The organism is Pseudoduganella sp. GW821-FHT05F09 (assembly GCF_059419605.1).
Map to the genome: position 1 here is coordinate 56989 of NZ_JBWKSD010000009.1, position 112667 is coordinate 169655.

General features: G+C 64.9%; 103 protein-coding genes, 1 tRNA gene and 1 other RNA gene (2 of these 105 only partly in view). 49 read left to right on the plus strand and 56 right to left on the minus strand.

What is annotated here, in order from left to right; genetic code table 11:
* From cysW to AC07S4_RS25260, 6 genes are all read right to left on the minus strand, one after another.
* A protein-coding gene (cysW, locus tag AC07S4_RS25235; protein ID WP_494989227.1) for a sulfate ABC transporter permease subunit CysW crosses the window boundary here: on the minus strand, positions 1–169 show its start. Its footprint begins 719 nt before the window's first position; 169 of the gene's 888 nt are visible here — the first part of the coding sequence; its start codon is at positions 167–169; its stop codon lies beyond the left edge, outside the window.
* Positions 170–976, minus strand: a complete 807-nt coding sequence (cysT, locus tag AC07S4_RS25240) for a sulfate ABC transporter permease subunit CysT (protein ID WP_494989417.1) — start codon at positions 974–976, stop codon at positions 170–172.
* Positions 977–1160: 184 nt separating this feature from the next.
* Entirely contained in the window at positions 1161–1934 is a 774-nt protein-coding gene (locus tag AC07S4_RS25245) for a sulfite exporter TauE/SafE family protein (protein WP_161073737.1), read from the minus strand.
* Between the two features lie 97 nt (positions 1935–2031).
* Entirely contained in the window at positions 2032–2670 is a 639-nt protein-coding gene (locus AC07S4_RS25250; protein ID WP_161073736.1) for a peroxiredoxin, read from the minus strand.
* A 93-nt stretch (positions 2671–2763) separates the two neighbouring features.
* Positions 2764–3780, minus strand: a complete 1017-nt coding sequence (locus AC07S4_RS25255) for a sulfate ABC transporter substrate-binding protein (protein WP_494989228.1) — start codon at positions 3778–3780, stop codon at positions 2764–2766.
* A 115-nt stretch (positions 3781–3895) separates the two neighbouring features.
* Positions 3896–4282, minus strand: coding sequence for a diacylglycerol kinase (locus AC07S4_RS25260; RefSeq protein WP_494989229.1), 387 nt, complete (start codon positions 4280–4282; stop codon positions 3896–3898).
* Between the two features lie 129 nt (positions 4283–4411).
* On the opposite strand from AC07S4_RS25260, the gene AC07S4_RS25265 reads away from it, so the two are divergent.
* Positions 4412–5191, plus strand: coding sequence for an IclR family transcriptional regulator (locus tag AC07S4_RS25265; protein ID WP_161073733.1), 780 nt, complete (start codon positions 4412–4414; stop codon positions 5189–5191).
* On the opposite strand, the gene AC07S4_RS25270 is transcribed toward AC07S4_RS25265, so the two are convergent.
* The 3 genes from AC07S4_RS25270 to AC07S4_RS25280 form a co-directional block, all read right to left on the minus strand.
* Positions 5173–6294 carry a serine hydrolase gene (locus tag AC07S4_RS25270; protein ID WP_494989230.1) on the minus strand — a complete coding sequence of 374 codons (1122 nt, stop codon included), beginning with the start codon at positions 6292–6294 and terminating at the stop codon, positions 5173–5175. The two genes, AC07S4_RS25265 and AC07S4_RS25270, sit on opposite strands and share 19 nt — an antisense overlap.
* 105 nt (positions 6295–6399) lie before the next feature.
* Entirely contained in the window at positions 6400–7095 is a 696-nt protein-coding gene (locus AC07S4_RS25275) for a nitroreductase (protein ID WP_494989418.1), read from the minus strand.
* A 3-nt stretch (positions 7096–7098) separates the two neighbouring features.
* Entirely contained in the window at positions 7099–7968 is an 870-nt protein-coding gene (locus AC07S4_RS25280; protein ID WP_494989231.1) for a DMT family transporter, read from the minus strand.
* A gap of 356 nt (positions 7969–8324) precedes the next feature.
* Here AC07S4_RS25280 and AC07S4_RS25285 point away from each other — a divergent pair, with 356 nt between their 5' ends.
* Positions 8325–8888, plus strand: coding sequence for a phasin family protein (locus AC07S4_RS25285; protein WP_494989232.1), 564 nt, complete (start codon positions 8325–8327; stop codon positions 8886–8888).
* Positions 8889–9046: 158 nt separating this feature from the next.
* Here AC07S4_RS25285 and AC07S4_RS25290 read toward each other — a convergent pair whose 3' ends face one another.
* From AC07S4_RS25290 to AC07S4_RS25325, 8 genes are all read right to left on the minus strand, one after another.
* A complete protein-coding gene (locus tag AC07S4_RS25290) occupies positions 9047–9817 on the minus strand; it encodes an alpha/beta fold hydrolase (protein WP_494989233.1) in 771 nt (256 codons plus the stop codon).
* Positions 9814–10851 (minus strand): M14 family zinc carboxypeptidase, encoded by a 1038-nt coding sequence (locus AC07S4_RS25295; protein WP_494989234.1) that lies wholly within the window; start codon positions 10849–10851, stop codon positions 9814–9816. Before AC07S4_RS25295 ends, AC07S4_RS25290 begins: the two co-directional genes overlap by 4 nt.
* Before the next feature lie 108 nt (positions 10852–10959).
* A complete protein-coding gene (locus tag AC07S4_RS25300; RefSeq protein ID WP_494989235.1) occupies positions 10960–11682 on the minus strand; it encodes an ABC transporter ATP-binding protein in 723 nt (240 codons plus the stop codon).
* Positions 11682–12452 carry an ABC transporter ATP-binding protein gene (locus AC07S4_RS25305; protein ID WP_161073726.1) on the minus strand — a complete coding sequence of 257 codons (771 nt, stop codon included), beginning with the start codon at positions 12450–12452 and terminating at the stop codon, positions 11682–11684. The genes AC07S4_RS25300 and AC07S4_RS25305 overlap by 1 nt, the downstream gene beginning before the upstream one ends.
* 9 nt (positions 12453–12461) lie before the next feature.
* Positions 12462–13679 carry an ABC transporter permease subunit gene (locus AC07S4_RS25310; protein WP_494989236.1) on the minus strand — a complete coding sequence of 406 codons (1218 nt, stop codon included), beginning with the start codon at positions 13677–13679 and terminating at the stop codon, positions 12462–12464.
* A 12-nt stretch (positions 13680–13691) separates the two neighbouring features.
* A complete protein-coding gene (locus AC07S4_RS25315) occupies positions 13692–14621 on the minus strand; it encodes a branched-chain amino acid ABC transporter permease (protein WP_494989237.1) in 930 nt (309 codons plus the stop codon).
* A gap of 165 nt (positions 14622–14786) precedes the next feature.
* The gene (gene ispH / locus AC07S4_RS25320) at positions 14787–15740 is read right to left on the minus strand and encodes a 4-hydroxy-3-methylbut-2-enyl diphosphate reductase (RefSeq protein WP_161073723.1); all 954 of its coding nucleotides are present in this window, start codon (positions 15738–15740) and stop codon (positions 14787–14789) included.
* Positions 15741–15753: 13 nt separating this feature from the next.
* Positions 15754–16209 carry an FKBP-type peptidyl-prolyl cis-trans isomerase gene (locus AC07S4_RS25325; protein WP_161073722.1) on the minus strand — a complete coding sequence of 152 codons (456 nt, stop codon included), beginning with the start codon at positions 16207–16209 and terminating at the stop codon, positions 15754–15756.
* Positions 16210–16372: 163 nt separating this feature from the next.
* Here AC07S4_RS25325 and AC07S4_RS25330 point away from each other — a divergent pair, with 163 nt between their 5' ends.
* The 5 genes from AC07S4_RS25330 (at position 16373) to rpmG (ending at position 19106) form a co-directional block, all read left to right on the plus strand.
* Entirely contained in the window at positions 16373–17377 is a 1005-nt protein-coding gene (locus AC07S4_RS25330; protein WP_494989238.1) for a hypothetical protein, read from the plus strand.
* A 13-nt stretch (positions 17378–17390) separates the two neighbouring features.
* Positions 17391–17732 (plus strand): DMT family transporter, encoded by a 342-nt coding sequence (locus AC07S4_RS25335; RefSeq protein ID WP_494989239.1) that lies wholly within the window; start codon positions 17391–17393, stop codon positions 17730–17732.
* 97 nt (positions 17733–17829) lie between these two features.
* Positions 17830–18504: a RadC family protein gene (gene radC / locus AC07S4_RS25340; RefSeq protein WP_494989240.1), complete on the plus strand. Its 675-nt coding sequence runs from the start codon at positions 17830–17832 to the stop codon at positions 18502–18504.
* A 182-nt stretch (positions 18505–18686) separates the two neighbouring features.
* Entirely contained in the window at positions 18687–18923 is a 237-nt protein-coding gene (gene rpmB, locus AC07S4_RS25345; protein ID WP_008451488.1) for a 50S ribosomal protein L28, read from the plus strand.
* Between the two features lie 15 nt (positions 18924–18938).
* Positions 18939–19106, plus strand: a complete 168-nt coding sequence (gene rpmG, locus AC07S4_RS25350; protein WP_056393804.1) for a 50S ribosomal protein L33 — start codon at positions 18939–18941, stop codon at positions 19104–19106.
* Positions 19107–19153: 47 nt separating this feature from the next.
* On the opposite strand, the gene AC07S4_RS25355 is transcribed toward rpmG, so the two are convergent.
* The 6 genes from AC07S4_RS25355 to AC07S4_RS25380 all read right to left on the minus strand — a co-directional run bounded on the left by AC07S4_RS25355 (position 19154) and on the right by AC07S4_RS25380 (position 25288).
* Positions 19154–19942 (minus strand): prohibitin family protein, encoded by a 789-nt coding sequence (locus AC07S4_RS25355; protein ID WP_494989241.1) that lies wholly within the window; start codon positions 19940–19942, stop codon positions 19154–19156.
* A gap of 235 nt (positions 19943–20177) precedes the next feature.
* Positions 20178–21380, minus strand: a complete 1203-nt coding sequence (locus tag AC07S4_RS25360; RefSeq protein WP_494989242.1) for a DesA family fatty acid desaturase — start codon at positions 21378–21380, stop codon at positions 20178–20180.
* A gap of 125 nt (positions 21381–21505) precedes the next feature.
* Positions 21506–22828, minus strand: a complete 1323-nt coding sequence (locus tag AC07S4_RS25365) for a mechanosensitive ion channel family protein (protein ID WP_494989243.1) — start codon at positions 22826–22828, stop codon at positions 21506–21508.
* Positions 22829–22883: 55 nt separating this feature from the next.
* Positions 22884–24203, minus strand: a complete 1320-nt coding sequence (locus AC07S4_RS25370) for an RsmB/NOP family class I SAM-dependent RNA methyltransferase (protein WP_494989244.1) — start codon at positions 24201–24203, stop codon at positions 22884–22886.
* Positions 24204–24219: 16 nt separating this feature from the next.
* Entirely contained in the window at positions 24220–24831 is a 612-nt protein-coding gene (purN, locus tag AC07S4_RS25375) for a phosphoribosylglycinamide formyltransferase (protein ID WP_494989245.1), read from the minus strand.
* A 58-nt stretch (positions 24832–24889) separates the two neighbouring features.
* Entirely contained in the window at positions 24890–25288 is a 399-nt protein-coding gene (locus AC07S4_RS25380; protein WP_494989246.1) for a barstar family protein, read from the minus strand.
* A gap of 358 nt (positions 25289–25646) precedes the next feature.
* Here AC07S4_RS25380 and AC07S4_RS25385 point away from each other — a divergent pair, with 358 nt between their 5' ends.
* The 8 genes from AC07S4_RS25385 to AC07S4_RS25420 all read left to right on the plus strand — a co-directional run bounded on the left by AC07S4_RS25385 (position 25647) and on the right by AC07S4_RS25420 (position 32861).
* Entirely contained in the window at positions 25647–26156 is a 510-nt protein-coding gene (locus AC07S4_RS25385) for a glycine zipper 2TM domain-containing protein (RefSeq protein ID WP_494989247.1), read from the plus strand.
* A gap of 108 nt (positions 26157–26264) precedes the next feature.
* Positions 26265–27080 carry a spermine/spermidine synthase domain-containing protein gene (locus AC07S4_RS25390; protein ID WP_494989248.1) on the plus strand — a complete coding sequence of 272 codons (816 nt, stop codon included), beginning with the start codon at positions 26265–26267 and terminating at the stop codon, positions 27078–27080.
* Between the two features lie 18 nt (positions 27081–27098).
* On the plus strand, positions 27099–28865 hold the full coding sequence (gene tfpB, locus AC07S4_RS25395) for a type IV pilus assembly ATPase TfpB (protein WP_494989249.1): 1767 nt from the start codon (positions 27099–27101) through the stop codon (positions 28863–28865).
* A 73-nt stretch (positions 28866–28938) separates the two neighbouring features.
* Positions 28939–29014: transfer RNA gene (locus tag AC07S4_RS25400), tRNA-Lys, on the plus strand.
* Between the two features lie 185 nt (positions 29015–29199).
* Positions 29200–29784 carry a LysE family translocator gene (locus AC07S4_RS25405; protein WP_494989250.1) on the plus strand — a complete coding sequence of 195 codons (585 nt, stop codon included), beginning with the start codon at positions 29200–29202 and terminating at the stop codon, positions 29782–29784.
* Positions 29785–29793: 9 nt separating this feature from the next.
* A complete protein-coding gene (locus AC07S4_RS25410) occupies positions 29794–31260 on the plus strand; it encodes an aminotransferase-like domain-containing protein (protein ID WP_494989251.1) in 1467 nt (488 codons plus the stop codon).
* 108 nt (positions 31261–31368) lie between these two features.
* Complete coding sequence (locus AC07S4_RS25415; RefSeq protein WP_494989252.1) at positions 31369–32127, plus strand: helix-turn-helix domain-containing protein; 759 nt, start codon at positions 31369–31371, stop codon at positions 32125–32127.
* A gap of 38 nt (positions 32128–32165) precedes the next feature.
* Positions 32166–32861 (plus strand): hypothetical protein, encoded by a 696-nt coding sequence (locus AC07S4_RS25420; RefSeq protein WP_494989253.1) that lies wholly within the window; start codon positions 32166–32168, stop codon positions 32859–32861.
* 40 nt (positions 32862–32901) lie between these two features.
* On the opposite strand, the gene AC07S4_RS25425 is transcribed toward AC07S4_RS25420, so the two are convergent.
* Complete coding sequence (locus AC07S4_RS25425; protein ID WP_494989254.1) at positions 32902–33210, minus strand: DUF1272 domain-containing protein; 309 nt, start codon at positions 33208–33210, stop codon at positions 32902–32904.
* 53 nt (positions 33211–33263) lie between these two features.
* On the opposite strand from AC07S4_RS25425, the gene AC07S4_RS25430 reads away from it, so the two are divergent.
* The 4 genes from AC07S4_RS25430 (at position 33264) to AC07S4_RS25445 (ending at position 38837) form a co-directional block, all read left to right on the plus strand.
* A complete protein-coding gene (locus AC07S4_RS25430) occupies positions 33264–34256 on the plus strand; it encodes a GlxA family transcriptional regulator (protein WP_494989255.1) in 993 nt (330 codons plus the stop codon).
* A gap of 82 nt (positions 34257–34338) precedes the next feature.
* Positions 34339–34473, plus strand: coding sequence for a hypothetical protein (locus AC07S4_RS25435; protein WP_494989256.1), 135 nt, complete (start codon positions 34339–34341; stop codon positions 34471–34473).
* Entirely contained in the window at positions 34473–35549 is a 1077-nt protein-coding gene (rodA, locus tag AC07S4_RS25440; RefSeq protein ID WP_494989257.1) for a rod shape-determining protein RodA, read from the plus strand. The genes AC07S4_RS25435 and rodA overlap by 1 nt, the downstream gene beginning before the upstream one ends.
* A gap of 3 nt (positions 35550–35552) precedes the next feature.
* On the plus strand, positions 35553–38837 hold the full coding sequence (locus tag AC07S4_RS25445; RefSeq protein ID WP_494989258.1) for a two-component regulator propeller domain-containing protein: 3285 nt from the start codon (positions 35553–35555) through the stop codon (positions 38835–38837).
* 21 nt (positions 38838–38858) lie between these two features.
* On the opposite strand, the gene AC07S4_RS25450 is transcribed toward AC07S4_RS25445, so the two are convergent.
* Positions 38859–39788, minus strand: coding sequence for a polysaccharide deacetylase family protein (locus AC07S4_RS25450; RefSeq protein ID WP_494989259.1), 930 nt, complete (start codon positions 39786–39788; stop codon positions 38859–38861).
* A gap of 130 nt (positions 39789–39918) precedes the next feature.
* Here AC07S4_RS25450 and AC07S4_RS25455 point away from each other — a divergent pair, with 130 nt between their 5' ends.
* On the plus strand, positions 39919–41574 hold the full coding sequence (locus tag AC07S4_RS25455) for a GMC family oxidoreductase (RefSeq protein ID WP_494989260.1): 1656 nt from the start codon (positions 39919–39921) through the stop codon (positions 41572–41574).
* 58 nt (positions 41575–41632) lie between these two features.
* Positions 41633–43765 carry a dipeptidyl-peptidase 5 gene (locus AC07S4_RS25460; protein WP_494989261.1) on the plus strand — a complete coding sequence of 711 codons (2133 nt, stop codon included), beginning with the start codon at positions 41633–41635 and terminating at the stop codon, positions 43763–43765.
* Positions 43766–43817: 52 nt separating this feature from the next.
* Here AC07S4_RS25460 and AC07S4_RS25465 read toward each other — a convergent pair whose 3' ends face one another.
* Positions 43818–44852: a lysozyme inhibitor LprI family protein gene (locus tag AC07S4_RS25465; protein ID WP_494989262.1), complete on the minus strand. Its 1035-nt coding sequence runs from the start codon at positions 44850–44852 to the stop codon at positions 43818–43820.
* A 157-nt stretch (positions 44853–45009) separates the two neighbouring features.
* Here AC07S4_RS25465 and AC07S4_RS25470 point away from each other — a divergent pair, with 157 nt between their 5' ends.
* Positions 45010–45450 (plus strand): hypothetical protein, encoded by a 441-nt coding sequence (locus AC07S4_RS25470; RefSeq protein ID WP_494989263.1) that lies wholly within the window; start codon positions 45010–45012, stop codon positions 45448–45450.
* A gap of 69 nt (positions 45451–45519) precedes the next feature.
* Here the strand turns inward: AC07S4_RS25470 and AC07S4_RS25475 are convergent, their stop codons facing one another.
* From AC07S4_RS25475 to AC07S4_RS25505, 7 genes are all read right to left on the minus strand, one after another.
* On the minus strand, positions 45520–46839 hold the full coding sequence (locus tag AC07S4_RS25475) for an MFS transporter (RefSeq protein WP_494989264.1): 1320 nt from the start codon (positions 46837–46839) through the stop codon (positions 45520–45522).
* 138 nt (positions 46840–46977) lie between these two features.
* Complete coding sequence (locus AC07S4_RS25480) at positions 46978–47739, minus strand: BON domain-containing protein (protein ID WP_494989265.1); 762 nt, start codon at positions 47737–47739, stop codon at positions 46978–46980.
* A gap of 86 nt (positions 47740–47825) precedes the next feature.
* Positions 47826–48524: a hypothetical protein gene (locus AC07S4_RS25485; protein WP_494989266.1), complete on the minus strand. Its 699-nt coding sequence runs from the start codon at positions 48522–48524 to the stop codon at positions 47826–47828.
* 110 nt (positions 48525–48634) lie between these two features.
* Positions 48635–50389, minus strand: coding sequence for a methyl-accepting chemotaxis protein (locus AC07S4_RS25490; RefSeq protein WP_494989267.1), 1755 nt, complete (start codon positions 50387–50389; stop codon positions 48635–48637).
* Between the two features lie 168 nt (positions 50390–50557).
* A complete protein-coding gene (locus tag AC07S4_RS25495; RefSeq protein WP_494989268.1) occupies positions 50558–52009 on the minus strand; it encodes an efflux transporter outer membrane subunit in 1452 nt (483 codons plus the stop codon).
* A gap of 28 nt (positions 52010–52037) precedes the next feature.
* The gene (locus AC07S4_RS25500) at positions 52038–53630 is read right to left on the minus strand and encodes a DHA2 family efflux MFS transporter permease subunit (protein ID WP_494989269.1); all 1593 of its coding nucleotides are present in this window, start codon (positions 53628–53630) and stop codon (positions 52038–52040) included.
* Positions 53631–53637: 7 nt separating this feature from the next.
* Positions 53638–54723 carry an HlyD family secretion protein gene (locus tag AC07S4_RS25505; RefSeq protein WP_494989270.1) on the minus strand — a complete coding sequence of 362 codons (1086 nt, stop codon included), beginning with the start codon at positions 54721–54723 and terminating at the stop codon, positions 53638–53640.
* Between the two features lie 170 nt (positions 54724–54893).
* Between AC07S4_RS25505 and AC07S4_RS25510 the strand changes: the two genes are divergently transcribed.
* The 3 genes from AC07S4_RS25510 (at position 54894) to AC07S4_RS25520 (ending at position 57282) form a co-directional block, all read left to right on the plus strand.
* Positions 54894–55571, plus strand: a complete 678-nt coding sequence (locus tag AC07S4_RS25510; protein WP_494989271.1) for a TetR/AcrR family transcriptional regulator — start codon at positions 54894–54896, stop codon at positions 55569–55571.
* 124 nt (positions 55572–55695) lie between these two features.
* Positions 55696–56928, plus strand: coding sequence for an RNA polymerase sigma factor (locus tag AC07S4_RS25515; RefSeq protein WP_494989272.1), 1233 nt, complete (start codon positions 55696–55698; stop codon positions 56926–56928).
* Positions 56929–56994: 66 nt separating this feature from the next.
* Positions 56995–57282: a DUF3144 domain-containing protein gene (locus AC07S4_RS25520; protein ID WP_494989273.1), complete on the plus strand. Its 288-nt coding sequence runs from the start codon at positions 56995–56997 to the stop codon at positions 57280–57282.
* A 51-nt stretch (positions 57283–57333) separates the two neighbouring features.
* On the opposite strand, the gene AC07S4_RS25525 is transcribed toward AC07S4_RS25520, so the two are convergent.
* The 5 genes from AC07S4_RS25525 to aceE all read right to left on the minus strand — a co-directional run bounded on the left by AC07S4_RS25525 (position 57334) and on the right by aceE (position 65685).
* Positions 57334–58119, minus strand: a complete 786-nt coding sequence (locus tag AC07S4_RS25525) for a LytR/AlgR family response regulator transcription factor (protein ID WP_494989274.1) — start codon at positions 58117–58119, stop codon at positions 57334–57336.
* On the minus strand, positions 58116–59171 hold the full coding sequence (locus AC07S4_RS25530; RefSeq protein ID WP_494989275.1) for a sensor histidine kinase: 1056 nt from the start codon (positions 59169–59171) through the stop codon (positions 58116–58118). The genes AC07S4_RS25525 and AC07S4_RS25530 overlap by 4 nt, the downstream gene beginning before the upstream one ends.
* A 318-nt stretch (positions 59172–59489) precedes the next feature.
* Complete coding sequence (gene lpdA, locus AC07S4_RS25535; RefSeq protein WP_494989276.1) at positions 59490–61283, minus strand: dihydrolipoyl dehydrogenase; 1794 nt, start codon at positions 61281–61283, stop codon at positions 59490–59492.
* Between the two features lie 9 nt (positions 61284–61292).
* Positions 61293–62957: a dihydrolipoyllysine-residue acetyltransferase gene (gene aceF / locus AC07S4_RS25540; protein ID WP_494989277.1), complete on the minus strand. Its 1665-nt coding sequence runs from the start codon at positions 62955–62957 to the stop codon at positions 61293–61295.
* A gap of 31 nt (positions 62958–62988) precedes the next feature.
* A complete protein-coding gene (aceE, locus tag AC07S4_RS25545) occupies positions 62989–65685 on the minus strand; it encodes a pyruvate dehydrogenase (acetyl-transferring), homodimeric type (RefSeq protein WP_494989278.1) in 2697 nt (898 codons plus the stop codon).
* Between the two features lie 270 nt (positions 65686–65955).
* Between aceE and folD the strand changes: the two genes are divergently transcribed.
* From folD to AC07S4_RS25580, 7 genes are all read left to right on the plus strand, one after another.
* Entirely contained in the window at positions 65956–66801 is an 846-nt protein-coding gene (gene folD, locus AC07S4_RS25550) for a bifunctional methylenetetrahydrofolate dehydrogenase/methenyltetrahydrofolate cyclohydrolase FolD (RefSeq protein WP_494989279.1), read from the plus strand.
* Between the two features lie 29 nt (positions 66802–66830).
* A complete protein-coding gene (locus AC07S4_RS25555; protein ID WP_494989280.1) occupies positions 66831–68915 on the plus strand; it encodes a M3 family metallopeptidase in 2085 nt (694 codons plus the stop codon).
* Between the two features lie 9 nt (positions 68916–68924).
* Complete coding sequence (locus AC07S4_RS25560) at positions 68925–69560, plus strand: glutaredoxin family protein (protein ID WP_494989281.1); 636 nt, start codon at positions 68925–68927, stop codon at positions 69558–69560.
* A gap of 52 nt (positions 69561–69612) precedes the next feature.
* Positions 69613–70038 (plus strand): DNA polymerase III subunit chi, encoded by a 426-nt coding sequence (locus AC07S4_RS25565; RefSeq protein WP_494989282.1) that lies wholly within the window; start codon positions 69613–69615, stop codon positions 70036–70038.
* Positions 70035–70412: a DUF2486 family protein gene (locus tag AC07S4_RS25570; RefSeq protein WP_494989283.1), complete on the plus strand. Its 378-nt coding sequence runs from the start codon at positions 70035–70037 to the stop codon at positions 70410–70412. Before AC07S4_RS25565 ends, AC07S4_RS25570 begins: the two co-directional genes overlap by 4 nt.
* A 136-nt stretch (positions 70413–70548) precedes the next feature.
* Entirely contained in the window at positions 70549–71691 is a 1143-nt protein-coding gene (locus AC07S4_RS25575) for a branched-chain amino acid ABC transporter substrate-binding protein (protein WP_494989284.1), read from the plus strand.
* A 79-nt stretch (positions 71692–71770) separates the two neighbouring features.
* Positions 71771–72901: a branched-chain amino acid ABC transporter substrate-binding protein gene (locus AC07S4_RS25580; RefSeq protein WP_494989285.1), complete on the plus strand. Its 1131-nt coding sequence runs from the start codon at positions 71771–71773 to the stop codon at positions 72899–72901.
* Between the two features lie 82 nt (positions 72902–72983).
* On the opposite strand, the gene AC07S4_RS25585 is transcribed toward AC07S4_RS25580, so the two are convergent.
* Positions 72984–73295 (minus strand): c-type cytochrome, encoded by a 312-nt coding sequence (locus tag AC07S4_RS25585; protein WP_161073384.1) that lies wholly within the window; start codon positions 73293–73295, stop codon positions 72984–72986.
* A gap of 134 nt (positions 73296–73429) precedes the next feature.
* On the opposite strand from AC07S4_RS25585, the gene AC07S4_RS25590 reads away from it, so the two are divergent.
* A complete protein-coding gene (locus tag AC07S4_RS25590; protein ID WP_161073383.1) occupies positions 73430–73654 on the plus strand; it encodes a TIGR04438 family Trp-rich protein in 225 nt (74 codons plus the stop codon).
* Between the two features lie 46 nt (positions 73655–73700).
* On the opposite strand, the gene ilvD is transcribed toward AC07S4_RS25590, so the two are convergent.
* A complete protein-coding gene (gene ilvD / locus AC07S4_RS25595) occupies positions 73701–75563 on the minus strand; it encodes a dihydroxy-acid dehydratase (protein WP_494989286.1) in 1863 nt (620 codons plus the stop codon).
* Between the two features lie 120 nt (positions 75564–75683).
* Here ilvD and AC07S4_RS25600 point away from each other — a divergent pair, with 120 nt between their 5' ends.
* Both AC07S4_RS25600 and lgt read left to right on the plus strand, forming a co-directional pair.
* On the plus strand, positions 75684–76586 hold the full coding sequence (locus tag AC07S4_RS25600) for a LysR family transcriptional regulator (RefSeq protein WP_494989287.1): 903 nt from the start codon (positions 75684–75686) through the stop codon (positions 76584–76586).
* Positions 76580–77398 carry a prolipoprotein diacylglyceryl transferase gene (lgt, locus tag AC07S4_RS25605; RefSeq protein ID WP_494989288.1) on the plus strand — a complete coding sequence of 273 codons (819 nt, stop codon included), beginning with the start codon at positions 76580–76582 and terminating at the stop codon, positions 77396–77398. The genes AC07S4_RS25600 and lgt overlap by 7 nt, the downstream gene beginning before the upstream one ends.
* 144 nt (positions 77399–77542) lie before the next feature.
* Here the strand turns inward: lgt and AC07S4_RS25610 are convergent, their stop codons facing one another.
* The 5 genes from AC07S4_RS25610 to AC07S4_RS25630 all read right to left on the minus strand — a co-directional run bounded on the left by AC07S4_RS25610 (position 77543) and on the right by AC07S4_RS25630 (position 79353).
* Positions 77543–77977 carry a hypothetical protein gene (locus tag AC07S4_RS25610; RefSeq protein ID WP_494989289.1) on the minus strand — a complete coding sequence of 145 codons (435 nt, stop codon included), beginning with the start codon at positions 77975–77977 and terminating at the stop codon, positions 77543–77545.
* 74 nt (positions 77978–78051) lie between these two features.
* A complete protein-coding gene (locus tag AC07S4_RS25615) occupies positions 78052–78510 on the minus strand; it encodes an EVE domain-containing protein (RefSeq protein ID WP_494989290.1) in 459 nt (152 codons plus the stop codon).
* 73 nt (positions 78511–78583) lie between these two features.
* A non-coding RNA gene (gene ssrS / locus AC07S4_RS25620) (6S RNA) lies at positions 78584–78762 on the minus strand.
* Between the two features lie 46 nt (positions 78763–78808).
* Positions 78809–79120, minus strand: coding sequence for a cell division protein ZapA (locus tag AC07S4_RS25625; RefSeq protein ID WP_494989291.1), 312 nt, complete (start codon positions 79118–79120; stop codon positions 78809–78811).
* Positions 79117–79353, minus strand: coding sequence for a hypothetical protein (locus tag AC07S4_RS25630; protein WP_494989292.1), 237 nt, complete (start codon positions 79351–79353; stop codon positions 79117–79119). The genes AC07S4_RS25625 and AC07S4_RS25630 overlap by 4 nt, the downstream gene beginning before the upstream one ends.
* Before the next feature lie 82 nt (positions 79354–79435).
* On the opposite strand from AC07S4_RS25630, the gene AC07S4_RS25635 reads away from it, so the two are divergent.
* A complete protein-coding gene (locus tag AC07S4_RS25635) occupies positions 79436–79828 on the plus strand; it encodes a hypothetical protein (RefSeq protein ID WP_494989293.1) in 393 nt (130 codons plus the stop codon).
* Here AC07S4_RS25635 and AC07S4_RS25640 read toward each other — a convergent pair.
* Positions 79801–80370 (minus strand): hypothetical protein, encoded by a 570-nt coding sequence (locus AC07S4_RS25640; protein WP_494989294.1) that lies wholly within the window; start codon positions 80368–80370, stop codon positions 79801–79803. The two genes, AC07S4_RS25635 and AC07S4_RS25640, sit on opposite strands and share 28 nt — an antisense overlap.
* 11 nt (positions 80371–80381) lie before the next feature.
* Positions 80382–83699, minus strand: a complete 3318-nt coding sequence (locus tag AC07S4_RS25645; RefSeq protein WP_494989295.1) for a hypothetical protein — start codon at positions 83697–83699, stop codon at positions 80382–80384.
* 285 nt (positions 83700–83984) lie between these two features.
* Between AC07S4_RS25645 and groES the strand changes: the two genes are divergently transcribed.
* On the plus strand, positions 83985–84275 hold the full coding sequence (gene groES / locus AC07S4_RS25650; RefSeq protein WP_056393686.1) for a co-chaperone GroES: 291 nt from the start codon (positions 83985–83987) through the stop codon (positions 84273–84275).
* 18 nt (positions 84276–84293) lie between these two features.
* Positions 84294–85940 (plus strand): chaperonin GroEL, encoded by a 1647-nt coding sequence (gene groL, locus AC07S4_RS25655; RefSeq protein ID WP_161073375.1) that lies wholly within the window; start codon positions 84294–84296, stop codon positions 85938–85940.
* Positions 85941–86068: 128 nt separating this feature from the next.
* Here groL and AC07S4_RS25660 read toward each other — a convergent pair whose 3' ends face one another.
* On the minus strand, positions 86069–86488 hold the full coding sequence (locus tag AC07S4_RS25660) for a DUF7684 family protein (RefSeq protein ID WP_494989296.1): 420 nt from the start codon (positions 86486–86488) through the stop codon (positions 86069–86071).
* Positions 86489–86718: 230 nt separating this feature from the next.
* On the opposite strand from AC07S4_RS25660, the gene AC07S4_RS25665 reads away from it, so the two are divergent.
* On the plus strand, positions 86719–87246 hold the full coding sequence (locus AC07S4_RS25665; protein ID WP_494989297.1) for a hypothetical protein: 528 nt from the start codon (positions 86719–86721) through the stop codon (positions 87244–87246).
* A gap of 85 nt (positions 87247–87331) precedes the next feature.
* Here AC07S4_RS25665 and AC07S4_RS25670 read toward each other — a convergent pair whose 3' ends face one another.
* Both AC07S4_RS25670 and AC07S4_RS25675 read right to left on the minus strand, forming a co-directional pair.
* Entirely contained in the window at positions 87332–88579 is a 1248-nt protein-coding gene (locus AC07S4_RS25670) for an MFS transporter (RefSeq protein ID WP_494989298.1), read from the minus strand.
* A gap of 11 nt (positions 88580–88590) precedes the next feature.
* Entirely contained in the window at positions 88591–89115 is a 525-nt protein-coding gene (locus AC07S4_RS25675) for a PadR family transcriptional regulator (protein ID WP_494989299.1), read from the minus strand.
* Positions 89116–89245: 130 nt separating this feature from the next.
* Between AC07S4_RS25675 and AC07S4_RS25680 the strand changes: the two genes are divergently transcribed.
* Positions 89246–89914 carry a hypothetical protein gene (locus tag AC07S4_RS25680; RefSeq protein WP_494989300.1) on the plus strand — a complete coding sequence of 223 codons (669 nt, stop codon included), beginning with the start codon at positions 89246–89248 and terminating at the stop codon, positions 89912–89914.
* 6 nt (positions 89915–89920) lie between these two features.
* Here the strand turns inward: AC07S4_RS25680 and AC07S4_RS25685 are convergent, their stop codons facing one another.
* From AC07S4_RS25685 to AC07S4_RS25695, 3 genes are all read right to left on the minus strand, one after another.
* The gene (locus AC07S4_RS25685; RefSeq protein WP_494989301.1) at positions 89921–90457 is read right to left on the minus strand and encodes a hypothetical protein; all 537 of its coding nucleotides are present in this window, start codon (positions 90455–90457) and stop codon (positions 89921–89923) included.
* A gap of 1 nt (position 90458) precedes the next feature.
* Positions 90459–92336: a glucokinase gene (locus AC07S4_RS25690; protein WP_494989302.1), complete on the minus strand. Its 1878-nt coding sequence runs from the start codon at positions 92334–92336 to the stop codon at positions 90459–90461.
* A gap of 139 nt (positions 92337–92475) precedes the next feature.
* On the minus strand, positions 92476–94098 hold the full coding sequence (locus tag AC07S4_RS25695) for an alpha-glucosidase (protein ID WP_494989303.1): 1623 nt from the start codon (positions 94096–94098) through the stop codon (positions 92476–92478).
* A gap of 248 nt (positions 94099–94346) precedes the next feature.
* Here AC07S4_RS25695 and AC07S4_RS25700 point away from each other — a divergent pair, with 248 nt between their 5' ends.
* The 7 genes from AC07S4_RS25700 (at position 94347) to AC07S4_RS25730 (ending at position 105021) form a co-directional block, all read left to right on the plus strand.
* Entirely contained in the window at positions 94347–95990 is a 1644-nt protein-coding gene (locus AC07S4_RS25700) for a POT-type proton-dependent oligopeptide transporter (RefSeq protein WP_494989304.1), read from the plus strand.
* A gap of 306 nt (positions 95991–96296) precedes the next feature.
* Positions 96297–97274 (plus strand): ABC transporter substrate-binding protein, encoded by a 978-nt coding sequence (locus AC07S4_RS25705; RefSeq protein ID WP_494989305.1) that lies wholly within the window; start codon positions 96297–96299, stop codon positions 97272–97274.
* Between the two features lie 12 nt (positions 97275–97286).
* Complete coding sequence (locus AC07S4_RS25710; protein ID WP_494989306.1) at positions 97287–98108, plus strand: ABC transporter permease; 822 nt, start codon at positions 97287–97289, stop codon at positions 98106–98108.
* A gap of 10 nt (positions 98109–98118) precedes the next feature.
* Positions 98119–98922 carry an ABC transporter ATP-binding protein gene (locus AC07S4_RS25715; protein ID WP_494989419.1) on the plus strand — a complete coding sequence of 268 codons (804 nt, stop codon included), beginning with the start codon at positions 98119–98121 and terminating at the stop codon, positions 98920–98922.
* An 82-nt stretch (positions 98923–99004) separates the two neighbouring features.
* Positions 99005–100822: a sensor histidine kinase gene (locus AC07S4_RS25720; protein ID WP_494989307.1), complete on the plus strand. Its 1818-nt coding sequence runs from the start codon at positions 99005–99007 to the stop codon at positions 100820–100822.
* Positions 100803–102173 (plus strand): sigma-54-dependent transcriptional regulator, encoded by a 1371-nt coding sequence (locus AC07S4_RS25725; RefSeq protein WP_494989308.1) that lies wholly within the window; start codon positions 100803–100805, stop codon positions 102171–102173. The genes AC07S4_RS25720 and AC07S4_RS25725 overlap by 20 nt, the downstream gene beginning before the upstream one ends.
* Before the next feature lie 109 nt (positions 102174–102282).
* Positions 102283–105021, plus strand: coding sequence for an alpha-1,6-glucosidase domain-containing protein (locus AC07S4_RS25730; protein WP_494989309.1), 2739 nt, complete (start codon positions 102283–102285; stop codon positions 105019–105021).
* Between the two features lie 58 nt (positions 105022–105079).
* On the opposite strand, the gene AC07S4_RS25735 is transcribed toward AC07S4_RS25730, so the two are convergent.
* From AC07S4_RS25735 to AC07S4_RS25745, 3 genes are all read right to left on the minus strand, one after another.
* Positions 105080–106759 carry an alpha-amylase family glycosyl hydrolase gene (locus AC07S4_RS25735; protein WP_494989310.1) on the minus strand — a complete coding sequence of 560 codons (1680 nt, stop codon included), beginning with the start codon at positions 106757–106759 and terminating at the stop codon, positions 105080–105082.
* Between the two features lie 16 nt (positions 106760–106775).
* On the minus strand, positions 106776–108407 hold the full coding sequence (locus AC07S4_RS25740; RefSeq protein ID WP_494989311.1) for an alpha-D-glucose phosphate-specific phosphoglucomutase: 1632 nt from the start codon (positions 108405–108407) through the stop codon (positions 106776–106778).
* Between the two features lie 106 nt (positions 108408–108513).
* A complete protein-coding gene (locus AC07S4_RS25745) occupies positions 108514–109866 on the minus strand; it encodes an MFS transporter (protein ID WP_494989312.1) in 1353 nt (450 codons plus the stop codon).
* A 185-nt stretch (positions 109867–110051) separates the two neighbouring features.
* Between AC07S4_RS25745 and AC07S4_RS25750 the strand changes: the two genes are divergently transcribed.
* Both AC07S4_RS25750 and AC07S4_RS25755 read left to right on the plus strand, forming a co-directional pair.
* Entirely contained in the window at positions 110052–112454 is a 2403-nt protein-coding gene (locus tag AC07S4_RS25750; RefSeq protein ID WP_494989313.1) for a glycoside hydrolase family 31 protein, read from the plus strand.
* Positions 112455–112657: 203 nt separating this feature from the next.
* Positions 112658–112667: the start of a monovalent cation:proton antiporter-2 (CPA2) family protein gene (locus tag AC07S4_RS25755; protein WP_494989314.1), read on the plus strand. Its footprint extends 1808 nt past the window's final position; the window shows 10 of its 1818 coding nt (coding positions 1–10); it begins with the start codon at positions 112658–112660; its stop codon lies beyond the right edge, outside the window.

The window sequence follows — 112667 nt, forward strand, 5'->3', positions numbered from 1 at the left end:
CCTTTTTCAGCGCCTCGGCGAACACGGCCACCAGCGGCACGAACAGGAACAGCGTCAGGAAGGCCAGCGCGACGGCGATCAGCAGGCCGCGCACCCACAGCGGCTCCAGGATGTTGGGCGCGGACGCCAGTTCGCCGCGGCGCGGTGCGGATGGAATTGGAGCGCTCATTTATTTACCCGACTTTCCGCGAGCCCAGGCTTGCAGCAGATTGATGGACAGCAGCAGCACGAAGGAGATCAGCAGCATCACCACGGCAATCGCCGTGGCGCCCGCGTAGTCGTACTGCTCCAGCTTGGTGATGATGAACAGCGGCGTAATCTCGGACACCATGGGCATATTGCCGGCGATGAAAATAACCGAGCCGTATTCGCCGGTGGCGCGCGCAAAGGCCAGCGCGAAGCCGGTCATCAGCGAAGGCAGCACGGTGGGGAACACCACGCGCACAAAGGTCTGGAAGGCGCTCGCGCCCAGGCTGGCGGCGGCCTCCTCCAGTTCGCGCTCGGCGTCCTCCAGCACGGGCTGCACGGTGCGCACCACGAAGGGCAGGCCGATAAAGGTCAGCGCCACCACGACGCCCAGCGGCGTGAACGCCACCTTCAGGCCCAGCGTGCCTTCCAGGAAGGAGCCGAACCAGCCGTTGGAGGAATACAGCGCCGTCAGCGTAATGCCGGCCACGGCGGTGGGCAGCGCGAACGGCAGGTCCACCAGCGCGTCCACGATGCGCTTGCCGGGGAACTGGTAGCGCACCAGCACCCAGGCCACGATGAAGCCGAACACCGCGTTGATGAAGGCGCCGATCAGCGAAGCGCCAAAGGTCAGCCGGTAGGACGCCATCACGCGTTCGGACGTGACGGCGGCCCAGAATTGGTCCCAGCTCATGGTGAACGTTTTCAGGAACACCGCCGACAGGGGGATCAGCACGATCAGCGACAGATAGAAGATCGTGAAGCCCAGCGACAGCTTAAAGCCCGGCATCACCCTGAACGGGGCGCTCCTGGGTTGGTATGTCACCGGCGGGGCGGCCGGGATGGCGACTGCAGACATGAACACTCCTCTTATTACAATTCCGAGTTTAGGCCCGGATAATCGCATAGAGGAGTTATGAAGCAAACGACGCAATTGTCATTTGCTTAGATGTGAATTTGCCAGTGTTATTTCCTTACGCCAGCAGCTTGGCCGCCACCGCCGTCAGCGTGGCGGCCAGCAGGCCGCGCAGCACGCGCTCGGGCACGGCGCGCGCGAACCAGGAGCCGATGGTGATGCCGGGCACGGAGCCGACCAGCAGGGTCAGCAGCAGCATCCAGTCGATGGACCCCAGCCACCAGTGGCCGAAGGCCGCCACGGCCGTCAGCGGCACCGCATAGGCGATATCGGTGCCCGCCACTTCGGCCGCGCTCAGGCGCGGATACAGCATCACCAGCAAGGTGGCGCCGATGGCGCCGGCGCCGATGGAGGAAATGGTGACCAGCGTGCCCAGCACGGCGCCTGCCACCACGGTGGCGGTGTCCAGCGCGCGGCCTTGCAGCTGGCGTTCGGGATGGGCGTTGATCCAGGCCAGCATCTTGCTGCGGAACAGGATGGCGACCACCGTCAGCAGGACGGAGCCGGCGATGGAATAGCGTATCAGCTGGCCGATTTCCTTATCCAGCGCGCCGAACTGCTTGAGGCCGATGGCGGCCACGATGGCGGCCGGGACCGCGCCCAGGCACAGCAGGCGCACGATATCCCAGCGCACGGTGCCGCGCAGGCGGTGCGTGAAGGTACCAGCGGATTTGGTGACGGCCGCGAAGGCCAGGTCGGTGCCCACGGCAACCGAAGGAGAAACGCCGAACAGCAGCGTGAGGATAGGCGTCATCAGCGAGCCGCCGCCCACGCCAGTCATGCCGACCAGCAGGCCTACGCCGAAACCTGATGCTATAAACGACAAATCCATGCGCACTCTCCAATAAGAGCCGCAAGGGTAACCAGAGTTGCCGGGAATCCAAACAACGGATTCCCTATTTGCTTATGCGTCCAATGACACTTCGGTATTACTTGTTAGGCTGGGGGGTCACGCGCAGGTAAGGCCGCTCGGCTTTGAAGCCTTTCGGATACTTCTGCTTCAGCACTTCCGGATCCTGCACGGTCAGCGGAATAATGACGTCGTCGCCATCTTTCCAGTTGCCCGGGGTGGCCACGGTGTAGCCGTCGGTCAGCTGCAGGGCGTCGATGACGCGCAGCACTTCGTCGAAGTTGCGGCCGGTGCTCATCGGATAGGTGATCGACAGGCGGATCTTCTTGTTCGGATCGATCACGAACAGCGTGCGCACGGTGGCCGTGGCGGACTGCTCGGGGTGGATCATGTCGTACAGATTGGCGACCTTCTTGTCCGCGTCGGCGATGATGGGGAAGCCCACCACGGTTTTCTGCGTTTCCTCGATGTCCTTGATCCAGGCGGCGTGCGACTCAACCGGGTCCACCGACAGCGCGATGGCTTTCACATTGCGCTTGTCGAATTCCGGCTTCAGCTTGGCGGTCAGGCCCAGCTCGGTGGTGCACACCGGGGTGAAGTCGGCTGGGTGCGAGAACAGCACCACCCAGGAATTGCCAGCCCACTCGTGGAACTTGATCGGGCCGATGGAAGACTGCTGCTCAAAATCGGGGGCGACGTCGCCCAGGCGTAAGGTCATAATAACTCCTCGAAAATATTGACGATCTAATCATTGTGCACCCGCCGCCCCCTGCTTAGCAAGCAAAGTTGGGGGCGGCGGAGGCCGCCGGGCTTATTTGCCCGGGGTGTAGATCTGGTCAAACACGCCACCGTCAGCGAAGTGCACTTTCTGCGCGGTGGTCCAGTCGCCCGCCACTTGCGCCAGCGTGAACAGTTTCACGTTGGGGAACTGGGCTGCGTATTTCTTGGCTTCCTTCTCCACCGTGGGACGGTAGTAGTTTTTGGCGATCAGTTCCTGCGCCTCGTCGGTGTACAGGAAGTTCAGGTAGGCCTCCGCCACTTTGCGGGTGCCGCGCTTGTCCACCACTTTGTCGACCACGGCCACCGGCGGCTCGGCCAGGATGCTGACCGACGGCGCCACGATTTCAACCTTGTTCGGACCCAGTTCCTTGATGGCCAGCAGCGCTTCGTTTTCCCAGGCGATCAGCACGTCGCCGATACCGCGCTCGACGAAGGTGGTGGTGGCGCCGCGCGCGCCGGAATCGAGCACCGGCACGTTTTTGTACAGCTTCTTCAGGAAGTCCTTGGCGCTGGCGTCGCTGCCGCCTTGCTGGCGCAGTGCGTAGCCGTAGGCGGCCAGGTGGTTCCAGCGCGCGCCGCCCGAGGTCTTCGGATTCGGGGTGATGACGGCCACGCCCGGTTTCACCAGGTCGTTCCAGTCCTTGATGCCTTTGGGATTGCCCTTGCGCACCAGGAACACGATGGTCGAGCTGTACGGGGTGCTGTTGTGGCCCAGGCGTTTCTGCCAGTCCTTGTTCAGCAGGCTGCGCTCGGCGATGGCGTCGATGTCGTAGGCCAGCGCCAGCGTCACCACGTCCGCTTCCAGGCCGTCGATCACGGCGCGGCCCTGCTTGCCCGAGCCGCCGTGCGACTGCTTGATCTTGACGGTGTCGCCGGTCTTGGCCTTGTAGTCCTTGGCGAAGGCGGTGTTGACGTCCGCGTACAGCTCGCGGGTTGGGTCATAGGAAACGTTCAGCAAGCTGAACTCGGCGGCCAGCACAGGCGCGAAAGTGGAAGCGGCAGCGGTTGCAGCGAAGACGGTTGCAGCGATAATTTTTTTGGACAGCATCAGAATACCCCGTTGTAGTTAGGACCTCAGAAACTGTAGCTTATCGCCGGCCTATATATTTGAGAACGAAGTATTTAGAGATTCCATATACCGTGAATGCATATGGCTTGGTACATCAGTAAAAGCGCTGCACCAGCACCACCGCCCAGGTCAGCGCGGCCAGCAGGCCGCACAGCAGCACGGCGGCGCTGCCGAAGTCCTTGGCGTTTTTGGACAGCGGATGGCGCTCCAGCGAAATGCGGTCCACCACCGCCTCGATGGCTGAATTGATCAGCTCCACGATCAGCATCAGCACCAGCGGCGCGATCAGCACCAGCTTCTGGAAGGCCGACACCGGCAGCAGCAGCGCCGTCACCGCGCCGGCGGCAAACAGCATCAATTCCTGGCGGAAAGCGTGCTCGTGGCGCCAGGCGGCCTTCAGACCGTCCATGGAATACAACAGCGCCGAATAGATGCGTTTGAGGCCGCTCTTGCTTTTAAATTCGCTAACAGGTTGTTCCATATGGCTGTCCAGTATTGATACGGTGCGTCATTATGCCTCCGCCATAGGAGAAGCGCGCGCCGGAATTCCCCTTTTTTTCACATCATGGTATAAAGTAGAGGACAAATACCGCACTGCACCAACCACATCATGAAAATTGAAACCGTCCCTGAGCAAAAAACCACCATCCAGGTGATAGAACGCATGGTTGCGCTGCTCGACGCGCTGGCCAGGTATCCGGACCCGGTGAGCCTGAAGGAACTGTCCAAGGTATCCGGCCTGCACCCGTCCACGGCGCACCGTATCCTGAACGACATGGTGCTGACGCGCTTTGTGGACCGCATCGAACCGGGCACCTACCGCCTCGGCATGCGCCTGCTGGAACTGGGCAATGTGGTGAAGAGCCGTTTGTCGGTGCGCGAAGCGGCGCTGGACTTCATGCGCTCGCTGCACAAGAAAACCCAGCAGACCATCAACCTGTCGGTGCGCCAGGGCGACGAGATCGTGTATATCGACCGCGCCTTCTCGGAGCGCTCCGGCATGCAGGTGGTGCGCGCCATCGGCGGACGCGGCCCGCTGCACCTGACCTCGACCGGCAAACTGTTCCTGTCGGTGGACGAGCCGAAAGCCATCCGCGCCTACGCCACGCGCACCGGCCTGGCCGGGCACAACAAGAATTCGATCACGGATCTGGCCAAGCTGGAACGCGAGCTGAGCCTGGTGCGGGCGCGCGGCTATGCGCGCGACAACGAGGAGCTGGAACTGGGCGTGCGCTGCATGGCGGCAGGCATACGGGACGACAGCGGCAAGCTGATCGCCGGACTGTCCATCTCGGCGCCGGCCGACCGCCTGCAGGATGAATGGCTGGAAGACCTGGTCAGCACCGCCAACCAGATCTCGGCCACGCTCGGCTACATGCCGGTGGAGTAAGCGGGAGAGACAGTGCCGGCGGAGCCGGTCAGTCCGCCGCCCAGCGCGCTGGCCGACATGCCGGCCGGTTTCAGCGCTTCCACCCATTTGCGCATGCGGCCCGCGTCCGCGGCGCGCGCAGCCGAACCCTTGGCGTCGAGCAGCACCATGATGACGGCGCGGCCCTGGATCACCGCCTGCATCAGCATGCAGCGGCCCGCTTCATTGATAAAGCCGGTCTTTTGCAGGCCGATTTCCCAGCCCGGCGTGGCGATCAGGCGGTTGGTGGTGCCGAACTGCATAGGACGGCCATTCGCTTCCACCACGGCTTTCGCATCGGTGGAATATTCGCGCAGCACCGGATGCTGGTAGGCCGCCATGGCCAGCTTGGCCAGGTCGCGCGCACTGGCCACATTCATTTTCGACAGGCCGCTGGAATCGACGTAGCGGGTGTCCGTCATGCCCAGCGACTGCGCCTTGGCGTTCATGGCGTCCACGAAGGCCGGCAGGCCGCCCGGATAGTGGCGGCCCAGCGCGGAGGCGGCGCGGTTTTCCGAACTCATCAACGCGATATGCAGCATATTGGCGCGCGTCAGCTGCGAGCCCACGCGCAGGCGCGAGCTGCTGAATTTTTCGTGGTCGACGTCTTCCTCGGTCACGGTCAGCACTTCGTCCATATCCTGGCCGGCTTCCACCACCACCAGGCCGGTCATCATCTTGGTGATGGAGGCGATGGGCAGCGCCACGCCGGCATTCTTTTCAAACAGGATTTCCGAATTGGCCTGGTCCAGCACGAAAGCCACATTCGACTTCAGGTCCAGCGGGTCGCGCGTCAGGTGCAGGCCGGCCAGGTCGCCCATGGTGGGCCGCGCCAGGCCTTCGGACACATTGCTCACCTTCTGGTACACCACCTTGCGCTTGCCGTTCACCACCATCACGCGGCGCACGGTGCGCTCGCGCGGGGCCGCCGTCGCCATCGGCTGCAGCACCATGGTCTGGCGGCGCGGCGTGGCCTTGCTTTTCTTCACAGCGGGCTTGCGCGCGCTCTCCCCCGCATGGGCCGCCGAGGCGGGCAGCGAGACGCACAGCAAGGCGAGTATCGCGCCCAAGGTCAATTTAACCATTTTCGTTCCCCAATGCAGTGAGACTATTCTTGTTGCAGTGTAGCAAAACCTCGCAGTGGCGCAAGCAATATCCATCCCGCAGCGCACCGTAAAACCACAGCTTGCTCACTCTACAAATTTAACAAAATTGGCAGCCGGCTCGCGTTCTGTGATCAAAGTGTTCTCGATCCGGCCGGGGTCCGCGTAGCCCAGCGACATCCCGCACACCACCATTTCATTATCGGGCAATTCCAGCTCGGCGCGGATAATCTTGTGGTACTGCGTGAAGGCTGCTTGCGGGCAAGTGTCCAGCCCGCGCCCGCGCGCCGCCACCATGATGTTTTGCAGGAACATGCCGTAGTCCAGCCAGGAGCCCTGCTCCATCACGCGGTCTATGGTGAACATCAGCCCCACCGGGGCGTCGAAAAATGCGTAGTTGCGGCCGTGCTGGGCCGCCATGCCGGCCTTGTTCTCGCGCGTCAGGCCCAGCAGCTTGTACAAGTCCCAGCCCACCTTGCGGCGCCGGTCCACATAGGGCGACACCCACTCGCGCGGGTAATACGGGTATTCCTCGGTGTGCCGGCTGGCCTCTTCAGGATTACTATGTGCGGCCAGAATGCGCTCAGACAAGCGCTGTTTTTTCTCGCCGGTGAGCACGTAGACTTTCCACGGCTGGGTATTGGTGCCGGACGGCGCGCGCGCCGCCACTTGCAGCAGCTGTTCGATATCCTCGCGCGCCAGCGGCGTGGGCAGGAAGGCGCGGATCGAACGGCGCGACGTGATGGCGGCGTCCACCGCCTGCTGGTCTGGAGTATTGATCATCATTCACCTGGGTTGCTTCACTACGAACACCACGCCCAGCACCGCCAGCGCCATCCCGGCCACGCCCAGCAGGCTGAACGCTTCGCCGAACATCAGCCAGGCCATGATGGCGGTGGTGGGCGGCGTCAGGTACAGCAAGCTGGTCACCTGGGTGGCGTCGCTGCGGCGTATCAGCGCGAACAGCAGGAAAATCGCGCCGATCGACAGCGCCAGCACAGACCAGGCCAGCGCGCCGACAAAGCGCACAGTCCATTGTATGTCAGCAAAGCTTTCAAAATACAGCGCAAATGGCAAAATCACCACAAACGATGCCGCGAACTGGATCACGGTGCCGGTGCGCAAATCGAATTGCGGGCAATAGCGGCGCTGGTACATGGTGCCGGCCGTGATGGACAGCAGCGCGAACAGGCACAACGCGATGGCTTGCCACGACAGGCCCACCAGCGTAATCTTGGCGTACACCACCAGCGCCACCCCGCCCAGGCCGAACAGCAGGCCCAGCCACTGGCGCGGACGCACCGTCTCGCCGATCAGCGGCGCCGCCATCGCCGTGAGGATGGGCTGCATGCCCACCATCAGCGCGGTCAGCCCGGCCGGCATGCCCAGCTTGATGGCGCACCACACGCCGGCCAGGTAGCCCGCCTGCATCAGCAGCCCGGCCAGCGCCACCTGTTTGATCTTGCCGGCCGGCCAGGGCGCCCGCATCAGCAGCACCAGCGGCAGCAAAATGGCCAGCACGCCCAGGAAGCGCAGCAGCAGGAAGCTCAGCGGCGGCGCATACGGCAGGCCAAACTTGGCCACGATAAAGCCGGTGCTCCACAGGAAAACGAAGAACAGCGGGACGGGCGACAGGAAAGATGCGGTTTTGGGCATGTTGACTACCAAAAGTAACGGACGCGCCCAACCAGGGAGTGGATGTTGCACGGAAGACATAGAGTCTAGCACGGAGCGGATTTTCGGGTCCGGCGCCGCCGCAAGTGCAGCAAAGTTGCTCTAGATCAAAACGGCGGTTCCCCGCTAAGGTATAGGGCAAACGGCCAGGAGTGGGTTCCTTTGTGCAACGCACAAAAATCGCTTGACTTAAAAAATTAAAGCCGTAAAATCGGGTTTGTTGCGTTGCACAATTTGTTGTTCGGCCTGAAAGAAATGCGTCACGGTTTTACTGCAGGTAGCTTTCAGCAGCATCTAACGCTTATATCGCTTAAATCACTTCAAGACTGGAGATTTACATGTTTTCTATCCCTGAGCAATTTTCCAATGCGACCAAAGCCAACTTTGAGAGCCAATTCGCCATTTTCTCGTCGCTGACCGCCAAAGCCTTCGAAGGCGTGGAAAAGCTGGTCGACCTGAACCTGACCGCTGCCAAGGCATCGCTGGAAGAGTCCTCGGTTGCCGCCAAGCAGCTGCTGTCGGCCAAAGATCCACAAGAATTCTTCTCGCTGGCCGCCGCCCAAGTGCAGCCTAGCGCCGAAAAAACCATCGCCTATGGCCGTCACCTGGCAGCCATCGCTTCCGGCACCCAGGCTGAATTCAGCCGCGCTGCTGAAACGCAAATCGCCGAAACCAACCGCAAAGTCATCTCGCTGGTGGACGAAGTGAGCAAGAACGCGCCAGCCGGTTCGGAAAACGCGATCGCCCTGCTGAAATCGACCCTGGGCAACGCCAGCGCCGGCTACGAGCAGTTCACCAAATCCGCCAAGCAAGCCGGCGAAGCAATCGAGACCAACCTGAACGCCGCCGTGAACCAGTTCACCGCTGCCGCCGCCAAGGTTGCTCCAACTGCCAAGAAGTAATGCATGAAGCGCCGGCCTCTTGCGAGGCCGGCTCCGCGCAGGTCTCCTCGGCATCCGTGGTGTCCTCTCTGGCGGATGTCCTTCATCAGCCCCGGCTAGTCCGGGGCTTTTTTTCGTCCGTACCCAGCGCAACGCTGACTGCGGCACCGTAGGGCGGGTTAGCGCGCCAGCGCGTAACCCGCCAACCACAGCGCCACCTGCCGCGCCACCCAAGCGCCGTCGTCCAGCGGCAAATCGTGTCCCGCCTCCGGATGCATGCGGAACTCCGCCCCCCACGCCTCCGCCAGACGCTCCGAGCACACCGGATCAACCAGCCCATCCCGCGCGCCCGCCAGCACCAGCAGCGGCGCCCCGCCCTGCGCGCGCTGCGGCGCATGGAAGCGCGCCGCCGCAAGCAGCTGCCGCAGCGCATTCAGGCGCGACACCGGAAACTCATTGCGATAATCCACCCAGCGCTTCAGCAGCTCGCTGTCGCGCGTGTCCCGCCCATGCGTCACGCTGGTCAGCCTGAGCGCCAGCTGCTCCTGGCGCCGCGCCCCGCCCAGCACCAGCTGCCGCACAATGGCCGGATAGTTCTGCCAGCGCAGCCGCTGGTAAAAGCGGCTGAACGGCCGCATGCTGGTGTTGAGCAGTACGCAGCGCGCCACCTCGTCCGGATAGCTGGCCTGCCACTGCACGGCCACCATCGCCCCCAGCGACAGCGCCAGCAGGCTGTACGGTCCCCGCAGCCCGCGCGCCTGCAGGTCAGCGCGGCAAGCCTCCACCATGCCCTGCACCGATGCCGGACTGCGCTGCCGCCAGTTCACACCGTTGCCGGGCAGGTCCGGCGTAACAATCTCCGCCTCCGGCACGGCGGCGCGCAGCTGGTCCGGGAACTCGCCCCAGTGCCGGCTCTCGCGCATCAGGCCGCGCAGCAAGACCCAGTTCATGCCGCCGCCCCCAGCCCGTACCAGCGCGCCAGCGCGCGCTTGCGCTGCAGCAGCCGCGCCGGCTCGTCGGGCGCCCAGCGCGCGTGGGCGTTCACCGCCCGCATCAGGAAATCGAACCACAGCAAATGGCTGCGCAGCACGCGCTGCAAGCGGTGCGCGGCGGTGGGATTGAACGCGCCCAGGCGGGAAAACAGCTGGCGCGGATTCTTCTTCACCCACAGCCAGGACCCCATCTCCAGCGTCAGCGGCAGGAACACGCGGTCGTGGCCCTCGCCGCCGCGTTCGAAGCGCAGGTACAGGTAGTCCCACAAATCGCCGTGGGTGCGGTATTGCAGGCTCTGCGGCTCGAAGGTGTAGTTGTGGTGCGGATAGCTGGCCGTGAACAACTCCTCGAGCGCCGCGATCTCCGGCAAGTGCGCAATCGGCGTGCGCGTGTGCGCGTGCGGAAACCAGATCCGGTCGCGCAGGCCGAAGCCCGAATGGCAATCCATGCTGATGCTGAACTGGCGCGGCAGCAGCTCGCGCTCCACCACCTCGCACACGGCGCGGCTCTCCGCCTCCATGGGCGCGCCGAAGGCGCCGCGATACCAGGGCAGCACCGGGCTGGCGCGCTGGCCGCCCAGCAAGAAAGGCACGCGTTCGCTGGCCTGCACCGGCGAGTTGCGCATCAGGTCCACGCCTTGCGGATTGCAGCGCGTGGCCTGCCACATGCCGCCCGGATTGACCAGCGGCATAAACACCAGACGCACATTTTCCAGCAAATGGTGCAGCCCGTGGTCCCAGCGCGAGCGCGCCACCAGGCTTTGCAGAAAGGACAGCAGCACCTGCGTGCCGATGCGCTCCAGGCCGTGGATGCCGCCGAAGAAACCCAGCGCGGGCGCGGCCGGATCGGCGCTACCCATGGTCAATACATAAACGGGAAATTGCTGGCTGTCCGCCGCCACCGTGCAGGCCACGCTGGCATTGAGCAAGTCCCCGCCATCCTCGATCAGCTGTTCCAGTGTAAGCAGTTCGGGCAGGGATCTAACGCTCATGCGGGCAGCTCCGTGGTGAGGAGCTCCCAGTGTAAATCATAAAGGGGTCAGGGTTGATTTTCCATTAAGGCAAAATCAACCCTGACCCCATTTTGCTGCTCGACAAATTTACTCGCCCAGGTAGGCGGCTTTGACGCGCGGGTCGTCCAGCATGTCGCCGGCTTTGCCGGTCATGGTGATGAGGCCGGAGTCCATCACGTAGCCGCGGTGGGCCGCTTGCAGCGCCAGCTTGGCGTTCTGCTCGACCAGCAGGATGGTGATGCCTTCCTGCGAGACGTTGCGTATCACTTCGAAGATCTTGTCGACCATGATGGGCGACAGGCCCATCGACGGTTCGTCCAGCAGCAGCAGCGCCGGGTGGCACATCAGCGCGCGCGCCATGGCCAGCATCTGCTGCTCGCCGCCGGACAGGGTGCCGGCCAGCTGCGCAGAGCGCTCTTTCAGGCGCGGGAAGATGTCGAACCACTTGGCGATGTCGGCCTCGATGCCGGCCTTGTCGTCGCGGGTGTAGGCGCCCATCATCAGGTTTTCCGTGATGGTCATGCGGGTAAACACGCCGCGCCCTTCCGGCACCATGGCCAGCTTCTTCTCCACCAGGTGGAAGGACTTGCTGCCTTTCAGCGACTGGCCCATATAGGCCACCGTGCCCTCCACCTTGCAGTCCGGCAGCGTGCCGGTGATGGCTTTCAGCGTGGTGGTCTTGCCCGCGCCGTTGGCGCCGATCAGCGTGACCAGTTCGCCCTTGTTCACTTCCAGGTCAATGCCCTTGACGGCCTTGATGCCGCCATACGCCACCTTCAGGCCGGAAACCTTTAATACATTCTCGCTCATTAGTGCGAACCTCCCAGGTAGGCGTCGATCACCGCCTTGTTGCTTTGGATCTCGGCGGGCAGGCCTTCCGCGATCGGCTTGCCGTATTCCAGCACCGTGATGCGGTCGCACAAGCTCATCATCATTTTCACGTCGTGCTCGATCAGCAGCACGGTCTTGCCTTCGGCCTTGATCTTGACCAGCAGCTCTTTCAGCGCCAGCTTTTCGGTGGCGTTCATGCCGGCCGCCGGTTCGTCCAGCGCCAGCAGCTGCGGGTCGGTGGCCAGCGCGCGCGCGATTTCCAGGCGGCGCTGGTCGCCGTAGGACAGGAATTTGGAGGTGCGGTTGGCGAACGCGCCGATGCCGACGAAGTCCAGCAGCTCCTGCGCGCGCTTGCGAATGCCCGCTTCTTCTTCGCGCGCCGCCTTGTGGCGGAACACGGCGCCGAACACGCCCTGGTGCGAGCGCACGTGGCGGCCCACCATGACGTTTTCCAGCGCGGTCATCTCGCCGAACAGGCGGATGTTCTGGAAGGTGCGCGCAATGCCGGCTTTCGCCACTTCATGCGGCGCGGACGGCGAGTACGGCTTGCCGGCCAGCTCGAAGGTGCCGGTGTCCGGCTGGTACAAGCCGGTGATGACGTTGAAGAAGGTGGTCTTGCCGGCGCCGTTGGGGCCGATCAGGCCGTAGATCTGGCCCTTCATGATCTTGATGCCGACATCGGTCAGCGCCTGCAAGCCGCCGAAGCGCTTGTTGACGCCGGCGATGTTCAGAATAACTTGTTCGCTCATACTCTTACCTCAGGCTGGCAAAACGCCGGACGATTGATCTTTGGTGTCGGAATCGGCGTCCGGACGGTCTTCATGCTTGGGCGCGGGCCACAGGCCGGCCGGGCGGTTCAGCATGATCAGCACCATGGCCAGGCCGTACAGCAGCTGGCGCAGCACTTCCGCTTCGATCAGCACGTGGCCGAACAGCTTCTCCTGCAGCGGCTCCACCACGTGGCGCAGCACTTCCGGCAGCGCCGCCAGCAGCGCGCCGCCCATGATGACGCCGGGGATGTGGCCTATGCCGCCCAGCACCACCATGGCCAGCACGGCGATGGACTCGGTCAGCGAGAACGATTCCGGCGACACGAAGCCCTGGAAGGACGCGAACATGGCGCCCGCCACGCCGCCGAAGGAGGCGCCCATGGAGAAGGCCAGCAGCTTGACGTTGCGGGTGTTGATGCCCATGGCTTTCGCGGCGATCTCGTCTTCGCGGATGGCCACCCAGGCGCGGCCCAGGCGCGAGTGCTGCAGGCGGCTGGTGACGAACACCACGGCGATGCACAGGAACAGGAACAGGTAGTAGTAGGCGTTCACGGACGGCATGCCGAAGCTGCCGATGTAGACCGTGGCGCGCGAACCGGCTTCGCCGGCCAGCGAGGTGCCGAACACGCGGATCGGGTCGATCAGGTTGATGCCCTGCGGGCCGTTGGTGACGTTGATCGGCTCGTTCAGGTTGTTCATGAAGATGCGGATGATCTCGCCGAAGCCCAAGGTCACGATGGCCAGGTAGTCGCCGCGCAGCTTCAGCGTCGGTGCGCCCAGCAGCGCGCCGAACAGGCCGGCCAGCGCGGCCGCCAGCGGCACGATGAACCAGACCGACAGGTGGATGCCGTTGGTGCGTATCTCTTCGCCCATCACCGCCACCAGCGCTTCGCCGATGCCGGGATGCAGGTTGACCAGCGATTCGAGCAGGGTGGCGAATTGCGGCGAGGCCAGCAGGCCGGTCATATAGGCGCCCACCGCGTAGAACGCGATATAGCCCAGGTCCAGCAGGCCGGCGAAGCCGACCACGATGTTCAGGCCCAGCGCCAGCATGATGTAGAGCAGCGCCAGGTCCACGATGCGGACCCAGGAGTTGCCGAAGGGCGCCGCAACAAAGGGGAACACCAGCATCAGCACCAGCACGACGGCCATGCTGGTGTAGGCTTTTTTCGCGTCTTTCTGGACGTCAAAGTTCAACAGTGCCATATCAGTCCTTTCTTAAGCGCGGTCGGCCACGCGTTCGCCCATGATGCCGGACGGACGCACGGTGAGCACCAGGATCAGCACCACGAAGGCGAAGATGTCCTGGTAGTGCGAGCCGAGGAAACCGCCGGTCAGGTCGCCGATATAGCCGGCGCCCAGGCTTTCGATAATGCCCAGCACTATGCCGCCTATCATGGCGCCATAGATATTGCCGATGCCCCCCAGCACAGCCGCGCAGAACGCTTTAAGGCCGGGCAAAGTGCCCATGGCGAACTGGATGGAAGCGTAGTTGGCGCCCCACATCACGCCCGCCACGGCGGCCAGCGCGGCGCCGATGGCGAAGGTGGCGACGATGACCTTGTTCGAGTCCACGCCCATCAGGCCGGCCACGCGGGGGTTTTCCGCGACCGCGCGCATGGCGCGGCCCATCTTGGTTTTTTCCACCAGCATCACCAGGCCGAACATGGACGCGGCGGCCAGCACCAGCAGCAGCACCTGCGTCTGCGTGATGACGGAATTGCCCAGCATGATGGGGTCGGACGACAGCAGCTGCGGGAAGGGCAGCGGGTTGCGGCCCCAGATCATCATGGCGAAGGTTTGCAGGATGATAGACATGCCGATCGCGGTGATCAGCGGCGCCAGGCGCGGCGCGTTGCGCAGGCGCCGGTAGGCCACGCGCTCGATCAGCACATTGACGGCCATGCAGACCGGGATGGCGCCCAGGATGGCGATGCCCAGCTTGAGATAGCCCGGCATGTCGGGGAAGAAGTGGTTGAGCTGGTTCAGGATGGTCAGGCCCGCCATGGCGCCCACCATCAGCACGTCGCCGTGGGCGAAGTTAATCAGGTTCAGCACACCGTACACCATGGTGTAGCCCAGTGCGATCAGCGCATACATGCTGCCCAGCACCAGGCCGTTGATCAGTTGTTGGATAAATGTATCCATCGTGGAATTGCCTCTTGAGTTAACAAAAACGGCACCCGGAGAGGCTATCCCCGTAGTGCCGCCATTGAATGACGCTGTTGTGCATCGATCTACTATTACAAGCGTCCGCAATAATAGCGAGGTTTAACGAAAACTAATATCGAAAAAAAATTAAGTTCACCGAATTTAATTCGCTACCGTCATGGTTTTCTCACCGTCCAGTCCCTTGGGCATGGGGAAGGTGACCGACTCCTGCACGCCTTCCAGCGCGCGCACGCTGCGCGCGCCCAGCTCTTTCAGGCGGTCGATCACGGCCTGCACCAGCACTTCCGGCGCCGACGCGCCCGCCGTCACGCCCACGCGCTGCTTGCCCGCGAGCCAGGCGGCGTCTATCTGGGCGGCATTATCGACCATGTAGGCGGGGGTGCCCATCTTGTCCGCCACTTCGCGCAGGCGGTTGGAATTGGAGCTGTTCGGGCTGCCCACCACAATCACCACTTCCACCTGCGGCGCCATGAATTTCACGGCTTCCTGACGGTTGGTGGTGGCGTAGCAGATGTCGCCTTTCTTCGGCTCGATAATATTGGGATATTTTTGTTTCAGCGCCGCGATAATCTCGGTAGTGTCGTCAACCGACAACGTTGTCTGGGAGACATAGGCCAGCGCGTCCGGATTGCCCACCTGCAGCTTGGCCACGTCGGCCACGGTTTCCACCAGGTGCATGCCGGCGTCGGCCTGGCCCATGGTGCCCTCCACTTCCGGGTGGCCGTCGTGGCCTATCATGACAATCTCGCAACCCTGCTTGCGCATCTTGGCCACTTCCACATGCACCTTGGTCACCAGCGGGCAGGTGGCGTCGAAAATGCTGAAGCCGCGCGCTTCCGCCTCGGCCCGCACCGCTTTCGACACGCCGTGGGCCGAGAACACCAGGGTGTGGCCGGGCGGCACGTCGGCCAGGTCTTCGATGAAGATGGCGCCCTTGGCGCGCAGGTCCTCCACCACGTAGGCGTTGTGCACGATCTCGTGGCGCACGTAGATGGGCGCGCCGAACTGCTTCAGCGCGCGTTCGACGATTTCAATCGCGCGGTCAACGCCGGCGCAGAAGCCGCGCGGCTGCGCCAGCAGGATTTCTTTGTCCATACTTATTCCTTTTTTACAGCACGGAAATCAGGTTCACTTCGAAACGCACCGGCTGGCCCGCCAGCGGATGGTTGAAGTCGAACAGCGCTTCGGTTTCGCCCAGTTCACGCAGCACGCCGGCGAAACGGCCGCCGCCCGGCGCGGCGAAGTCCACCAGGTCGCCCACTTTATAATCGGCGCCCGGCACCGAGTTCGCGTCCAGCGTGGCGCGCGACACGGGGCGCACCAGGTCCGGGTTGCGCGGACCGAAGCCGACGCCCGGCTCCAGGTCGAAAGTCTTGTGCGTGCCTTCCGGCAGGCCCAGCAGCAGTTCTTCCAGCACCGGCGCCAGCTGGCCCTGGCCCAGCATCAGCGTGGCGGGAGTGCCGTTGAAGGTGGTGACGATATCGGCGCCGTCGACGGTGGCGAGGCGGTAATGCAGCGTGAGGTAGGCCGATGCGGTGACGACAGGAGGTTGTGCGTTGGACATGATGGGCAAAAAACTTGAAAACGCTATTGTAAGCCACTTTCCCAAGCCACTTTGCTAAGCCGCTCCAGCCCAGTGCGCCGCGCGCCCCGCCTGCCGGCCGCAAGTGTTTCCGAATGTTAGCAAATCCGCCATTGCCTGCCATATCGCATAGAATGCGCGCGCCATGACTAATTTACTGAACTTCCTCTTCCCCGCCCCTTACGACTATTCCAGCACCGCTGTCCGCAGCCCGTGGCGGCCGCTGGTGGCCGCCGCCGCCGGCTTTGCTGCGCTGGCCCTTGCCGTCATGTGGTGGCGCTGGGGCGGTACCGTGGAGGACTCGCTGCACTACTTTAATACCGCGCGCTTTCTGCGCGGCGAAATCCCCGCCAGCGAGCTGGTGGCGCCCTTCCCTTACCGCCTGCTGGTGCCGGCCGCTGCCGCCGCCATCCCCGGCGACGTGCGCAGCAGCTTTGCGCTGCTGAACTGGCTGCTGGTCTCGGCCGCCGCCTGCATGACCGCGCTCAGCGCCTGGCGCCTGGGCTACGGCCAGCGCGGCGCCCTTGCCGCCGGCCTGCTGCTGGTGCTGTCCGTGCCCACCTTCTGGTACGCGCCTTATCTGCTGGTGGATCCCGGCTCCGTATGCGCCCGCGCGGCCTTCGTGCTGGCCCTGGTGTCCGGCCAGCCCTGGCTGGCGGCACTGGCCGGTGTGGTGGGCACCGGCGTGCGCGAGGAAAACATCGTTCTCCTGTTCTGGCTGCTGGCCGCGCGCCAGATAGGCTGGCGCGCCGGCCTCGCGGCCCTGGCCGCCGCTGCCGCATGGATACTGGCGGTGCGCTGGTGGATCATAGGCGGCCTGCCCAGCTATGTCTGGAAGCCCAGCGTGGCGCAATTGCTGGCGGCGCTGGCCGATACCCGTTCGCTGGCCTCCATCGCGCTGGCGGCCGGCCTGGTGCTGCCGCTGGCCTTGCTGGGCATGCGCCGCGCCGCGCCGCAGCTGCAGCCCTTCAAGCGCCTGCTGCTGGTGCTCGCGCTGCCGCCGCTGTACGCCGCGCTGTCGGTGCGGGTGGACGGACGCGCCGTGTGGGGCCTTTACCCCATGCTGATACCCTTCGCCGTCGCCGCCCTGTCGCCCTGGCTGGGCCGCCGCGTCGACAGCGGGGAGGCGGAAGCGCGCCTGGCCGCGTGATACTATTGACATTATGAACACACTTCTGAACGGCTATTTCTGGTGCGCACTGGCCTCCCTGGCCAGCGCCGGCGCCACTTTCCTCATCAAACTGTCGCACCAGGCCGGAGAAGGCTGGAGCATCACGCGGCTGGCCTACCTGGGCTCGGCCTGCGCCGTGTACGGCCTGGGCTTCGTCTGCTACACCATCACGCTGCAAAAGCTGCCCATGACGCTGGCCTATCCGCTGATGACGGCCATCACCATGGCCACCGTGCTGCTGATAGGCTACGCCGTACTGGGCGAAGCCATGACGCCCACCCGCATGCTGGGCATGGCGCTGGTGGCGGCCGGGGCCTTCGCTCTGGCGCGGTAAAAACTTCGCCCCGGCTTGCGCAGGCACAAACGCCGCCGCTGACAATCCGACAACAATGGAGCCTTGGCCGGGCCTTCCCGGCATTGCGAGGTCCAGCATGGGAATTGCCGATTGGCCGGAACACCAGCGCCCGCGCGAGCGCCTGATACGCGAGGGCGCCACCGCCCTGTCGGACGCGGAACTGCTGGCCGTCTTCCTCCGGGTGGGCGTGCGCGGCAAGAACGCGGTGGAACTGGCGCGCGACATGGTGGGCCACTTCGGTTCCCTGCAAGCGCTGTTCGCCGCCACGCTGCGCGAATTTTCCAGCATCCCCGGCCTGGGCGCGGCCAAATTCGCCCAGTTGCAGGCGGTGATGGAGCTGGCGCGCCGCGCCGTGGGCGAACAGCTGCAAGCCGGACAGACGCTCAGCTCCCCCGCCGCCGTCAAACACTACCTGCGCCTGACGCTGGGCGCGCAGCCCTACGAATCCTTCCACGTCCTGTTCTTGGACGTAAAGAACCGCCTGATCGACTCGCGCGAACTGTTTCGCGGCACGCTGTCGCATACCAGCGTCTATCCGCGCGAAGTGGTGCGCGAGGCGCTGGCGCGCAACGCGGCCAGCGTGATGCTGGCCCATAACCACCCGTCCGGCACACCCGAACCCAGCGAGTCCGACATGCTGCTGACGCGCGCGCTGATGCAGGCTTTGGCGCTGGTGGACGTGCGCATCCTCGACCATTTCGTGGTCGCCGGCCACCAGGTGCACTCCTTCGCCGAGCACGGCCAGCTCTGAAAATCACAGCGCCATAGCCCAGTTTACCTATGAAAAACAAGGGTTTGGCGGCGGATTTTACAATTGTTAAATTTCTCCACATGATCGTGACACAATTGTTTTTCGCAAGTCGTTGAAAAAGCTCAGTTTTTTCTATATACTCTTGTTTTTTCCAATTGTGGAATCTATTCAAGGAGTGCGCCATGGCACGTGTTTGCCAAGTCACTGGGAAGAAGCCGATGGTCGGCAACAATGTTTCCCATGCAAACAACAAAACTAAACGTCGTTTCCTGCCTAACCTGCAGAACCGTCGTATTTTTGTTGAATCTGAAAATCGCTGGGTCTCCCTGCGTCTGTCCAACGCCGGTCTGCGCGTAATCGACAAGGTCGGCATCGACGCCGTCCTGGCCGACATGCGTGCCCGCGGCGAAAAAGTCTAATAGGGAGCAACTATCATGGCAAAAACTGGCCGCGACAAAATCAAGCTGGAATCGACCGCAGGTACCGGTCACTTCTACACCACCGACAAGAACAAGCGCACCATGCCTACCAAAATGGAGATCATGAAGTTTGATCCTAAGGCACGCAAGCACGTTCTGTACAAAGAAACCAAGATCAAGTAATCGATCCTTGTTTCAATGAAAAAAGCCGCTCACTGAGCGGCTTTTTTTTATTGCTTGGCTGGCAGGCTGATAAACGGCACCGCACCACCGGCCATAGTCGCCGGCAATTTTCCATCCCATTTCTCAATCGCCTTGGCTTGATTCTCCGTTTCGCGCAGGCGCAATAACTCCGGCGTCACTTGCTGGCGCTGCAGCGAAAGCGATTCCGCCTCAGCCTTGGCGCGCGCTATTTTCTGCTGCGCCTCCACTTCTATCCGCTGCAAATCCCGCTCCGCTTTCATTTTCAATTGCTCGGCCGTGGTTTTGGCTTCGATGGCTTCGTCGAACGTTTTACTGAAATTAAAACTGACGATGGAGAATTCATCGATGACCAACCCATGCCGCGCCATTCTTTCACGCAAGGCGTCGACAATATCATTGCGGACTATCGCGCGTTTGGAAATCAATTCCTCCGCCGTATATCGGGCGGTGACGGCTTTTACAGCTTCATGCACGGCCGGAACAATAATACGCTCACCGGGCTGGTTGCCGAGGTCGCGATATACCGCCACCACCGCATCGGGACGGACGTGGTAGTTGATTACCACCTTGGTTTTAACGGTCTGCAAATCCTTGGAAGCGGCATCGCCCTCGCCTTCGCCTTTTTCAATTGCCACGCCGACCAAATGCATGCTCTGCGCCATAGGCCAGCGGAAATGCAAACCTTCGTCGAATACTTCGGCGGAGGGTTTTCCAAATGTCGTTAATACGCCACGGTGTCCGGCAGGGACAATGGCAAATGGCGTCAGTACCAGCAGCACCGCGATACCGGCCGCTACCAATATCAGCTTGCCCACAATTTGATTCCTCATCGACTACGCTCCAGTTTCATAAAAAGCAACCCACCCATACTAGCAGATCCCCGGCGCCAGGCAAGCAGCCTAAGCCCGTTTTGAGCATGAACAAGCCAGGAACTGGCATGGATCAGGCGCAGGCGCAGAGTGAGGACTCGCCATGGGGCGGCATGGGCAATGCGATGGGCAATAAAAAACGGCCCGAACGGGCCGTTTTTGTTTGAGGCGCTGGGGCCGCTTATGCGTAGCTGCGCAGGCGCAGAGAGAAGTCCTGCAGGGATTTAATACCGGACGCTTCGGCGCGGTTGCACCAGTCTTGCAGCTTGTGCAGCAATTGGTCGCGGGTGAAATGCGAACGCTCCCAGATCACGCCCAATTCCACGCGCATATTGTGCATGGTTTCCAGGGCCTTGCTGTGCTCGAACAATTCCACCAGCTGCTGTTTTTGCGGCGCTTCCAGTTTGGCGGGCTCGCGCGTCAGGAATTTGCGCGAGGATTTCAGGAAACGCGCTTCCAGCTGCGCTTTATCTTTCAAATGCTCCAGCTCTTCTTTCCAGGCGCTTTTCATCGACTTGGCGTATTTGGCCATAACGTCGTAGCGGTTGGCGATAACCGACTGCAGCGTTTCCAGGTCGGCTTCCAATTTACCATGCTGGAATTTCGGCTCAGGCGCCACTTTCTTAACTTTGGCCAAGCCCAGGGTTTCCAGCGTGCGGATATAAAACCAGCCGATATCCACTTCATACCATTTCGACGACAGCTTGGCCGAGGTGGCAAAAGTATGATGGTTATTATGCAGCTCTTCGCCGCCGATAATAATACCGAAGGGAATAATATTGGTGGCTGCGTCGGCGCAGTCGTAATTGCGGTAGCCCCAGTAGTGGCCTATGCCGTTGATAATGCCGGCGGCGGTAACGGGAATCCACATCATTTGCACGGCCCATACGGTCGCGCCGATAACGCCGAACAGCGCCAGGTTAATGACGGCCATCAGCACCACACCCATCCAGCTGTATTTGGTGTAGACGTTCTTTTCCATCCAGTCGTCCGGCGTGCCATGGCCGTATTTCTCCATGGTCTCCATATTCTTGGATTCAGCGCGGTACAGCTCGGCGCCTTCCCAGAATACTTTCTTGATGCCGCGGGTGACAGGGCTGTGCGGATCTTCCTCGGTGTCGCATTTGGCGTGGTGCTTGCGGTGGATGGCGGCCCATTCCTTGGTGACCTGGCCGGTGGTCAGCCACAGCCAGAAGCGGAAGAAGTGGCTGGGGATGCCGTGCAGCTCCAGCGCGCGGTGCGCCTGGTGGCGGTGCAGATAGATGGTGACGCTGGCGATGGTGATGTGGGTGACGATCATCGTGTAGGCAAATACTTGCCAACCCGACGCGCCGGTGATGCCGTTGCTCAGGAAATCGAGTACAGTTTGTAAACTAAAGGTCATTACTACTCCAAAGAGGGTGTCCCATGCGCCGGCGCAGCTGAAAACTGCCCGCCGGAATTTCTATTGTTGGGCGTAATTGTACGCTGAAACAACCCTGCTTTGAGTGGCTTGCCTCCCGTCACTGATTATTTTTTAAGCGCTTCTGAGTCTTCCGGCAACATGAGCGGACCGATAATGCGCATCTCCCGCTGCGGGAACGGCACGGATATTTTGTGCTCCTGCAAAGCTTTCCAGATCGCCCGGTTGACGTCCGAGGTCACCCCGCCGCGCCCGTTTTCCGGGTCCGCTATCCACCAGCCCACTTGCAGGTCCAGGCCGTCGGCGCCGAAGCTGACCAGCGTGGCCGAAGGCGCTTTGTCCTTGTCCACCCGCGCCACGGTCAGCGCGGCCTGCTCCAGCAAGCCCAGCACGAAGTCCACGTCGGTGTCGTAAGCCACCGACACCTTGGTGCTCAGCCACAGATTCTTGTTCGACAGCGAGGAGTTCTGCACCGCACCCGACACCAGCATTTCGTTCGGCACGATGGACTCCACGCCGTCCAGGCCCTGCAGCACCGTGTAGCGGGTGTTGATCTGCGTGACGCGGCCGCTGTATTTATCGACGGTAATCATGTCGCCTATGGTCAGGCTGCGGTCCAGCAGGATCACAAAGCCGGACACATAGTTGCTGGCGATCTTCTGCAAGCCCAGGCCCAGGCCCACGCCCAGCGCGCCGCCGAACACGGACAACACGGTCAGGTCTATGCCCACCATGGACAGGCTGCCCAGCACCGCCACCACGATCAGGATGGCGCGGCCGGTGCGCGCCAGCACCACGCGCAGGTTGGAATGCACGGTCTGCAAGCCCATCAGGCGCTCTTCCAGCGCCGCGCCGGCCCACAGCGCCAGCATCAGCAGCACCACCACCGAGACCGCCGCCTGCAGGATGTCGGCTATAGTCACCTTGTGCTTGCCCAGCGGCAGCATGGTGTGGTCGAGGTAGAAGAACACGTCGTCCCACAGCCCGGTGATATACATGGCCACGCCGGCCCACACCAGCAGCTGGAAGATTTTCTCGAACGTCAGCATGGTAGCGCCGATTTCGCCGCCGCGGCGCGCGAATACGCGGCGCAGCAGGAAGAACACGAAACGGATCGCCGCCAGCGAGCCGAAGATGGGCAGCGCCACCTTCAGCAGATGCACTTTCTGGTAGCGCGCCAGCACCAGCTGGGCAATAAAGATCAGGCAGGCGATGGCGAGCGGGCCGATCACGCGGCTGAAACTCTCCATGCCGAAGCGCGCCATGCCGGTGGCGGGCTCGCGCGCAGCCACGCGCTTGCGCAGCAGGCCGGACAGCATATAGCCCAGCACGATGGCCAGCATCAGCGCGCCCACCTGCCACATCAGGCCAGGGTCGCGCAGGTCGGCGATCAAATCGGTAATCAGGTTCTTCAGGGGTTCTTGCTTCATCGTTCTCACAGGATGGATGGAAAAAGGGCCAGCTCAGCGGCCGGCCCCATGTTACTTAGTCTGCGCTGTCCGCGTCGCCGGTCTCATCGGCGTCAGGCGCCGGCTTGAGCTTTTTCGGCATCGGCTTGCGCTCGAACACGGCGGCGAAGAAGCCGTCGGTCTGGTGCTTGTGCGGCAGCAGCTTCAGGTAGTCGCCCATCTCCAGCGCGATCTTCTGCTCGGCCAGCACTTTGCTCATCGGCACCAGTTCGAAGTCCGGGTGGTTGGCCAGGAAATCGGCCGCCACGTCGTCGTTTTCCTCGTTCAGGAAGGAGCAGGTGGCGTACACCAGGCGGCCGCCGCCTTTGACCAGGCGCGCGGCGCCGGCCAGGATGGCAACCTGCTTGTCGTGCATTTCGGCGATGGCGCTTTCAGCCTGGCGCCATTTCACGTCCGGATTGCGGCGCAAGGTGCCCATGCCCGAGCACGGCGCGTCCACCAGCACGCGGTCGATCTTGCCGGCCAGGCGCTTGATCTTGGCGTCGCGCTCGTGCGCGATCTGCACCGGATGCACATTCGACAGGCCCGAGCGCGCCAGGCGCGGCTTGAGCTTGGCCAGGCGCTTCTCCGACACGTCGAAGGCGTACAGGCGGCCGGTGTTGCGCATCAGCGCGCCCAGTGCCAGCGTCTTGCCGCCGGCGCCGGCGCAGAAGTCCACCACCATCTCGCCGCGCTTGGCGCCCAGGATCTGGGCCAGCACCTGGCTGCCCTCGTCCTGCACTTCGATGGCGCCGCTCTTGAACAGCGGCAGGTTCTGCAGTTGCGGCTTGCGCAGCACGCGCAGGCCCAGCGGCGCGTAAGGCGTCGGCTCGGCGGCGATAGGCGCTTGCGCCAGTTCGGCGATCACTTCATCGCGGCCGGTTTTCATGCTGTTCACGCGCAGGTCCAGCGGCGCCGGCGTGTTGAGCGCGTCGGCCAGGGCCAGCGCGTCTTCCTCGCCAAACTGCGCCACCAGCTTTTCAAACAGCCACTTGGGCATGTTCGAGCGCATCGATTTGTGCATCAGCTTGCGGTCGATCTGCATCACGCGCTCGATCCACTCCAGCTCCTCGGGCGTGACGCCGCCCAGCGCATCGGCGCCCACGGCGTCGGCCAGGCCCAGCAGGGTCAAACGGCGCATGGTGGCGCCGCTGCCCGCTTCCGACTGGTCGGTGAAGAAGGCGCGGTTGCGAAGCACGCAGTACACGCCCTCGGCGATGGCGCCGCGTTCGCGGCCGCCCAGGCGTGGATGGTCTTTGAAGTAGCGCGACAGGGTGCTGTCGGCGGGTGCGGTAAAGCGCAAAATCTCGCGCAGCACTTCTTCGGTGCTGGCGAGTATCGCTGGTGGCAATCTCATGGAATTCCTTGGTTAATTACTTGTTGTGGTCAACGATGACCTTGCCGTCTGCTATCGTCAGCCGGTCTTCAACAAACCAGCGGATGGCGCGCGGATACAGCGTATGTTCCTGCACCAGCACGCGCGCTGACAGCGTGGCCGGCGTGTCGCCCGGCAGCACGGGCACGGAGGCCTGGTCCACCATCGGGCCGTGATCGAGTTCGGCGGTCACGAAATGCACCGTGGCGCCGTGTTCCTTCATGCCGGCCGCGAGCGCCTGCTCGTGCGTGTGCAGCCCCGGGAACAGCGGCAGCAGCGACGGGTGGATGTTCAGCATGCGGCCTGCGTAGTGGGCGGTGAACGCCGGAGTCAGGATGCGCATGAAGCCGGCCAGCACCACCAGGTCGGGCTGGTAGCCGTCGATGACCTTTTGCAGCGCGGCGTCGAAGGCCTCGCGGCTGGGGTAGTCCTTGTTGGCGACCACGGCCGTCGGGATGCCGTGTTCGTCGGCGAAAGCCAGGCCCAGCGCGTCGGCGCGGTTGCTGATGACAGCCGCGATGCGGGCCGGCCATTGCTCGGCTTGCGCAGCGCGGACCACGGCTTCCATATTGCTGCCGCGTCCAGAAATGAGGATGACGATATTTTTCATAGCCCGCTATTATACCCGTGTAGCGGACAGGGCCTTCCAAACGGCGTTGGGCGCCGCTTTACTCGAAGGAATAGAAGACGCGGAACGGCACTTTCTTCTCGGCCCAGAAGTCGGCCGCGTCGCGGAACACGTCCAGCAGGCATTCGCGCGCTTCGCGGTCGAATTTCTGGGTGTTCGGCAGCTGTTCCAGCACGATCAGGAAGCCGGTCTGCTCGCCGGCCTTGGCCATGGTGTCGGTCAGGGTCACGCGCAGCGCTTCGAAGTTCTTGCCGCACGGTTTGGGGAAGAGAAACGATTCCGCGATAATGCCGAGCACTTGCTGCTTGGTCAGGCCAGCATTGCAATACGCGTATAAAAAGTGCTGCCCCAGGCGGACTGCCTCGTCTTGCAGATCGGTGACACGAAATGCACGAATGGACTGGACAAGGTTGGGCGGCACAGTTGTCAACAAACTCATTTTTCCCTCAAATCGACCTGTTAATGTACGGTTTGCTTTTCGCTATGGCACTCTGTCGGTTACCGGTACATGGAGGCCACGGGCGGGTCATTGCGCCGGCGGCAGTCGCGTTTCTCTATGTCAATCTGATCCCATACGGTTGTTAGGGTAACGTTTTGTATCCTGCTAATCAACACGTAAGTGATATCTCACACAAGTTTTGTAAGAAATAGAACATTTCCTCGGCTTTTGGCGCGCTGTTACAATTTGTTGCCATGAGAACTGTTTTCCCGGGAACGGCGGGATTACCATAGTATGCAGCCATCCCTCGCTAGCGGATTGCATACCCTGACCATCCAACACCAACAAGAGGTATCACATGAACATGCCATCCAAACTGCTCCTGTCGGCCCTGTGCCTGTGCGCGCTGCCGTTCGCGCAAGCCACGGATTTCGAAGATTACGGCCGCGTGGTGCGGGTGCAGCCGCAGGTGGAGCAGGTGAATGTTCCGCGCCAGGAATGCCGTACTGAATACGTGCAGGTGCAGCAGCCGGCCCAGCGCAGCGCGGGCGGCTCCATCGTCGGCGGCATCGCCGGCGCCCTGCTGGGCAGCCAGATCGGCAGCGGCAACGGCCGCACCGCCGCCGCCGCCGCCGGCGCGATTGCCGGCGCCGTGGTGGGCGACCGCGTGGACAACCAGAACGCCCAGCCCGGCGGCGTGAGCGAGCAGGCGGTCAAGCAGTGCCGCACCGTGGACCACTGGGAATCGCGCACCAACGGCTACGAAGTGACCTATGACTACCGCGGCCGCAACTACACCAGCATCATGTCGCACGACCCGGGCCAGCGCGTGCGCCTGCGCGTGTCCGTCGAACCGATGCAGAACTGACAGGACAATTCGTCAATACAAGCCGGTCGCCGACCGGCTTTTTTCATTCCAACTTGCCTTGCGGTAAGCGGGCGCGGGATAATAGCTCTTCACCTCAGGCAGCCCTTCATGCTCATCAAACGCAAATCCATCGAAAAAGAAGAATCCTCGCGCCCGGCGTCCAAGGCCGAAAAAGCCGCGCCGGCGGCGCGCAAGCCCAAGTACGCGCCGGTTACGCTGTCGGAACAGGACGGCGTGCGCTATCTGCACTTCGGCACCGAGTGGGTGCAGGGCGCCATGCGCATCCGCAAGCCGGACTGGCCGGAGCTGGAGTACGCGCAGCAGATGATGGCGTGGATGCTGTGGAACGCGCAGCCGCGCCGCATCGCCCAGCTCGGCCTGGGCACGGCCGCGCTGACCAAGTTTTGCTATAAACAGTTTCCCCAGGCCGACGTCACCGCCGTCGAGCTGAACCCTTCGGTGATCGCCGTGTGCGAATCCATGTTCAAGCTGCCGCCCAACGACGAGCGCCTGCATGTGCTGGAAATGGACGCGCTGGACTTCGTCAACGACAAGGCCAACTACGGCGCCCTGGACGCGCTGCAGGTGGACCTGTACGACGCCACCGCGCGCGGCCCGGTGCTGGACACGCCGGAGTTCTACCAGTCCTGCAACGCCTGCCTGGCCGACGACGGCATCATGACGGTCAACCTGTTCGGCGACCACCCCAGCTACGCCAAGAACATCAAGGCGATGAAGTTTGCCTTTGAACAACTGATCTGCCTGCCGCAGGTGCATGATGGCAATGTGGTGGCGATCGCCTTCAAGCGCGCCCGCCCCGTCGACCCGGAAGCGCTGAAGGAGCGCGCCGCGCAGATCGTGGCCGAAACCAAGCTGCCCGCCAAGGCCTGGATCAAGGCCATCGGGCAAGCGCTGCAAAAATAGACCAGAGAAACCAGCCAGATGAAAGCACTAGACCTGCAACAAATCTTCACCTGGCTGCTGGCCGACGGCCTGGTCGAGAAGGCCAACGTCAAAGCCGCCTACGCCCAGGCCCAGGGCATCCTCAAGAACACGGTCGGCTCCATGCATCCGCTGTGCGCGGTGGCGCACTGCAAGCTGCTGTCGGCGCAGGCGCCGCACAAGCTGCTCACGCTGGACACGCTGACCGAATGGCTGGCCGGCCACGCCGAGCTGCCCTTCTACCGCATCGACCCGCTGAAAATCGACTTCACCAAGGTGGCCGACGTGATGTCCGCCAACTACGCGGCGCGCTTCAACATCCTGCCGGTGGAAATGAGCCTGGACACACTGGTGGTGGCCACCGCCGACCCGTTCGCGCATGAATGGGAAGCGGAGATCGCCAAGATTTCGCGCCGCGTGGTGCGCCGCGTGATCTCCAACCCGCTCGACATCGCGCAATACACCTCGCAATTCTTCGCGCTGGCCAAGTCCATCAAGAAGGCCAACAAGTCCAACGGCCAGGACCTGGCGCTGCGCAACAACTTCGAGCAGCTGGTGGAGCTGGGCAAGAGCAACCGCCAGGTGGACGCCAACGACCAGCACGTGATCAACATCGTGGACTGGCTGTGGCAATACGCCTTCGAGCAGCGCGCCTCGGACATCCACCTGGAGCCCAAGCGCGACCTGGCCACCATCCGCTTCCGCATCGACGGCGTGCTGCACCAGGTGTACCAGGTGCCGGCGGTGGTGATGATCGCCATGACGGCGCGCATCAAGCTGCTGGGCCGCATGGACGTGATCGAGAAGCGCCGCCCGCAGGACGGCCGCATCAAGACCCGCACCGCCGGCGGCCAGGAGATCGAGCTGCGCCTGTCCACCCTGCCCACCGCCTTCGGCGAGAAGCTGGTGATGCGTATCTTCGACCCCGAAGTGGTGGTCAAGACACTGCCCGAACTGGGCTTCCCCGAGGACGACGCGGCGCGCTGGGACGCGCTGACCAAGCGCCCGCACGGCATCATCCTGGTCACCGGCCCCACCGGCTCGGGCAAGACCACCACGCTGTACACCACGCTCAAGGCGCTGGCCACCTCGGAAGTCAACGTCTGCACGGTGGAGGACCCGATCGAGATGGTGGAGCCGGCTTTCAACCAGATGCAGGTGCAGCCCGGCATCGACCTCACCTTCGCCGACGGCGTGCGCGCGCTGATGCGGCAGGACCCGGACATCATCATGGTGGGCGAGATCCGCGACCTGGCCACCGCCGAGATGGCGATCCAGGCCGCGCTGACCGGCCACCTGGTGCTGTCCACGCTGCACACCAACGACGCGCCGTCGGCCGTGATGCGGCTGCTGGAGCTGGGCGTGCCGCACTACCTGCTGGAAGCGACGCTGGTCGGCATCATGGCGCAGCGCCTGGTGCGCACGCTGTGCGCCGACTGCAAGGCGGCGGACGGCCACATCGCCGACGACGTGTGGCAAGGCATAGGCGGCGCCTGGAACCTGCCCAAGCCGGAGCGCGTGTACCGCCCGGTGGGCTGCCCCGAATGCCGCCAGACCGGCTACCGGGGCCGCACCGGCATCTACGAGCTGCTGACGGTGACCGAGGCCTTCAGCGCGCAGGTGCAGGAGGAAACCGACATCGCCGCGCTGCGCCGCCAGAGCGTGGCCGACGGCATGAAGCCGCTGCGCATCGCCGGCGCCTACAAGATCGCCGAGGGCGTCACCAGCCCGGAAGAAGTGCTGAAAGTGACGTCGGCGCTGGCCTGAGCGGGAAAAAAGCGGAAAGCGCGCAAAAACCTTTGCAAGCGGGCATCGAGCTGTATATAATACGGCCTCTTTCGGGTCGTTAGCTCAGCTGGTAGAGCAGCGGACTTTTAATCCGTTGGTCGCAGGTTCGAATCCCGCACGGCCTACCACGAATTCAGCAGTACCAAATCAGGCTTACCCGCTTCGGCGCGTAAGCCTTTTTTGCGTCCGCAGCGCACGCAACTGTCACTGCCCATCGACTGATACAGCACGGCTCTGTACCCGCGGTCTTGTGCCTTGTCCACGCTGCGCTGCGCTCCTAGACTGGTGCCACTCCACACTACGGATTGCCGCCATGACCGAACTCCTCCCCTTGATGAGCTATTGCCTTGTAATGTCGGCCACGCCCGGGCCGAACAACGTCATGCTGGCCACCACCGGCGCCAATTTCGGCGGGCGCGGCGCGCTGCCCATCATCCTGGGCATCCAGGCCGGCATGTTCGTGCAGACCATGCTCATGTGCATGGGGCTGGGCAGCGTCTTTGTCGCCTACCCGGTGGCGCACCAGGTGCTGCGGGTCGGCGGTTCGCTCTACCTCGTGTTTTTGGCCTGGAAGCTCAGCGGCGCGTCGGCGGGCGGGACGCAGGCGGCCAAGGCGGTGTCTTTCGGCCAGGCGGCGGCCTTCCAGGCACTCAATCCCAAGAGCTGGCTCAAGACCATTACCGTGGCGTCGGTGTTCATGCCGGCGGGCCAGAACGCCTTCGGCGACGCGCTGCTGGTGGCGGCGATAGGCGCGCTGGTGGGCGCGCCGTGCAACGCCGTATGGGCCTTGTTCGGCATCTCGATCCGCCACTTGCTGCAAGACCCGCGCAAGCAGCGCATCTTCAATCTGAGCATGGGCGCCATCCTGCTGGTCCTGGCCGTGATGATTTTGCGCTAGACTGCCTCCATGTTCGCCATCGACCGCTCCTCCCCTGTCGCCCTGTCCACGCAGATTGAAGCCAAGCTGCGCCACATGGTGGAGACCCGCGCCCTGCCCGGCGGCGCCAGGCTGCCGTCGATACGCCAGCTCGCCACCCAGCTGGCGGTGAGCACCAACACCGTGGTGGTGGCCTATGACAGGCTGGTCGCGGCGGGCGTTATCGATACGCATGGCACGGCGGGATTTTTCGTCTGCACCGCGAACGACGCCGGCCGCTCGATTCCCGATGAAGTGGCGCTGGAGGCGGGCGAGGAGCAGGAACCGGTCTGGCTGGCGCAGCAGGCCAACGACCAGCGCGCCGGCATATTGCAGGCCAGCAGCGGCGCCTTGCCGCCGACCTGGCTGCAGGACGCGGTGCCGGCCGCCGCCGTGCAAAGAGCGCTGGCGCGCAGCGCCGCCGGCATGGCCTCGCGCTGCCCGCCCCAGGGGCTGCCGGAATTGCGCGAGCACATCGCGCTGCTGCTGCGCGGCGTGGGCGCGGCGGTGGACGCCGGCCACATCCTCACCACCTTTGGCGGCACCCACGCGATCGACCTGATCTGCCGCAGCTTCCTGCAGCCCGGCGACACCGTGCTGGTGGAAGACCCCGGCTATTTCCTGATGTTCGGCAGGCTGCGCCAGGACGGCATCCGCTTGGTATCCATCCGGCGCGGCCCGGACGGCCTGGACCTGGACGCGCTGGAGGCCGCCTGCCGCGAGCACCGCCCCCGCTTGCTGTTCGTGCAGACGGCCTTGCACAACCCCACCGGCTGGAGCAGCAGCGCCGCCAATTTGCACAAGGTGCTGATCCTGGCGCAGCAATACGGTTTCCTGATCGCGGAGGACGACGTGCACGGCCATTTCCAGCACGGCCACAGCACCCGGCTGGCGTCGCTGTCCGGGCTGGACGGCGTGATCTACTACTCCAGCTTCTGCAAGGCGCTGAGCCCGGCCTTGCGCATGGGCTATCTGGCCGCCGCGCCGGCCCTGCTCAAAGTGCTGATGCGGACCAAGATCCACTCCCTCATGACCACGCCGGCGCTGAATGAATACGTGCTGCTGGAAGTGCTGCGGGCCGGCAACCTGCGCAAGCATCTGGAACGCATGCAGCGCAAGATCATGGCGGCGCGCAACGCCAGTACGCGCCAGCTGAGCGAGGCGGGCGTGCTGTTCGAGCAGCCCGGCGATGCCGGCATCTTCCTGTGGGGCACCATGCCCGACGGCCTGGACGTCGACCTGCTGGTGCAGGACGCCTACCGCAACAAGATACTGCTCATGCGCGGCGCGGCCTTCTCGGCGAACGACACACCGGACCGGCACATCCGCTTCAACGTTGCCTTCAGCCAGCACCCGCGCCTGAGCACTTATCTGCAGGAGCGCCTGCAGGCCGTGGCCGGTGCGCGCTCCAGCCTGGCGCGCGCCAGCGCTGCGGAAAATTCGGCCCGCCAGCGCTAATCCCCGCCCAAACCGCAATATTCATCGATATTCCCGCATATTCAGCTTCTCATTCCAGGCTGAATCCACAAGAATACGTGCCATCTCTACAAGAAAAGGCACGCATCGATGAATTTCGGCGAAAAGCTCAAACACATCCGGACCGAGAAAAACCTCACCCAGCCGCAGCTCGCGGCCGCCATCGGGATTGAGCAGTCCTACCTGTCCAAGCTGGAAAACGACAAGTCGCAGCCCTCGGCCGACATGTTCAGCACCATCGTCAAGGCGCTGGACATGGCGCCGGCGGCTTTCCTGGACGGCATCGACGGCAAGGTCTTGCAGACCTCGCTGCGCCACATCCCCGAAGTCAGCCACTTCCTGAACGGCAATACCGCGCGGCGCGTGCACGATGCGAAAAAGTGGCTGTTCGGCGCGGCCTCGGCCTGCGCGCTGGGATTCGCGCTGATGCTGGCCGCCAACGACGGTATTTTCTCGTCCAACAATCAGTACAAATACATTTCCAGGGGCGTGATCCTGCCGGACGAGTCGGACAACGTCTTCGACCAGTACAAGGAAGTGCTGAACCTGAAGCTGGCCGCCGCCACCATCAGCAGCGCCGAACACGCCCGCATGCTTGCCGAATTCGAAACGGCCAGGGTCAGGCTGGCCACGGTGGAGTTCTGGGGCGACCGGGGCAGCGTGTTTTTTGAAGCCGCCGGCAAGGGCCGGCGCAAATTCGAGCTGGCCAGCGTGCGCCACGTGCGTTCGCCGCTCAACAAGGTGTTGCAGTACCTCGGCGCCCTGTTCGCATTCTGCGGCGTGCTCGCCTTCCCGGTCGAGTGGCGCTTGCGCAGGGCAAATGCAGTCATTACCAAAGGAGACGCATAGTGTCGCAAATCAGGACGTTTTTAGCAGGTGCAACCACCATGGCCAGCGCACTGGCCGCCGTGCTCATGCTGGCCGGGGCCAGGGAGCCGCTCAAGCATGAACGCTTCGACGAGATCACCGTGGGCCGCATCAATATCGTGGAGCCGGACGGCACCAAGCGCATGGTCATCTCCAGCAAGGCGCAGTTCCCCGGCGACTTCTTGCAAGGCAAGGAAACCGCCCGCCCCGACCGCGCCAACGTCGCGGGCATGCTGTTCATCAATGACGAAGGCACGGAGAACGGCGGCCTGATCCAGCGCGGCACGCTCAGCGCCGAAGGCAAGGTGTCCTCCGGCCTGTCGCTGACCTTCGACCGCTTCCGCCAGGACCAGGCTTTGCAACTGCTGAACAGCGACAGCGCGGCGCACCAGCAGACCGGCATCAAGATCAACGACGTGCCCTACTACCAGGTGACGTCGCTGGAGGACCTGCGCAGCTTCGGCGCGGAGGCGAAAAAGCTGCCGCCCGGCGAGCAGCAGGCCTACTACCAGAAGCTGTCCGAGCAGGGCCGTCTGAGCAACAACCGCATCTGGCTGGGCAACACCGGCGACAAGGGCGCGTCCCTGCAGCTCAAGGACGCCAGGGGCCGCGTGCGCATGATGCTGCTGGTCAGCGCGGACGGCAAGGCCGAGATCCAGATGCTGGACGAGGCCGGCAAAGTGAGCAAGACCATTTCGCCGGCCTCCAGGGACTAGCGCGCAAAAGCCGGCGGCCGCAGCGACGCCGCCGGCAAGCTCAGCGGGACTCCGGCGGCAGCGACGCGATCTGCGCAGCAAAAGCGGCGTGCGCGGCGGCGTCCACCGGGCGGTGCTTGGGCTCGGTGCGCGCCGGGTCCTTGCCGAGGTAGTTGTTGTTCTTCCAGTTGCGCGCCGGGCGCACCGGGCGCTTTTCAAATCCGCCGCCGCAGTTCGGGCAGACATTGGCCAGCAAGCCCTCCACGCAGCCGGCGCAGAAGGTGCACTCGTAGCTGCAGATGCGCGCGTCCGGCGCCTCCGGCGGCAGCTTCTTGTTGCAGTGTTCGCAGGTCGGTCTCAGTTCCAGCATGGCGTACCCCAGTCGTGTAAAGCGCCATTGTAGCCATGCTAGACTTGGCATTTATGACATCCAACATTGAAAAACCGCCAGCGGCCCTGCCGGTGCGCATCCTCGTGTTTCCCGATTTCCTGCTGCTGGACGCGGCCGGGCCGGTGCAGGTGTTCTCCACCGCCAACGACGGCTGCCGCGACGCGGGCCTGCCGCCCGCCTACCACGTGGAACTGGTGTCGCTGCACGGCGGGCTGGTGGGGTCCTGCTCCGGCATCGCGGTGATGACCGCCCCCCTCCCCCCGCCCGCCGCGCTGCAAGGCGCCACGCTGATGGTGGCCGGCGGCCGCGGCGTGCACGCCGCGCTGGCGCAGCCGGGCCTGCTCGACTGGCTCAGGGCGGCGGCCGGCGCGGCGCTGCGCTGCGCGTCGGTCTGTACCGGCGCCTTTCTGCTGGCCGAGGCCGGCCTGCTGGCCGGACGCAGGGCCGTCACCCACTGGCTGGACGTGGACAGCCTGCGGCGCGGCTATCCGGCGGTGCAGGTGCAGGACGACGCCATCTACATCAAGGACGGCGCGCTCTACACCTCGGCCGGGATTACGGCCGGCATCGATCTGTGCCTGGGCCTGGTGGAGGAAGACCTGGGACGGCGCGCCGCGCTGGGTGCGGCCAAGCGGCTGGTGGTGCACCACAAGCGGCCCGGCGGGCAGCGCCAGTTCAGTTCGGCATTGCTGGCGCAGTCCAGCAGCGGCGGCTTGGCGGAGCGGCTGACCGAATGGCTGCGCCCGCGCGTGGCGGAGCAGATCGACGTGGAGCGGATGGCGCAGGCGATGGCGCTGTCGGCGCGCAGCCTGCACCGGCGCTTGCGCGAGGAAGCGCAGGCGTCGCCGGCGCAGGTGCTGGCCAGGGTGAGGATGGAAACGGCGTGCGCCTTGCTGGAAGCGGCCGGGTGCAGCGTCAAGCAGGTGGCGCGCCTGTCCGGCTTCGGCACCGAATACAATCTGCGCCGCGCGTTCGCCAGGCAGCTGGGCGTGCTGCCCAGCGCGTACCGCGAGCGCTTTGCCTGAGCATTCCTTTCCGGGAAGGTCGGTTGAACGCAGTAAAGTTTTCTCACATGTTAAAATATTATCTTTCCGAGAGAAAACAAGAATGAACCAGCAACCACAAGATCCCCGCTTCCGCCGCCGCCTCGCCATACTAGCGGCCATCGCGCTGGTGGGGCTGCTGGGGCTGGCCGGACGCCTGGTGTGGCTGCAGGCGCTCAGCCAGCCAGGCACACACTGATGCTGCGGCGCTGCAAATCCCTGCTGGCGGTGCTGGACCCGCAGCTGACGCTGTGCGTGCTGCTCTTGCTGGCCACCGGCGTGCTCACCATGTACTCCGCCGGCGCCGACTTCCCGGGCCGCTTCGCCATGCATCTGCGCAATGTGCTGATCGCGCTGGGCATCATGTGGGCGGTCGCCAGCGTGCCGCCGCAGACGCTGATGCGCTACGCCGCGCCCATCTACGCGGCCGGCGTGCTGTTGCTGCTGGCCGTGTTCATGGTGGGCGAAATCAAGAAAGGCTCGCGCCGCTGGCTGTACATCGGCTTCGACATCCAGCCCTCCGAAATGATGAAGATCGCCATGCCGCTGATGCTGGCCTGGTTCTTCCACCAGTACGCCAGCCTGGCGCGCTGGAAAACCTTCGCCGTGGCCGCCCTGCTGCTGCTGATCCCCGCCGCGCTGATCATGAAACAGCCCGACCTGGGCACCGCGCTGCTGGTGCTGGCGGCGGGCGCCTATGTAATCGTGCTGGCGGGCCTGTCGTGGAAGGCCATGGCCGCGCTGGCCGTGGGCGCCGCCGCCAGCATCCCCATCGCCTGGCCGCTGCTGCACGACTACCAGCGCCAGCGCGTGCTCACCATGCTCAACCCGGAAGCCGACCCGCTGGGCAAAGGCTTCCAGATCAAGCAGGCCGGCATCGCCATCGGCTCGGGCGGGCTGGACGGCAAAGGCTGGCTGCAGGGCACGCAGGGCCACCTCGGCTTCGTGCCCGAGCGCACCACCGACTTCATCTTCTCGGTCTACGCCGAGGAATTCGGCCTGCTCGGCATCGCCGTGCTGCTCGCGCTGTACTTCCTGCTGATCGCGCGCGGCCTGGCCATCACGGCCGGCGCCACCACCCTGTTCGCGCGCCTGCTGGGCGGCGCCATCACCATGATTTTCTTCACCTACGCTTTCATCAACATCGGCATGGTGAGCGGCGTGGTGCCGGTGGTCGGCGTGCCGCTGCCCTTCATCAGCTACGGCGGCACCGCGCTCACCACGCTGGGCATAGGCGCCGGCATCCTGATGGCCATCCGGCGCCAGCGGGCCTGAACCATGGTCCGGCCAGCCCGCCTCCTGCTTGCGTCGTTGCTGCTGGCCACAGGACTGGCAACAGGACTGGCAACAGCGGCGCACGGCGCACCCGCGCCGGTGCGCCAGCTGCGCTTTGAAAACCTGAGCGCACTGCACTTCACCATGCCGGCCAGCTCGGTGCTTGCGCTGGTGCAGGACGAGCAGGGCCTGATCTGGATGGGCACCCAGAGCGGCCTGTTCCGGCACGACGGCCAGCGCTCCACCATCTACCGCAACGACGCCGCCAATCCCCTCAGCCTGCCCGGCAACTACGTCAGCGCCATCTTCCGCGACAGCCGCCAGCGCATGTGGTTCGGCACCAATAACGGCCTGGCCCGCTTCGACGCCGAACGCGGCGCCTTCGTCAGCTACCGCCCGGCGGCCGGTCCCTCGCTGTTCGTGCGCAGCATTATCGGCGACGGCAAGGACGGCCTGTGGCTGGGCACGGCAGCCGGACTGCAGCACTTCGACCCCGCCAGCGGCCGCTTCACGGCCTATGCGCACGACCCGCAGCGCCCCGGCACGCCGGCCAGCGACCGGGTGGAGGCGCTGGCGCGCGACCCGGAGGGCGGGCTCTGGCTCAGCGTTTGGCCGCACGGCATAGACTACCTGCCGCCCGGCGGCAGCGCCTTCCAGCACTTCCAGCCCGACGACAGCGCCGCGCCGAACGCCAAGCTGAACACAGTCAGCGCGCTGCTGCTGGACGGGCAGCGCCAGCTGTGGATAGGCACGGCCGCCGGCGTGCTGCGCTGGAACACCGGCAGCCCGTGGGCGCAGCGCGAGCGCCTGCCCGCGCCGCCCGAGGTGGGCGATTTTTCCGTCTACACCATCTACCAGGACCGCGACAGCGCCGTCTGGCTCGGCACCCAGCCGGCCGGCCTGCTGCGCTGGGACGCCGCGCAGCAGCAGTTCAGCAGCTACCAGCACCGGCCCGGCGATCCGAACAGCCTGCCGTCCAACCGCATCCCCTCGGTGCTGGTGGACCACAGCAACACCTTATGGGCCGGCACCTGGGACAACGGCGTGGCGCGCGTGGACCTGGGCAGCCAGGGCCTGGGCCGCTTCCTGCCCGCCGCCGGCACCCAGGACAGCGCGCCGCGCGGCAACGTGGTCGGCAGCCTGAGCCACGCGGACGAGGGCCAGCTGTGGCTGGGCGGCCCCAGCGGCGTGCGCCTGTACGATCCGGCCAGCGGCCGCGTGCTGCGCAGCTACCGCCACGATCCGGCCCAGCCCGGCTCGCTGCCCAACGACTTCGTGATGGCGCTGCTGCAGCCGCCCGGCGGCCCGCTGTGGGCCGGCACGTCGACCGGCCTGAGCCGCCTGGATCCGGCCAGCGGCACCTTCCGCGAATACCGCTTCGGCCAGCAGGACCGCAACTTCGTGCGCGGCATCGCCCGCGCCAGCGGCGGCGCGCTGTGGCTGGGCACGGACGGCGGCGTGCTGCGCTTCGACCCGGCCAGCGGCAAGGCCGAAGCACTGCCGGCGGGCCGCGCGCTGACCGCCATCCACAACGCCGGGGCGCTGCTGGAGGACAGCCAGGGCCGCCTGTGGATAGGCAGCCCCTACGGGCGCGGCCTCGACCTGCGCGGCCCGGACGGCGCGCTGCGCAGCTACCGCAGCGACGGCAAGCCTGGCAGCCTGAGCAACGACTTCGTCAACTGCGTGTATGAAGACCGGCAAGGCCGCGTGTGGATAGGCACGCGCAGCGGCCTGAACCTGGTCAGCCAGCAGGCGGACGGCAGCCTGCGCTTCAGCGCCAGCCAGCGCGACGGCCTGTCCGGCATGGAGATCACCGCCATCGAGAGCGACGCCGAAGGCCAGCTGTGGCTCACCGTCACCGGCGCGCTGCTGCGCTTCGACCCGGCCAGCGGCGCCGTGGCCAGCCACTACGCGTCGGACGGCATCTCCTCGGGCAACTTCATCAACGGCGCCTCGCTGGCCGGCGGCGACGGCACGCTGTATTTCGGCGCCTTCCAGGGCCTGACCATCGTGCACCCGGACGCCATGCGCGGCAACACCATCGCGCCGCAGCTGACGGTCACCGGCCTGAGCGTGATGAACCGCTCGCTGGCCCTGCTGCCCCGCCCCGCCGCGGTGGAACTGGACGGCACGCTCAGCGCGCCCAGCCGCTTGCGCCTGCCGTGGGACATGGCCACCTTCTCGCTGGAATTCACCGCGACCCATTTCGCCGACCCCGAACGCAACCGCTACGCCTACCGGCTCGACGGCCTGGACCGCGACTGGATCGCCGCCGACGCGGCGCACCGCGTGGCCACCTACACCAGCTTGCGGCCCGGCAGCTACACGCTGCGCGTCAAGGCGGTCACCAAGAACGGCGTGTGGAGCGACAAGGAGCTGGTGCTGCCGGTGACGGTCACGCCGCCGTTCTGGGCCACCTGGTGGTTCCGCGCGCTGGCGGCGCTGACGGCCGTGCTGGGCCTGCGCTGGCTGTACCGCTGGCGCGTGCGCAGCCTGCGCCAACGCCAGCTGCTGCTGGAAGGCCAGGTGGCGCAGCGCACCAGCGAACTGGCCGGCAAGAACGAAGCCTTGTCCAAGGCCTATGCGGCGCTGCAAAACCTGAGCGTGACCGACCCGCTCACCGGGCTGCGCAACCGCCGCTATATCGAACAGAAGCTGCCGCCGGAAGTGCAGCTGATACTGCGCCGCCACGAAGCGCCGGCCCCGCCCGCGCCGCGCAGCGCCGCGCTGATCTTCTTCCTGGTGGACCTGGACCATTTCAAGCAGGTCAACGACCGCCATGGCCACCCGGCCGGCGACCACGTGCTGATGGCCATGCGCGAGCGGCTGGCGCGCGTGTTCCGCGACAGCGACTTCCTGGTCCGCTGGGGCGGCGAGGAGTTCCTGGTGGTGGCGCGCGACATCGACCCGGCCGGCGCCGGCGCGCTGGCGGCGCGCCTGTGCGAAGCGGTGGCCGGGCAGCCCTTCGTGCTGGAGGACGGCAGCAGCATCCGCCAGACCTGTTCGGTCGGCTACGCCAGCTTCCCCTTCCTGCCGTCCCGGCCGCGCCTGCTGAGCTGGCAGCAGACCATCAAGCTGGCCGACCTCGGCCTGTACGCCGCCAAGCGCAGCGGCCGCGCCGCCTGGGTGGGCCTGGGCTGCGGCCCGGCGGCCCCGGCGCCCGAGCAGGTGCAGCAGATGCTGCAGCAGCCGGGCGGCGCACTGGCAGCCGGCCACCTGGCCGCCACCGCCAGCATCGCGGACGACGCGCTGGCCATGGCCTGGTCCACGCTGGATCACACCGCGTAGCGGCACGCAGCTGCGCGCCAGCTAGCGCGGCTGCGCGTTCGCCTTCAGGGCCTCGATCTCGAAATCCCCGTCGTCGACCAGGCGCAGCCAGCCGTCGAACTTGCCCAGGCCCAGCGAGCGTGCCATCGACAGCAGCAGGCTCTGGCCGGCCGCCGGACGGTCCGGCTCCAGCTGGTAGACCGGATCGGCATAGGCGGCGGCGGGCGTGGTGATGCTCCAGCCCATGTCCTTGAACATGGCGATGGCGTCGTCCAGCCACAGCGCGTTGATCAGGTTATGGTGCATCAGCATCACCTGCGCGATGTCGCGGCCCTGCAGCTGCTGCGACAGCGCGCGGTACGCCAGCGCGCGCTGCTTCAGGTGCGACAGGTAGGCGGCGCGGATGGGCGCCACGTCGGCGCCAGAGTCGGCGCGCAGCACGCGCACCAGCTCGTCGTTCAGGCGCCAGTCGCTGGTGTCCAGGCTCACATAGGCGTTGCGGTAGCCCTGCTGCTTCAGGAAGGCGCGCATGCCGTCGCGCTTCTCCGGCGTGTTGCCCTCGCGCAGGAAGGTGTAGCGGAACCATTTGCGGTAGCCCGGCAGCGCGCGGATGATACGGTCGCAATCGAGCACCTCCTGCTGGTACTGCGCCAGCGCCAGCTTGGCGCTGTTCAGGTCCGGATGCGTCATGGTGTGGTTGCCGATGGCGTGGCCGGCCTCGCCCCAGGCGCGCGCCAGCGCCAGCCCCTCCGGCCGGTCCGCGCCATTGCCCGCCGTGACAAACAGCGCCGCCTGCACGCCGTGCTTCTTCAGCGCCGCCAGCATGGCCGCATTGCGCTGCTGCGCCGACAGGCGCGGCGTGGCCTCCAGGTTCGGACCGTCATCAAACGTAAACGCCACCGACTGCGCCTGCGCCGCCGTGGCGCAGGCGGTCAAGGCAAGCATGCAGAAAAACGCGCGCAATATCTTCATGGAAGCGGCCGAAATGGGGAAGGAAACGGCATAGTAACCGTACAGCCCGGCTAGTGCCAGGCGATTGCGGCGGCGCGGCGGCTGTGCAACACTGGGGGACGCCGCGTGGCGGCGCCTCCAGGAGCGGAATATGTATGACTACATCATCGTCGGTGCGGGCTCGGCGGGCTGCGTGCTGGCGAACCGGCTGTCGGCCGACCCGGCCGTCAAAGTCTGCCTGCTTGAGGCTGGGCCGCGCGACAGCAGCCCCTTTATCCGCCTGCCCATCGGCATCCTGTTCCTGATGATGAGCAAGACGCTGAACTGGCGCTACCACACCGAACCGCAGGCGCAGCTGAACGGCCGCCGGCTGTTCTGGCCGCGCGGGAAAACGCTGGGCGGCAGCAGCTCCAGCAACGCCATGATCTACACGCGCGGCCACCGCAGCGACTACGACCACTGGGCCGACCTCGGCAACCGGGGCTGGAGCTACGCCGAGCTGCTGCCCGTCTTCAAGCGCTCCCAGCACCACGAGCCGGGCGCGGACGCCTACCACGGCAGCGGCGGCCCGCTCAACGTGTGCGCGCAGCGCTCGCCCAATCCGCTCACGCAGGTCTTCCTCGACGCGGGCCGCACGGCCGGCTACGCCGCCAACACCGACTTCAACGGCGCCAGCCAGGAAGGCCTGGGCCGCTACCACCTGACGCAGAAGAACGGCGAACGCTGGAGCGTGGCGCGCGCCTACCTGCACCCGGTGCTGCGGCGCCCCAACCTCACCGTCGTCACCGGCGCGCACGCCAGCAAGATCCTGATGGACGGCAAGCGCGCGCGCGGCGTGGCCTACCTGAAAGGCGGCCAGCAGCACGAAGCGCTGGCCAGCGGCGAAGTGATACTGTCCGGCGGCGCCATCAACTCGCCGCAGTTGCTGCTGCTGTCCGGCATAGGCCCGAAGGACGAACTGGCGCGCCACGGCATCCCGCTGGTGCACGAGCTGCCCGGCGTGGGCCGGAACCTGCAGGACCACCTGGACGTGCTGCTGGTGCAGCAATGCACCCGGCCCGTTTCGCTCGGCATCTCCTGGCGCAACCTGCTGGCGCAGGCGGCGCACACGCTGAACTACCTGTTCCGGCGGCGCGGCCCCTACACCACCAACTCGGCCGAGGGCGGCGGCTTCGTCAAGAGCCGGCCCGAGCTGGCCGTGCCCGACCTGCAATTCCACTTCACGCCCGCCACGCTGGACGGCCACGGCCGCACGCTGGCGCACGCCAGGGCCACCATGCTGGGCCACGGCTACGCGCTGCACGTGTGCGACCTGCGGCCCAAGAGCCGCGGCCGCATCGGCCTGCACAGCGCCGATCCCATGGCGCACGCGCTGATCGAGCCGAACTACCTGTCGCACCCGGACGACATGGAGAACATGGTGCGCGGCGTGCAAGCGGCCCGCGCCATCCTCGCCCAGCCCGCCTTCGACGCCTATCGCGGCGCCGAGCTCCAGCCCGGCGCGCAGGTGCAAAGCGACGAGCAGATCCGCGACTTCGTGCGGCGCAAGGCGGAAACCATTTACCACCCGGTGGGCACCTGCAAGATGGGCCACGACCCGCTGGCCGTGGTGGACGACACGCTGGCCGTGCACGGCCTGCAGGGCCTGCGCGTAGCGGACGCGTCCATCATGCCCACGCTCATCGGCGGCAACACCAACGCCCCCACCGTGGCCATCGCCGAGAAAGCGGCCGACATGATACTTGCGGCCCGCTCCGGGCCCGCCCAGCCCACGGCGGATACATTGGAGAAACATTTGGTCGATTGACAGGCGGCATGGTTGTGTCCAACATCTACGGCTTCGACCCACCAGCCGGACTCTGCACATGACCTCTACCCGCTTGCTCCATCCCCTGACCGCCTTGCTGATGGCGACCGCCAGCTTCGGCGCCGTCCACGCAGCCCACGCCGCCGACGCGACCGCGCCGGCCGCCAAGCACGCCATCACCCACGAGGACGTATGGCTGATGAAGCGCGTTGGCGCGCCGGCGCCCAGCCCGGATGGCAAGTGGGCCGTGTTCGCCGTCACCGACACCGCCTATGACAGCAAGGAGCAATGGTCCGACCTGTGGATCAAGTCCCTGGCCGACGACAGCGCGCCGCGCCGCCTGACCTTCTCCAAGGGCGGCGAAGGCAGCGTGAACTGGTCGCCGGATAGCAAGCAGCTGATCTTCATCGCCAAGCGCGACGGCGACGACGCCGGCCAGATCTACCGCATCGACGTGGCCGGCGGCGGCGAGGCGCAGCGCCTCACCACCCTGACCCTGGGCGCCCGTTCGCCCAAGTTCAGCCCGGACGGCAAGCAGATCTTGTTCGTCAGCGACCTCTTCCCCGGCAACACCGACGAGGAATCCGTCAAGAAAACCGCCAAGGAACGCAAAGACCGCAAATACAGCGCGCGCGCCTACGAAAGCTTCCCGCCGCGCTTCTTCGACAAATGGCTGGACGACAAGCAGGTGCGCCTGTTCGTGATGGACGCGCAGCTCGGCGCCAAGCCGAAAGACATCCTGTCCGGCAGCAAGCTGGCGGCCATGCCGGGCTTCGGCGGCGGCCAGGGCGACGAAGGCCAGTCGCTGGACGCGATCTGGGCGCCGGACGGCAAAACCGTGGTGTTCTCCGCCTCGACCAACCGCGACGAACTGGCGCGCGCCTCGGCCTACACGCAGATCTTCGCGCTGCCTGCGGGCGGCGGTGAAGCGACCCAGCTGACCGCCGACAAGCACAGCTACAGCAACCTGAAGTTCTCGCCCGACGGCAAAACCCTGCTGTGCCTGACGCAAGCCGAAACCGAAGGCAAGGTGTACGACCTGGACCGCCTGGCCAGCTTCGCCTGGCCGCTCACCAGCCCGCAGCCGAAAATCCTGACCGCCGCGCTGGACCGCTCCATCTCGCGCTTTGCGCTGCCGGCCGACGGCAAGCGCATCTACTTCACCTTCGAGCACGCCGGCCTGGAGCAGCTGCATTCGATCAGCTACGCGGGCGGCGACGTGAAGGCCGAACCGTCGGCGGCCACCGGCAGCATCAACTCGCTCAACGCGGGCGGCAACGCGCTGGTGGGCGTATGGGAATCGGCGATCAACCCGCCGGAGGTGTTTGCCTTCAATGGCAAAGCGCCCAAGCGCCTGACCTCCTTCAACGTGGACAAGGCCGCCGCCATCGACTGGCAGGCGCCCGAGCACTTCTGGTTCAAGACCCCGGACGGCCGCCAGATCCACAACATGATCGTCAAGCCCGCCAACTTCGACCCGAACAAGAAATACCCGCTGTTCGCCGTCATCCACGGCGGCGCCGCCAATATGTGGCGCGACCAGTTCGTGCTGCGCTGGAACTACCACCTGCTGGCCAAGCCGGGCTACGTGGTGCTGCTGACCGACTACAAGGGCTCCACCGGCTACGGCGAGGAGTTCGCCCGCTCGATCCAGTTCGACCCGCTGAAAGGCCCGGGCGACGAGGTCAACCAGGCGGTCGACGAAGCCATCAAGAAATACAGCTATGTCGACGGCAGCAAGCTGGCGGCGGGCGGCGCCAGCTACGGCGGCCACCTGGCCAATTGGCTGCAGGCCACCACCACGCGCTACAAGGCCATCGTGTCGCACGCCGGCGAGATGGACCTGGTGATGCAGTGGGGCACCAGCGACAGCGTGTACGGCCGCGAAGTCAACAGCGGCGGCCCGGTGTGGGGCAATCTGCCGGTGTGGCGCGACCAGAGCCCGATTATGCAGGCTGGCAACCACGAGAAGGGCACGGGCTTCAAGACGCCCATCCTGATCACGGTGGGCGAGCTGGACTACCGCGTGCCGGTCAACAACGCGCTGATGAACTTCGCCGCGCAGCAGCGCCTGAACACGCCGAGCAAGCTGGTGGTGTTCCCGGATGAAAACCACTGGGTGCTGAAAGGCGAAAACAGCCGCTACTTCTACAACGAAGTGCACGGCTGGCTGGCCAAGTATCTGAAGTAAAGCTGGGGGCTGAGCTTCGGCGGGTTAGGCGCGCAGCGCCGTAACCCGCCGCTCAGGCGCCGAACTCTTCGAGCTGCTCTATGCGCCGCTGCGTCAGCAGCGCCTTCCACGCGTGCGGCGCCACCCCGGGGTAGCGCGCCGCGCCCAGCGCCACCCAGGCGTCGCGGTACGCCAGCCACGCGCGCTGCGTGTTCTTCACGCCCTCCTTCGTCACCGTGCCATAACCCAGCCCTTGCGCGCCATCCTTCCGCGCCTGCTGCATCACGCGCTGGTAAACCTGGTTCAGCTTCTTGTCCAGCTGCTGGAACTGCTGCTCGCTGTAGCGCGGCAGCTTGCCCTTCTCCGCGTCCTCGACGTCGTGCGCAAACAGATCCAGCTCCACCCCGTGCGCCTCGACCGCCAGCGCGCCGCGCAAGGTGCCGCTCATATCGGTCTCGTCGCTCGCGCGGTGCGAGGCAAACTCCTCCAGCGCCTGCTGCAGTCTGGCCGCGGCCGCCTGCTGCCCCGGCTGCCAGCTCTTCATCAGCACCGCGAGCTTGCCGCTGCGCGCCTTGCTGTCCAGCCTGTCCTGGATGGCCGCGCACTGCCCGCCCATAAAGCCGCTGGTGATGTCGTCGCACTGGTCGAAAGGCGTGGCTTCATGGTGCAGCGTGCGCTCGTTCAAATGCGCCACGCGGCCATCCATTTCTGCCGGCGAGGCCGGCAGCGAGCAAGCGTATTTCACCGCCAGCTCATGGTTGCGCGACACGCCGTAGCCGTTCGCGTACAGCATCATCAGCACCGTGGCGTCGCTCTCGGCATAAGCGCAATGGCGCACATGTTCCCAGTCGGCCGGGGTGGCGTGCGGGCGCGCGCGGGTGTCGTAATAGAGGTTCTCCGCGCCGCACTGGCGCAGCCCGTGCAAGGCGCTGCTGGCGGGCAGCTCGCGCGCGGGCGGCTGTACGGACTGCACCCGCAGGCACTGGCGATACCATGCCGAATGAGGATCAACCATGCTGCCCATGGCGGAGGTATTCGGATAATCGGCTTGCGCACCCGCGAGCGCAGGCAGCAGCCCTGCCGCCGCGAAAATTCGGGACCAGCTCATTTAAGCGTCTCCACCACTGTTTTATTATTCCCACAGTATAGAGACGAAACAGCCACAGCACCACGATGATGCATTGTGGCGGAAAAGTTACAAAAATATATACTATTTCCTTGTGAGCAAGTTAGAATTAGAACAAGTCCACTACCGGGTAACATCGATGAAACAGCTGTGCGCCGTCTTGTTGCTGACGCTTGCCGCCACCGCCGCCGTAGGCGCGGAAATCGATCCACAGCAGAAATCGCCCTGCGTGCAGCCCAATTTCCCGGTCCGCTCCACCACGCTGGACAGCGTGCGCTTGGTTGAAAAGGCGCTGCGCGAATGGCGCGCCTGTTTCCGCATCGCCGCCGCCCAGCACCAGGGAGTGGACGATATGGTGGCCTCCAGCCACGACTACCAGCAGGTGAAGGCCCGGCACGAAGCGTGGGTGCAAGCGACCGTGGCGCAAAGCAACGGCCAGCCCTACGGCAAGCTGGCCGCCAACCGCGTGGAGCGCGACTTCTGGGAAAACCTGATGGCCAACCGCAGCTACACCGCCGCCAAGCCCCCCTCCCCGCGCCAAGCCGAAGCGGCCGCGCATCAGCCGGCCGGTTCCAATTAAGCGTTTTTACTAAACCTTGCTAAACCGCGCTAAACACTACTAAGCTTTACTAAGCACCACTAAACATTACTAAGCAGCCGCCTTCAGCGGCGCCGCCGCGGCGGCAGCCTGCTGCCGCCGTATCGCCAGCACCAGCAGCGCCGCCAGCAGGCAGGCCGCGCCGGCCGCGAACAGCGCCGGGTTGTAGGTGAACCACAAAGCGCGCACCCGTCCCGCGCCGTAAGCCGCCACCGCAGCGCCCAGCTGGTGGCCGGCAAACACCCAGCCGAACACCATGCCCGCGCGCTCCTTGCCAAACGTGGCGCCGACCAGCTTCACCGTGGGCGGCACGGTGGCGATCCAGTCCAGGCCGTAGAACATGGCGAACAGCGACAGCCCGTACAGCGTGAACTCCGAATACGGCAGCCACAGCAGCGACAGGCCGCGCAAACCGTAATACCAGAACAGCAGCTTGCGGTTGTCGTAGCGGTCCGACAGCCAGCCGGACGCGATGGTGCCGAACAGGTCGAACGCGCCCATCATGGCCAGCACCGACGCGGCCGGCACGGCAGACAGGCCGGAGTCGCCGCACAGCGAAATGAAATGGGTCTGTATCAGGCCATTGGTGCTCAGGCCGCAGATGAAGAAGGTGCCGAACAGTATCCAGAAAGTGCGGTTGGCCGACACGCTGCGCAGCACCGCGAACGGCGTGGCGAAGGTGATCTTGGCCGGCGCTGTGGCCGGGGTTGCCGGGGCCGCTGCGGCTGCGGCGGCCGGGTCCATGCCGAACGGCAGCAGGCCCACATCAGACGGCCGGTTGCGCATCAGGAAGAAGGCGCCCAGCGCCACCAGCGTGCAGGCGAAGAACACCGGCAGCAGCGCCATGCGCCAGCCGTAGTGCTCGATCAGCCAGGCGCCCAGCGGCAGGAACACCAGCTGGCCGGTGGCCGAACTGGCCGTCAGCAGGCCGATGATGAGGCCGCGCCGCGTTTCAAACCAGCGGTTGGCCACCACCGCGCTCAGCACCAGCGCCGTCATGCCCGACCCTATGCCCAGCATCACGCCCCACAGCGCCACCAGGTGCCAGAACTCGCTCATGCGGGTGGCCAGCACCAGCCCGGTAGCCACCAGGCCCAGCGCCGTCACCACCACATTGCGCAGGCCGAAGCGTTCCATCAGGATGGCGGCGAACGGTCCCATCAGGCCAAACAGCGCAAAACGCACCGCCAGCGCGGAGGAAATCTGGTCCACCTCCCAGCCGAACTCCTTGCTGAGCGGCTGCAGCAGCGCGCCCGGCAGGCCGAGCGCGGCGGACGAGGTCAGCGCGGTCAGGAAAGTCAGGGCGACGATGACCCAGGAATAGTGCACGCCGCGGCGTGCCAGCCAGGCGGACAGGGGTTGAGCAAACATGGACGGCCTCACGGAAATGTTGAAAGATGCTGCGTCCCACGCATTTTAGATTACGATCATAATTTAAGCAATCAAAAAAAGGCCCGCGCGCGGCGGACCTGAACTACACGGCCGGGACATGCCCGGCCGCGCAGCCTGCTACTGCTTGATCTGGATGGAGCTTTTCACCTCGTTCACGCCCTTCACGCCGCGCGCCAGCTGCACGGCCTTGTCGGCCTCGGCCTTGGACGGCACGAAGCCGCTCAGCATGACCACACCCTTTACGGTTTCCACGTGCACATCCAGCGCCTTCACGCCGGGATCGGCGGCCAGGTCGGCTTTCACCTTGGTGGTGATGACGGTGTCGCTCATGGCGTCGCCGGCGGCGGCGGTGGTGTTGCGGGTGGCGTCGGCAGCGGTGCCGGTGGCGGCAACGGTGCGGTCGCGCATATTGTCGGTCGCGGTGGCGGTCTTGTCGCGGGCCGTGCCCATGGCGGCGGCGGTGCGCTCGCCTACGGTCGGAGTCGGATCGGCGCGGCGCGCATCGGCGACGGCCTTATCCTTGGCGGCCTTGGCGTCCAGCTTGCAGGCGCTCTTGGCGTTGCCGCTCATGTCGTCGCATTTCTCCTTGGCCAGGCCGTACTCGGCGTCCGCCACTTCCTCGCGGGCCTTGCGGATATCCTTCGCGTCGGACTTGTGCTGCGCCACGGCGTCGGCTTCGGCTTTGGCGCGCGCCACTTTGGCCTCTTCCTGGCAGATATCCTTGGCGTTGGCTTTCAGGCTGCTGCATTGCGCCTTGGCGGCTTTGTAGTCGGCGGCGGCCTTGTCCTTCATCGACTTGTAGGCGGCAGTATCGTTGTCGGCCATGGCGTAGCCACTGCTGATGGCGCCAGCCAGCGCCAGGATTACGAATTTGTTCATGATGAATTCCCCTAAGTGATGGTTAGCGTAGTGATTAGACGCCTGCCGCCCGTTTCACTCTGTACGCTAACCAACACAAAAACTCATCATTCCGCCGCCGCCAGTCCCTGCTTCCACACAGCCCGGGCCTGCTCGAACGGCGTGGCGCCTTCCGAGAACACGGCGCCGTCGGCGGCCAGTGCCAGCCAGGCCCCGGTGTCATGCGACACATGGCTGTCCGGCTGCGCCGCGCGCACCTGCTGCAGCCACGCATACACCTGCGCATACTGGCCCGGATGGGCGGCCTGCATCCAGGCCAGCGCCACCAGGTCGGCATAGCCCTCCTCGCGGCGGGTCTCGCGCAGCTCCTGGCTCAGTTTCTGGATTTCGGGCGGCAGCGCCGCGTCCGGCGTGCGCTGCTGGAAGCCGCTCGGCACCGAGTGCCAGGCGCCCTGCGCATAGCGCCAGCAATGCGCCACTTCATGCGCCGTCATGGCCTCTATCATCAGCGCGCGCTGCGGCGCGGGCAGCGCTTGCAGCACCTCCTCGGCGGCGGGGTTGCCGCGCATGGTCAGCACCAGCTTGCAGCGCCCGCCATCAAAGCCCATGGCCAGCGGCACCGCGCCCGGCTGGGGCTGCGGCTGCACGATGATGTCGATGGGAAGCTGCTGCTGTTTGGCGTAAGCCAGCACGGAAGCGCCGGCCTGCAGCCAGCGCGACTCGATGTCGGTCAGCGGCGCCGCCGAGGCAAAAATCGGCAAGCACAGCAGCACAGCGGACACGGAACGTAAGATAAGTTTCGGCATATTTCACCCCTCTGAGAGGAAATAATACATGCCGCAAGTCAATTCGTAACAGCTGTTACAAAATATTTGCTTAGTTGAATTGCATATTTTCCAAATTAAAAATTGTCGCTTTAGAATTCTTCCCAGCCGTCGCCGGAGCTGGCGGCGGCGCGCTTGGCGGCGGGCCGGGCCTGCCCAGCCACGGGTTTGCTAGCCTTGGCCGGCGGCGCGGCCGTCAGGCGGGCCGGGGCGGCGCGCGGCGCGGCGGGTGCCGCTGCGGGGCGGGCACTGGACTGTGGCCTCTGCGGCACAGCCGACTCATCCAGCTTGAAGATGCTCACCACCTGCGACAGATTGCCGGCCTGGTCCTGCAGCGACGCGGCGGCGGCGGCGGCCTGCTCCACCAGCGCGGCGTTCTGCTGCACCACCTGGTCCATCTTGCCGATCGCCTCGTTCACCTGCTCGATGCCCGAGGTCTGCTCCGCGCTGGCGGTCGAGATCTCGCCCATGATGTCGGTCACGCGCTTGACGCTGTTGACGATGTCCTGCATGGTCGCGCCGGCCTGGTCCACCAACTTGGCGCCCGCGTCCACCTTCTCCACCGAATCATCGATCAGGCCCTTGATCTCTTTCGCCGCGCCGGCCGAACGCTGGGCCAGATTGCGCACCTCGGTCGCTACCACGGCGAAACCGCGGCCCTGCTCGCCCGCGCGCGCCGCCTCCACCGCCGCATTCAGCGCCAGGATATTGGTCTGGAACGCAATGCTGTCGATCACGCCGATGATGTCCACGATCTTCTTGGACGACTCGTTGATGGACGCCATGGTGTGCACCACCTCGTTCACCACCGCGCCGCCCTTCACCGCCACCTCCGAAGCCGACAGCGCCAGCTGGTTGGCTTGGTAAGCGTGGTCGGAATTCTGCTTGACGGTGCCGGTCAGCTGCTCCATCGACGACGCGGTCTCCTCGATGTTCGCGGCCTGCTGCTCGGTGCGGCTGGACAGGTCCATATTGCCGGCCGCAATCTCGCGCGAATTGGTGGCGATGGTCTGCGTGCCGGCGCGCACCTGGCTGACGATGTTCACCAGGCTGTCGCGCATGCCGCGCATGGCGTGCAGCAGGCTGCTGTCGTCGCCCGGCTTGGTGTCGATGCGCACCGCCAGGTTGCCCGAAGCGATGCAGGCCACGATGGACGCCGCGTACTCAGGCTCGCCGCCCAGCTGGCGCAGCAGGCCGCGGCTGATGAACCACGCCGCCGCCACGCCCACGCCGATGGCGATCAGGCACAGCACCACCATGAACACGAAGAAGCTGCGCGCCACGCTGGTGGCGCTGTTGGCCTGCTCCATGCTCATTTTCTCTTCCAGGTCGATCATCGTGTTGACCGACGCCAGCCACGCCACGAAGGCCGGCGCAGCCTGCTGCTGCAGCAGCGCGGTGGCCTCCGGCAGCTGGTCCGCCGCGCGCAGCTCGATCACCTTGGCGATCAGCGGCTGCGCCTTGGCCTCGCTGGCCTTGATGCCCTCCAGCGCGCTCTTCTCCTCCGGCGTCACGCCCTTGCCGGACTGGATGATCTGGTCCAGCGGCGCGGCCGACTTGGCGTAATTATCGGCCAGCGTCTTGATATGTTCGACGTGCGGACGGGCCGCAGCGGCATCGGCCGCCAGCACCACATCGCGCAGCGCGATGGAACGGTCATGCACGCTGCCGCGGAAATTGATGGCATAGCGCTGCTTGACGTTGTTCACGTCGCTGATATTGGTCAGGATGGTATCGATCTTCTGCACCCGGTTGATACCGAGCGCAGTGACGATGATGAGGAGAAGGAAAACCAAGCCAAAGCCGGTAGCGAGGCGGGTGCTGATTTTGGTGCGTTCAATGTCCATGCCGGTATCCCATATCCTGTTATTGACAATCGGAAACAATAGGAAGGAATTTAACACGGATGAAACAATCTTGCAGAGCCCCGCCGCCCCTTTTTCCAAGCCCCAGCCGAACCCCACAAGCGACCTGAGCCGCATTCGGGGTCAGACCCCGAATGCGGCTCAGGCTGCTTAGCGGGAGGCGATGGTGGCGAGGGGGCCTTGGGGCTGCCAGCCGGCGCCGAGGGCGCGGGCGACGGCGACCGTGGCGAGCAGGCGCTGGGTGGTGATTTGCGCGGCGGCGCGGTCGGCCGCCAGGCTGCTGCGCTGCGCGTCCGTCACGTCCAGGTAGGTCGATACGCCGCGCTCGTAGCGCGCACGCGCCACCAAATAGGCGCGCGCGGCGGCTTCGCGCGATTGCGCCTGCACCAGCTCCTGCTTCTGCTTTTGCTGCACGTCCGACAGGGCGTCTTCCACTTCACGCAGCGCGGTCAGCAGCTTGCCTTCGTGGTTGGCCACCGCTTCTTCGTAGCGCGCCTTGGCCAGCGCCAGGTTGGAGCGGTTGCGGCCGCCATCGAAGATCGGCAGCGACAAGGCCAGCGGGCCGATGCTGAATTGGCGCGAGCCGCCCTTGGCGATCTCGCTCAGGCTCTCGGAGGCGAAGCCGAAGTTACCGGTCAGGCTGATCGAGGGATAGAACGCGCCTTCGGCCACGCCGATCTGGGCGTTGGCCGCGCGCAGCGTGGCGACGCTGCCGGCCAGGTCGGGCCGCTGCGACAGCAAACTGGCCGGCAGGCCCACTGGTATCGCCGGCGGCTGCGGCAGGCCGGCCGCCGTGGCGGCGGGCAAGCGCATGGCCGACGGCGAGGCGCCGGTCAGCGTGGCCAGGCTGTGTTCGAGCGTATTGCGCTGACGCTGCACTTCCTGCAGGTCCGCTTCGGCGTTGGCGCGTTCGATCCGCGCCCGCGAAGTGTCCAGCTCATTCGACAGGCCCGCATTGAAGCGCGCGTTGACCAGTTCTTCCGTTTCGCGGCGGCTGTCCAGCGCGCCGTTCAGGATGGCGGCCTCGGTGTCCAGCCCGCGCAGCTGCCAATACGTGGTGGCGACCTGCGAGGACAGCAGCAGCAGCACGCCGTCGCGGTCCGCCTCGGCGGCCAGCGCCTGCGCGTCCGCCGCTTCAACCATGCGGCGCACGCGGCCCAGCAGGTCGACTTCGTAGGACATCGATGCGCCCAGCGAGTAGTTGTTGCCGTGGATGGAGCGGTTGCCCAGCGCCAGGCCTTGCGAGGTGTTGGCCGAGGTGCGCGAATTCGATACCCCGCTGTTCACGCTCAGCGACGGCGATTCGCTGGCGCGCGCCAGCCCCAGTTGCGCCTGCGCCTGCAGCAGGCGCTGTGCGGCGGCTTTCACGCTGGGATTGTCGCGCAGCGCGCTCTGTTCCAGGCGGTTCAGCGTGTCGTCGCCGTAGATGGTCCACCATTGCGCGGGCAGGCGCGCGTCGCTTTGCGCGCCCGCCGGCGCGTGGCGGAAGCCTGCGTCGGCCACGTTCTTCGGCGCGCTGAAATCGGAACCCACGGTGCTGCAGCCCGCCAGCGCCAGCCCAACGGCGGCGGCCAGCGTGATTTTTTTGAATGAACTGAACATATCGTTTATACCTTTTCGTATGGTGTTCTTAATGCGCGCCGCCACCGCCGCCCGGGGACTTGACCTTGTCGGACATCCACAGCACCGGTATGCAAGCCAGCAGGATCGCGCTGACGATGAAGAAGCCGTCGTTATAGGCCATCACATAGGACTCGCGCCGCACAATGCCGTCGATGGCTTTCAGCGCCTGCTCGCCCGCCATGGCCGCTTCGTAGCCCTTGCTGATGAAGGACTGCGTGAGCGCGGCGATGCGCTCCTGCGCGGCCGGTGCGAAGGAGTTGACCGCTTCGCCCAGGCGCTGCGAGTGGAAGTGCTCGCGCTGCGACAGCGAGGTGGCCAGCAGCGCAATGCCGATCGAGCCGCCCAGGTTGCGCGTCATGTTGAACAGGCTCGATGCGGAGGCCATGTCCTTGGGCGCGATGCCCTGCATGGCGAAGTTGGACAGCGTCAGCATCACGAAGGGCTGGCCCAGCGAGCGCACCACCTGCGATGCCAGCAGCTGGTCGTAGCCGGTGCTGGCGTCCATATAGGCGTTCATCAGGCAGGACACGCCGAACATCAGCAGGCCGAAGGAGCACAGGATGCGGTTGTCCACCTTGCCCGACAGCTTGGCCACGAAGGGCATGATGAACAGCTGCGGCAGGCCGGCCCACATGATGACTTCGCCGATCTGCATCGGCGAGTAGCCGGCGATCTGGCCCAGGTACAGCGGCAGCAGGAAGGACGAGCCGTACAGCGCCATGCCGAACACCGCCGACAGCGCGGTGGCGACCAGGAAGTTGCGCTGGCCGTACAGCGCCAGGTTGACGAAGGGGTTGGCCCGCATGGCGCTGGTGACCACCCAGCCCAGCAGGCCAGTCAGCGCCAGCGCGGCGAAGGCGATGATGAAGCCGGAGTCGAACCAGTCCTTGCTGTTGCCTTCTTCGAGGAAGATGGTGAGGCAGCCCAGGCCCAGCGCCATGAAGCCTATGCCCAGCCAGTCGGTCTTGAGCAGGTCGCCCCACTTGGTCTTCTCGGTATCGAGGCCGTAAGCCACGCCGGCGATCAGCAGCAGGCCGGGAACCCAGTTGATGTAGAAGATGGAGGGCCAGCCGTAGATTTCGCTCAGGTAGCCGCCCAGCGTGGGGCCCATCGAGGGCGCCAGCGTGGCGGTCAACCCGAAGATCGCCATGCCGGCGGCGCGCTTTGACGGCGGCAGCTTGAGCATCACCAGCGTGAACGCCATGGGGATCAGCGCGCCGCCGGTGAAGCCTTGCGCCATGCGGAACACGATCATGCTTTCCAGGTTCCAGGCCGCGCCGCACAGGGTGGAGAACAGCAGGAACAAGGCGGTGGTGCCCATCATGTAGCGGCGCGCGCCGAACACGCGCGTGAGCAGCGCGGTCAGCGGGATGACGATGATCTCGGCCACCAGGTAGGCGGTGGAGATCCACGAGCCTTCTTCCTGCGTGGCGGACAGGCTGCCGAGGATGTCCTTCAGCGAGGCGTTGGTGATCTGGATGTCCAGCACCGCCATGAAGGCGCCCAGCATGCCGGCGCCGACGGCGATCCAGGTGCGCAGGTCGACCTTCTGGCCGTTCTGCGGCAGCGCCGGGGCGTTGTTGATAGTGGTGCTGCTCATGGCGTGATTACAGTTCGACTTCGGCGATGGCGGACATGCCGGGCACCAGGCGGCCGCTCAGCGCTTTCACGTCTTCCGGCTTGAAGGTGACCTTGACCGGCACGCGCTGCACGATCTTGGTGAAGTTGCCGGTGGCGTTATCGGCCGGCAGCAGCGCGAACTGGGCGCCGGAGGCGGGCGCGAAGCTGTCCACGCGGCCGACCAGGGTTTTGCCCGGCATGGCGTCGATGGTGACGTGCACCGGCTGACCCACTTTCAGGTCGGCCAGCTGGGTTTCCTTGAAGTTGGCGGTGAGCCAGACGTTGTCCTGCACGATGGCGGTCAGCTGCTGGCCCGGCTGCACGCGCTGGCCCACTTCCAGCGAACGCTTGCCGATGCGGCCGGTCACCGGCGCCAGGATGCGGTTGTAGGCCAGCTGCTGCTGGGCGTCCTTGAGCTGCACGCGCAGCACTTTCACTTGCGCCTTCAGCACCTCGCGCGCGGCGGCGGCGGCGGTGGTCTGGGCCTTGGCGGCGGCGGCGCTGTCCTTGCGCGCGGCCAGGTCGGCCACGGCGCCGGAGCGGCCGGCGTTGGCGGCGTCCAGTTCCGCCTTGGAGACGGCTTTCATCTGGCTGTTGTACAGCTGGCCGTAGCGCTCGGCGTCCTGCCTGGCGCGCAGCAGCTGCGCTTCGGACTGCGCCACTTGCGCGGCGGCGGCGCCGGCCTGCGCGTTCACTTGCGCGATCTGCGCTTCCGACTGCAGCACCTGCTGCTCGGCGGTGGCGATCTGCGCCTCGATCTGCTCCACTTTCACGCGCTGGTCGAACGGATCCAGCTCGGCGATCACGTCGCCCTCCTTCACCAGCTGGTTGTCCTCGATCAGCACCTTGGTCACCACGCCGGAGATGCGGGCCGACACCGGATGCACGTGGCCGGCCACGTAGGCGTTCTCGGTCTCCACGAAATGATGGCTGCGGTACCACATGCGCGCACCGGCGCCGATGGCGGCCAGCGCGATCAGGCCGGCGATCACCAGCACGCGGCGGTTCGGCGGCGTGGCGGCGGGGGCGGCCGGGGCGGCGCTCAGCATTTTTTGCTCTGCTTGGTTGGACATGTAGTGCTCCGGGATAATGAAATGGGATAGGTGCATTATTCGCCAAGTCCCCGTCCAAGTCAAGAAATGAAACGATTGCATTTCATTTTAATTTGGACTACAGTCCCCATCTGTTAAGATCTCGATCAAATCCATCGCCAGCCGCCATGACGCCCGCCAGTCCAGAAAAATTGTCCGTATTGCCAGAACCCGAGCTGTTCGGCCTTCCGCTGTGCCCCGCCAAGACGGCGGGCCGGCCGCGCGCGTCCGAAGCCGAGGCGCGCACCCAGGAGCTGGTGGAAACCGCCGCCCGGCTGTTCCTGGAAAAGGGCTACAGCAAGGTCAGCCTGGAGATGATCGCCAAGCAGGCGCGCGTGGCGGTGCGCACCATCTACGTGAAATTCGGCGGCAAGGCCGGCCTGTTCACGGCCGTCATCAACGCCGGCTGCGCGCCCTTCTTCGCTACCATGCACGACATGGAAACCGCGGTGCGCCCGCTGCGCGACATCCTGCTCGACTTCGGCCTGCGCTTCGGCCAGCTGGTGGCCTCGCCGCAAGTGCTGGCGGTGCACCGCATGGTCATTGCCGAGTCCATGTCCAACCCGGAACTGGCGCAGGCCTTCTTCGAGGCCGGCCCGCGGCAGACCCGCGAGGCGCTGCAGCGCTTCTTCGCGCGCCCCGACATCCGCAGCCAGCTGCGCGCGGACATGACGCCGGAAACGCTGACCGTGCATCTGCTCAACTGCATCATGGGCGACCAGCTGAAACGCTATCTCTTCGTCATCAACCAGACCCTGCCCATGCCCGACGTGCTGCGCCAGGTGGAGGTGGGCGTGGACCTGTTCCTGGGCGGCGCCTTGCAAAAGTAAAGCCAGCCGGGGTTGACCGGAACCGGGCCAGGCCCGGTTTTTTTACGCCCCCGGCTAAGCGCTGCCACGCGCTTTGCCGTAAGCTAGGCCTTTACCCTCTCTTTGCACGAGTTACCGAACCAACGTGGCGCCACCCGACAACGACACCATTGCGCAATTGCTGTCCCTGCACCGCCCGCAAACGCTGGCCGCGCTGCTGCGCACCTTCCGCGACCTCGACCTGGCGCTGGCCGCATGGCAGGACGCGGCCATGCGCGCGCGCCTGCTGTGGCCCGGCACCGGCCTGCCCGGCGACCCGCTGGCCTGGCTGGTGGCCTGCGGCCGCAACGCCGGCATGGCGCCGGTGCATACGCAGGGCAACGCCATGTCCAACCCCGACCTGGTGGCCGACAGCATGGACGCCCTGCCCGGCCTGCAGCGCAACCTGGACTTCGTGCCCTTCCGCGACGACACGCTGCGCCTGCTCTACATCTGCGCCCATCCCGGCCTCCCGCCGGCCTACCAGATCGCGCTGCTGCTGCACACGGTCTGCGGCCTGACGGTGGCGCAGCTGGCGCACGCCTTCCTGCTGCGCCAGCCCGCCATGGAGCAGCGCATCGCGCGCGCCAAGCGGCGCGTGGCGGAAACCGGCACCTCCTTCGACGAGCCGCCCGCGCACGAGCGCGCGGCGCGCCTGAAGACCGTGCTGGCCATGGTGTATCTGCTGTTCAGCGAAGGCTACGCCTCGAGCAGCGGCCGGCAGTACATCCGCATGGAGCTGTGCGAGGAAGCGATCCGCCTGGCGCGGCTGCTGGCGCGCATGTTCCCGCACGACGGCGGCGCGCTCGGCCTGGCGGCCCTGCTGATGCTCCAGCACGCGCGCTCCGGCGCGCGGGTGGACGCCAAGGGCGCCCTGATCCTGCTGGACGACCAGGATCGGCGCCGCTGGGACCTGACCCTGATCGACGAAGCGCTGCCCATGGTGGACACGGCGCTGCACTGCCGCGAGCTGACGCCTTACCAGATCCAGGCGGCGGTGGCGGCGGTGCACGCGCAGGCGGAAACCGCCGCCAACACCGACTGGGCCGAAATCGACCGCCTGTACGCGGTGCTGCAGGTGGTGCATCCCTCCCCCATCGTCACGCTGAACCGCGCCGTGGCGGTGAACAAGCTGCGCGGCCCCACTGCGGCGCTGGTGATGATAGAGCCGCTGGCAGCGGAGCTGTCCGGCTACGCCTACTATTTCAGCGTGCGCGGCATGCTGCTCAAGCGCCTGGGCCGCAACAGCGACGCGCAAGCGGCCATGCTGCGCGCGCGCGAACTGGTCAACAGCGCGCCCGTGGCCAGCCATATCGATATGACACTGAATTTACTATAACCATTGCTATAAACGGCCGATTCGTGGCAGGATGCCCACTCGTTTAAATTCATACCGAGACATCCAATGACCACCCCTAACAACGACGAACAATTCTGGCTACTTGTCGATTCCTTCATCAACCTGGCCAACGACAAGGCGCAGACCATGGACCGCAACACCATCGGCCCAGCCATCCTGTTCGCGGCGACCCGCTTCAACGCCTACATGCTGGCCGTATCCACTGGCGAGCAAGCAGCCTTTTCCCAGCAAAAGGAAGCGGCTATGCAGTACTACAAAGAGCAGCACGAGAAGATGTTGAACGATAACTTCGGCGACTTCGAAACGAACTTCGAGAAATACCGCACCAAATAATTCCCCCGCCGTCAGGGAAAGTATCCGCCCGGCCCGAGGCCGGGCGGATATTCAACCGTCTCTCCGCCTGCCCGTTTCAGCACCTAGCGCAGCCTTCACCGCCGCCGCGTAGCGTTCGCTGACAGCCAGCTCCGCCCCGCAGCGCAATTGCACCAAATAAGAACCCTCCTGCGTTTGCCGCATCGCCAGCATCTGGCTGCGCCGCACCAGCGTGCGCCGGTGGACGCGCAAAAATTCAGTGGGATCAAGATGGCCTTCCAGTTCCGTCAGCGTGCAGCGGTGCAGCAGCGTGCGCTGCTCCATATGCAGGCTGACGTAGTTACCCGCGCTTTCCATCCACTGCACATCGCATAGCGCAACCCTGTCTATCCGCCCCACCGAGCGCACCGCCAGCTCACGCCAGTAGCCCGGCGCAGGGTTGCTAAAGTCGCGCAGCGCCTGGCCGTAAGCGCTACGCTGGTTCAGCATCGCACAGGCGCGCTCCAGCGCGGAGCGCAAGCGGCGCGGGTCCACCGGCTTGACGATGTAATCGAGCGCATGAACGTCGAACGCTTCCAGCGCATGATCGCGGTGCGCCGTAACGAACACCACCAGCGGCGGCAAGGCCTGCCTGCTCAATCCGCGTGCCAGCTCCAGCCCGGATTCCAGCGGCATCTGCACATCCAGCAGCAGCACGTCCACGCCGTCCGGCGCAAGATCGAGATGCGCGCGCGCCGCAGCGGCGCTGGCGCACTCGCCAACCACCTCCCAGCCGGGCAGCGCCGCCAGCGCCATGCGCAGGTTGGTGCGCGCATGGGCCTCGTCATCCACGATCAGCACCCGCACCGGCGCGCTCATTGCGCCCCCGCCAACGGCATGCGCAGCTCGGCCACAAACCGGCCATCGGCTTGCGCCGTCGTCAGCGCGGCCTCCTTGCCGTAAGCCAGGTCCAGGCGCGCGCGGGTGCCGCGCAAGCCTATTCCCAAGCCGGCTTTGGGCGCAGCGTGCTGCGGCACAGGATTGCTGACGCGGACCAGCAGCCTGCCCGCTTCCTCGGCAAATATCACTTCGATATCGCTGGCGTCCTCATGGCATTCCAGATCATGCCTTAGCGCGTTCTCCACCAGCGGCTGCAGCAGCATGGGAGGGCATTCAATCCCCTGCTCCAGCAACTGCGCGCCCTCCACGCGCACTTGCAGGCGCGGACCAAACCGCATGCGCTGCAAATCGAGATAGTCCTGCACGAACTGCCACTCCTCGGCCATATCCACCCAATCGCGCCCGCTGCTGCTCAAAGCGTATTGCAGCAGGTCGCCAAGGCGCGCCAGGCCGTCCAGCGCCAGCGGCTTGTCGCCCACATTCACCAGCGCGCCGATGGCGCTCAGCGTATTGAACATGAAGTGCGGCTCCAGCTGGCCGCGCAGCGCCGCCAGCCGCTGGCGCTCCAGGGACAAGCGCGTCTGCGCCAGCTCGCGCGCCTGCTGCTGCCGCTGGCGCCACAGCAAGCCCGCCGCCACCGCGCCGAAGCACATCGTCAGCAGCACAAACGCAACGAACCACTCGAACTTGTACATCGACGCGAAATACTGCCATGCGTTAGCCAGCGTCAGCGCATTGCCCTGCTTGACAGTGCGCCACGCCGCCAGCCCCAGCATCGCCCCCGGCCAGCACAGCACCACATAAGCCACATAACCCAGCGCGATGCGGCCCGGCGTAGCCAGCCAGGCGGGAAAGCGCCGGTAAGCCATGTAAAGCAGATAGCTCTGCAACATCATCACCAGATAGCCGCGCCACCAGCCCAGCGCCATGCTCAGGAAGCTGCGGGTATCGCCATGCTGGCTGGCGTCGCCATAAGTAGTGATGGCGGCGACAGCGCACAGCACGGCCCACAGCGCAAAGTTAATCAGCAAAGCGCGCAGCCAGGCTGGCAAAGATAAAGATAGCGGCGAGGAGGGCTTCATGGCAGCGCAGTATAGCAGCGCCATTCCCGCACTCGCCCCCGTGCTGGCGGCGTTCGTCACAGATGTACGGCAATTGACCCGCATGTAGTTTGGCCTTCATTAAGCCATCATCTATGGCCTCGGCAAGGCTTCGAACTAGTCAAATACAAAAATGATCCCCGCGTGTCAAAAATAATTCAGGCACACACAAACGATTCTGTGACCAGCTTTCGATAAGACGTAAAAAAGCCCGGTGCGCAGACCGGGCTTTGGGAAGATGCGAACTGCTTAGCGCTTGCGCGGCGGCGGCAAATCGGTGCAGACGCCTTCGTACACTTCGGCCGCCATGCCGATCGACTCGCCCAGGGTTGGGTGCGGGTGGATCGTTTTGCCGATGTCGGTGCCGTCGCAGCCCATTTCGATGGCCAGCGCGATTTCGCCGATCATGTCGCCGGCGTGCGTGCCGACGATGGTGCCGCCGATGATGCGGTGCGTTTCAGCGTCGAACAGCAGCTTGGTGAAGCCTTCGGCGCGGCCATTGGCCACGGCGCGGCCGCTCGCTGCCCAAGGGAAGTGGCCCTTCTCGACCTTGATGCCCTTGGCTTTCGCTTCGTCTTCGGTAATGCCGGCCCATGCCACTTCCGGATCGGTGTAGGCCACCGATGGAATCACCTTCACGTCGAAGTGCGACTTCTGGCCTGCCGCAGCTTCCGCCGCAACGTGGCCTTCGTGCACGGCCTTGTGCGCCAGCATCGGCTGGCCCACCAGGTCGCCGATGGCGAAGATGTTGGGCACGTTGGTGCGCATCTGGCTGTCCACGTTGATGAAGCCGCGGTCGGTGACGATCACGCCAGCCTTGTCGGCTGCGATCTTCTTGCCGTTCGGGCTGCGGCCGACGGCCACCAGCACCATGTCGTAGATCTGCGGCGCTGGCGCGGTGGCGCCGGCTTCGGCTGCCTCGAACGTGACCTTGATGCCTTCCGGCAGAGCCTCGACCGCAACGGTCTTGGTCTTGGTCATGATGTTGTCGAAGCGCTTCTCGTTGAACTTCTGCCAGACCTTGACCGCGTCGCGATCAGCGCCCTGCATCAGGCCGTCCATCATTTCGACCACGTCGATGCGCGCGCCGAAGGTGGAGTAGACCGTGGCCATTTCCAGGCCGATGATGCCGCCGCCGATAACCAGCATGCGTTTCGGGATCTGGCGCAGTTCCAGCGCACCGGTCGAATCAACGATGCGCGGATCTTCCGGCACGAACGGCAGCTTCACCACAGCCGAACCGGCCGCAATGATGGCTTGTTTGAACTGGACCACTTTCTTGCTGCCGTCTTTGGCGGTCACTTCGATGTGGTTCGCGCTCAGGAACTGGCCCACGCCGGTGACGATCTGCGTCTTGCGGGCTTTGGCCATGCCGGCCAGGCCGCCGGTCATGTTCTTGATAACGCCTTCCTTGTAGCTGCGCACCTGGTCGATGTCGATGGTCGGCTTGGCGAAGGTGACGCCGGTGTTGCCCATGTGCGCGGTCTCGTCGATCACGGACGCCACGTGCAGCAGCGCCTTCGACGGGATGCAGCCCACGTTCAGGCACACGCCGCCCAGCGTTTCGTAACGCTCGACGATGACCGTGTTCAGGCCCAGGTCGGCAGCGCGGAAGGCGGCCGAGTAGCCGCCAGGGCCACCGCCCAGCACCATCATGTCGCAGTCGATGTCGACCTGGCCGGCGTAGCTGCTACCGGCTGGTGCGGCGATCGGCGCGGCAGGAGCAGCAGCGGCGGCGGCTGGCGCCGGAGCGGCGGCGGCAGGTGCAGGTGCTGCGGCGGCCGGAGCTGCGGCAGCGGCGCCCGCTGCGGCTTCCAGCACCAGCAGCACAACGCCTTCCTTGACCTTGTCGCCAACCTTGACCTTCAGTTCTTTCACTACGCCGCCGTGCGACGAAGGCACTTCCATGCTGGCCTTGTCCGATTCGACGGTGATGAGCGACTGGTCGGCCTTGATCGTATCGCCGACCTTGACCATCACTTCAATCACTTCCACCTCGGCGAAGTCGCCGATGTTAGGGACTTTGACTTCTACTGTGCTCATAGTCGCTCCTTACAGCAGAATTTTGCGCATGTCGCCGAGCACTTCGCTCAGGTACACGGAGAAGCGCGCGCCCATCGCACCGTCGACAACGCGGTGGTCGTAGGACAGCGACGTGCCCATCATCAGGCGCGGCTGGAAGGCCTTGCCATCCCATACCGGCTTGATCGACGCTTTGGACAGGCCCAGGATGGCCACTTCCGGCGCGTTGACGATAGGCGTGAAGTGCGTGCCGCCGATGCCGCCCAGCGACGAGATGGTGAAGGTGGCGCCTTGCATGTCGGTCGGCTTCAGCTTGCCTTCGCGCGCTTGCAGCGACAGTTCGGTCATTTCGCGGGCGATCTGCGAAACGGACTTCTGGTCGGCGTTCTTCACAACAGGTACTACCAGGCCGTTCGGCGTGTCGGCTGCGAAGCCGATGTTGTAGTACTTCTTCAGGATCAGGTTCTCGCCATTGGCGTCCAGCGAAGCATTGAAGGTCGGGAATTTCTTCAGCGCGGCGACCGATGCCTTGATAACGAAGGCCAGCATGGTCAGCTTGGCTGCGTCCTTGTTCTTGGCATTGGCATTGTTGGTGTCGACGCGGAACGCTTCCAGATCGGTGATGTCGGCTTCATCGAACTGCGTGACGTGCGGGATCTGCACCCAGTTGCGGTGCAGGTTCGGGCCGGAGATCTTCTTGATGCGCGACAGCGGCAGCAGTTCGGTTTCGCCGAACTTGCTGAAGTCCAGCGACGGCCATGCCAGCACGTTGAAGTTGCCGCCGCCGGAACCGCCGGCAGGAGCGGCAGCGCCCGCAGGAGCTGCGGTGGTGCCGGCCATCACGCCCTTGACGTAGTTCTGCACGTCCAGCTGGGTGATGCGGCCTTTCTGGCCGCTGCCAGGCACTTTGCCCAGGTCCACGCCCAGTTCGCGGGCGAACTTGCGGATCGATGGCGATGCGTGCGCCAGCTTGCTGGTTTCAACCGAGCCTTGCGACGCAGCCGGCGCGGCGGCTGCAGCGGCAGGCGCCGAAGCTGCGGCAGGTGCGGCAGCAGGAGCCGAGGCGGCGGCTGGTGCAGCGGCTGGTGCGGCAGCGGCAGGCGCTGAAGCTGCGCCGCCGGTGGCTTCAACCACCAGCACGACCGTGCCCATGGCAACCTTGTCGCCCAGCTTGACTTTGACTTCCTTGACCACGCCAGCGTGCGACGAAGGAATCTCCATGCTGGCCTTGTCCGATTCAACGGTCAGCAGCGACTGGTCCACCTTGATGGTGTCGCCAACCTTGACCATCACTTCGATGACTTCCACTTCCTTGAAGTCGCCGATGTCCGGCACTTTGACTTCGACAGGACCGGAGGCGGCGGCCGGCGCCGGCGCAGCAGCGGCAGGCGCTGGTGCAGCAGCTGCGGCAGCAGCGGCGGCCTGCGTGCTGGCAGTGCCAGCACCCGCGGCAGCGCCGTCAGCTTCCAGCAACAGCAGCAGCGAACCTTCGGCAACCTTGTCGCCTACCTTGACCTTGATTTCCTTCACCACGCCGGCGGCGCTCGAAGGAATCTCCATGCTGGCCTTGTCCGATTCAACGGTGATCAGCGACTGGTCTACTTTGATGGTGTCGCCGACTTTGATCATCAGCTCGATGATTTCAACTTCCTTGAAATCGCCGATATCCGGGACTTTAACTTCCACAATGCTCATAGCGTTTGCTCCGTTTCTTTTTCTCAGCGGATTATTGGGTCACCGGATTTGGCTTGTCCGCGTTCAGGCCGTACTTGACAATAGCCTGCTCAACCACGGACACGTCGATCTTGCCTTCTTCCGACAGCGATTTCAGCGCAGCGACCGTGATGTAGTAGCGGTTCACTTCGAAGAACTCGCGCAGCGCGGCGCGGGTGTCCGATCGGCCGAAACCGTCGGTGCCCAGCACGCGGTAGGTGCGGTCTTTCGGGATGAAGGCGCGGATCTGTTCAGCAAACGCACGCATGTAGTCGGTGGTCGCCACGATAGGGCCCGTGGTGTCCTTCATCAGCTGCGCCACGTAAGGCACGCGCGGTTCCTTGGTCGGGTTGACCAGGTTCCAGCGTTCCGCATCCTGGCCGTCGCGCGCTACCAGGGTCAGCGACGGAGCGGACCATACGTCGGCGGCGATGTTCCAGTCGTTCTTCAGCAGTTCCTGTGCGAACAGCGATTCGCGCAGGATGGTGCCGGAACCGATCAGCTGCACGCGCTGCTTCAGCGACTTGTCGCCTTCCTGCAGCAGGTACAGGCCCTTCAGGATGCCCTCTTCCTGGCCCGGCTTGATGCCTGGGTGCGGGTAGTTCTCGTTCATGATGGTGATGTAGTAGAACACGTCTTCCTGTTCTTCCACCATGCGGCGCAGGCCGTCCTGGATGATCACGGCGACTTCGTGGCCGAAGGTCGGATCGTAAGGCATGCAGTTCGGTACAGCGGCTGCGAACAGATGGCTATGGCCGTCTTCGTGCTGCAGGCCCTCGCCGTTCAGCGTGGTGCGGCCTGCGGTGCCGCCCATCAGGAAGCCACGGGCGCGCATGTCGGCGGCGGCCCATACCAGGTCGCCGATACGCTGCATGCCGAACATCGAGTAGTACGTGTAGAACGGAATCATCACGCGGTTGTTGGTCGAGTACGAGGTCGCGGCTGCGATCCACGAGCTCATGCCGCCCGCTTCGTTGATACCCTCTTGCAGGATCTGGCCGGCCTTGTCTTCGCGGTAGTACATCACCTGGTCCTTGTCGACCGGCTCGTACAACTGGCCCTGCTGGTTGAAGATGCCAACCTGGCGGAACAGGCCCTCCATACCGAAGGTGCGCGATTCGTCGACCAGGATAGGCACGATGCGCGAACCGATGCTCGAGTCCTTCAGCAGCGTGGTCAGGATACGCACGAAGGTCTGGGTGCTCGACACCTCACGGCCTTCGGCGGTCGCGTCCAGCACGTTCTGGAATGCGGTCAGCGGCGGCACGGTCAGCTTCTCGTCCGCTTGCATGCGGCGCTGCGGCAGGTAGCCGCCCAGCGCGGCGCGGCGCTCGTGCAGGTACTTGATTTCCGGCGCGTCGTCGGCAGGCTTGTAGAACGGGATGTCGGCCAGCTTGTCGTCCGGGATAGGGATCGAGTAGCGGTCGCGCATTTCGCGCACGGCTTCGTCGGTCAGCTTCTTGGTGTTGTGCGCGGTGTTGCGCGCTTCGCCGTGCTTGCCCATGCCGAAGCCCTTGATGGTCTTCACCAGCAGCACGGTAGGCTGGCCCTTGTGTTCCTGCGCCACTTTGAAGGCGGCGTAGATCTTGTGCGGATCGTGGCCGCCGCGGGTCAGGCGCCAGATGTCGTCGTCGGTCATGTTGGCGACCATTTCCAGCAGCTTAGGATGCTTGCCGAAGAAGTTGGCGCGCACATAGGCGCCGTCCTTGGCCTTGTAGTTCTGGTATTCGCCGTCCAGCGTTTCCATCATCACTTTTTGCAGGATGCCTTCCTTGTCCTGCTTCAGCAGCGCGTCCCAGCCTGGACCCCAGATGACTTTGACCACGTTCCAGCCAGCGCCGCGGAAGTCCGCTTCCAGTTCCTGGATGATCTTGCCGTTGCCGCGCACGGGGCCGTCCAGGCGCTGCAGGTTGCAGTTGACCACGATGACCAGGTTGTCCAGGCGTTCGCGCGCAGCCATGCCGATGGCGCCCAGCGATTCCGGTTCATCCATCTCGCCGTCGCCGCAGAATGCCCAGACCTTGCGGTCGGTGGTGTCGGCGATGGAGCGGGCGTGCAGGTACTTCAGGAAGCGCGCCTGGTAGATCGCCATCAGCGGGCCCAGGCCCATTGACACGGTAGGGAACTGCCAGAAGTTCGGCATCAGTTTCGGGTGCGGATACGACGACAGACCCTTGCCGCCGACTTCGCGGCGGTAATGGGTCAGCTGTTCTTCGCTCAGGCGGCCTTCCAGGAAGGCGCGCGCGTACACGCCGGGCGAGGAGTGGCCCTGGATGTACAGCAGGTCGCCGCCGTGGCTTTCGCTAGGTGCTTTCCAGAAGTGGTTGAAGCCGATGCCCAGCATATTGGCCAGCGAGGCGAAGGAGGACAGGTGGCCGCCCAGGTCGCCGTCCACGCGGTTGGCCTTGACCACCATGGCCATGGCGTTCCAGCGCATCCACGAACGCAGCTTCTCTTCATATTCCAGGTTGCCCGGGCAGTGCTGCTCCAGGTGGGCGGGAATGGTGTTGACGTAGGCCGTGTTGGCCGAGAACGGGATATCCGAGCCGCTTTGGCGGGCCAGATCGATCAAGCGTTCCATCAGATAGTGCGCGCGGTCCGGGCCTTCTTTTTCCAGGACGGCTTGTAGCGCCTCCAGCCATTCTTTGGTTTCCTGCGCGTCAGAATCGTTGGCGGTGAGTGCCGTGACCTGGTCAAGTTGAGGTGCCATGCGTTGAGTCTCCTAGTGTGAGTGCCCGGATCGCTGTCGGACGGTGCTGCGTGATTATTTACTAAGACTTCGGATTAGTGTGAAGATTCTAACAGCGATTTCCCGATTTTTCAAATTGCGATACATCATTTCATATTATGAAAACACCCGACTTTCCGTCAACCGAACTGAGCCGCATTCGGGGTCAGACCCCGAATGCGGCTCAGTTCGCATGGCGGGGGCGGCGTAGGCTTTATAATTCTGCTTTTCCCTCCCACCTCTCCAAAAATCATGTCTGCTCAACTGATCGACGGTATCGCCCTCTCCCAAAAACTGCGCGCTGAAATTGCCGAACGCGCCGCCAAACTCACCGCCCAGGGCAAACAGCCCGGCCTGGCCGTGATCCTGGTCGGCGAAGACCCGGCTTCCCAGGTCTACGTCCGCAATAAAGTGAAGGCCTGCGGCGACGTCGGCTTCCACTCGGTGCTGGAGAAGTACGAGGCGGACCTGAGCGAAGCGGACCTGCTGGCGCGCATCGATGCGCTCAACAACGATCCGGCCATCCACGGCATCCTGGTGCAAATGCCGCTGCCCAAGCACATTAACCCGCACAAGGTGATCGAGGCCATCTCCACTTCGAAGGACGTGGACGGCTACTCGGTGCTGAGCGCCGGCGAACTGATGACCGGCCTGGAAGGCTTCCGCCCCTGCACCCCTTACGGCTGCATGAAGCTGATCGAGTCCACCGGCGTGGACCTGCGCGGCAAGCACGCGGTCGTCATCGGCCGCAGCAACACGGTCGGCAAGCCTATGGCCCTGCTGCTCTTGCAAGCCAACGCCACCGTCACCATCTGCCATAGCGCTACCCCGGACCTGGGCCTGTACACCCGCCAGGCCGACGTGGTGGTGGCCGCAGTGGGCCGCCGCAACACCCTCACCGCCGATATGGTGAAGCCGGGCGCCATCGTGATCGACGTGGGCATGAACCGCGACGACGCCGGCAAGCTGTGCGGCGACGTGGATTTTGCCGGCATCAAGGAAGTGGCTTCGCACATCACGCCGGTACCGGGCGGCGTGGGTCCGATGACCATCACGATGCTGCTGATGAACACCATCGAATCGGCCGAGCGTAAATAACCAGCCTTCACGGCCACATTGGACAGACTATGACTACTGACGCAAGCAACAATCCCCTGCTGGACTTCTCCGGCCTGCCCCGTTTCGACGCCATCACGGCCGAACACGTGACGCCGGCCATCGACCACCTGCTGGAAAAGAGCTACGCCGTGGTCGCCGCGCTGGAAGCGCCCACCGCCGAGGTCACCTGGGACAACTTCGTGGCGCCGCTGGAGGACGCTTCGGAGCTGCTGGGCCGCGCCTGGGGCGTGGTCAGCCATCTGAACAATGTGGTCGATACGCCCGAGCTGCGCGCGGCCTACAACGAAAACCAGCCGAAGATGACCGAGTTCGGCACCGCCGTGGCGCAGAACGAGGCGCTGTTCGCCAAGTACAAGGCGCTGCGCGCCAGCGCCGGCTTCGACGCGCTGGAACCGGCCCGCAAACGCATCATCGACAACGCCATCCGCGACTTCCGCATGGGCGGCGCTGAATTGCCGGCCGAACAGAAAGAGCGCTTCGCCGCCATCCAGGAAGAACACGCGGCGGTATCGACGCGCTTCTCGGAAAACGTGCTGGACGCCACCAACGACTATAAATTGACGGTCGAGGACGAGGCCGACCTGGCCGGCCTGCCGGACGACGCCAAGCAGGCCGCCAAGGCGCTGGCCGAGAAAGAAGGCAAGCCGGGCTGGATGTTCTCGCTGCACTTCCCGTCCTACTACCCCATCCTGCAATTCGCGGACAAGCGCGCGCTGCGCGAAACCGTGTACCGCGCCAACGCCACCAAGGCGTCCGCCCTGGGCGAGGTGTTCAGCAAGCGCGAGGACTGGGACAACACCGGCAACATCGTTACGCTGCTCAAGCTGCGTGACGAGGAAGCCAAGCTGCTGGGCTACAAGAATTTCGCCGAAGTCTCGCTGGTGCCCAAGATGGCCAAGGATCCCGAGCAGGTGATCGCCTTCCTGGAAGACCTGGCGCGCCGCGCGCGGCCCTACGCCGAGCAGGACTACGCCGAACTGAGCACCTTCGCCAAGGACGAGCTGGGCATAGACCAGCTGCAAGCCTGGGACATCCCCTACGCGTCCGAAAAGCTGCAGGAAGCGCGCTACGCCTTCTCGGCCCAGGAAGTGAAGCAGTACTTCCCCGAGCACAAGGTGGTGGACGGCCTGTTCCGCCTGATCTCCTCGCTGTTCTCCGTCACCATCGCCCCGGACACGGCGCCCGCCTGGCACAAGGACGTGCGCTTCTTCCGCATCGAACGCGACGGCAAGCTGCTGGGCCAGTTCTACCTGGACCTGTACGCGCGCGCCGGCAAGAGCGGCGGCGCCTGGATGGACGACGCGCGCGGCCGCCGCCTGGGCGCGAACGGCCAGCTGCAAACGCCGGTCGCCTATCTCACCTGTAACTTCACCGAACCGGCCGTTATCGACGGCAAAGTGCAGCCATCGCTGTTCACGCACGACGAAGTCATCACCCTGTTCCACGAATTCGGCCACGGCCTGCACCACATGCTGACCCAGGTGAACGAGCTGGGCGTGTCCGGCATTTCCGGCGTGGAGTGGGACGCGGTGGAGCTGCCGTCGCAATTCATGGAAAACTTCTGCTGGGAATGGGAAGTGCTGAGCCATATGACCGCGCACGCGGCCACCGGCGCCGCCCTGCCGCGCGCGCTGTACGACAAGATGCTGGCCGCCAAGAACTTCCAGTCCGGCATGCAGACGCTGCGCCAGGTCGAGTTCTCGCTGCTGGACATGCATCTGCACTACGACTTCCAGCCGGACGGCGCCAAGACCGTGCAGCAGGTGATCGACGAGGTGCGCGCCAAGTTCTCCATCGTGATCCCGCCGGCGTTCAACCGCTTCCAGAACTCCTTCGGCCACATCTTTGCGGGCGGCTACGCGGCAGGCTACTATAGCTACAAGTGGGCCGAGGTGCTGTCCGCCGACGCCTACGCGGCCTTCGAGGAAGCCCAGGCGCTGGGCGAGGACGCGGTGTCGGAAACCGGCAAGCGCTACCTGCGCGAGATCCTGTCGGTGGGCGGCTCGCGCCCCGCGCTGGAATCGTTCACGGCCTTCCGCGGCCGCGAACCCAGCATAGACGCCCTGCTGCGCCACAGCGGCATGGCGGCATAAGGAGGAGTGATGCAACTGCGGCTGGCAATGTTTTTACTTATGTGCGCAGGCACGGCCGGCGCGCAGATGTATAAATGGAAGGACGCCAAGGGCGTGACGCATTACAGCGACACGCCCCCGCCGGCGTCGGCCGCCGCGCCCGGCAAGGCGGTGCAGCTGAAGTCCTTCAGCACCGGCAGCCAGCCCGCGCTGCCGGCAGAACTGGCGGCCGCCGTGCAGAGCCGCCCGGTCACGCTGTACACCACCGCCAACTGCGCCGGCTGCGACCAGGGGCGCGCCCTGCTGCAAGCGCGCGGCATTCCCTACACCGAAAAAACCGTCAACAGCGTGGAAGACCACGCCGTGCTCAAGCGCGCCGGTAGCGCGGGCCAGCTGCCGCTGCTGCTGATAGGACGCGGCAAGCAGGTCGGCTTTGAGCAAAGCACCTGGGACACGCTGCTGTCCGACGCCGGCTATCCCACCCAGCCCATGCTGCCCGCCGGCTACAGCAACCCGGCGCCCGCCCCGGCCGCGCCGCCGCCCGGCCCCAGCGCGCAGGAGCGCGCGCTGGAGGAGTCGAAAGCTGCCGCAAAAGCGGCTGCGGAGCAAGCGGATCGCGAACGGCGTTTGCGCCCCGTCAACGCCCCGCCGGATTTCCAATTCTAAAGTCCCGCTACGGTTAAAATGCTGGACCGACACTCGCTTTGCCAGTCCAGCCATGACCCGTATCGATTTCCACACCAACGTTCCCGACAAGATAGCCTACGCCTGCCGCCTGGTGCGCAAAGCCTATGCGGCGCGCAACCGCATCGTGCTGATGGCCGAGGATATGGAGCAGTTAGCCGATCTTGACGAGGCTTTGTGGACGTTTTCCGGCGTCGACTACCTGCCGCACGTGCTCTGCGGCGACGCGCTGGCGGCCGAAACGCCCATCGTGCTGGCCTGCAGCGACGAGACCGAGCTGCCGCACACCGACCTGCTGGTGAACCTGTCCAGCCGCACGCCCGCCATCTTCCCCCGCTTCCAGCGCGTGATCGAGGTGGTGTCGTCGGAGGAAAACGACGCGGCGGCCGGACGCAAGCGCTATGTGTCGTATAAACAGCAGGAATACCAACCCACCCACTTCGTCGCCAACAAATCATGAGCCCAGCCCATCCTTTTGATGCGTCCATCCCCGTCCTGACCGAAGTGCTGGACGATGAACCCATGGTTCTCGAGCCTGCCGCCATGCCTGCGCCCGCGCCTGCTGCAACGCAGCAGGCGCCAGCTGCGCAGCCGCAGCCGAACGAATGGGAAACGCTGGAGCGCCAGCTCTGCGAACGCATCCTGGGACAGCTGCAATCGCGCGTCGATTTCGTGCTGGAGCAGCGCATCAAAGACAGCATGGAAGAAGTGCTGAGCCATGCCCTGCGCGGGCTGACGGCGGAGATCCGCGGCGGCCTGCACGACACCCTGTCCAAGATCGTCAGCCGCGCCGTGGCGCAAGAACTCACCCATCTGCAAGCGCAGAAAAAATAGTATCAATTTAGTCAAATTGCACAAAACCTCCGCTTCGCGCTTTGCGCGACGGATATTTTGTTGTACCTTCTCGTGCAGCGGAACCAGAAGTGGCGTTCATGAGACGCCGCCGTTACTAATCCATCGGAGAATGTTCATGCAGTTCAACACCAAGTTGATTCCATTTGCCATCGCAATGGCTTTTGCCGGCAGCGCAGGCGCACAGGAAATTATCAAGATCGGCCACGTCGGCCCAGTCTCCGGTCCCTCGTCCCACCTCGGCAAGGACAATGAAAACGGCGCCCGCATGGCGATCGAGGATTTGAACGCAAAGAACCCGCAGATCAACGGCAAACCGGTCAAATTCGTGCTGCAGGCCGAAGACGACGCCAGCGATCCCAAGCAAGGCACCACCGTGGCCCAGAAGCTGGTCGACTCGCACGTGAACGGCGTGGTCGGCCACCTGAACTCCGGCACCTCCATCCCCGCCTCCAAGATCTACTCGGACGCTGGCATTCCGCAGGTATCGCCGGCCACCACCCAGACCAAATACACCCAGCAAGGCTTCAAGACCACCTTCCGCATCGTCGCCAACGACGCCAAGCTGGGCGGCACGCTGGGCGCCTACGCAGTCAACAAGCTGGGCGCGAAGAAAATCGCCGTCATCGACGACCGCACCGCCTACGGCCAGGGCGTGAAGGACGAATTCGTCAAGGGCGCGAGCAAGGCCAAGCCTGGCGTGCAGATCGTCGCCAAGGAATTCACCACCGACAAGGCCACCGACTTCAACGCCATCCTGACCACCATCAAGGCCAAGAACCCGGACCTGGTGTTCTTCGGCGGCATGGACTCGGTCGGCGGCCCGCTGCTGCGCCAGATGAAAGCGCTGGGCATCAACGCCAAATACATGGGCGGCGACGGCCTGTGCACCGACGCGCTGCCGCGCCTGTCCGGCGACAACGCGCCGGAAAGCGTGGTCACCTGCGCCGAAGCGGGCGGCGTCTCGCCTGAGCTGCAGAAGAACATGGACGACTTCCGCGCCCGCTACAAGAAGAAATACAACCAGGAAGTGCAGCTGTACGCGCCTTACGTGTACGACTCGGTGATGGTCATGGCGCAGGCCATGATGGACGCCAAATCGGCCGATCCCGCCAAATACCTGCCTTACCTGGCCAACATCAAATACCAGGGCGTCACCGGCCTGATCGCCTTCGATTCCAAGGGCGACATCAAGGACGGCTCGCTGACCCTGTTCACCTACCGCAACGGCGTCAAAACCAAAACCGAAGTCATCAAATAACCCGCTTGTAAATAATCGGCGATAATTGCCCTAGGCCGTCCAGCGCTGGACGGCCTTTTTTCATTTTAAGGATAGCAATATGCAAATAAAGTACATCGCTGCGGCGCTCGCGCTGGCATTCACCGGCAGCATCTCCAGCCTGGCTGCGGCGCAGGAAGTGGTCAAGATCGGCCACGTTGCCGCCACTTCCGGCCCCTCGGCCCACCTGGGCAAGGAAGACGAGAACGGCGCCCGCATGGCGGTGGAGGATTTGAACGCTAAAGGCTTCAAGATCAACGGCAAAGCCGTCAAGTTCGTGCTGCTGGCCGAAGACGACGCGGGCGACCCGAAACAGGGCACGGCCGCCGCGCAAAAGCTGGTGGACGCCAAGATCAACGGCATTATCGGCCACCAGAACTCCGGCACCTCGATACCTGCCTCGAAGATCTACTACGACGCCGGCATCCCGCAGATCTCCGCCTCGGCCACCAGCCCGGTCTACACCCACCAGGGCTTCAACACCGCCTTCCGCATCGTCGCCAATGACAACAAGCTGGGCGGCACGCTGGGCAAATACGCGGTGGGCAAGCTGGGCGCCAAGCGCATCGCCGTGATCGACGACCGCACCGCCTACGGCCAGGGCGTGGCCACCGAGTTCATCAAGGGCTCCAAGGGCGCGCAAATCGTCGCCAAGGAATTCACCACCGACAAGGCCAGCGACTTCACCGCCATCCTGACCTCGATCCGCGCCAAAAACCCCGACCTGGTGTTCTTTGGCGGCATGGACGCGATTGCCGGCGCGCTGCTGCGCCAGATGAAGGCGCTCGGCATCAAGGCCCACTTCATGGGCGGCGACGGCGTGTGCACGGAAGCGCTGCCCAAGCTGTCGGGCGGCGCGGACGGCCTGGTCACCTGCGCCGAAGCGGGCGGCATCCTGCCGAGCCAGCGCAAAGGCCTGGACGAGTTCGCGGCCCGCTACAAAGCCAAGTACAACCTGGAAGTGCAGATCTACGCGCCCTACGCCTACGACGCCGTGATGGCCATGACGGCCGCCATGGCCGAAGCCAAGTCCGCCGATCCCGCCAAATACCTGCCGGTGCTGGCCAAGATCAAATACCAGGGCATCACCGGCCCGATCAGCTTCGACAAGTTCGGCGACATCAACAACGGCTCGCTGACCCTGTACGGCTACAAAGACGGCAAGCGCCAGCTGATCGAAGTTGTCCGCTAGAAAAAAGGGGTCAGGGTTAATTAAATAATTAACCCTGACCCCATTTTGCAGTAAAGAAAAAGGAGCCCGAGGGCTCCTTTCATCATTTCTGCGCCAGCACCCATTTCACCAGGGTCTTGGCTTCCGCCTCGCTGACCTGCGGGTTGGCTGGCATCGGGATCGCGCCCCAGACGCCGGAACCGCCCTTCATGACCTTGGCCACCAGCTTGGCTTCCGCGTCTTTTTGGCCGGCGTATTTCGCCGCCACATCCTTGTAGGCCGGGCCGACCAGCTTGTTGGCTACCGCGTGGCAAGCCATGCAGTTCTTCGCCTTGGCCAGGTCTGCGTTCGCCATTGCGGATTGCGTAGCGAAAGCCGAAACGGCCACCATACCTATCATCAGAAATCGTTTCATCGTTTTCTCCAAAGTAACTACATTCATTCTAACGCTTTTCCACAACGCTGGCATCATAGCCGGGGTTGACCGCGCCCACAATATCGCCCCCGGTATAGCGCTTTCTTTTGTAAGATGATGTAAAGGAGAATTCTATGCCGCTGATTTTATTGATACTGGCCTTGTGCGGGCTGCGCTACTTCGAAGTGTGGCGTTTTGCCGAAGTGTCCTGGTGGTGGATCGTCGGCCTGATGGTGTTCGCCTTCGTCTGGTTCGAGTTCCTGGAACCGATGCTGGGCCTGGACAAGCGCAAGGCCCACAACGTGGACGAACAGCGCCGCAAGGACCGCGTGAAGCAGAGCTTCAACAAAAAGAAATAGGGAGGATCCGAAGATCCTCCCTTTTCGCGTCAACGCGTGGGGCTGGTTAGCGCTTCAGTTGCGACAGGTCGCGCACCGCGCCGCGGTCGGCGGAGGTGGTCAGCGCCGCGTAGGCCTGCAGCGCCTGCGACACATAGCGCTCGCGGTTGACCGGCTGCCAGGCGTCCGCGCCCTTGGCTTCCATGGCCGCGCGGCGCTCCGCCAGCGTGGCGTCCGAAATGCGCAGGTTGATGGTGCGGTTCGGGATGTCGATATCGATCATGTCGCCCTCTTCCACCAGGCCGATGGCGCCGCCTTCCGCCGCTTCCGGCGAGGCGTGGCCGATCACCAGGCCGGACGAGCCGCCCGAGAAGCGGCCGTCGGTGAACAGCGCGCACGCCTTGCCCAGGCCCTTGGACTTGATGTAGGAGGTCGGATACAGCATCTCCTGCATGCCCGGGCCGCCTTTCGGGCCTTCGTAGCGGATGATGACCACGTCGCCTTCGTGCACGGTGTCGCCCAGGATGGCTTCCACCGCCGCGTCCTGGCTTTCAAACACGCGCGCCTTGCCGCTGAACTTCAGGATGCTTTCGTCCACGCCGGCCGTCTTCACGATGCAGCCCTTTTCCGCCAGGTTGCCGTACAGGACGGCCAGGCCGCCGTCCTGCGAGTAAGCGTGCGCCTTGTCGCGGATGCAGCCGGTTTCGCGGTTCAGGTCCAGCGACGCGAAGCGCTCGGACTGCGAGAACGCGGTCTGGGTCGGCACGCCGCCCGGCGCGGCGCGGAACATCTGGTGCACGGCGGGGTCGTCGCTGCGCTTGATGTCGTTGCGTTCGATGGCGTCGCCCAGCGTGGGCGCGTGGATGCTGTAGACCGAGGTATCGAGCAGGCCTGCGCGCGCCAGCTCGCCCAGGATGGAGACGATGCCGCCGGCGCGGTGCACGTCTTCGATATGGAACTTGTCCGTCATCGGCGCCACTTTGCACAGGCAGGGCACTTTGCGCGAGATGCGGTCGATGTCGGCCATGCTGAATTCGACTTCAGCTTCATGCGCGGCGGCCAGCAGGTGCAGCACGGTGTTGGTGGAGCCGCCCATGGACACGTCCAGCGCCATCGCGTTTTCAAACGCGGCCTTGGTGGCGATGTTGCGCGGCAGGACAGTCGCGTCGTCCTGCTCGTAGTAGCGCTTGGCCAGTTCCACCACCAGGCGGCCGGCTTTCAGGAACAGCTCCTTGCGGTCCGAGTGCGTGGCCAGGATGGTGCCGTTGCCAGGCAGGGACAGGCCCAGCGCCTCGGTCAGGCAGTTCATGGAGTTGGCGGTGAACATGCCGGAGCAGGAGCCGCAGGTCGGACAGGCGGAGCGCTCGATCTCGGCCACGTCGGCGTCGGAGACGGTGCTGTCGCCGGCCTTGATCATGGCGTCCACCAGGTCCAGCTTGATGATCTTCTGGTTGCCGTTGACCACCTTGACCACCTTGCCCGCCTCCATCGGGCCGCCGGACACGAACACCACGGGGATGTTCAATCGCATGGCGGCCATCAGCATGCCGGGGGTGATCTTGTCGCAGTTGGAGATGCAGACCATGGCGTCGGCGCAGTGCGCGTTGACCATGTATTCCACCGAGTCGGCGATCAGGTCGCGCGAAGGCAGCGAGTACAGCATGCCGCCGTGGCCCATGGCGATGCCGTCGTCGACCGCGATGGTGTTGAATTCCTTGGCCACGCCGCCGGACGCTTCGATCTCGCGCGCGACCAGCTGGCCCAGGTCTTTCAGGTGCACGTGGCCGGGCACGAACTGGGTGAAGGAATTGACCACGGCGATGATGGGCTTGTCGAAGTCGCCGTCTTTCATGCCGGTGGCGCGCCACAGGGCGCGGGCGCCGGCCATGTTGCGGCCGTGGGTGGTGGTGCGGGAACGGTATTGGGGCATGGCGTAACTCCTATGATGTGCTAGCAGAGTGCCTTCCCCGCACTGCCCTGTCAAATATTAGATTCCGCGCCCTGTGATACGCTATGCATATCACAGCAACGAAATACCATAGGATTCCATATGAATGTCGAATTGCGCCAGCTGCGCTACTTTGCCGCCGTGGCCGAGGAGTTGCATTTCGGCCGCGCGGCGCAGCGCCTGCACATGACGCAGCCGCCGCTGTCGCAGGCCATCCAGGCGCTGGAGGAGCTGCTGGGCGCGCCGCTGTTCGAGCGCAGCCGGCGCGGCGTGGCGCTGACGGCGGCCGGCGCGGCCCTGCTGCCGGAGGCGCGCCGCATGCTGGCGCAGGCGCAGGAACTGCCGCAGCTGGTGCAGCGCGCCGCCGGCGGCGAGGTGGGACGCCTGGCGCTGGCCTTCGTCTCGTCGGCCGACTACAGCGTGCTGCCGCCCTTCCTGCGCGCCTACGGCGCGGCCTATCCGCAGGTGCAGATCGCGCTGCAGGAAGCCACTTCGGACCTGCAGCTGGAAGACCTGCTGCACGCGCGCATCGACGCCGGCCTGCTGATCCCGCCGCTGCCCGAGCGCGCGCGCGCGGAGCTGGACTATCTGCCGGTGCTGAAGGAGCCGCTGGTGCTGGCCGCGCCGGCCGGCCTGCCCGCGCTGCACGGCAAGCGCAAGGTGGCCCTGGGCGCACTGCCCGCGCTGCCGCTGATCATCTTCCCGCGCGCGATTTCGCCGGCGCTGTACGACGCGGTGCTGGGCGTGTTCCGCGCGGCCGGCATCACGCCCGTCATCGGCCAGGAAGCGATCCAGATGCAGACCATCGTCAGCCTGGTGTCGGCTGGCATGGGCCTCGCACTTGTGCCACAATCGGTGTCGAATCTGAAGCGCCCCGGGGTAGAATACCGCGCGCTGCTAGACCCTACGCCGCTGGTGGAGACGGGCCTGGCCTGGCGCCGCGACAATCCCTCGCCGGTGCTGCAGGGCTTCCTCGAACTGTTAAGAAAGAACACGCAATGCTGATACACCCGCTGCCCGACCCCATCGCCTTCTCGCTAGGTCCGGTCAAAGTCCATTGGTACGGGCTGATGTATGTGCTGGCCTTCGCCATGTTCGTGGCGCTGGGCCGGGTGCGCATCAAGCAGCCGCACATCGCCAGGCTGGGCTGGAAGAACCAGGACCTGGACGACATGCTGTTCTACGGCATGCTGGGCGTGGTGCTGGGCGGACGGCTGGGCGAGGTGCTGTTCTACCGCTTCGACTTCTTCCTGCACAATCCGCTCGAGATTTTCGCCGTGTGGCGCGGCGGCATGTCCTTCCACGGCGGCTTCCTGGGCGTGATGCTGGCCATGTGGCTGTGGGCGCGCAAGGCCGGGCGCAATGTGCTGGACGTGTACGACTTCATCGCGCCGCTGGTGCCGCTGGGCTACGCGGCCGGGCGCATCGGCAACTTCATCAACGCCGAACTGCCGGGCCGCGTTGCCGACCCGTCGCTGCCGTGGGCCATGATCTGGCCCAACGTGGACGCGCTGCCGCGCCATCCGTCGCCGATCTACCAGGCGCTGGTGGACGGGCTGCTGGTGTTCGCCATCCTGTGGCTGTTCGCGCGCCACGCGCGGCCGCGCCTGGCTGTCGGCGCCATGTACACCTTGCTGTACGGCTGCGCGCGCTTCTTCACCGAATACTTCCGCACGCCGGACTACGAGGTGGACTTCCTCGGCTTCACCATCTCATCCGGCCAGCTGCTGTCGCTGCCGATGATAGCCGGCGCCATCCTGCTGCTGCTGTGGTCCTACAAACGCAACATCGTCCCCACCGCCCCGGCGGCGGCTTAGCGAAGAAAGAACGCCACCAGGAAAACGACGAAACCCACCACTACAGCCCCGGTGGGTATAACGATCCACATTAACGGTGGATCGAGTTCTTCCTCATACTCCTCATTTATTGGCTGATCCATATTGCCTCCCCCGCAGCCACAGTCAGCGTGGCGGCAAATAATAGTGTACTACGCTGTATAAAATAGCGGCCACGCCTGCACAAACGGCACTCGCCACCAGCAGCTTGTAGCGCTGTTGCCATGCGCGAGGCGCTGACCTCGCGTTCCGCGGGTACAGTGTCCCAAGTGTCGCCAAGAAGCCCGATACAGCAATAATCAGCACGGCAACTGTCATTACCACGGGCAGCCAGGTGTCAATCGGACTCGCACGTGAGCCGCCCACAAGGTATGCAAATACGTCATACGCGCAAGACGCCGAGAAGACCAAGCCAGGCCAGCCTAGCTGGCCGTCCTGAACCAATGTCAACAAACTCGTTCGCGCAGCAACTTCCGGCGGCAGGTCGGCGCTGCGGGCGAGCAGCATGAAGGCGGCGGGTACTGCCACCGGCAAAACGATGTTGATGAAGAACCAGCCCATGGCGCCTCCTGATCGCGATGTGCAGATCATGGCACCGCGCGGCGGCGCCGCTTTGCGGCGGCGCAAGGCTCAGCTTACTTGAGCAGGGCCTGGATGGTTTTCCATTGCGCCGGGGTGACCGGCGTGATGGACAAACGGCTGCCTTTTTGCAGCAGCACCATGTCTTCCAGCGCGGGGATGGTGCGCAGCTCGGCCAGCGATAGCAGGCGCGTCTTGCGCACCGCCTTCACGTCCACCATCTGCCAGCGCGGCTCCTCCGGCTTGGACTTCGGATCGTAGTAGTGGCTCTTGGGATCGAACTGCGTGTGGTCGGGATAGGCGCTGCTGGCCACTTCGGCGATGCCGGCGATGCCAGGCTGCGGACAGCTCGAATGATAGAATAGCACCCCGTCGCCCACCTGCATGCCGTCGCGCATGAAGTTGCGCGCCTGGTAGTTGCGCACGCCGAACCACGGCACCGTGGACTGCGGCCTGGCCAGCACGTCGTCTATGCTCATCTCGTCCGGTTCGGACTTCATCAACCAGTAAGCCATGGCGCTCCTTCAAAAGGTATAGGCGTAAAAAAGCGGCTGCGCACCGAAGTGCTAACAACCGCTCTTTTGGGAATGAAGCCCCGCCTGTGCCGCTATGCCGGCATCCCGAACCTGGTGGCTCAGGTGGTCACAGTTAGTTCAATTTCGGGTTCATCGGGCTAGCGACGCTCACTCCCATCAAACAAATTTCCGCGACCGTTGCAAACAAATGGTTCAAGGAATATATGGCATCCGCGAACACCGCAGGGTGACACGGAGTTTACTCCTGTATCGCCGCCAGGGAAAGGGCTTTCGCGACTTAAAACAGAATTTCTTGCGGCGTCAGCGCGCTGTCGAGCACCTTGTTCATGGCCGCCATTTTGTCCTGCATGTCCAGCACCGACATGTCCGACAACGGCCCTTGCGGCGAACGCGCCGACAGGAACTCGGCCGCCATGCCCAGCGCCGCCATCACGGCGATGCGGTCGTTGCCCTTGACGCGGCCGGCGTCGCGGATGGCCGTCATCTTCTTGTCGAGGAAGCTGGCCGCTTCGCGCAGCGCGCGCTCTTCGTCTTCCTTGCACGCCAGGCGGTAAGGCTGGCCCATGATGCTCACGTCCAGATGTATCATTGCACGTCCTCTTGCGCCGGCGCGGCGGCCGCTGCGTCTTCAATGGCGGGTATCTTTTCCAGCAGCGCCGACACGCGCGCGTGCGCCTCGGCCAGGCGCCGCTGGCAGGCCATATTGTCGGCCACCAGGGCCGCATTGGCCTGGCGCAGCTGGGCGTTCTCGCGCCGCAGGGCCAGGCTCATCTCGGCGAGCTGGTCGATTTTGTCGGAAAGTTCTTGGAATTCTGAAATCATCCCGCAACTATAGGATGGCAAAGGAAGGCGCGTCAACAGCTACACGCGCATGATGCACATATTTAGGAGGAGTCCTCGGGCGATGGGAAAGATGCCAGGCGTGGCGCGCCGCATATTGATGTGCCTGGCGGCATGGACGGCGGCCGATACGCGCGCCGCCGTCCAGGACGAACTGCGCCTGCAGCCGGACGGCTATGCGCTGGTGCAGGGCACCGTGCTGGAAAATATACGCGGCTGCGAACGCGACCTGCCCTGCGCGCTGCGGCTGCGCGTGCAGGGCCGGGAGGTGCGGCTGCTCTACCATCTTGGCGAAGGCGAGACGGCCTGCCCGGAGGCGCTGGTGCGGCAAGGCCTGGCGGTGCAGCCCGGCACGCCGGTGCAGGCGCGCGGACGGCACCGCCTGGCCGGCGCGCTGCACCTGGTCGACCTGTGCAGCGCGCCGGACGCCTACCTGCGCGTGCCGCCGCGCCGGTAGCGCCGCGCCAGCGCGGCCGCCGCCAGCCCCGCCCCCATCAGCAGCGGCAGCGCCGGTTCCGGCAGCTCGCCCGGCACCTGCTGCGTGACGATGGCCGAATACTCCAGCGTGGCGTTCTCGGCCAGTTCCACGAAAACGCCGCCGGCCAGCGGATCGCCGCTCCACCACTCCGCCGTCAGCAGGAAGGCGCCCGTGTTGACGAAGCCCACCGGTGCCGACGCGTCCCATATCAGGCCGTACAGGCCGTACAGGCCGTTGACGCCGTCGAAAGCCCGGCTCAGCGTGGCGCCCGGCGCCAGCACCGGCAGGTCGAACAGCGCCAGCGGCGTGGCGTTCAGGAAAGGATCGGCGCTGACGCCGGTCAGCACCAGCCATAAGGCCGCATCGGGATTGTCGATCTGATAGCCCCAGCCTATGGTGCTGCCCGCCGGACCGCCGATATTGCCGTCCAGCGGAGCGGTCGCTGCGCTCCACAAGGGCTGGGCCAGTGCGCTCTGCATGCAGAACAGCAAGGCCGCTGCAACTTTAACTATGGTATGCATGGCAATTCCTTTCAAGGCATGACCGACTGGCTGATGGCAAATTTGTAAGCGCGCCCGAAACTGTCCTGCAGGCTGCCCGTTTCCGTCACGGCAAAGCGGCTCCCCCCGGCCGGCACGTTGAAGTACAGCCGCACGGTGGTCGAGGCGCCGGGCGCCAGATCCGGCAAGGCCAGCGGCAGCGCAGGCGACAGCGCGCTGTTGTAGCTCACCGCGCCGGCGCCGGCCAGCGTGCGCGGCGCCACGCCGTCCAGCCGCAGCCGCAGCGCATCGCCCTGGCCGTTGTTGGTCAGCGCCACGTCGACGAACTGCACGCCCGGCTGGGCCGCGCCTTTCGCGGCCAGCACGCCGTCCACGCGCGGCGGACCGGCTTGCGCGCAGGCGCTGTCGACAAAGAACTTGGCGTCGCGCGCGGTCACCTGCCCGGCCGCGTCGTAGACCCGCGCGATCAGGTGGATAAAGCCGCTGCCCGGCACGCGGAACTTGAACGGCAGGCGGCTCAGCGGCACGCTGCGCCAGCTCACGCCCGCATCCAGGCTGTATTCCACCAGCGCCAGCCCCACTCCGCCGGGATCGGCGTGCGGCACGATGGTCGCTTCCACGCAGGTCGTGGGCAGGGTGTTGAGCGGCGCGACCAGCAGATCCAGCCCCGGCGCGGCGCCCGCCACGCGCACGGTGGACATGGCGCTGGAAGTGTTGCCGTCCTTGTCGGTGGCGCGCATGGTGATCATGTGCGTGCCGCTGCGCAGCGAAGTCAGGCCGAGCACGGTGCCCGTGCCCAGCGCCCCGTCCAGGCTGGACGTCCAGGTGATGGCCGCGCCTTGCAGCAAGCCGTCATCGACGTCATAGGCGCTGCCCTCCAGCTCCACCAATGCCTGCGGCGCAAAGGCCGCGCCGTCCGGCGGCTGCAGTATCGCCACATCCTGCGGCGCCTTCTTCGGCACGCTCAGCGGCGGCGAGGTCGCGCTGCCGGTGTTCACGCCGTCCGACACCACCACCTTCAGCAGCACGCTGCCGTTCCCGCCGGGCAGCGTGTCGAAGTCGGCCTGCAGGTCCAGCGCGCCCTCCACCTTGCCGATCTGCGCATAGCTGGCGCCCTGGTCCGCCGAGTAGTAGACCTTGGAAGTAAAGCTGCTGCTGTCGGGGTCCGTGACCTGCCACACGATATCCTGCAGGCCGGACAGCGTGCCGCCCAGCGGCTGCTGGATGGCCACAGCTGGCGCCTTGCCGCCCAGCGTAATCACGCCCAGCGTGGCGCCCGACGGATCGAGCAGCGCGATGGAGGCGGCCGCCGCGTTGAACGGTATCAGTTCGAAGAAGGTGGGCGGACCGGTATCGTCGCCGCCGCTGCTTTCCGTTTGCGCCTGCGCCGGCGTGAAGCGGCGCGTGAACAGCACCGCACCGCCGCTGCTGCGCACCTCGATACTGTGGCTGCCGTCGCCGCTGTCGTCCGGCCCGCGGCGCGCGTCGTCGAACAGCGCGTCGAAAACCGCCGCGCCAGCTTCTATGGTGCCGGACACGGTCCAGAACACGCCGTCCACCAGCGCGTTCGGCGTGGAACCGGGCGCGGGACCTGGAGCGGGCAAGGCCAGCGCCATCGCCTCGTCGCCGGCGCCGAAGCTGGCGCCGGCCACATTGCCGCCGCCCAGCACCGTCAACGCGCGCTTGTAGCGCAAGGGCGAAATCCAGCGCGGCACGCAGTAGCTCATGATGTCGAACGTGGTCTCCGGCGCCAGCGGCTTGAGCGCGCCGACGTCGAAGCCCACTTCCAGCCGCGCCGCGCTCTGGATGCGGTTGTCCGCGAACGGCCAGTCGGTGCCGCCGTCCACCGCCAGGTTGTAGCAGCCCGGCACGGCGCCTGCGGCCGGCGCGCCGTTGTTGGTGTGGCGCAGGCCCAGGGTGTGGCCGGTTTCGTGCGCCACCACTTCCGGCGCCGTCTCCACGCCCAGCCGGATGGCGCTGGTGCGGCCCAGCGCCGCGTGCGAGGGAATGCCGTGCGCAATGCCGCCTATGCCGCCCGGCACGGCGGGACGCACCATGCCGAAGTAGGTGCGGTGCTCGCCGCCCAGCCCGGCCAGCGTATCGAAGAAGCCGAACAAATCATTGGCGTCCTTGGCCGCCGCCACCCACCAGTTCACCACGTTGGGATAGAGCGCGGTATCGCGCCGCACCACGCTGTTGGTGACGTTCAAGGTGACGGAATTGGTGGGCGCGATCTTGCGCAGCACCGTGGTCTTGCCGGCCAGCGCATTGGCCGGCGCGCACAGCCAGGCGCCCGCCGCGTTCTTCGCGTCGCACACCGACACCGCCTTCAGCGTCAGCGCGTCCGTCTTGCGGCTCTTGAACGGCAGGTCGTGCTCCTCCAGCACCTTGCTGGTGGCGTCGAGCACCTTGATGTTGACGTCCCAGTTGCCCTCCGGCGGAATGAAGTAGAAGTTCACCGCCTTGCAGCCGTTGCGCTCGCGGCGCTGGTCCTCGGGCTGGCACTGCGGCTGCAGCGTCACCGTGCGGGTCTGGTTGACCTGGCCCGTCAGGCGTATGGTCACGGGCGTGACCGCGTCCACCTTGCGCATGTAGACCCGCAGCACGCCGGTCTTGCCCGCCACCACGGGCACCGGCGGCTCGCGGCTCGCCGCCAGGCTGGCCTTGAGCGCAGCCAGGTCCTGGTACTGCTGGATCGCCTGCGTCATTTCCACCGCCTCCACGCCTATGGTGCTGCACACCTTCAGGTTGTCGATGCCGGTCTGGTTGGTGTTGCCAGTCACGCGCACGGTCTTGATCTTGTTGCCGTCCGCCTCCACCGACAGCGGATCCCAGCGGTTGAACTGCCCGGTGGGGTCGCCCGTGCCCTGGTTGAAATTGGGCGCGCCGACCGAGGTGGCCAGCACATTGCCCGCCTCGTCCAGCGCCTGCATGGTGACGGAGACGAAGGAGGCATAGAAGAACTCGACCTTGGAGGCCTTGTTGGTCATGACGATGTCGCGCGAGCCGGGATTGCCGCCCAGCCAGAAGGCGATGGTTTGCGGCGACGGCTCCTGCGCGAAGTTGCCGGAGCCGCCCGCGTCGGCATCGATAATGCCCAGCCAGCCGGGCGAGGAGATGCCGTCGAACACGGGGATGGCCGCCAGATTGCCGACGCCCTCGAAGTCAATGACGGTGCACTGGCGCCCGTTCTCGATCACGGTGGCACGCGGCGCGGGCGGCAGCGCGGGCGCGGCGGCCAGAGGCGCGGCCAGCGCGCCGCGCGGCTGGTGCAACACAGGCTCGCTGGCCTGCGCCGGCGCGTGCAGGCCGGCGGCCAGCAGCATTCCGGCTAGATAGGACTTAAGCATGGACGGTCTCCTCGAATGGTTGAGCTACCGTCCTCAGTCTAGGCCGCATTGATTTATTTGAAAGCTTGTCTTTTGCATCATCCTATCGGCCTTGATCTGGCGCAAACAGTAGCGATACGGCCGGCGATTATTCAAATAAGTTCATACCCGCCTTGAAATAGGGCATAAGCGTCCCTATAATTGGCACTCGTTAGCCGAGAGTGCTAACAAGGATACCGAGGTTGCGCTGCAGAAATATCTGACCGCGGCCTCTCAGCACGACAACCATTGATAAAGGAGTTTTGTATGAACCTTCGCCCTTTGCACGATCGCGTCATCGTCAAACGTCTCGACCAGGAAACCAAAACCGCATCCGGCCTGATCATTCCTGACGCAGCCGCCGAAAAACCAGACCAGGGCGAAGTCCTGGCTGTGGGCAATGGCAAAGTGCTGGACGACGGCAAAGTGCGTCCGCTGGAAGTGAAAGTGGGCGACCGCGTTCTGTTCGGCAAATACTCCGGCCAAGCTGTCAAAGTCGACGGCGACGAGCTGCTGGTGATGCGCGAAGAAGACATCATGGCCGTTGTTAACAAGTAATCACAGGAGAATTCGAACATGGCAGCTAAAGACGTAGTATTCGGCGACGCAGCGCGCGCCAAGATGGTTGAAGGCGTGAACATCCTCGCCAACGCAGTCAAAGTAACCCTGGGTCCTAAGGGCCGTAACGTGGTGCTGGAGCGCTCCTTCGGCGCCCCTACCGTTACCAAGGACGGCGTATCGGTCGCCAAAGAAATCGAACTGAAAGACAAGCTGCAGAACATGGGCGCGCAAATGGTCAAGGAAGTTGCTTCCAAAACCAGCGACAACGCCGGCGACGGCACCACCACCGCGACCGTGCTGGCCCAGGCCATCGTGCGCGAAGGCATGAAGTTCGTAGCCGCCGGCATGAACCCGATGGACCTGAAGCGCGGCATCGACAAGGCAGTTGCTGCCACCGTCGAGCAGATCGCCATCCTGGCCCGTCCATGCACCACCACCAAGGAAATCGCCCAGGTTGGCGCGATCTCGGCCAACTCCGACTACTCGATCGGCGAGCGCATCGCTGAAGCGATGGAAAAAGTGGGCAAGGAAGGCGTCATCACCGTGGAAGACGGCAAGTCGCTGAACGACGAGCTGGACATCGTTGAAGGTATGCAGTTCGACCGCGGCTACCTGTCGCCATACTTCATCAACAACCAAGAGAAGCAAGTTGCCATCCTGGACAATCCATTCGTCCTGCTGTGCGACAAGAAAATCTCCAACATCCGTGACCTGCTGCCGGTACTGGAACAAGTTGCCAAAGCTGGCCGTCCGCTGCTGATCATCGCAGAAGACATCGAAGGCGAAGCGCTGGCCACCCTGGTTGTGAACAACATCCGCGGCATCCTGAAAACCTGCGCAGTGAAAGCCCCAGGCTTCGGCGACCGCCGCAAAGCCATGCTGGAAGACATCGCTGTCCTGACCGGCGGCCAGGTTGTTGCTGAAGAAATCGGCCTGACCCTGGAAAAAATCACCCTGGCGGAACTGGGCCAGGCCAAGCGTATCGAAGTCGGCAAGGAAAACACCATCGTGATCGATGGCGCCGGCGACGGTTCCAACATCGAAGCGCGCGTCAAGCAGATCCGCGTACAGATCGAAGAAGCGACCTCGGACTACGACCGTGAAAAACTGCAAGAGCGCGTAGCCAAGCTGGCTGGCGGCGTTGCCGTGATCAAAGTCGGTGCAGCCACCGAAGTTGAAATGAAAGAGAAAAAAGCCCGCGTGGAAGATGCACTGCACGCCACCCGCGCTGCGGTTGAAGAAGGCATCGTGCCAGGCGGCGGCGTAGCCCTGCTGCGCGCCCGTTCGCAACTGACCGTCAAAGGCGACAATCCTGACCAGGAAGCTGGCATCAAGATCGTTCTGCGCGCGATGGAAGAGCCACTGCGCATGATCGTGCAGAACGCCGGCGAAGAAGCATCGGTAGTCGTTGCAGCAGTGTTGGCCGGTTCGGGCAACCACGGCTACAACGCCGCCAACGGCACCTACGGCGACATGGTTGAAATGGGCGTTCTGGACCCAGCCAAAGTCACCCGTTCGGCACTGCAAAACGCAGCGTCGATCGCTGGCCTGATGCTGACCACCGACTGCATGGTTGCTGAAATCACCGAAGACAAGCCAGCCGGCGGCATGGGCGGCATGGGTGGTATGGGCGGCATGGGCGGCATGGACGGCATGATGTAATAGCCGTTCCGCGCCGAACCGCACCGGTTCATCGCTAAAAAAGCCCGCAAGGTTCGCCTTGCGGGCTTTTTTGTCATCGTTCATCGCGGTTAATTTGCAGGTTGAGGGACCATAACTCGATCTGCTCGTTAGCAGGAATGTAGTGGCTCGTTACACAGTTCGTGTATAAGCGCTTCCGCCACGGCAAACTCATCATCCAATATGAGCAAGCAGCGAAATGGCTCGTCACCAGGATGGGCCGCATGCAAAACGAATTGCGCCACATCCCGAGGCGACTCGGCCTGATGTGACGTCGTCGAAATGTTCAACCAATAAGGTTCACCCTGCTCCAGAACAAAGTCGATCTCATCTTCCAGCACATCTGCATGGGGGCCGTACAGGACAAACAATTCAGTTCCGGCTGCGAGGCTGGCTTTGGTCAGCAAATCGAGTTCAGGCGGGGCCGCAGGGCTTTGAAACGCCACCAGGCAAACCGTCGGCATGACAGTCAACAGACTGATTGCCGCCAAGTCGCCACGCCGCACCACCTTGACTTCGCATGCTTGCATAGTCCGTCCCTCCTGCTAAACGAACGTATCGCTTTCCGGCGCTTGCGCCGGAGATCGTCATTTGAATCATACGCTCCGTTCATGTGCGCGTCCTTGGCTGTGTACATAACGAGCTTACGACAATGGGAATTTGCGCTTTTGCGGCGGAGCAAAGGGTCTGGTTGCCGCTGGTGACCCTTTGGTTTAGTATGGCCGCAACTTTCCTCTCTCTATGACAAGGCTGGCATCCGATGGCACCGCGCTCCTCCACTTCCAAAACCGCTGCGATTGCCGGAGCGCTGGCCGGGCTGCTTACGGCCGCCCTGGGCGCCTACTATGTGTACTCGGTGCGCCATGAGGCCCAGCCGCGCGCGCAAGTGGCAACGGTGGCGAGCGCGGGCGCGGTGGCGCTGCAAGGCGGCGCCGCCGGGACGCAGGCGCCCGCCGCAAAGCTGAGCCGCGAGCAGGCGGTGGCGGCGCTGATGGCGCTGCCGGAACTGAAGGCGTGGGCGGACCGGATCGAAAAGTCGTCGAACGGAAAGGCGCATGGCGCGCTGATGGAGTACGACGCGCAGCTGCGCGCCGTGAAGGGGAAGCAGTATTACCAGCTGAGCTTTGTCGAGAACAGCAGCGACGCGGCGCAGCGCTGGGAGAGCTTCCTGGTGGCGCAGGCGGACGGCGAAATCCTGGTGGATGACGATGTCTCCGGCGAGGCGCTGACGCTGGAGCAGTGGCGCAAGGACAAAAAGCCGATGCAGCGCAGCGGGCCGGGCGAGTGATGCTGGCGGGTTACGGCGTGCCGCCTAACCCGCCCTACGCGACACCACGCGACTCAATGCGATTCATCGCGCCGCTACGGTGCTGTTATGCGGCTGAGCGCACTGTGGCGGGCGGGGCAAGCACCGCGCTTTGCACGCGGCCTATCCAGAGTATCGCCGCCATCGTCAGCGCGGCGGCCAGCCAGCCGTTGTAGCCATAGCCTTCTATCTGCCCGCCGGCGCCGGTGCTGAGCCACAGGCCGCCGACGAAGGCGCCCAGCCCCGTCCCCATCTGCTGCACCGCCGAGTTGGCGCTCAGGAAGGCGCCGCGCCGCGACGGCTCGGGCACCGTGGTCATCAAGGCTTGCAGCGGCACCGTGCGGCCCGACAGCGCCGTCATGAAGAACGGGAACATCAGCACCAGGCCGATCAGCGGCACGTGCGGCAGATGCGTAATCAGCATCAGCGGCACGATGGAAAAACCGGCCACGTAGCGGAACACGCGCTGCTTGCCCGCCCGGTCCGCCCAGGCGCCGATATTGCGCGCGCTGAACAGCGTGGCCAGCCCGCCGGCCAGATAGATCCACGTGATCTCCGCCGGCTGCACGCCGTAATTGGCCACCAGCACCGGCGAAATAAAGGGAATCACCAGCATGCCGGACATCATGGTCATGCCGCTCAATGCGAAAGCCTTCAAGTGCGCCGGTACGCGGAACATGCCCACCAGCTCGGGCAGGATGCGCGCCACCGGCACCGGCTGCGCCTTCAGGTGCGAAGTCATGGACGGCAGCGCGCGCAGCGCCACGCCCCAGATCAGCAGCGACAGCCCCACCAGCAGATAGAAGGCGGACTGCCAGCCGAAGTGCGCCGACATCATCACGCCCGCCGGCACGCCGGCAATGGCGGCCAGGCTGAACGAGGTCATGACGATGCCGGTGGCCGCGCCGCGCCGTTCGGGCGGCACCAGGTCGCCGATGATGGCCATGCAGATCGAACCCAGCACACCGCCGGTCACGCCGGCAAAGGCGCGCGACAGCACCAGCACATGGAAATTGGGCGCCATCGCGCAGGCCAGGTTGGACAAGGTGAACAGGAAGAACATCGCCAGCAGCAGGCGCTTGCGGTCGAAGCGGTCGATATAGGTCATGGCCAGCAGGCCGGACAGGCCGGCGCACCAGGAATAGACCGAGACCGCGCCCGACACGGCCGCCGGCGTTTTGCCGAAGGCCTGCATCAGCTGCGGCGCGAGCGGCATCATCACCATGAAGTCCATGATGACGGTGAACTGCGTCAGCGCCAGCAGCCACAGGATAAGGCGTTCGCGGGCCGGCGAGACGGGTGTAACAGTTGCCATAGGCGCTCCCTTCAGTCCAGCTGGTTGATGTCGTCGGCGGCTTTGCGCAGGATGGCGCGGATGTGCTGCAGCCGGGTTTCGTTCGGCGCGCCGTCGCGGGCGCGCGTGATGACCGCTTCCTTCAGCGCGTGCATCAGCGAACGCAGGTCGCCGCCCGCCTCCGCCGGCTCGCTCAGGCGCGCCATCATGGCGTCCACCATCTGCCGGTTTTCGTCCAGGAAGGCCTGGCCGTCCGGCGTGACCGTGTGCAGCTTCTTGGCGCCGTCATGGCTGATGGACACATGGCCCATATCGTACAGCATTGCCATCAGCGGGTAGATCGCGCCCGGGCTGGGCGTGTAGCTGCCGCCGGTGCGCTGCTCCAGCTCCTTGATGATCTCGTAGCCGTGACGCGGCTTTTCCGCAATCAGCTGCAGCACCACGTAGCGCATGGCGCCCGAGTCGAACATCTTGGGACCGCGCCCGCCGCCGCCGCGGTGGCCGTGGCCGTGCATATGCGGGTGGAAATGATGATGGCCTTTGAAAAAGTGGAACATGGTAATCTCCATAAGATATATCGAAGTAAGATATATCTTAACCTGTTTTTTTGGAATTTCAAGATTTTTTTGTGCCACCCGCTTTCGCGCATTGCCGTATCATGCAAGCTCTGTCCCGTTGTCCACGTCCATGTTCAAGAAACTACTCGCCCTCTTTGGCAAAAAAGCCCCAGCGGCGCCAGCCGGCCCCGTTGTCCCCAGTGCGCCCTATAAACAGGACGAACTCAATCTGATCTACAACCTGCTGTTCTGCGACGAGTCCTCGCTGTACCAGCCGCAGGGCACGGAAACGGCCTTGTTCGGCGAGCAGGCCGACGCCGCCGTGGTGCGCACCATCGCCGAGGACAGCGACGAGGAAAGCCGCGTGCGCATCCTGGCCTGCAACTGGCTGCGCGAGAACGGCCATGCCGTGCCGGCGCACGAGTTGCTGGGCGTGATCGTGGAAGTGCCGCTCGACGAGGGCCTGGACGTGCTGGCCGCCTACGCGGACGGCACCGTGCGCTACATCAACCAGACCGGCAAGTTCGCGGTGTTTGAAGGCGCGCCGGACGCGGTGGCCGACAGCGCCAAGGCGCTGGTGGAAACGGCCAAGCCGGCGCTGCGCCAGGCCACGCCGGCCAAGGGCGGCCGCATGCCGCCGCCGGGACCTGGCCATCTGCGCATCGGCTTCCTGGCGTCGGACGGGCTGTATTTCACGCAGGGGACGTTTGAAGTGCTGGCCAAGGACGCGCGCGCGTCCTCCGCTATCCAGAGCGCGCAAACGCTGCTGGACCTGGTGGTGCGCCAGGCCAGCGAGTAGCAGGGATCAGGCGCTGGCGTAGTCGGTGATGGTGATGCGCACCGCGTTGCGCGTGGCGTCCACCTTGAAGATATAGCCGCCCAGGCTTTCGAAGTCGCACTCGCCTTCCACCGGCGCGGTGCCGTCCTTGCAGATGGCCAGCTTGCCCGCCGCCGGCTTCAGCGCGTGGGCTTTTTTCAGGAAGGCCAGCAGGCCGGGCACGTCGCGCGCCGCCTTGCTGGTTTTCAGGCGCTGCATTTCCGCAGCCGCAAAGTCCAGCCAATAATTCAAATCATGCGCGCCGGCGGGACGCGGCAGCACCAGCGTATATTCCGTCACCAGCGTGTCCACGCACTGCGAATGCAGGATCTCCAGCCGCACGTCCTTCTCCACCTGCGCGGATTCGGCGGCGCCGTTGTTCTTCTTGCGCACAAAGGTCTGCTGCGGATACGCCTGCGCCTGCAGCGCCGGGGACGGCGGCTGGAAGGTGCAGGCCCCGGCGGCCTGCGCGGCGCCCGGCAGGGCGAACACAAAGCCAAGAATGGCGGTGGCGCAGATTTTCATGTCAGCTGTCCAGGTGGGAAATCAGTAGGCGGCGGCTGTCGGCTTCCACGCCCTCGCCCGCTTTGCGTTCCAGCACCAGCTCCGCGTTCTGCGCGTCCACCGAAATACCCACCGACAGAATGTCGATCAGCAGCAGCTGCAAAATGCGCGAGATCATGGACAGGAAGGTGGTGCTGTCCTCCGAATGGTCCACCGCCAGGCACACCGAGGCGCGCTTGGCCAGCGGCGACTGGCTGCTGGTGATGGCGATAACGTCGGCGCCGGCCGCGCGCGCCGCGTCCACCGCGTCCAGCAGCTCCGGCAGCTTGCCGGAATTGGAGATGGCGATCACCACGTCGCCCGCCTTCAGCAGGCCGGCGGCCAGCACGAACAGGTGCGAATCACCATAGGCTGCGGTAGGAATGCGGAAGCGGAAGAATTTGTGCTGGCCATCCAGCGCCACCACGCGCGAATTCCCCATCGCGAAGAACTCGATGCGCTTGGCCTTGGCCACAAGGGCGATGGCCTTGTCCAGCGAACGCACGTCCAGCTGGTCGCGGAATTTCAGGATGGCCGACACGGTGTTGTCGATCACCTTGGCGCTCAAGTCGTGCGTGCTGTCGGACACGCGCACCTGGCTGTGGCGCACCGGAATGGCGCCGGTCAGGCTGCTGGCAAACTTCAGTTTGAAGTCGGCCAGGCCGGAGAAGCCCAGCGAGCGGCAAAAGCGGATCACGGTAGGCTGGCTCACTTCGGCCAGGCGCGCGATGTCCGCGATCGGTTCGTTCAGCACCAGGCGCGGCTGCTCCAGCACCAGCGCGGCCACGCGCTGCTCGGCCGGAGTCAGCTCGTGCTGCAAATGCTGCACGCGCTCCATCAGCGTGTTGGCGCCGCTGCGCCCGCGCAGGTGTTCGGACAAAATCGTCGCCACGCCGTAGAACGCCGGATTCGGCGTGGTGATGACGTAGGTCGGAATCTCGGACAGATAAGTAGTGAAGCGGCCCTTGGCCTCGAAGCGCGCGCGGAACGGCGAGCTAGCGAACCACTCGCCCATGCGCGGCACGATGCCGCCGCCGATGAAGATGCCGCCGAAGGCGCCCAGCGTCACCGCCAGGTTGGCGCTGGCGCCGCCCAGCATGGCGCAGAAGCACTCCAGCACTTCCAGGCACAGCGGGTCTTTGTCGGTGAGCGCGCCGGCCATGATCTCCTGCGCGTTCAGGTCTTTCACGTTGCGGCCGTTGCGCTTGGCGATGGCGCGGTAGATGATTTCCATGCCGGGGCCGGAAATCAGGCGCTCGGTGGATACGTGCGGCCAGGTCTGCCATGCGTACTGCAGGATGGCGTATTCACGCTCGTCGGCGGGCGCAAAGTTGGTGTGGCCGCCTTCGGAGCCCAGCGTGACAAAGCCGTCCACGGTCGGAATCACGCCGGACACGCCCAGGCCGGTGCCCGGTCCCAGCACGCCGATGACGGAATTGCTGGCAGGGGCGCCGCCGCCCACCTGCATCAGGTCCGCCGGCTTGAGGCCGGGCAGCGACATCGCCAGCGCGGTAAAGTCGTTCACCACCAGCAGCGTGTGCAGGCCCAGCGCGCGGCGCACCTCGTCGGTGGAGAATTCCCAGTCGCGGTTGGTCATGCGCACGTAGTCGCCGCTGACCGGGTTGGCCACGGCCAGGGCCGCGTGGTTCAGCGTGATGTCGGCGTGGTCGGACAGATAGGTGCGCAGCAGCGGCACGATGCCGGTGAAGTCGTCGCACTTGAGCACGCGCACGGCGCGGAACTCGGACGGGCCGGTCTGCAGCGCGAAGCGCGCATGCGTGGCGCCGATATCGGCCAGCAGGCGCGGACCGTCCGCGAAAGCGGTGCGGCTGGATTTTTGGTCAACTTCAGCTAGTCTCATCGTCGATTTTATTTTGTTGGGAATATAACGCCCCGGAAGGCGGCAAGCATACCCTAAAACCTGCTTTTGTAGGGCGGGTCATTGACCCGCCATGCAAGCGTTTCGACGGCGCCCGGCGGGTCAACGGACCCGCCCCGCATCAGGCCGCGTAGCCGAACCAGGCACCGTAGGCCGGCAGCTTGACGGTGCCATCGGCGCCCGCCTCGCCCGGCAGGCCGGTTGCGGTGATCGTCTCCGCGCCAGCCGCCTGCGGCAAGGAAATCGTCACCGGCTCCTTGCCCAGATTGAACACGGCCAGCACGCTGCGCTCGCCGGCCAGGTCGCGGCGCAATGCCAGCACCGGCTCCGGCGTGTCGAAGAAGACGATGTCGCCGCGCGTGAGCTGCGGCATGGTGCGGCGCCAGGCGATGATCTTGCGCGCAAACGCCAGCGGCGACGCGGCGTCGGCTTCCTGCACCGAAGCGGCGCGGGCAACGTGCTTCTCATCCACCGGCAGCCAGGGCTTGCCGCTGGTGAAGCCGCCGTTCGCGTCCTTGTTCCAGGCGATAGGCGTGCGGCAGCCGTCGCGGCCTTTGAACTCGGGCCAGAAGGTGATGCCGTAAGGGTCCTGCAGCAGCTCGTAAGGCACGTCCGCCTCGGTGAAGGCCAGCTCGTCGCCCTGGTACAAGCAAGGCGTGCCTTTCAGCGACAGCTGCATGGCCAGCACCAGCTTGGCCATTTCCGGCGACGGGTTCTCGCCGCCCCAGCGCGTCATCACGCGGATCGAATCGTGGTTGCCCACCGACCAGGAAGCCCAGCCATCCTTCACGCGCGCGCCGAACTGCTCCACCTGCGAGCGGATATGCTTGGCCGAGCACACCGGCGTGAGCAGGTTGAAGCTGTAGGCCATGTGCAGCTTGTCGCCGCCCTCGGTGTATTCAGCCATGACGGCCAGCGAATCGTCCGCGCCCACTTCACCGATGGCGACAGCGCCGTATTCGTCCAGCAGCACGCGCAGCTTCTTCAGGAAGGCCACGTTTTCAGGCTGGGTCTTGTCGTGGATGTGGGCCTGCATGCCGTAAGGGTTCACGTCCGTCACGGTGGAGGTGTCGCGCACCAGCGCCGGCGGATTGCTGCGCAGCGAACGGTCGTGGAAATGGAAATTGCAGGCGTCCATGCGCACGCCGTCGACGCCGCGCTCCAGCCAGAAGCGCAGCGCGTCCAGGTGCGCCTGCTGCACTTCAGGGTTGTGGAAGTTCAGGTCCGGCTGGCTGACCAGGAAGTTGTGCATGTAGTACTGCTTGCGGCGCGAGTCCCACTGCCAGGACGAGCCGCCGAACACCGACATCCAGTTATTGGGCGGGCAGCCGTCCGGCGCCGGGTCGGACCAGACGTACCAGTCGGCCTTGGGATTGTCGCGGCTCTTGCGGCTCTCGGCGAACCACGGATGGTCTTCGGCCGTGTGCGACATCACCTGGTCGATCATGATTTTCAGGCCCAGGCTGTGCGCCTTGGCGATCAGCGCATCGAAATCAGCCAAGGTGCCGAACAGGGGATCGACGTCGCAGTAGTCGGAAATGTCGTAGCCGAAGTCCTTCATCGGCGACTTGAAGAAGGGCGAGATCCAGACGATGTCCACGCCCAGCTGGGCGATGTAATCCAGCTTGGCGGTAATGCCGGGCAGGTCGCCCACGCCGTCGCCGTTGCTGTCTTTGAAACTGCGCGGATAAACCTGGTAGATGATCGCTTCGCGCCACCAGTTCGGAGACAATTCTTTGCTCATGTCGGTATCCATAGAGGGAGTTTGTAGAGAATATACATGATGTATTTGTTTTTTTCAATCACAAACCACAGCCAACAAATTACATAATACACTTTAAAATCAATAAGATAGCAATTTAAAGGCAAAGTCACTGAGTAGTCAAACTACAATTCACCTTCGGTTATTTACCGTACGGCAACTTGCATATACCAGTTGCCAAGCGCAGCCGGTTCGTCATAGCATCCCGCAAAGACCAACAGGGAGAACCAATGACACAAACCGCAGCGCAGCAGGGCAACGGGCCACTGCCGCGACAAATCCCCTACATCATCGCCAACGAAGCCTGCGAACGCTTCAGCTTCTACGGCATGCGCAACATCCTCACCCCATTCCTGATCAGCACCCTGCTGCTGTTCATTCCGCTGGCCGACCGCCCCAGCGAAGCGAAGCATGTGTTCCACACCTTCGTGATCGGCGTGTACTTCTTCCCGCTGCTGGGCGGCTGGCTGGCCGACCGCTTCTTCGGCAAATACAACACGGTGTTCTGGTTCAGCCTGATCTACTGCGCGGGCCACGCCTGCCTTGCGGTGTTCGAGAAAAACCTGGAAGGCTTCTATCTGGGCCTGGCGCTGATCGCCTTCGGCTCGGGCGGCATCAAGCCACTGGTGGCCTCCTTCGTCGGCGACCAGTTCGACCAGACCAACAAGAACCGCGCCAAGGTGGTGTTCGACGCCTTCTACTGGAGCATCAACTTCGGCTCCTTCTTCGCCTCGCTGCTGATGCCCATCTTCCTGCGCGACTACGGCGGCGCCGTCGCCTTCGGCATTCCCGGCATCCTGATGTTCGTGGCCACCTTCGTGCTGTGGCTGGGCCGCAAAAAATACGTGCACGTGCCGCCGGCCGCGCCGAATCCCAACTCCTTCATGAACGTAGCGAAAACCGCCCTGCTCAGCACCGCGCCGGGCAAGTCGCGCGCGGGCCTGCACTTCGCCGTCATCGGCGTGATCGGCGCACTGGGCTCGCTGGCCATGACGCCCAAGTGGGGCTTCGTGATCGCAGCCTGCACCGCGCTGGTACTGCTGCTGGCCTTCGGCGGCATCGGCACCTCCATGCAGCTGGAACGCGCACGCGGCAAGCATAGCGACGAAGGCGTGGACGGCGTGCGCGCCGTGCTGCGCATCTTCATCGTGTTCGCGCTGGTGACGCCGTTCTGGTCCCTGTTCGACCAGAAGGCCTCCACCTGGATCGTGCAGGCCAACGACATGACCCACCCGACCTACGAGCTGCTGGGCTGGAGCTTCAGCTTCGTGCCGGCGCAGATGCAGGCGCTCAATCCGCTGCTGGTGATGCTGCTGATCCCCTTCAACAACCTGGCCCTGCTGCCCATCCTGCGCGCCATCGGCATCGAACCGACCGCGCTGCGCCGCATGGGCGCCGGCATCTTCTTCTCCGCGCTGTCGTGGGTGGTGATCGGCACCATCCAAGTGGTGATGGACGGCGGCACGCCGGTGTCCATGGCGTGGCAGATCCTGCCCTACGCGCTGCTGACCTTCGGTGAAGTGCTGGTGTCCGCCACTGGCCTGGAATTCGCCTACAGCCAGGCGCCGTCCTCGATGAAGGGCGCCATCATGTCGCTGTGGTACCTGGCGGTCACGGTCGGCAACCTGTGGGTGCTGATCCTGAACTCCAGCGTGAAGAACGAAGCGGTATCGGCCTACATCGCCAGCACCGGCTTCTCCGTGATGGCCTTCCAGATGTACTTCTTCGCCGCCTTCGCGGGACTGGCGGCGGCCATCTTCGCCTGGTACGCCACGCGCTACCGCATGGTGGACAACTACCGCCCCGAGCCCGAGCCGAATCTGTGCTACGGCACCACGACTGAGCCGCAAACCTCGGCGCCCAAGCCGGCATAACCTTCCGCGCCATCCACCGCGTAGGGCGGGTTAGCGGGCTGTGCCCGCGTAACCCGCCATTGCAGGCGTCGCGGCGGCACCGGCGGGTTACGGCGTCGCCTAACCCGCCCTACGCAGCTCATTTTTTTGAGCGGGAATCCGCACAAGGCGCGGCGCCGATTCCGGATTTCCGCCGCACGCCCTTCCCTCCGCGCCGCTCTGCGGCAGCGCACCAAACGAATCAAATCAAGCACTTGTCTTTTCAAGACCGCTTGGCACGGAATCTGCTCAATAGCTCCCTACAACAAACCCGCTTAGGAGACGAGCATGAGCATCACCCGTATCATTCCCCTCGCTATCACCATCGCCGCCGCATTCGCCGCCACCAGCGCCAGCGCGCAGGAAGTGGTCCGCCTCGGCAACCTCAAATTCGCGCACTACGGCGCCGTGTCGTACATCAAAGAGATCGCGCCCAAATGCGGCATCAAGGTCGAAGAGCACACCTTCGCCAAAGGCCCGGACGTGATGCAGGCCATCCTGGCCGGTGAGCTGGACGTGGGCGCCACCGCCTCCGAAGCGGCGATCCAGGGCCGCGCCAACGGCGCCCCGATCTACGTGGTGGCCGGCTTCGCCAAAGGCGGCGCGCGCCTGGTTGCGCGCCCGGACAGCGGCATCAAATCCATCAAGGACCTGAAGGGCAAAAAAGTCGGCGTCACGCGCGGCGGCATCCATGAAGTACTGCTGGCGGCCGAACTGCAGCAGGCCGGCATCACCTTCTCCGACCAGCCGGGCAAGGACGTGCAGCTGATCTTCCTGGCCTTCGCGGACCTGAACCAGGCCCTGCTCGGCAAGAACCTGGACGCCATCATGCAATCGGAACCGCAGTCCTCGCAGGCCATCAACAAAGGCTTCGGCGTGGAAGTGATGAAGCCCTACGACACGCCGATCGGCGAGCCGGTGCGCACCATGGTGATGAGCGAGAAGTTCTACAAGGAGCGCCGCGCCACAGCCGCCAAATTCATGAACTGCTTCGTGCAGGCCACCAAGACCTTCATCGACAGCAAGCCGACCGCCGAGAAGTACGTGCGCGAAGTGATCTTCAAGAGCCAGATCACGGCCGACGACTTCCAGGACGCCATCAGCAACTCGCCCTACACCTACGACGTGACCGCGCAGCACATCCAGATCACCACGGACGTGATGGCCAAGACCGGCGTGGGCAAGATGCGCAAAGCGCCGGTGGCCAGCGAGTGGGTCAAGACCGACCTGCTGGACGAAGCCAAGAAAAGCCTGAACATCAAGTAAAGCGGGGACATCATGAAAAAAATGAATTGGCGGGAAATCGGCACCGGGCTGGTGGTGCCCGCCGTGGTCGTGCTGCTGTGGCAGGCCAGCGCCATGCTGGGCTGGGTCAATCCGCAGGTGCTGCCGTCGCCGGTGGCGGTGGTGCAGAAACTGGCTGAATACGCGCTGCCGCTGACTGCCTACGATGGGTCCGCCAGCTCCTGGCTGGCCTGGGCCGTATCGGGCGAGCTGTGGATGGACACGCTGGGCAGCATGTACCGCGTGCTGGTCGGCTTCGCCATCGGCGCCGGCCTGGCCCTGCCGCTGGGCCTCATGATGGGATCGAGCCAGCGCGCCTACGCCTGGTTCAACCCGCTGATGCAGCTGCTGCGCCCCATCCCGCCCATCGCCTACATTCCGCTGTCCATCCTGTGGTTCGGCCTGGGCAACGCGCCGGCCGTGTTCCTGATCGCCATCGGCGCCTTCTTCCCGGTACTGATGAACACCATCGCCGGCGTGCGCCAGGTGGACGGCATCTACATCCGCGCCGCGCGCAACCTGGGTGTGAACCAGCGCACCATGTTCATCCGCGTGATGCTGCCGGCGGCCGTGCCCTACATCCTGTCGGGCGTGCGGATCGGCATCGGCACCGCCTTCATCGTGGTGATCGTCTCCGAGATGATCGCCGTGAACAACGGCCTGGGCTTCCGCATCCTGGAAGCGCGCGAATACTTCTGGTCCGACAAAATCATCGCCGGCATGATCAGCATCGGCCTGCTGGGGCTCTGCATCGACATCGGCATGAACAAACTGAACAACCACCTGCTGCGCTGGCACCGTGGCCTGGAGAACTGAGATGAGCAAAATGGAAAAGAACTTCAGCCACATCACCGTGCGCGGCGTGAACAAGGTCTTCAAGAGCAGCGACCGCGAAGTGGTGGCGCTCAAGGACATCAACCTGGAAATCCCGCAGGGCCAGTTCGTCTGCCTGCTGGGGCCATCGGGCTGCGGCAAGTCCACGCTGCTCAACGCCATCGCCGGCTTCTCGCCGCCGTCCAGCGGCGAGATCACGGCCGACAGCCGCATTGTGACCGGCCCCGGCCCCGAGCGCGGCATGGTGTTCCAGGAATACGCGCTGTTCCCGTGGATGACGGTGGAAAAGAACATCGCCTTCGGCCTTGAGATCAAAGGCATGTCCCAGGGCGAAATCGACCAGACGGTGGCCAAGCTGCTCGACATGCTGTCGCTGAGCGACTTCCGCCACCGCTTCCCGAAAGACCTGTCGGGCGGCATGCGCCAGCGGGTGGCGATCGCGCGTGTGCTCGCGCTGGACTCGCCCATCATGCTGATGGACGAACCGTTCGGCGCGCTGGACGCCCTCACGCGCCGCAACCTGCAGGACGAGCTGCTGCGCATCTGGGCCGAGCTGAAAAAGACCATCATCTTCGTCACCCACAGCATAGAAGAAGCGATCTACATGGCCGACCGCATCGTGGTGATGACCTACCGTCCCGGCACGGTCAAGCGCGACATCATGGTCGACCTGCCGCGCCTGCGCGACCCCTCCGCCGCCGAATTCAACGCCCTCAAGCGCGAACTCGGCATGCTGGTGATGGAAGAGCAGCAGCGCCACCACAACGACGAAATGCGCATGGCCGCCGTCGACTAAACCTGTGGGGTCAGTTCTGTCATCACGTCATGCCGGCAGGCATGACGTGATGACAGAACTGACCCCGATGTAAAATCGCACCATGCGCGCAAAACTGTTCAGGGTACTGGTCTTTCTGGGGGCTGCCGGGGTTGTCGCGGCGGCCTGGTGGACCGGTACGCTGCGCGCGCAGGCGGATCTGATGGAGCAGGGCCGGCGCCAGCTGGAGCTGCTGGCGCCGGATCTGCAGTCGGCCATGGAGAAGTATGAAACCCTGCCCTTCGTGCTGGGTTTCCAGCCGGACCTGATCCAGGCCCTGGCCCATCCCGACGACGCGCCCACCATCGCGCGCCTCAACCAGTCCCTGCAAACCATCCAGCAGCAAGCCAAGGTCGGCGCCATCTACATGATGGACCGCACCGGCCTCACGCTGGGCGCGAGCAATTGGGACCAGCCGCTCGGCTTCGTCGGCAAGAATTTCTCCTACCGCCCCTACTTCAACGAAGCGCTGCATGGCCGCGCGGGTCTGTTCTACGGCATCGGCACCAGCACCAGCGAGGCCGGCTATTTCATCGCGCAGCCGGTGTACCGCAACGGCACGGCGGGCGGACCGGTGGCGGGCGTGGTGGTGGCCAAGATCAGCCTGGCGGACTTTGAACAGACCTGGCGCAGCAGCGAGCACGCCATCGCGCTGGCGGACCGGCACGGCGTGATCTTCCTCAGCAACCAGCCGCAATGGCGCTACCGCAGCCTGCAACCGCTCAGCGCGGCCACCACGCAGGAGCTGGCGCACACGCAGCAGTACATGGGACAGACGGTGGCGCCGCTGCCCGCGCATCCGGGCCAGTTCGCGGCGCGGCCGGTGGGCCGCCTGGGCTGGCAGCTGATGCTGTTCCCGTCGCAGGCGCGGGTGGCGCGCGCCGGCTTGCAGTGGGCGCTGGCGGCGGTGCTGCTGCTGTCGTGTGCGGCCGTCTCCTGGTGGGCGCTGCACCAGCGCCGGCGCAGGCTGGAGGAACGCAAGGAGTCGCGCCAGGCTTTGCAGCAGGCCGCGCGCGAGCTGGATAGCCGCATCGTTGAGCGCACGCAGCAGCTGCGCGAGACCAACCAGGACCTGGAAAACAAATACGCGCGCCTGAAGGCGGCCGAGCAGATGCTGCGCTCCACCCAGAATGAACTGGTCCAGGCGGGCAAGCTGGCCATGCTGGGGCAGATGGCGGCGGGCGTGACGCATGAGCTGAACCAGCCGCTGGCGGCCATCCGCGCCTTTGCGGACAACGCCCGCACCTTCCTGCAGCGCGGCCAGGCGGCACAGGCGGAGGCCAACCTGGGCCACATCGGCGACGCCAGCGCGCGCATGGGCGCCATCATTTCGCAGCTGAAGGGCTTTGCGCGCAAGGATGAAGCCATCTGCGCGGTGGACATGGCCAAGCCGGTGCGCGCCTCGGCCTTCATGATGGAGAGCGAGTTCCGCCGCCACGGCGTGGCGCTCGCCATCGATGTCGGTTCGGGCAACGGCGGCACGGCGCAGCAGCCGGACGCTGCCCCGCTGCTGGTGGCCGGCGACGCGGTGCGCATCGAGCAGGTGCTCATCAACCTGCTGCGCAACGCGCTGGACGCTGTTGAGGACTCGCCCGAGCGCCAGGTCTGCATCGCCCTGGCGCGCGTGGACGACCACGCCGAAGTGCGCATCAGCGACAGCGGCGGCGGCATTCCCGAGCAGGTGGCGGCGCACCTGTTCGAACCCTTCTACACCACCAAGCCGTCCGGCAAAGGCCTCGGGCTGGGCCTGGCCATCTCGTCGTCCATCGTGCAGGCGATGAACGGCCAGCTGACGGCGCATAATCTGCCCGGCGGCGGCGCGCAATTCGTGCTGCGCCTGCCGCTGCAACTGGAAAGCACCAATGCAAGCCATCCTCATTGAAGACGAAGCCGCGCTGCGCCTGGCCACCGCGCAGACCCTGGAACTGGACGGCTACACCGTGCAGGCCTGCGCCAGCGCGGAAGAAGCGCTGCCGCTGTTGCGCGCCGATTTCCCCGGCGTGGTGGTGACCGACGTGCGCCTGCCCGGCCGCTCCGGCTTGGAACTGCTGGCCCACGTGGCCGCGCTGGATGCCGAGCTGCCCGTCATCGTCGTGACCGGCCACGGCGACGTCACCATGGCGGTGGCGGCGATGCGCAGCGGCGCCTACGATTTCATCGAGAAGCCCTTCGCCTCCGGGCGCCTGATGGACGCGGTGCGCCGCGCGCAGGAGCGCCGCACCCTGGTGCTGGAAAACCGCGAGCTGCGCGCCGCGCGCGCCCTGCATCCGGACACGCCGGACCTGATCGGCCGCTCGCCCGCCATCGAGCAGCTAAAAGTATTGGTGCGCAATGTGGGGCAGGCGGGTGTGGACATCCTGATCAACGGCCAGACCGGCACCGGCAAGGAGGTGATGGCGCGCCTGCTGCACGCGGCCAGCGGCCGCAAGGGCAACTTCGTCGCCATCAACTGCGGCGCGCTGCCGGAGTCCGTGTTCGAAAGCGAAATCTTCGGCCACGAAGCGGGCGCCTTCACGGGCGCGCAGAAACGCCGCATCGGCAAGCTGGAATACGCCAACGGCGGCACGGTCTTCCTGGACGAAATCGAAAGCATGCCGATGGCGCTGCAGGTGAAGCTGCTGCGCGTGCTGCAGGAGCGCCGCCTGGAACGCCTGGGCGCCAACGAGGGCGTGGCGCTCGACTGCCGCGTGGTCGCCGCCAGCAAGGCGGACCTGCTGCAACTGAGCGCGCAAGGCCTGTTCCGCGAAGACCTGTATTACCGCATCGGCGTGGTGACGATAGACTTGCCGCGCCTGCGCGAGCGGCGCGAAGACATCCCGCTGCTGCTGGCCCACTTCGTGCAGGAAGCTGCAGTGCGCTACCAGCGCCCGCTGCCGCAATGGAGCGCGCAGGACATGGCCGCGTGGCAGGCCGCCGACTGGCCCGGCAACGTGCGCGAGCTGCGCAACTTCGCCGAACGCCTGACGCTGGGCCTGGCGCCCACCCTCGCGCCCCCGGCGCCCTCGGCGCCAGCCTCCGCCAGCATCTCCGCACCCCTCGCCGCGATCCCCGGCGCAGCACCCGACGCCTCCTCCCTCCCCCAGCAGGTCGACAACTTCGAGCGCGACCTGATCGTGCAAGCCCTGTCCGCCGCCGACGGCAACGTCGCCCTCGCCGCCGACAACCTCAGCGTGCCCCGCAAGACCCTGTACGACAAGCTCAAAAAATATCAAATCAGCACCGGCAAAAAATAGCCGTCGCCAGCGAAATTCGTAGTAAAGCTACAGCAACTGGATTACCATATCGGACAAATCTAAGCTACAAATGCCAATTTTGTAGCTCAACTACTTTGGAGACGAGTCTATGGCTGGGAAGATGGGAGTGCGCCTGACGCTGGGCGCGGCGCTGGTGACGGCGGCGTTCGGGGCGCAGGCGTCGGTGCAGCTGGGCGCTTGCGATGCGCCGTTTGAAACGGTGCTGCAGCAGTCGAACACCTTCGACGCGCGCGCAGTCTGGCTGAACCGCCAGCTGACCAAGTGGCCGGGCTCGGACGCCAGCGGCTCGTTCAAGCTGTATCACTCGGCCTCCGGCCAGATCAGCGCCGCCGCAGGCGCCAAAGTCTCCGGCGCGGATGGCGCGCTGGCGATGGGCGTCCATACCGCCGCCGTCCCCGCCGACGCGGCCCAGCGCTTCAAATACGTGGGCAGCGGCCCGGTGCTGGCCGTCCAGGCGGCCGACCAGTCCAGGCTCCCGGCCCTGCTCAAGCAGCAACTGGTGCTGGTGCAGGAAAACGCCGACGGCACCGTGCGCGACGCCACCACCTTGCAGATCGCCGGCGCGCTGGATGACCTGTATGCGCCCGCTGCCCGCGTTGCAGATCTTGGCGCCACCGTGGCGAAGGGCCATACCGCCTTCAAACTGTGGGCGCCGACCGCGCAGCAGGTTTCCGTCTGCGTGTATGACAACGGCTACGGCAAGGCCGCGAGCATGGAAACCATGCGCTTCGACGCGGCCACCGGCGTCTGGTCCGCCTCGCGCCGCAGCAACCTGGCCGGGAAGTATTACAAGTATGCGGTGGACGTCGTCGCGCCGAGCAAGGGCCTGGTGCGCAACCTCGTCACCGACCCTTATTCCGTCAGCCTCACCACCGATTCGCTGCGCAGCTACATCGCCGACCTGGACTCGCCCAAGCTCAAGCCCGCAGGCTGGGACAAGGCGCCGGTGCCGAAAAAAGTCGCCGCGCAAACCGATATGTCCGTGTACGAGCTGCACGTGCGCGACTTCTCCATCAACGACAGCACCGTCAGCGCCGCCAACCGCGGCAAGTACACGGCCTTCACCGAGACCGGCTCCAACGGCATGAAGCACCTCGCCGCGCTGAGCCGCGCCGGCATGACCGACATCCACCTGCTGCCGGTGTACGACATCGGCTCCGTGCCAGAGCAAGGCTGCGTTGTGCCGCAGCCAAGCGGCGCGCCGGACGGCGAAGGCCAGCAGGCGCTGGTGGCGGCCACCTTCATCAAGGACTGCTACAACTGGGGCTACGACCCTTACCACTACAGCGCCCCCGAGGGCAGCTACGCCACCGACCCGGCCGACGGCGCGCGCCGCATCATCGAGTTCCGCCAGATGGTGATGGCGCTGCACAAGACCAATCTGCGCGTCGGCATGGACGTGGTCTACAACCATACCTACCGTGGCGGCCAGGAAGAGAAGTCCGTGCTGGACCGCGTGGTGCCGGGCTATTACCACCGCCTGAACGCCAAGGGCGTGGTCGAGCGCTCCACCTGCTGCGACAACACGGCCACCGAGAATATGATGATGGCCAAGCTGATGGTCGATTCGGCCGAGCTGTGGACGCGCCACTACAAGATCGATTCCTTCCGCTTCGACCTGATGGGTCACCAGCCGCGCGCGGCGATGGAGGCCTTGCAGGCGCGCGTGGACAAGGCCGCCGGCCGCAGTCGCGGCGGCGCACCGGTCAACCTGATCGGCGAAGGCTGGAACTTCGGCGAAGTGGAGAACGGCGCGCGCTTCGTGCAGGCGTCGCAGCTGTCGCTGAACGGCAGCGGCATCGGCACCTTCAGCGACCGTGGCCGCGACGCGGTGCGCGGCGGCGGTGCGGGCGATTCGGGCGAGAAGATGTTCAGCATGCAGGGCTATATCAATGGCCTGGTGTACGACGCCAACGCGCATGCGGGCCAGCGTCCGAAGGAAGACCTGCTGCGCGCGGCCGATCTGGTGCGCGTGGGCCTGGCGGGCAGCGTGCGCACGTACCGGATGAAGACCTGGCAGGACAAGGAACTGGAGCTGCAGGCCATCGATTACAGCGGCCAGCCAGCGGGCTACGCCAGCGAGCCGGGCGAGGTGGTGAACTACGTGGAGAACCACGACAACCAGACCATGTACGACGTGAACGTGTTCCGCCTGCCGCTGGCCACCAGCGGCGCCGAGCGCGCGCGCGTGCAGATGCTGGGCGCGGCGATCAATGCGTTCAGCCAGGGTGTGGCTTACTACCACGCGGGTTTCGACATTCTGCGTTCCAAGTCGCTGGACCGAAACAGCTTTGAATCGGGCGACTGGTTCAACCGGCTGGATTGGACGTATCAGGACAATTACTTCGGTGTGGGCCTGCCGCCGGAGGCGGACAATGGCAAGGACTATGCGCTGATGAAGCCATTGCTGGCTAACGCGGCGCTCAAGCCGGCGCCGGCCGATATCGCGTTTGCGCGCGACACCTTCCGCGACCTGCTCAGGATCCGCGCCAGCAGCACGCTGTTCCGCATGCGCACGGCGGCGGACATCAGCCAGCGCCTGCGCTTCCTGAACACCGGTTCGGCGCAGGTGCCGACGGTGGTGGCCGCGCGGCTGGATGGAGCAGGCTACGCTGGCGCGGGGTTCAAGACGGTGACTTATCTGATCAACGTGGATAAGGTGGAGCAGAGCATTGTGGCGGAGGAGGAGAAGGGCAAGCGCTACCGCCTGCATCCGGTGCACGCCGCGCCAGGCGCCGCCGATCCGCGCGCGCAGGCGGCACGATATGACAGCAGCACGGGGCGATTCACGATACCGGCGCGCACGGCGGTGGTTTTTGTTGAGTAAGCGGCGCGCTGGCATGGCGGGTTAGCGGTGCGCAGCGCCGCGTAACCCGCCAAAGCGCCTACTGCGCGGCCGCCCCCAGCAGCACTACCCCGCCCTTCACCGCCAGCGTCACGCCCCCATCCTTGACCACCGCGCTGGCGCCCGAGTAGTAGTCCTTCACTTTCTGCCCGTCGGCGAACACACCGCCCACCTTGATAACGCTGCGCGCCGCCACTGGCACGTCCAGCGCCACCACCACCTTGTCGCTCACCCCATCCTTCTCGTAAATCCGCTTGAAGGTGTACGGCTGGTCCGCAATCTTCTCGTGCACGCCTGCGCCCACCGCTACGTGCGCGTGCCTGAACTGCCCCAGCCTGGCCCAGTGCGCGCGCACATCGGCCACCTTGTAGCCGTCGCGCGCGGCGTTCTTCGCCAGGTCGTCCCAGTTCATATAGGTGCGCAGCTTCGCGTCGCCTTGCGCGCCGGGCGCGTCCAGCAGGCGCGCGGTTTCGTCGCCGTAGTAGATCTGCGCGCCGCCCGGCGCCAGCAGCAGCTTGCTTGCCGTCTCAAACGGCTTCTTGCGCGCCGGGTCGAATGGATTGCCGTCGTCGTGCGAAGCGGTGTAGTTGAGCACCGATTTCCCTTTCAGCGGACCTTGCAGCGCCGCCGAGTATTTGCTGAACAGCGTTTCGTAGTCCTGCTTCGCGTCCCACACCAGGCCGAAGTTGATCATGCTGTCAAAGCCGTTGTCGTAGAAGTCCACCATGGCGCCGCCGCCCATGTCGAACTGCCGGCCGTGCGCGATGTTGTAGTTGTAGACCTCGGCCAGCATGTAGAACTTGCCGTCGCCCAGCACCTTGCCGGGATGCGCGCGCTTCCAGTCCTCGTGCGCGGCCGCAGCCACCGTGCCCAGCTCTTTCCATATGCCTGGCTCGGTGTGCTTCACGGTGTCCGCGCGGAAGCCGTCCACGCCGAACTTGCGCACCCAGTCGGCGTGCCATTTCATCAGGTAGTAGCGCGGCGCGCGCGGATAGCCGGTGCGGGCGAAGAATGCATCCAGCTCCTGCACCTCGCGTTCGTAGCGCCCTTCCTTCTTCCACTTCTGCACCAGCGCGTCCGGCAGCGCCACGTTGGCGTTGCTGTTGGTGAGCACGTCGGGCAGGCCTTTCACCAGCGTGCAGTCGACGTTGGTCGCCACGTCCTTGTAGGTGCAGGCGGGATCGAGGCGCACCCAGTCCAGCGGCCAGGCAGGTTCGGCGTCCGTGAAGGGCGCGGTGTGGTTCATCACCACGTCCAGCAGCACGCGTATGCCGCGCGCGTGGGCCGCGTCGACCAGGTCCTTGAAGTCCTTCCCGGTGCCCAGGTTGGCGTCCACCGCCGTGAAGTCCTTGGCCCAATAACCGTGGAAGCCGTAGGATTTTCCCGTGCCTTCGTCGGTCGAGCCGTGCAGCTGCTCCACGGGCGGCGTGAGCCACAGCACATCCACGCCCAGGCTGTCGAAGTAACCTGCTTTCAGCTTGGCCAGCACGCCTTTCAGGTCGCCGCCCATGTAGCCGCGCTGCGGCGCCGCGTCGGCCTTGCGGCCGTAGGACAGGTCGTTGCTGCGGTCCGCATTGTTGAAACGGTCCGTCAGCAGGAAGTAGACGGTGGCGTTCTCCCACAGGAACGGCTTCGGGCTGGCCTTTGCAGGCTGCGCCGCCTGTACGTTCATGCTGCCCGCGAGCAGCGCCAAAGACAATGCGATGGGAGATAGTTTCATGCAGGGGTTCCTATGGTTATGTGATGACGGTCGGGGTGGCCCGGCCCGTATGGAGGGCGATGCTGGCCACGCTTTCTGCGGCGGCGATCAGGCCTGCCAGCGCTTGCTGCGTGGGACGGTGGTGCTGGCTTGGGTCGGCTTCGAACAGTTCAAGGTAGACGCGCAGGGTGGCGCCTTCGGTGCCGGTGCCGGACAGGCGGTAGACGATGCGCGAGCCATCCTTCATGACGATGCGCACGCCTTGCTGCTGCACGCTGGAGCCGTCCACCGGGTCGGTGTAGGCAAAGTCGTCCGCGAATTCGACGGTGTGGGCGTTGAGCACCGTGCCCGCCAGTACCGGCAGTTTGATGCGAAGGTCGGCCATCAGCAGGCGCGCGCCTTCGCTGTCGATGGCTTCGTAGTCGTGCCGCGAGTAGTAGTGGCGGCCGAAGCGCGCCCAGTGCTCGGCCACGATCTGCTGCACCGGCTTGCCGCTGGCGGCCAGCAGGTTGAGCCAGAACAGCACCGCCCACACGCCGTCTTTTTCACGCACGTGGTCCGAGCCGGTGCCGTAGCTCTCCTCGCCGCACAGCGTGGCCATGCCGGCGTCCAGCAGCGTGCCGAAGAACTTCCAGCCGGTGGGCGTTTCGTAGCAGGGGATGCCAAGCGCCGCAGCCACGCGGTCCGCCGCGCGCGAAGTGGGCATGGAGCGGGCGATGCCTTTCAGCCCGCTGCGATAGCCCGGCGCCACGGCGGCGTTGGCCGCCAGGACGGCCAGGCTGTCGGACGGCGTGACGTCGAACTTGCGGCCCAGGATCATGTTGCGGTCGCCGTCGCCGTCGGAGGCGGCGCCGAAGTCGGGCGCGTCGGCGGCGGCCATCAGCGCAATCAGCTCGGATGCGTTGACGGGATTGGGGTCCGGGTGGTGGCCGCCGAAGTCCTCCAGCGGCACGGCGTTGATGACGGTGCCCGCAGGCGCGCCCAGCATGCCTTCGATGATGGCCTTGGCGTAAGGCCCGGAGACGGCGTGCATGCCGTCGAAGCGCATGGTGAAGCCGCCGGCGAACAGCGCGCGGATGGCGTCGAAATCGAACAGGCGCGCCATCAGTTCGGCGTAGTCCGCCACCGGGTCGATGACTTCCACGCGCATGCCTTCCAGCTGCGCGGTGCCGATGGTGTCGATGTCGATATCGGCGGCATCGCTGATGCGGTACTGGGTGATGGTTTCGCTATGGTGGAAGATGGCTTCGGTCACGCTCTCCGGCGCCGGGCCGCCCGCCGCGATGTTGTACTTCACGCCGAAATCGCCGTCAGGCCCGCCGGGATTATGGCTGGCCGAAAGGATGATGCCGCCCGAGGCCTGCCGCTTGCGTATCACGCAGCTGACGGCCGGCGTGGACAGGATGCCGCCCTGCCCCACCAGCACCTGCGCGTAGCCGTGCGCGGCGGCCATCTTCAATATGGTCTGGATGGCGGCGCGGTTGTGGTAGCGGCCATCGCCGCCCAACACCAGCGTCTTGCCGTCGCAGTCGCCCAGCGTGTAGAACACGCTCTGGATGAAGTTTTCGAGATAGTGCGGCTGGCTGAAGGTGTGGACCTTTTTGCGCAGGCCCGAAGTGCCGGGCCGCTGGCCGGGAATGGGTTGGGTATTAACTGTCTGGATAGCCATGGTTGCTCCGCTCGATGATCGGTGATCGATGCCGCCAGGCGGCGGCGCAACCGCCGTTTTACCGCGTTTGGCGGCAAAACGGCGCGCGGCTGGCCTGCGCTGGCCGTCAGGAAGCTTGCTTGGCCGCGCCGTCCGGCAGCGCGGCGCGCTTGGCGCCGTGTTCGTGCACGAACAGCGTCAACACGCCCGCCAGCACCATGCTGGCGCCGCCCAGCGCCACCGTGCTGACCGTGTGGCCGGCGAAGAAGTGCTTGGTGACGAAGCCCAGCAGCAGGCCGCTGAGGATTTGCGGAATGACGATGAAGAAGTTGAACACGCCCATGTAGAAGCCCATGCGCTTGGCAGGCAGCGCGCCGGCCAGGATGGCGTATGGCATGGTCAGGATGCTGGCCCACGCAATGCCCACACCTATCATCGGCACCATCAGCAGATTCAGGTTATGGATCAGCATAATGCTCATCAGGCTGGCGCCGCCGATGACCAGGCAGACCATGTGGACGAATTTGCGGCTGGTGGCGCGCGCAAAGATCGGCAGGATGAAGGCCGCCAGCGCGGACACGCCGTTGTAGACCGCGAACATGATGCCGACCCAGTTGCCCGCTTCCTGGAAGGCGGCCGATTGCGCGTCGGCGGTGCCGAACACATTGTCGGCCACGGCGTTGGTGGTGTAGATCCACATGGCGAACAGCGCCACCCAGGTGAAGAACTGCACGAAGGCCAGCTGCACCATGGTTTTCGGCATGCTCATGAAGCCGCCCAGGATTTCAACGATGGCGTGCTTCAGGCCGGGCTTGCGCTCGGAGCGGAAGGCTTCCAGGTTCTCCGGCGGGATCTCGTCGGCCGTCAGCACGGTCCACATCACGGCCAGGAAGTAGGCGGCGCCGCCGGCGTAGAAGGAGTAGCGCACGCTGTCCGGAATGGCGCCGTTGACCGGCACATTGCTCACGCCCAGCACGTCCGCGAACAGGTAAGGCAGCAGCGAGGCGATCACCGCGCCGCAGCCGATGAAGAAGGTCTGCATCGCAAAGCCGGTGGTCTGCTGCGAGGAATCGAGCTTGTCGCCGACGAAGGCGCGGAACGGCTCCATCGACACGTTGATGGCCGCGTCCATCAGCCACAGGACGGCAATCGCCATCCACAGCGCGCTGGAATTGGGCATCAGGAACAGCGCCAGCGAGGCCAGTACGGCGCCGACAAAGAAGAAGGGACGGCGGCGGCCCCAGCGCGGATGCCAGGTGTTGTCGCTCAGGTAGCCGATAATCGGCTGCACCAGCAGGCCGGTGACGGGCGCGGCCAGCCAGAACAGCGGCAGGTCGTCGGCGCCGGCGCCCAGCGTGGCGAAGATGCGGCTGGTGTTGGTGTTCTGCAGTGCAAAGCCGAACTGGATGCCGAAAAAGCCGAAGCTCATGTTCCAGAGCTGCCAGAAACTCAGCCTGGGCTTGATGGATGGTGATTGCATACCTGCCTGTCCCCGATTTTTATGGTCCTGGCTGGATGCCGGACGGAATGTGTAGCGCTACTTTGTAGTAAAGTAACACGGTGATATTGCGATGTCAATCCACGTACTCATAGTAGAATTAGAAGGTTAGCCTGCTTTCAGCCCACTTCGAGACACTGTTTTGTAGTCAAATAACAGAAAACTATATGACAACACCTACCTTAGCCAAGATCGCCCTCCTGCTGCTGGCCAGCCCCCTCGCGCTGGCCCAGAACGCCGACCGCAAACTGCAAAGCGCCACCCTGAACGGCAACCAGCTAGAGATTACTACCAGCGACGGCAAATACCTCATCAAACCGTATTCGCAGCGTATCGTGGAAACCACGTTTATCCCGCAGGGCGAGGCATACGATCCATCATCCCACGCGGTGGTGCTGGCGCCCGGCAAGGACAGCGCCACGCTGAAGGACAACGGCGGCAAGCTGGAATATGCGGTGGCGGGCGGCATCAGCGTCACGGTGACCAAGGCGCCGTTCCGCATCGCCTACGCCTACAAGGGCAAGCCGCTGGTGATGGAGAAGCGCGGCTACGCCAAAAAGGACGGCGCCGAGGTGATCGACTTCGAACTCGACGCGGACGAAGCCCTGTACGGCGCCGGCGCGCGCGCGGTGGGCATGAACCGGCGCGGCAACCGCTTTACCTTATATAACAAGGCCCACTACGGCTACGACGACCGCTCGGAACTGCTGAACTTCACGCTGCCGGTGGCCATGTCGTCCAAGATGTATGCGCTCCACTTCGACAACGCGGCCATCGGCCACCTGGACTTCGACAGCAAGAAGGACAACACGCTGGCCTATGAGACCATCAGCGGCCGCAAGACCTACCAGGTGATCGCGGGCGACAGCTGGGAGGACGTGGTGGGCAACTACACCAGCCTGACCGGCCGCCAGCCGCTGCCGCCGCGCTGGGCCTTCGGCAATTTCGCCAGCCGCTTCGGCTACCACAGCGAGCAGGAAGCGCGCGCGGTGGTGAAGAAGTTCTCCGACGAGAAGATCCCGCTGGATGCCATCGTGTTCGACCTGTACTGGTTCGGCAAGGACATCAAGGGCACCATGGGCAACCTGGCCTTCGACAAGGACAACTTCCCCACGCCGAAGAAGATGGTGGCCGACTTCGCCGCGCAGGGCGTGAAGACGGTATTGATCACCGAGCCCTTCGTGCTGACCTCCTCCAGCAAGTGGCAGGACGCCGTGGACAACAAGGCGCTGGCCACCGATCCGGCCGGCGCCCCGGCGCGCTACGACTTCTACTTCGGGAACACGGGCCTGATCGACATCTACAAGAAGGAAGGCAAGGACTGGTTCTGGAATATCTACAAAGGCCTGCGCAACGACTACGGCGTGGCCGGCTGGTGGGGCGATTTGGGCGAACCGGAAGTGCATCCGTCCACCGTGCAGCACGGCACCGGCACCGCCGACCAGGTGCACAACACCTACGGGCATGACTGGGCGCGCCTGATCGCTGAGGGCTACCAGAAGGACTTCCCGAACGAACGCCCCTTCATCCTGATGCGTGCCGGCTATTCGGGCTCGCAGCGTTTCGGCCTGATACCGTGGTCGGGCGATGTGAACCGCAGCTGGGGCGGATTGAAGGCGCAGCCGGAGATCGCGGTGCAGATGGGCATGCAGGGCCTGGGTTATATGCACTCGGACCTGGGCGGCTTCGCCAACGCCTACCTGGACGACGAACTGTACACGCGCTGGCTGCAGTACGGCGTGTTCCAGCCGGTGTTCCGCCCGCACGCGCAGCAGGAGGTGCCGTCCGAGCCGGTGTTCCGCGAGGAGGCCACCAAGGCGCTGGCGCGCGAGGCCATCCGCCTGCGCTACAGCATGCTGCCGTATAACTACACGCTGGGATTCGACAACAGCCAGCTGGGCTTGCCGCTGATGCGCCCCATGCTGTACGAGGAGCCGCAGAACGAAGGCGCGCGCAATCTGGTGTCGTCCTATTTGTGGGGGCATGAGTTCGTGGTGGCGCCGATTACCGAGCCGGGCGCGCGCCGCAAGGAGGTCTACCTGCCGGGCACCAGCCCTGCGTGGTTCGACTTTAACAGCGGGCGCCGCTACCCGGGCGGCAGTACCGCCGTGGTGCCGGTGGCGCTGGACCATATTCCGGTGTTCGTGCGCGCAGGCGCTTTCATTCCGATGGTGGCGCCGGTGCAGAGCACGCGCGAGTACAGCACGCGCAAGCTGGAGCTGCACTACTACCATGACGCGGCCGCGCTGTCGGGCAGCGGCAAGCTGTATGACGATGATGGGGCGACGCCGGATGCTTACGCCAAGGGCAAGTACGAGATCGTGCGCTTCGCCAGCGCGGCCAGCGCGCAGCAGCTGGTGATTACGCTGGAGTCCGAGGTGGGCAAGCAGTATCAGCGTCCGGCGCGCAGCGTGGCGCTGACGGTGCACAACGTGGCCGCCAAGCCGGCGGGCGTGACGCTGGAGGGCAAGCCTGTGAAGTTCGGCTGGGACGCCAAGCGGCAGCTGCTGACGGTGCAGGTGCCAGCCACGGCGCGCGCGGCGAGCACCGTGGCGATCGCGCTGCGCTAAGCTGCTGCGGCGGCGGATTGGCGGGTTACGCTGCGCTAACCCGCCCTACGGTTCGCCAAATTGCCATACGTTGCGTAGGGCGGGTTAGCGCGCAGCGCGTAACCTGCCATCCCGCGCCGCCATCCCGCGCCTCCCCCTCCCGCGCAATTGTAAAATCCGCCACGCCACCGCATACTGCTGTCTCACACAGTAAAGGATCTGCGATGGAAGGCT

What these genes read in the sequence shown, in the direction of transcription:
- cysT (WP_494989417.1), bottom strand. Translation starts at nt 976, where the DNA reads ATGCCGGGCTTTAAGCTGTCGCTGGGCTTCACGATCTTCTATCTGTCG.
- AC07S4_RS25245 (WP_161073737.1), bottom strand. Translation starts at nt 1,934, where the DNA reads ATGGATTTGTCGTTTATAGCATCAGGTTTCGGCGTAGGCCTGCTGGTC.
- AC07S4_RS25250 (WP_161073736.1), bottom strand. Translation starts at nt 2,670, where the DNA reads ATGACCTTACGCCTGGGCGACGTCGCCCCCGATTTTGAGCAGCAGTCT.
- AC07S4_RS25255 (WP_494989228.1), bottom strand. Translation starts at nt 3,780, where the DNA reads ATGCTGTCCAAAAAAATTATCGCTGCAACCGTCTTCGCTGCAACCGCT.
- AC07S4_RS25260 (WP_494989229.1), bottom strand. Translation starts at nt 4,282, where the DNA reads ATGGAACAACCTGTTAGCGAATTTAAAAGCAAGAGCGGCCTCAAACGC.
- AC07S4_RS25265 (WP_161073733.1), top strand. Translation starts at nt 4,412, where the DNA reads ATGAAAATTGAAACCGTCCCTGAGCAAAAAACCACCATCCAGGTGATA.
- AC07S4_RS25270 (WP_494989230.1), bottom strand. Translation starts at nt 6,294, where the DNA reads ATGGTTAAATTGACCTTGGGCGCGATACTCGCCTTGCTGTGCGTCTCG.
- AC07S4_RS25275 (WP_494989418.1), bottom strand. Translation starts at nt 7,095, where the DNA reads ATGATCAATACTCCAGACCAGCAGGCGGTGGACGCCGCCATCACGTCG.
- AC07S4_RS25280 (WP_494989231.1), bottom strand. Translation starts at nt 7,968, where the DNA reads ATGCCCAAAACCGCATCTTTCCTGTCGCCCGTCCCGCTGTTCTTCGTT.
- AC07S4_RS25285 (WP_494989232.1), top strand. Translation starts at nt 8,325, where the DNA reads ATGTTTTCTATCCCTGAGCAATTTTCCAATGCGACCAAAGCCAACTTT.
- AC07S4_RS25290 (WP_494989233.1), bottom strand. Translation starts at nt 9,817, where the DNA reads ATGAACTGGGTCTTGCTGCGCGGCCTGATGCGCGAGAGCCGGCACTGG.
- AC07S4_RS25295 (WP_494989234.1), bottom strand. Translation starts at nt 10,851, where the DNA reads ATGAGCGTTAGATCCCTGCCCGAACTGCTTACACTGGAACAGCTGATC.
- AC07S4_RS25300 (WP_494989235.1), bottom strand. Translation starts at nt 11,682, where the DNA reads ATGAGCGAGAATGTATTAAAGGTTTCCGGCCTGAAGGTGGCGTATGGC.
- AC07S4_RS25305 (WP_161073726.1), bottom strand. Translation starts at nt 12,452, where the DNA reads ATGAGCGAACAAGTTATTCTGAACATCGCCGGCGTCAACAAGCGCTTC.
- AC07S4_RS25310 (WP_494989236.1), bottom strand. Translation starts at nt 13,679, where the DNA reads ATGGCACTGTTGAACTTTGACGTCCAGAAAGACGCGAAAAAAGCCTAC.
- AC07S4_RS25315 (WP_494989237.1), bottom strand. Translation starts at nt 14,621, where the DNA reads ATGGATACATTTATCCAACAACTGATCAACGGCCTGGTGCTGGGCAGC.
- ispH (WP_161073723.1), bottom strand. Translation starts at nt 15,740, where the DNA reads ATGGACAAAGAAATCCTGCTGGCGCAGCCGCGCGGCTTCTGCGCCGGC.
- AC07S4_RS25325 (WP_161073722.1), bottom strand. Translation starts at nt 16,209, where the DNA reads ATGTCCAACGCACAACCTCCTGTCGTCACCGCATCGGCCTACCTCACG.
- AC07S4_RS25330 (WP_494989238.1), top strand. Translation starts at nt 16,373, where the DNA reads ATGACTAATTTACTGAACTTCCTCTTCCCCGCCCCTTACGACTATTCC.
- AC07S4_RS25335 (WP_494989239.1), top strand. Translation starts at nt 17,391, where the DNA reads ATGAACACACTTCTGAACGGCTATTTCTGGTGCGCACTGGCCTCCCTG.
- radC (WP_494989240.1), top strand. Translation starts at nt 17,830, where the DNA reads ATGGGAATTGCCGATTGGCCGGAACACCAGCGCCCGCGCGAGCGCCTG.
- rpmB (WP_008451488.1), top strand. Translation starts at nt 18,687, where the DNA reads ATGGCACGTGTTTGCCAAGTCACTGGGAAGAAGCCGATGGTCGGCAAC.
- rpmG (WP_056393804.1), top strand. Translation starts at nt 18,939, where the DNA reads ATGGCAAAAACTGGCCGCGACAAAATCAAGCTGGAATCGACCGCAGGT.
- AC07S4_RS25360 (WP_494989242.1), bottom strand. Translation starts at nt 21,380, where the DNA reads ATGACCTTTAGTTTACAAACTGTACTCGATTTCCTGAGCAACGGCATC.
- AC07S4_RS25365 (WP_494989243.1), bottom strand. Translation starts at nt 22,828, where the DNA reads ATGAAGCAAGAACCCCTGAAGAACCTGATTACCGATTTGATCGCCGAC.
- AC07S4_RS25370 (WP_494989244.1), bottom strand. Translation starts at nt 24,203, where the DNA reads ATGAGATTGCCACCAGCGATACTCGCCAGCACCGAAGAAGTGCTGCGC.
- purN (WP_494989245.1), bottom strand. Translation starts at nt 24,831, where the DNA reads ATGAAAAATATCGTCATCCTCATTTCTGGACGCGGCAGCAATATGGAA.
- AC07S4_RS25380 (WP_494989246.1), bottom strand. Translation starts at nt 25,288, where the DNA reads ATGAGTTTGTTGACAACTGTGCCGCCCAACCTTGTCCAGTCCATTCGT.
- AC07S4_RS25385 (WP_494989247.1), top strand. Translation starts at nt 25,647, where the DNA reads ATGAACATGCCATCCAAACTGCTCCTGTCGGCCCTGTGCCTGTGCGCG.
- AC07S4_RS25390 (WP_494989248.1), top strand. Translation starts at nt 26,265, where the DNA reads ATGCTCATCAAACGCAAATCCATCGAAAAAGAAGAATCCTCGCGCCCG.
- tfpB (WP_494989249.1), top strand. Translation starts at nt 27,099, where the DNA reads ATGAAAGCACTAGACCTGCAACAAATCTTCACCTGGCTGCTGGCCGAC.
- AC07S4_RS25405 (WP_494989250.1), top strand. Translation starts at nt 29,200, where the DNA reads ATGACCGAACTCCTCCCCTTGATGAGCTATTGCCTTGTAATGTCGGCC.
- AC07S4_RS25410 (WP_494989251.1), top strand. Translation starts at nt 29,794, where the DNA reads ATGTTCGCCATCGACCGCTCCTCCCCTGTCGCCCTGTCCACGCAGATT.
- AC07S4_RS25415 (WP_494989252.1), top strand. Translation starts at nt 31,369, where the DNA reads ATGAATTTCGGCGAAAAGCTCAAACACATCCGGACCGAGAAAAACCTC.
- AC07S4_RS25420 (WP_494989253.1), top strand. Translation starts at nt 32,166, where the DNA reads ATGGCCAGCGCACTGGCCGCCGTGCTCATGCTGGCCGGGGCCAGGGAG.
- AC07S4_RS25425 (WP_494989254.1), bottom strand. Translation starts at nt 33,210, where the DNA reads ATGCTGGAACTGAGACCGACCTGCGAACACTGCAACAAGAAGCTGCCG.
- AC07S4_RS25430 (WP_494989255.1), top strand. Translation starts at nt 33,264, where the DNA reads ATGACATCCAACATTGAAAAACCGCCAGCGGCCCTGCCGGTGCGCATC.
- AC07S4_RS25435 (WP_494989256.1), top strand. Translation starts at nt 34,339, where the DNA reads ATGAACCAGCAACCACAAGATCCCCGCTTCCGCCGCCGCCTCGCCATA.
- rodA (WP_494989257.1), top strand. Translation starts at nt 34,473, where the DNA reads ATGCTGCGGCGCTGCAAATCCCTGCTGGCGGTGCTGGACCCGCAGCTG.
- AC07S4_RS25445 (WP_494989258.1), top strand. Translation starts at nt 35,553, where the DNA reads ATGGTCCGGCCAGCCCGCCTCCTGCTTGCGTCGTTGCTGCTGGCCACA.
- AC07S4_RS25450 (WP_494989259.1), bottom strand. Translation starts at nt 39,788, where the DNA reads ATGAAGATATTGCGCGCGTTTTTCTGCATGCTTGCCTTGACCGCCTGC.
- AC07S4_RS25455 (WP_494989260.1), top strand. Translation starts at nt 39,919, where the DNA reads ATGTATGACTACATCATCGTCGGTGCGGGCTCGGCGGGCTGCGTGCTG.
- AC07S4_RS25460 (WP_494989261.1), top strand. Translation starts at nt 41,633, where the DNA reads ATGACCTCTACCCGCTTGCTCCATCCCCTGACCGCCTTGCTGATGGCG.
- AC07S4_RS25465 (WP_494989262.1), bottom strand. Translation starts at nt 44,852, where the DNA reads ATGAGCTGGTCCCGAATTTTCGCGGCGGCAGGGCTGCTGCCTGCGCTC.
- AC07S4_RS25470 (WP_494989263.1), top strand. Translation starts at nt 45,010, where the DNA reads ATGAAACAGCTGTGCGCCGTCTTGTTGCTGACGCTTGCCGCCACCGCC.
- AC07S4_RS25475 (WP_494989264.1), bottom strand. Translation starts at nt 46,839, where the DNA reads ATGTTTGCTCAACCCCTGTCCGCCTGGCTGGCACGCCGCGGCGTGCAC.
- AC07S4_RS25480 (WP_494989265.1), bottom strand. Translation starts at nt 47,739, where the DNA reads ATGAACAAATTCGTAATCCTGGCGCTGGCTGGCGCCATCAGCAGTGGC.
- AC07S4_RS25485 (WP_494989266.1), bottom strand. Translation starts at nt 48,524, where the DNA reads ATGCCGAAACTTATCTTACGTTCCGTGTCCGCTGTGCTGCTGTGCTTG.
- AC07S4_RS25490 (WP_494989267.1), bottom strand. Translation starts at nt 50,389, where the DNA reads ATGGACATTGAACGCACCAAAATCAGCACCCGCCTCGCTACCGGCTTT.
- AC07S4_RS25495 (WP_494989268.1), bottom strand. Translation starts at nt 52,009, where the DNA reads ATGTTCAGTTCATTCAAAAAAATCACGCTGGCCGCCGCCGTTGGGCTG.
- AC07S4_RS25500 (WP_494989269.1), bottom strand. Translation starts at nt 53,630, where the DNA reads ATGAGCAGCACCACTATCAACAACGCCCCGGCGCTGCCGCAGAACGGC.
- AC07S4_RS25505 (WP_494989270.1), bottom strand. Translation starts at nt 54,723, where the DNA reads ATGTCCAACCAAGCAGAGCAAAAAATGCTGAGCGCCGCCCCGGCCGCC.
- AC07S4_RS25520 (WP_494989273.1), top strand. Translation starts at nt 56,995, where the DNA reads ATGACCACCCCTAACAACGACGAACAATTCTGGCTACTTGTCGATTCC.
- AC07S4_RS25525 (WP_494989274.1), bottom strand. Translation starts at nt 58,119, where the DNA reads ATGAGCGCGCCGGTGCGGGTGCTGATCGTGGATGACGAGGCCCATGCG.
- lpdA (WP_494989276.1), bottom strand. Translation starts at nt 61,283, where the DNA reads ATGAGCACAGTAGAAGTCAAAGTCCCTAACATCGGCGACTTCGCCGAG.
- aceF (WP_494989277.1), bottom strand. Translation starts at nt 62,957, where the DNA reads ATGAGCATTGTGGAAGTTAAAGTCCCGGATATCGGCGATTTCAAGGAA.
- aceE (WP_494989278.1), bottom strand. Translation starts at nt 65,685, where the DNA reads ATGGCACCTCAACTTGACCAGGTCACGGCACTCACCGCCAACGATTCT.
- folD (WP_494989279.1), top strand. Translation starts at nt 65,956, where the DNA reads ATGTCTGCTCAACTGATCGACGGTATCGCCCTCTCCCAAAAACTGCGC.
- AC07S4_RS25555 (WP_494989280.1), top strand. Translation starts at nt 66,831, where the DNA reads ATGACTACTGACGCAAGCAACAATCCCCTGCTGGACTTCTCCGGCCTG.
- AC07S4_RS25560 (WP_494989281.1), top strand. Translation starts at nt 68,925, where the DNA reads ATGCAACTGCGGCTGGCAATGTTTTTACTTATGTGCGCAGGCACGGCC.
- AC07S4_RS25565 (WP_494989282.1), top strand. Translation starts at nt 69,613, where the DNA reads ATGACCCGTATCGATTTCCACACCAACGTTCCCGACAAGATAGCCTAC.
- AC07S4_RS25570 (WP_494989283.1), top strand. Translation starts at nt 70,035, where the DNA reads ATGAGCCCAGCCCATCCTTTTGATGCGTCCATCCCCGTCCTGACCGAA.
- AC07S4_RS25575 (WP_494989284.1), top strand. Translation starts at nt 70,549, where the DNA reads ATGCAGTTCAACACCAAGTTGATTCCATTTGCCATCGCAATGGCTTTT.
- AC07S4_RS25580 (WP_494989285.1), top strand. Translation starts at nt 71,771, where the DNA reads ATGCAAATAAAGTACATCGCTGCGGCGCTCGCGCTGGCATTCACCGGC.
- AC07S4_RS25585 (WP_161073384.1), bottom strand. Translation starts at nt 73,295, where the DNA reads ATGAAACGATTTCTGATGATAGGTATGGTGGCCGTTTCGGCTTTCGCT.
- AC07S4_RS25590 (WP_161073383.1), top strand. Translation starts at nt 73,430, where the DNA reads ATGCCGCTGATTTTATTGATACTGGCCTTGTGCGGGCTGCGCTACTTC.
- ilvD (WP_494989286.1), bottom strand. Translation starts at nt 75,563, where the DNA reads ATGCCCCAATACCGTTCCCGCACCACCACCCACGGCCGCAACATGGCC.
- AC07S4_RS25600 (WP_494989287.1), top strand. Translation starts at nt 75,684, where the DNA reads ATGAATGTCGAATTGCGCCAGCTGCGCTACTTTGCCGCCGTGGCCGAG.
- lgt (WP_494989288.1), top strand. Translation starts at nt 76,580, where the DNA reads ATGCTGATACACCCGCTGCCCGACCCCATCGCCTTCTCGCTAGGTCCG.
- AC07S4_RS25610 (WP_494989289.1), bottom strand. Translation starts at nt 77,977, where the DNA reads ATGGGCTGGTTCTTCATCAACATCGTTTTGCCGGTGGCAGTACCCGCC.
- AC07S4_RS25615 (WP_494989290.1), bottom strand. Translation starts at nt 78,510, where the DNA reads ATGGCTTACTGGTTGATGAAGTCCGAACCGGACGAGATGAGCATAGAC.
- AC07S4_RS25625 (WP_494989291.1), bottom strand. Translation starts at nt 79,120, where the DNA reads ATGATACATCTGGACGTGAGCATCATGGGCCAGCCTTACCGCCTGGCG.
- AC07S4_RS25630 (WP_494989292.1), bottom strand. Translation starts at nt 79,353, where the DNA reads ATGATTTCAGAATTCCAAGAACTTTCCGACAAAATCGACCAGCTCGCC.
- AC07S4_RS25635 (WP_494989293.1), top strand. Translation starts at nt 79,436, where the DNA reads ATGGGAAAGATGCCAGGCGTGGCGCGCCGCATATTGATGTGCCTGGCG.
- AC07S4_RS25640 (WP_494989294.1), bottom strand. Translation starts at nt 80,370, where the DNA reads ATGCATACCATAGTTAAAGTTGCAGCGGCCTTGCTGTTCTGCATGCAG.
- AC07S4_RS25645 (WP_494989295.1), bottom strand. Translation starts at nt 83,699, where the DNA reads ATGCTTAAGTCCTATCTAGCCGGAATGCTGCTGGCCGCCGGCCTGCAC.
- groES (WP_056393686.1), top strand. Translation starts at nt 83,985, where the DNA reads ATGAACCTTCGCCCTTTGCACGATCGCGTCATCGTCAAACGTCTCGAC.
- groL (WP_161073375.1), top strand. Translation starts at nt 84,294, where the DNA reads ATGGCAGCTAAAGACGTAGTATTCGGCGACGCAGCGCGCGCCAAGATG.
- AC07S4_RS25660 (WP_494989296.1), bottom strand. Translation starts at nt 86,488, where the DNA reads ATGCAAGCATGCGAAGTCAAGGTGGTGCGGCGTGGCGACTTGGCGGCA.
- AC07S4_RS25665 (WP_494989297.1), top strand. Translation starts at nt 86,719, where the DNA reads ATGGCACCGCGCTCCTCCACTTCCAAAACCGCTGCGATTGCCGGAGCG.
- AC07S4_RS25670 (WP_494989298.1), bottom strand. Translation starts at nt 88,579, where the DNA reads ATGGCAACTGTTACACCCGTCTCGCCGGCCCGCGAACGCCTTATCCTG.
- AC07S4_RS25675 (WP_494989299.1), bottom strand. Translation starts at nt 89,115, where the DNA reads ATGTTCCACTTTTTCAAAGGCCATCATCATTTCCACCCGCATATGCAC.
- AC07S4_RS25680 (WP_494989300.1), top strand. Translation starts at nt 89,246, where the DNA reads ATGTTCAAGAAACTACTCGCCCTCTTTGGCAAAAAAGCCCCAGCGGCG.
- AC07S4_RS25685 (WP_494989301.1), bottom strand. Translation starts at nt 90,457, where the DNA reads ATGAAAATCTGCGCCACCGCCATTCTTGGCTTTGTGTTCGCCCTGCCG.
- AC07S4_RS25690 (WP_494989302.1), bottom strand. Translation starts at nt 92,336, where the DNA reads ATGAGACTAGCTGAAGTTGACCAAAAATCCAGCCGCACCGCTTTCGCG.
- AC07S4_RS25695 (WP_494989303.1), bottom strand. Translation starts at nt 94,098, where the DNA reads ATGAGCAAAGAATTGTCTCCGAACTGGTGGCGCGAAGCGATCATCTAC.
- AC07S4_RS25700 (WP_494989304.1), top strand. Translation starts at nt 94,347, where the DNA reads ATGACACAAACCGCAGCGCAGCAGGGCAACGGGCCACTGCCGCGACAA.
- AC07S4_RS25705 (WP_494989305.1), top strand. Translation starts at nt 96,297, where the DNA reads ATGAGCATCACCCGTATCATTCCCCTCGCTATCACCATCGCCGCCGCA.
- AC07S4_RS25710 (WP_494989306.1), top strand. Translation starts at nt 97,287, where the DNA reads ATGAAAAAAATGAATTGGCGGGAAATCGGCACCGGGCTGGTGGTGCCC.
- AC07S4_RS25715 (WP_494989419.1), top strand. Translation starts at nt 98,119, where the DNA reads ATGGAAAAGAACTTCAGCCACATCACCGTGCGCGGCGTGAACAAGGTC.
- AC07S4_RS25720 (WP_494989307.1), top strand. Translation starts at nt 99,005, where the DNA reads ATGCGCGCAAAACTGTTCAGGGTACTGGTCTTTCTGGGGGCTGCCGGG.
- AC07S4_RS25725 (WP_494989308.1), top strand. Translation starts at nt 100,803, where the DNA reads ATGCAAGCCATCCTCATTGAAGACGAAGCCGCGCTGCGCCTGGCCACC.
- AC07S4_RS25730 (WP_494989309.1), top strand. Translation starts at nt 102,283, where the DNA reads ATGGCTGGGAAGATGGGAGTGCGCCTGACGCTGGGCGCGGCGCTGGTG.
- AC07S4_RS25735 (WP_494989310.1), bottom strand. Translation starts at nt 106,759, where the DNA reads ATGAAACTATCTCCCATCGCATTGTCTTTGGCGCTGCTCGCGGGCAGC.
- AC07S4_RS25740 (WP_494989311.1), bottom strand. Translation starts at nt 108,407, where the DNA reads ATGGCTATCCAGACAGTTAATACCCAACCCATTCCCGGCCAGCGGCCC.
- AC07S4_RS25745 (WP_494989312.1), bottom strand. Translation starts at nt 109,866, where the DNA reads ATGCAATCACCATCCATCAAGCCCAGGCTGAGTTTCTGGCAGCTCTGG.
- AC07S4_RS25750 (WP_494989313.1), top strand. Translation starts at nt 110,052, where the DNA reads ATGACAACACCTACCTTAGCCAAGATCGCCCTCCTGCTGCTGGCCAGC.